The organism is Marinomonas sp. 63XJN7_9_ISO-PGPR-S23-217 (assembly GCF_056173515.1).
Genome location: NZ_CM149678.1, coordinates 4,311,919 through 4,427,261, shown reverse-complemented (window position 1 = coordinate 4,427,261; position 115,343 = coordinate 4,311,919). Strand labels below are relative to the sequence as shown.

96 protein-coding genes, 3 tRNA genes and 1 pseudogene (2 of these 100 only partly in view) are annotated in these 115,343 nt (G+C 44.2%); 56 read left to right on the top strand and 44 right to left on the bottom strand.

Going from position 1 to position 115,343, the window contains the following annotated elements; all coding sequences use genetic code 11:
- Positions 1 to 744: the final stretch of a hypothetical protein gene (locus AC0VYI_RS20695; RefSeq protein ID WP_475445265.1), read on the top strand. 1,515 nt of this gene lie to the left of the window's left edge; only the last 744 of its 2,259 coding nucleotides appear in the window; its start codon lies off the left edge, out of view; the stop codon is at positions 742 to 744.
- Between the two features lie 27 nt (positions 745 to 771).
- On the opposite strand, the pseudogene AC0VYI_RS20690 reads toward AC0VYI_RS20695, so the two are convergent.
- A pseudogene (locus tag AC0VYI_RS20690) lies at positions 772 to 1,176 on the bottom strand (tyrosine-type recombinase/integrase); the annotation flags it as partial.
- A 284-nt stretch (positions 1,177 to 1,460) separates the two neighbouring features.
- Complete coding sequence (locus AC0VYI_RS20685; RefSeq protein WP_475449838.1) at positions 1,461 to 1,886, bottom strand: Arm DNA-binding domain-containing protein; 426 nt, start codon at positions 1,884 to 1,886, stop codon at positions 1,461 to 1,463.
- Between the two features lie 429 nt (positions 1,887 to 2,315).
- Here AC0VYI_RS20685 and AC0VYI_RS20680 point away from each other — a divergent pair, with 429 nt between their 5' ends.
- The 3 genes from AC0VYI_RS20680 (at position 2,316) to AC0VYI_RS20670 (ending at position 6,353) form a co-directional block, all read left to right on the top strand.
- Positions 2,316 to 3,284 (top strand): helix-turn-helix domain-containing protein, encoded by a 969-nt coding sequence (locus AC0VYI_RS20680; RefSeq protein WP_199478731.1) that lies wholly within the window; start codon positions 2,316 to 2,318, stop codon positions 3,282 to 3,284.
- Positions 3,285 to 3,546: 262 nt separating this feature from the next.
- Positions 3,547 to 4,788, top strand: coding sequence for an MFS transporter (locus AC0VYI_RS20675; protein WP_475445263.1), 1,242 nt, complete (start codon positions 3,547 to 3,549; stop codon positions 4,786 to 4,788).
- A gap of 128 nt (positions 4,789 to 4,916) precedes the next feature.
- Positions 4,917 to 6,353, top strand: coding sequence for an amidase (locus tag AC0VYI_RS20670; RefSeq protein WP_475445261.1), 1,437 nt, complete (start codon positions 4,917 to 4,919; stop codon positions 6,351 to 6,353).
- 38 nt (positions 6,354 to 6,391) lie between these two features.
- On the opposite strand, the gene AC0VYI_RS20665 is transcribed toward AC0VYI_RS20670, so the two are convergent.
- Positions 6,392 to 9,586 carry an HD domain-containing phosphohydrolase gene (locus AC0VYI_RS20665; protein WP_475445259.1) on the bottom strand — a complete coding sequence of 1,065 codons (3,195 nt, stop codon included), beginning with the start codon at positions 9,584 to 9,586 and terminating at the stop codon, positions 6,392 to 6,394.
- Between the two features lie 622 nt (positions 9,587 to 10,208).
- On the opposite strand from AC0VYI_RS20665, the gene AC0VYI_RS20660 reads away from it, so the two are divergent.
- Positions 10,209 to 11,837: a methyl-accepting chemotaxis protein gene (locus AC0VYI_RS20660; RefSeq protein ID WP_475445257.1), complete on the top strand. Its 1,629-nt coding sequence runs from the start codon at positions 10,209 to 10,211 to the stop codon at positions 11,835 to 11,837.
- Positions 11,838 to 11,920: 83 nt separating this feature from the next.
- On the opposite strand, the gene AC0VYI_RS20655 is transcribed toward AC0VYI_RS20660, so the two are convergent.
- The 12 genes from AC0VYI_RS20655 to AC0VYI_RS20600 form a co-directional block, all read right to left on the bottom strand.
- Positions 11,921 to 12,520, bottom strand: a complete 600-nt coding sequence (locus AC0VYI_RS20655) for a pentapeptide repeat-containing protein (protein ID WP_475445255.1) — start codon at positions 12,518 to 12,520, stop codon at positions 11,921 to 11,923.
- Between the two features lie 37 nt (positions 12,521 to 12,557).
- The gene (locus AC0VYI_RS20650) at positions 12,558 to 12,863 is read right to left on the bottom strand and encodes an NIPSNAP family protein (protein WP_199473680.1); all 306 of its coding nucleotides are present in this window, start codon (positions 12,861 to 12,863) and stop codon (positions 12,558 to 12,560) included.
- Between the two features lie 47 nt (positions 12,864 to 12,910).
- Positions 12,911 to 13,570, bottom strand: a complete 660-nt coding sequence (hxpB, locus tag AC0VYI_RS20645; protein ID WP_475445253.1) for a hexitol phosphatase HxpB — start codon at positions 13,568 to 13,570, stop codon at positions 12,911 to 12,913.
- 142 nt (positions 13,571 to 13,712) lie between these two features.
- On the bottom strand, positions 13,713 to 14,219 hold the full coding sequence (locus tag AC0VYI_RS20640) for an N-acetyltransferase family protein (RefSeq protein ID WP_475445251.1): 507 nt from the start codon (positions 14,217 to 14,219) through the stop codon (positions 13,713 to 13,715).
- A gap of 57 nt (positions 14,220 to 14,276) precedes the next feature.
- Positions 14,277 to 15,182 carry a response regulator gene (locus AC0VYI_RS20635; RefSeq protein WP_475445249.1) on the bottom strand — a complete coding sequence of 302 codons (906 nt, stop codon included), beginning with the start codon at positions 15,180 to 15,182 and terminating at the stop codon, positions 14,277 to 14,279.
- Positions 15,169 to 18,765 carry a hybrid sensor histidine kinase/response regulator gene (locus AC0VYI_RS20630; RefSeq protein ID WP_475445248.1) on the bottom strand — a complete coding sequence of 1,199 codons (3,597 nt, stop codon included), beginning with the start codon at positions 18,763 to 18,765 and terminating at the stop codon, positions 15,169 to 15,171. Before AC0VYI_RS20630 ends, AC0VYI_RS20635 begins: the two co-directional genes overlap by 14 nt.
- A gap of 296 nt (positions 18,766 to 19,061) precedes the next feature.
- On the bottom strand, positions 19,062 to 20,471 hold the full coding sequence (locus tag AC0VYI_RS20625; protein WP_475445246.1) for a DEAD/DEAH box helicase: 1,410 nt from the start codon (positions 20,469 to 20,471) through the stop codon (positions 19,062 to 19,064).
- Positions 20,472 to 20,654: 183 nt separating this feature from the next.
- A complete protein-coding gene (locus AC0VYI_RS20620; RefSeq protein ID WP_199473707.1) occupies positions 20,655 to 21,539 on the bottom strand; it encodes a transglutaminase family protein in 885 nt (294 codons plus the stop codon).
- The gene (locus AC0VYI_RS20615) at positions 21,536 to 24,127 is read right to left on the bottom strand and encodes a circularly permuted type 2 ATP-grasp protein (RefSeq protein ID WP_475445244.1); all 2,592 of its coding nucleotides are present in this window, start codon (positions 24,125 to 24,127) and stop codon (positions 21,536 to 21,538) included. Before AC0VYI_RS20615 ends, AC0VYI_RS20620 begins: the two co-directional genes overlap by 4 nt.
- A gap of 28 nt (positions 24,128 to 24,155) precedes the next feature.
- A complete protein-coding gene (locus AC0VYI_RS20610) occupies positions 24,156 to 27,530 on the bottom strand; it encodes a transglutaminase family protein (RefSeq protein WP_475445242.1) in 3,375 nt (1,124 codons plus the stop codon).
- Positions 27,527 to 28,471, bottom strand: coding sequence for an alpha-E domain-containing protein (locus AC0VYI_RS20605; protein WP_199473712.1), 945 nt, complete (start codon positions 28,469 to 28,471; stop codon positions 27,527 to 27,529). Before AC0VYI_RS20605 ends, AC0VYI_RS20610 begins: the two co-directional genes overlap by 4 nt.
- Positions 28,472 to 28,473: 2 nt before the next feature.
- On the bottom strand, positions 28,474 to 29,931 hold the full coding sequence (locus tag AC0VYI_RS20600; RefSeq protein ID WP_475445240.1) for a circularly permuted type 2 ATP-grasp protein: 1,458 nt from the start codon (positions 29,929 to 29,931) through the stop codon (positions 28,474 to 28,476).
- Between the two features lie 321 nt (positions 29,932 to 30,252).
- Between AC0VYI_RS20600 and AC0VYI_RS20595 the strand changes: the two genes are divergently transcribed.
- From AC0VYI_RS20595 to AC0VYI_RS20585, 3 genes are all read left to right on the top strand, one after another.
- Complete coding sequence (locus tag AC0VYI_RS20595) at positions 30,253 to 31,464, top strand: FAD-dependent monooxygenase (RefSeq protein WP_475445238.1); 1,212 nt, start codon at positions 30,253 to 30,255, stop codon at positions 31,462 to 31,464.
- Between the two features lie 392 nt (positions 31,465 to 31,856).
- Entirely contained in the window at positions 31,857 to 33,200 is a 1,344-nt protein-coding gene (locus AC0VYI_RS20590) for a Na+/H+ antiporter NhaC family protein (RefSeq protein WP_199473718.1), read from the top strand.
- 99 nt (positions 33,201 to 33,299) lie between these two features.
- Positions 33,300 to 34,184 carry a DMT family transporter gene (locus tag AC0VYI_RS20585; RefSeq protein ID WP_475445236.1) on the top strand — a complete coding sequence of 295 codons (885 nt, stop codon included), beginning with the start codon at positions 33,300 to 33,302 and terminating at the stop codon, positions 34,182 to 34,184.
- Between the two features lie 60 nt (positions 34,185 to 34,244).
- On the opposite strand, the gene AC0VYI_RS20580 is transcribed toward AC0VYI_RS20585, so the two are convergent.
- Positions 34,245 to 34,817: a TetR/AcrR family transcriptional regulator gene (locus tag AC0VYI_RS20580; protein WP_475445234.1), complete on the bottom strand. Its 573-nt coding sequence runs from the start codon at positions 34,815 to 34,817 to the stop codon at positions 34,245 to 34,247.
- A gap of 94 nt (positions 34,818 to 34,911) precedes the next feature.
- On the opposite strand from AC0VYI_RS20580, the gene AC0VYI_RS20575 reads away from it, so the two are divergent.
- The 4 genes from AC0VYI_RS20575 (at position 34,912) to erpA (ending at position 41,506) form a co-directional block, all read left to right on the top strand.
- Positions 34,912 to 36,111 carry an efflux RND transporter periplasmic adaptor subunit gene (locus AC0VYI_RS20575; protein WP_475445233.1) on the top strand — a complete coding sequence of 400 codons (1,200 nt, stop codon included), beginning with the start codon at positions 34,912 to 34,914 and terminating at the stop codon, positions 36,109 to 36,111.
- Between the two features lie 12 nt (positions 36,112 to 36,123).
- Positions 36,124 to 39,273: an efflux RND transporter permease subunit gene (locus AC0VYI_RS20570; RefSeq protein WP_475445231.1), complete on the top strand. Its 3,150-nt coding sequence runs from the start codon at positions 36,124 to 36,126 to the stop codon at positions 39,271 to 39,273.
- Between the two features lie 226 nt (positions 39,274 to 39,499).
- The gene (locus AC0VYI_RS20565; protein ID WP_199473724.1) at positions 39,500 to 41,086 is read left to right on the top strand and encodes a peptide chain release factor 3; all 1,587 of its coding nucleotides are present in this window, start codon (positions 39,500 to 39,502) and stop codon (positions 41,084 to 41,086) included.
- A gap of 72 nt (positions 41,087 to 41,158) precedes the next feature.
- A complete protein-coding gene (erpA, locus tag AC0VYI_RS20560; RefSeq protein ID WP_199473725.1) occupies positions 41,159 to 41,506 on the top strand; it encodes an iron-sulfur cluster insertion protein ErpA in 348 nt (115 codons plus the stop codon).
- A gap of 63 nt (positions 41,507 to 41,569) precedes the next feature.
- Here erpA and AC0VYI_RS20555 read toward each other — a convergent pair whose 3' ends face one another.
- Positions 41,570 to 42,628 carry an ATP-binding protein gene (locus AC0VYI_RS20555; protein WP_475445229.1) on the bottom strand — a complete coding sequence of 353 codons (1,059 nt, stop codon included), beginning with the start codon at positions 42,626 to 42,628 and terminating at the stop codon, positions 41,570 to 41,572.
- Positions 42,625 to 43,350: a response regulator gene (locus AC0VYI_RS20550; protein ID WP_475445227.1), complete on the bottom strand. Its 726-nt coding sequence runs from the start codon at positions 43,348 to 43,350 to the stop codon at positions 42,625 to 42,627. The genes AC0VYI_RS20555 and AC0VYI_RS20550 overlap by 4 nt, the downstream gene beginning before the upstream one ends.
- A 125-nt stretch (positions 43,351 to 43,475) precedes the next feature.
- On the opposite strand from AC0VYI_RS20550, the gene AC0VYI_RS20545 reads away from it, so the two are divergent.
- Both AC0VYI_RS20545 and AC0VYI_RS20540 read left to right on the top strand, forming a co-directional pair.
- A complete protein-coding gene (locus AC0VYI_RS20545; protein ID WP_475445225.1) occupies positions 43,476 to 44,627 on the top strand; it encodes an efflux RND transporter periplasmic adaptor subunit in 1,152 nt (383 codons plus the stop codon).
- Between the two features lie 20 nt (positions 44,628 to 44,647).
- Complete coding sequence (locus tag AC0VYI_RS20540) at positions 44,648 to 47,755, top strand: multidrug efflux RND transporter permease subunit (RefSeq protein ID WP_475445223.1); 3,108 nt, start codon at positions 44,648 to 44,650, stop codon at positions 47,753 to 47,755.
- Between the two features lie 122 nt (positions 47,756 to 47,877).
- Here AC0VYI_RS20540 and AC0VYI_RS20535 read toward each other — a convergent pair whose 3' ends face one another.
- The gene (locus AC0VYI_RS20535; protein WP_199473735.1) at positions 47,878 to 48,729 is read right to left on the bottom strand and encodes a hypothetical protein; all 852 of its coding nucleotides are present in this window, start codon (positions 48,727 to 48,729) and stop codon (positions 47,878 to 47,880) included.
- Between the two features lie 113 nt (positions 48,730 to 48,842).
- Positions 48,843 to 49,145, bottom strand: coding sequence for a ribosome assembly RNA-binding protein YhbY (gene yhbY / locus AC0VYI_RS20530; protein ID WP_199473742.1), 303 nt, complete (start codon positions 49,143 to 49,145; stop codon positions 48,843 to 48,845).
- A gap of 99 nt (positions 49,146 to 49,244) precedes the next feature.
- Here yhbY and rlmE point away from each other — a divergent pair, with 99 nt between their 5' ends.
- The 16 genes from rlmE to AC0VYI_RS20450 all read left to right on the top strand — a co-directional run bounded on the left by rlmE (position 49,245) and on the right by AC0VYI_RS20450 (position 65,148).
- Positions 49,245 to 49,865, top strand: coding sequence for a 23S rRNA (uridine(2552)-2'-O)-methyltransferase RlmE (gene rlmE, locus AC0VYI_RS20525; RefSeq protein ID WP_083200830.1), 621 nt, complete (start codon positions 49,245 to 49,247; stop codon positions 49,863 to 49,865).
- 58 nt (positions 49,866 to 49,923) lie between these two features.
- Positions 49,924 to 51,927: an ATP-dependent zinc metalloprotease FtsH gene (gene ftsH, locus AC0VYI_RS20520; protein WP_199473751.1), complete on the top strand. Its 2,004-nt coding sequence runs from the start codon at positions 49,924 to 49,926 to the stop codon at positions 51,925 to 51,927.
- A gap of 27 nt (positions 51,928 to 51,954) precedes the next feature.
- A complete protein-coding gene (gene folP, locus AC0VYI_RS20515; protein WP_475445219.1) occupies positions 51,955 to 52,788 on the top strand; it encodes a dihydropteroate synthase in 834 nt (277 codons plus the stop codon).
- Positions 52,788 to 54,122 carry a phosphoglucosamine mutase gene (gene glmM, locus AC0VYI_RS20510; protein ID WP_475445217.1) on the top strand — a complete coding sequence of 445 codons (1,335 nt, stop codon included), beginning with the start codon at positions 52,788 to 52,790 and terminating at the stop codon, positions 54,120 to 54,122. Before folP ends, glmM begins: the two co-directional genes overlap by 1 nt.
- A 98-nt stretch (positions 54,123 to 54,220) precedes the next feature.
- Entirely contained in the window at positions 54,221 to 54,970 is a 750-nt protein-coding gene (gene tpiA, locus AC0VYI_RS20505; protein WP_475445216.1) for a triose-phosphate isomerase, read from the top strand.
- A gap of 3 nt (positions 54,971 to 54,973) precedes the next feature.
- Positions 54,974 to 55,339 (top strand): preprotein translocase subunit SecG, encoded by a 366-nt coding sequence (secG, locus tag AC0VYI_RS20500; RefSeq protein WP_475445214.1) that lies wholly within the window; start codon positions 54,974 to 54,976, stop codon positions 55,337 to 55,339.
- A 22-nt stretch (positions 55,340 to 55,361) separates the two neighbouring features.
- Positions 55,362 to 55,447: transfer RNA gene (locus AC0VYI_RS20495), tRNA-Leu, on the top strand.
- 45 nt (positions 55,448 to 55,492) lie between these two features.
- Positions 55,493 to 55,569, top strand: a tRNA-Met gene (locus AC0VYI_RS20490).
- A 202-nt stretch (positions 55,570 to 55,771) separates the two neighbouring features.
- Positions 55,772 to 56,233, top strand: coding sequence for a ribosome maturation factor RimP (rimP, locus tag AC0VYI_RS20485; RefSeq protein ID WP_199473761.1), 462 nt, complete (start codon positions 55,772 to 55,774; stop codon positions 56,231 to 56,233).
- Positions 56,234 to 56,260: 27 nt separating this feature from the next.
- Positions 56,261 to 57,751 (top strand): transcription termination factor NusA, encoded by a 1,491-nt coding sequence (nusA, locus tag AC0VYI_RS20480; protein WP_199473763.1) that lies wholly within the window; start codon positions 56,261 to 56,263, stop codon positions 57,749 to 57,751.
- A 27-nt stretch (positions 57,752 to 57,778) separates the two neighbouring features.
- A complete protein-coding gene (gene infB / locus AC0VYI_RS20475; protein WP_199473765.1) occupies positions 57,779 to 60,364 on the top strand; it encodes a translation initiation factor IF-2 in 2,586 nt (861 codons plus the stop codon).
- A gap of 12 nt (positions 60,365 to 60,376) precedes the next feature.
- Positions 60,377 to 60,766, top strand: a complete 390-nt coding sequence (rbfA, locus tag AC0VYI_RS20470; RefSeq protein WP_199473767.1) for a 30S ribosome-binding factor RbfA — start codon at positions 60,377 to 60,379, stop codon at positions 60,764 to 60,766.
- 9 nt (positions 60,767 to 60,775) lie between these two features.
- Positions 60,776 to 61,702 (top strand): tRNA pseudouridine(55) synthase TruB, encoded by a 927-nt coding sequence (gene truB / locus AC0VYI_RS20465; RefSeq protein ID WP_475445211.1) that lies wholly within the window; start codon positions 60,776 to 60,778, stop codon positions 61,700 to 61,702.
- Between the two features lie 112 nt (positions 61,703 to 61,814).
- Positions 61,815 to 62,084, top strand: coding sequence for a 30S ribosomal protein S15 (rpsO, locus tag AC0VYI_RS20460; RefSeq protein ID WP_199473783.1), 270 nt, complete (start codon positions 61,815 to 61,817; stop codon positions 62,082 to 62,084).
- A gap of 227 nt (positions 62,085 to 62,311) precedes the next feature.
- Positions 62,312 to 64,420 (top strand): polyribonucleotide nucleotidyltransferase, encoded by a 2,109-nt coding sequence (gene pnp, locus AC0VYI_RS20455; protein WP_475445208.1) that lies wholly within the window; start codon positions 62,312 to 62,314, stop codon positions 64,418 to 64,420.
- A 128-nt stretch (positions 64,421 to 64,548) separates the two neighbouring features.
- Positions 64,549 to 65,148, top strand: a complete 600-nt coding sequence (locus tag AC0VYI_RS20450) for an LPP20 family lipoprotein (protein WP_199473787.1) — start codon at positions 64,549 to 64,551, stop codon at positions 65,146 to 65,148.
- Between the two features lie 112 nt (positions 65,149 to 65,260).
- Here the strand turns inward: AC0VYI_RS20450 and AC0VYI_RS20445 are convergent, their stop codons facing one another.
- Complete coding sequence (locus tag AC0VYI_RS20445) at positions 65,261 to 65,671, bottom strand: acyl-CoA thioesterase (protein ID WP_475445206.1); 411 nt, start codon at positions 65,669 to 65,671, stop codon at positions 65,261 to 65,263.
- Positions 65,672 to 65,699: 28 nt separating this feature from the next.
- On the opposite strand from AC0VYI_RS20445, the gene AC0VYI_RS20440 reads away from it, so the two are divergent.
- A complete protein-coding gene (locus AC0VYI_RS20440) occupies positions 65,700 to 66,701 on the top strand; it encodes a DUF3080 family protein (RefSeq protein ID WP_475445204.1) in 1,002 nt (333 codons plus the stop codon).
- Positions 66,702 to 66,706: 5 nt separating this feature from the next.
- Here the strand turns inward: AC0VYI_RS20440 and AC0VYI_RS20435 are convergent, their stop codons facing one another.
- Positions 66,707 to 67,030, bottom strand: a complete 324-nt coding sequence (locus AC0VYI_RS20435; protein ID WP_199473791.1) for a hypothetical protein — start codon at positions 67,028 to 67,030, stop codon at positions 66,707 to 66,709.
- A gap of 288 nt (positions 67,031 to 67,318) precedes the next feature.
- Here AC0VYI_RS20435 and AC0VYI_RS20430 point away from each other — a divergent pair, with 288 nt between their 5' ends.
- The 4 genes from AC0VYI_RS20430 (at position 67,319) to AC0VYI_RS20415 (ending at position 71,616) form a co-directional block, all read left to right on the top strand.
- Complete coding sequence (locus AC0VYI_RS20430) at positions 67,319 to 68,383, top strand: diguanylate cyclase (protein WP_199473801.1); 1,065 nt, start codon at positions 67,319 to 67,321, stop codon at positions 68,381 to 68,383.
- A 102-nt stretch (positions 68,384 to 68,485) separates the two neighbouring features.
- On the top strand, positions 68,486 to 69,460 hold the full coding sequence (gene glk / locus AC0VYI_RS20425) for a glucokinase (RefSeq protein ID WP_475445201.1): 975 nt from the start codon (positions 68,486 to 68,488) through the stop codon (positions 69,458 to 69,460).
- Between the two features lie 20 nt (positions 69,461 to 69,480).
- Positions 69,481 to 70,956 (top strand): glucose-6-phosphate dehydrogenase, encoded by a 1,476-nt coding sequence (zwf, locus tag AC0VYI_RS20420; RefSeq protein WP_199473805.1) that lies wholly within the window; start codon positions 69,481 to 69,483, stop codon positions 70,954 to 70,956.
- A gap of 30 nt (positions 70,957 to 70,986) precedes the next feature.
- Positions 70,987 to 71,616, top strand: coding sequence for a bifunctional 4-hydroxy-2-oxoglutarate aldolase/2-dehydro-3-deoxy-phosphogluconate aldolase (locus AC0VYI_RS20415; protein ID WP_475445199.1), 630 nt, complete (start codon positions 70,987 to 70,989; stop codon positions 71,614 to 71,616).
- Positions 71,617 to 71,715: 99 nt separating this feature from the next.
- Here AC0VYI_RS20415 and AC0VYI_RS20410 read toward each other — a convergent pair whose 3' ends face one another.
- The 5 genes from AC0VYI_RS20410 to rpsU all read right to left on the bottom strand — a co-directional run bounded on the left by AC0VYI_RS20410 (position 71,716) and on the right by rpsU (position 78,336).
- Positions 71,716 to 73,131 (bottom strand): PhoH family protein, encoded by a 1,416-nt coding sequence (locus tag AC0VYI_RS20410; protein WP_475445197.1) that lies wholly within the window; start codon positions 73,129 to 73,131, stop codon positions 71,716 to 71,718.
- Between the two features lie 403 nt (positions 73,132 to 73,534).
- Positions 73,535 to 75,379: an RNA polymerase sigma factor RpoD gene (gene rpoD / locus AC0VYI_RS20405; RefSeq protein WP_199473811.1), complete on the bottom strand. Its 1,845-nt coding sequence runs from the start codon at positions 75,377 to 75,379 to the stop codon at positions 73,535 to 73,537.
- 113 nt (positions 75,380 to 75,492) lie between these two features.
- Positions 75,493 to 77,502, bottom strand: coding sequence for a DNA primase (gene dnaG / locus AC0VYI_RS20400; RefSeq protein ID WP_475445195.1), 2,010 nt, complete (start codon positions 77,500 to 77,502; stop codon positions 75,493 to 75,495).
- A gap of 4 nt (positions 77,503 to 77,506) precedes the next feature.
- Positions 77,507 to 77,953, bottom strand: coding sequence for a GatB/YqeY domain-containing protein (locus AC0VYI_RS20395; RefSeq protein ID WP_199473815.1), 447 nt, complete (start codon positions 77,951 to 77,953; stop codon positions 77,507 to 77,509).
- A 167-nt stretch (positions 77,954 to 78,120) separates the two neighbouring features.
- Complete coding sequence (rpsU, locus tag AC0VYI_RS20390; protein WP_009835737.1) at positions 78,121 to 78,336, bottom strand: 30S ribosomal protein S21; 216 nt, start codon at positions 78,334 to 78,336, stop codon at positions 78,121 to 78,123.
- Positions 78,337 to 78,778: 442 nt separating this feature from the next.
- On the opposite strand from rpsU, the gene tsaD reads away from it, so the two are divergent.
- Positions 78,779 to 79,819, top strand: a complete 1,041-nt coding sequence (tsaD, locus tag AC0VYI_RS20385; protein WP_199473823.1) for a tRNA (adenosine(37)-N6)-threonylcarbamoyltransferase complex transferase subunit TsaD — start codon at positions 78,779 to 78,781, stop codon at positions 79,817 to 79,819.
- Positions 79,816 to 80,169, top strand: coding sequence for a dihydroneopterin aldolase (gene folB / locus AC0VYI_RS20380; protein ID WP_475445193.1), 354 nt, complete (start codon positions 79,816 to 79,818; stop codon positions 80,167 to 80,169). The genes tsaD and folB overlap by 4 nt, the downstream gene beginning before the upstream one ends.
- A gap of 107 nt (positions 80,170 to 80,276) precedes the next feature.
- Here the strand turns inward: folB and AC0VYI_RS20375 are convergent, their stop codons facing one another.
- The 8 genes from AC0VYI_RS20375 to AC0VYI_RS20340 are packed head-to-tail and all read right to left on the bottom strand — an operon-like array spanning position 80,277 to position 88,335.
- Positions 80,277 to 81,371 (bottom strand): tRNA nucleotidyltransferase/poly(A) polymerase-related protein, encoded by a 1,095-nt coding sequence (locus AC0VYI_RS20375; protein ID WP_475445191.1) that lies wholly within the window; start codon positions 81,369 to 81,371, stop codon positions 80,277 to 80,279.
- 47 nt (positions 81,372 to 81,418) lie between these two features.
- Complete coding sequence (glpE, locus tag AC0VYI_RS20370) at positions 81,419 to 81,739, bottom strand: thiosulfate sulfurtransferase GlpE (RefSeq protein WP_199473835.1); 321 nt, start codon at positions 81,737 to 81,739, stop codon at positions 81,419 to 81,421.
- Positions 81,736 to 82,563 carry a symmetrical bis(5'-nucleosyl)-tetraphosphatase gene (locus AC0VYI_RS20365; RefSeq protein ID WP_199473837.1) on the bottom strand — a complete coding sequence of 276 codons (828 nt, stop codon included), beginning with the start codon at positions 82,561 to 82,563 and terminating at the stop codon, positions 81,736 to 81,738. The genes glpE and AC0VYI_RS20365 overlap by 4 nt, the downstream gene beginning before the upstream one ends.
- Before the next feature lie 8 nt (positions 82,564 to 82,571).
- A complete protein-coding gene (gene apaG, locus AC0VYI_RS20360) occupies positions 82,572 to 82,946 on the bottom strand; it encodes a Co2+/Mg2+ efflux protein ApaG (RefSeq protein ID WP_233407464.1) in 375 nt (124 codons plus the stop codon).
- A 5-nt stretch (positions 82,947 to 82,951) separates the two neighbouring features.
- Positions 82,952 to 83,749, bottom strand: coding sequence for a 16S rRNA (adenine(1518)-N(6)/adenine(1519)-N(6))-dimethyltransferase RsmA (rsmA, locus tag AC0VYI_RS20355; RefSeq protein WP_475445188.1), 798 nt, complete (start codon positions 83,747 to 83,749; stop codon positions 82,952 to 82,954).
- Positions 83,727 to 84,764: a 4-hydroxythreonine-4-phosphate dehydrogenase PdxA gene (gene pdxA / locus AC0VYI_RS20350; RefSeq protein WP_475445186.1), complete on the bottom strand. Its 1,038-nt coding sequence runs from the start codon at positions 84,762 to 84,764 to the stop codon at positions 83,727 to 83,729. Before pdxA ends, rsmA begins: the two co-directional genes overlap by 23 nt.
- Before the next feature lie 4 nt (positions 84,765 to 84,768).
- A complete protein-coding gene (locus tag AC0VYI_RS20345) occupies positions 84,769 to 86,046 on the bottom strand; it encodes a peptidylprolyl isomerase (protein WP_475445185.1) in 1,278 nt (425 codons plus the stop codon).
- Entirely contained in the window at positions 86,047 to 88,335 is a 2,289-nt protein-coding gene (locus tag AC0VYI_RS20340) for an LPS-assembly protein LptD (protein WP_475445183.1), read from the bottom strand.
- A 128-nt stretch (positions 88,336 to 88,463) separates the two neighbouring features.
- Between AC0VYI_RS20340 and djlA the strand changes: the two genes are divergently transcribed.
- Positions 88,464 to 89,255, top strand: a complete 792-nt coding sequence (djlA, locus tag AC0VYI_RS20335; protein WP_475445181.1) for a co-chaperone DjlA — start codon at positions 88,464 to 88,466, stop codon at positions 89,253 to 89,255.
- Positions 89,256 to 89,261: 6 nt separating this feature from the next.
- On the opposite strand, the gene AC0VYI_RS20330 is transcribed toward djlA, so the two are convergent.
- The gene (locus tag AC0VYI_RS20330; protein WP_475445179.1) at positions 89,262 to 90,362 is read right to left on the bottom strand and encodes a DUF3530 family protein; all 1,101 of its coding nucleotides are present in this window, start codon (positions 90,360 to 90,362) and stop codon (positions 89,262 to 89,264) included.
- 136 nt (positions 90,363 to 90,498) lie between these two features.
- On the opposite strand from AC0VYI_RS20330, the gene rpe reads away from it, so the two are divergent.
- Positions 90,499 to 91,170, top strand: a complete 672-nt coding sequence (rpe, locus tag AC0VYI_RS20325; RefSeq protein ID WP_475445177.1) for a ribulose-phosphate 3-epimerase — start codon at positions 90,499 to 90,501, stop codon at positions 91,168 to 91,170.
- Positions 91,170 to 91,850: a phosphoglycolate phosphatase gene (locus tag AC0VYI_RS20320; protein ID WP_475445175.1), complete on the top strand. Its 681-nt coding sequence runs from the start codon at positions 91,170 to 91,172 to the stop codon at positions 91,848 to 91,850. Before rpe ends, AC0VYI_RS20320 begins: the two co-directional genes overlap by 1 nt.
- Before the next feature lie 138 nt (positions 91,851 to 91,988).
- Here the strand turns inward: AC0VYI_RS20320 and AC0VYI_RS20315 are convergent, their stop codons facing one another.
- Complete coding sequence (locus AC0VYI_RS20315) at positions 91,989 to 93,161, bottom strand: mechanosensitive ion channel family protein (protein WP_475445173.1); 1,173 nt, start codon at positions 93,159 to 93,161, stop codon at positions 91,989 to 91,991.
- A gap of 72 nt (positions 93,162 to 93,233) precedes the next feature.
- Positions 93,234 to 94,565, bottom strand: coding sequence for a magnesium transporter (locus tag AC0VYI_RS20310; RefSeq protein WP_199473859.1), 1,332 nt, complete (start codon positions 94,563 to 94,565; stop codon positions 93,234 to 93,236).
- 303 nt (positions 94,566 to 94,868) lie between these two features.
- On the opposite strand from AC0VYI_RS20310, the gene AC0VYI_RS20305 reads away from it, so the two are divergent.
- The 4 genes from AC0VYI_RS20305 to AC0VYI_RS20290 are packed head-to-tail and all read left to right on the top strand — an operon-like array spanning position 94,869 to position 97,778.
- Complete coding sequence (locus AC0VYI_RS20305; protein ID WP_475445171.1) at positions 94,869 to 95,447, top strand: aminodeoxychorismate/anthranilate synthase component II; 579 nt, start codon at positions 94,869 to 94,871, stop codon at positions 95,445 to 95,447.
- A 9-nt stretch (positions 95,448 to 95,456) separates the two neighbouring features.
- Positions 95,457 to 96,485, top strand: a complete 1,029-nt coding sequence (trpD, locus tag AC0VYI_RS20300) for an anthranilate phosphoribosyltransferase (RefSeq protein ID WP_475445169.1) — start codon at positions 95,457 to 95,459, stop codon at positions 96,483 to 96,485.
- Between the two features lie 35 nt (positions 96,486 to 96,520).
- Positions 96,521 to 97,333: an indole-3-glycerol phosphate synthase TrpC gene (trpC, locus tag AC0VYI_RS20295; protein WP_199473865.1), complete on the top strand. Its 813-nt coding sequence runs from the start codon at positions 96,521 to 96,523 to the stop codon at positions 97,331 to 97,333.
- A 37-nt stretch (positions 97,334 to 97,370) separates the two neighbouring features.
- Entirely contained in the window at positions 97,371 to 97,778 is a 408-nt protein-coding gene (locus AC0VYI_RS20290; protein WP_199473867.1) for an OsmC family protein, read from the top strand.
- A gap of 115 nt (positions 97,779 to 97,893) precedes the next feature.
- Here the strand turns inward: AC0VYI_RS20290 and AC0VYI_RS20285 are convergent.
- From AC0VYI_RS20285 to flgA, 6 genes are all read right to left on the bottom strand, one after another.
- Positions 97,894 to 97,969: transfer RNA gene (locus AC0VYI_RS20285), tRNA-Arg, on the bottom strand.
- Positions 97,970 to 98,148: 179 nt separating this feature from the next.
- The gene (locus tag AC0VYI_RS20280) at positions 98,149 to 99,570 is read right to left on the bottom strand and encodes an APC family permease (RefSeq protein WP_475445166.1); all 1,422 of its coding nucleotides are present in this window, start codon (positions 99,568 to 99,570) and stop codon (positions 98,149 to 98,151) included.
- A gap of 231 nt (positions 99,571 to 99,801) precedes the next feature.
- Positions 99,802 to 100,818: a helix-turn-helix domain-containing protein gene (locus AC0VYI_RS20275; RefSeq protein ID WP_199473871.1), complete on the bottom strand. Its 1,017-nt coding sequence runs from the start codon at positions 100,816 to 100,818 to the stop codon at positions 99,802 to 99,804.
- A gap of 448 nt (positions 100,819 to 101,266) precedes the next feature.
- A complete protein-coding gene (locus AC0VYI_RS20270) occupies positions 101,267 to 101,746 on the bottom strand; it encodes a flagella synthesis protein FlgN (protein WP_199473873.1) in 480 nt (159 codons plus the stop codon).
- 38 nt (positions 101,747 to 101,784) lie between these two features.
- Positions 101,785 to 102,099 carry a flagellar biosynthesis anti-sigma factor FlgM gene (gene flgM / locus AC0VYI_RS20265; protein WP_199473882.1) on the bottom strand — a complete coding sequence of 105 codons (315 nt, stop codon included), beginning with the start codon at positions 102,097 to 102,099 and terminating at the stop codon, positions 101,785 to 101,787.
- A gap of 117 nt (positions 102,100 to 102,216) precedes the next feature.
- Positions 102,217 to 102,909 (bottom strand): flagellar basal body P-ring formation chaperone FlgA, encoded by a 693-nt coding sequence (gene flgA / locus AC0VYI_RS20260; RefSeq protein ID WP_199473884.1) that lies wholly within the window; start codon positions 102,907 to 102,909, stop codon positions 102,217 to 102,219.
- 170 nt (positions 102,910 to 103,079) lie between these two features.
- Here flgA and AC0VYI_RS20255 point away from each other — a divergent pair, with 170 nt between their 5' ends.
- The 12 genes from AC0VYI_RS20255 to flgK form a co-directional block, all read left to right on the top strand.
- The gene (locus tag AC0VYI_RS20255) at positions 103,080 to 104,012 is read left to right on the top strand and encodes a chemotaxis protein CheV (RefSeq protein ID WP_199473886.1); all 933 of its coding nucleotides are present in this window, start codon (positions 103,080 to 103,082) and stop codon (positions 104,010 to 104,012) included.
- A gap of 74 nt (positions 104,013 to 104,086) precedes the next feature.
- The gene (locus tag AC0VYI_RS20250) at positions 104,087 to 104,917 is read left to right on the top strand and encodes a CheR family methyltransferase (protein ID WP_475445163.1); all 831 of its coding nucleotides are present in this window, start codon (positions 104,087 to 104,089) and stop codon (positions 104,915 to 104,917) included.
- A gap of 303 nt (positions 104,918 to 105,220) precedes the next feature.
- Positions 105,221 to 105,616: a flagellar basal body rod protein FlgB gene (gene flgB, locus AC0VYI_RS20245; RefSeq protein WP_475445161.1), complete on the top strand. Its 396-nt coding sequence runs from the start codon at positions 105,221 to 105,223 to the stop codon at positions 105,614 to 105,616.
- Positions 105,617 to 105,621: 5 nt separating this feature from the next.
- Complete coding sequence (flgC, locus tag AC0VYI_RS20240) at positions 105,622 to 106,074, top strand: flagellar basal body rod protein FlgC (protein ID WP_199473892.1); 453 nt, start codon at positions 105,622 to 105,624, stop codon at positions 106,072 to 106,074.
- Between the two features lie 9 nt (positions 106,075 to 106,083).
- Positions 106,084 to 106,839, top strand: a complete 756-nt coding sequence (locus AC0VYI_RS20235) for a flagellar hook assembly protein FlgD (protein WP_475445159.1) — start codon at positions 106,084 to 106,086, stop codon at positions 106,837 to 106,839.
- 12 nt (positions 106,840 to 106,851) lie between these two features.
- Positions 106,852 to 108,552 carry a flagellar hook-basal body complex protein gene (locus AC0VYI_RS20230; RefSeq protein WP_475445157.1) on the top strand — a complete coding sequence of 567 codons (1,701 nt, stop codon included), beginning with the start codon at positions 106,852 to 106,854 and terminating at the stop codon, positions 108,550 to 108,552.
- 187 nt (positions 108,553 to 108,739) lie between these two features.
- A complete protein-coding gene (gene flgF / locus AC0VYI_RS20225; RefSeq protein WP_199473898.1) occupies positions 108,740 to 109,480 on the top strand; it encodes a flagellar basal-body rod protein FlgF in 741 nt (246 codons plus the stop codon).
- Positions 109,481 to 109,549: 69 nt separating this feature from the next.
- Entirely contained in the window at positions 109,550 to 110,335 is a 786-nt protein-coding gene (gene flgG / locus AC0VYI_RS20220; RefSeq protein WP_199473900.1) for a flagellar basal-body rod protein FlgG, read from the top strand.
- A 14-nt stretch (positions 110,336 to 110,349) separates the two neighbouring features.
- Positions 110,350 to 111,213, top strand: coding sequence for a flagellar basal body L-ring protein FlgH (locus tag AC0VYI_RS20215; protein ID WP_199473902.1), 864 nt, complete (start codon positions 110,350 to 110,352; stop codon positions 111,211 to 111,213).
- A gap of 55 nt (positions 111,214 to 111,268) precedes the next feature.
- Positions 111,269 to 112,360, top strand: a complete 1,092-nt coding sequence (locus AC0VYI_RS20210) for a flagellar basal body P-ring protein FlgI (protein WP_199473904.1) — start codon at positions 111,269 to 111,271, stop codon at positions 112,358 to 112,360.
- A gap of 21 nt (positions 112,361 to 112,381) precedes the next feature.
- Positions 112,382 to 113,419, top strand: a complete 1,038-nt coding sequence (gene flgJ / locus AC0VYI_RS20205; protein WP_475445154.1) for a flagellar assembly peptidoglycan hydrolase FlgJ — start codon at positions 112,382 to 112,384, stop codon at positions 113,417 to 113,419.
- A gap of 106 nt (positions 113,420 to 113,525) precedes the next feature.
- Positions 113,526 to 115,343, top strand: the 5' portion of a protein-coding gene (gene flgK / locus AC0VYI_RS20200) for a flagellar hook-associated protein FlgK (protein WP_475445153.1). Its footprint extends 159 nt past the window's final position; 1,818 of the gene's 1,977 nt are visible here — the first part of the coding sequence; it begins with the start codon at positions 113,526 to 113,528; its stop codon lies beyond the right edge, outside the window.

Genomic DNA, 115,343 nt, shown 5'->3' with positions numbered 1-115,343 from the left:
TTTCATCACTTTTTCTCTGTTGAAAAGATCCTTCTACCTATAAACGAGTTTAGAGAGCATAGCTGGAGTAAAGAGGTTGAGTTTTTAAAAGAATTGAAAGCTATGTATAATGATAAAGAGCATCTTTCAAGGACTATAGATAAACGTATGGACTTTTTGGTTTCCTCATCTTCATCTGAATCAAGAGGCATGGGAGATCAGATTTTTATAGACTCACCAACTGGAGAACCTCTTGTTTTAGGGCCTACTTTTGCTTTTTGGAATAGTACAGATAACAGATCCAAATTTACTCATCAAGCAACTGTTTACTTCACAATAGCATCGGTGCTTCAGAGACTTAGAACAGTTTCAAAAAATGGTGCCACTCCACTTGGAAATGGCTACATAATTAAGCAATTGGATCCGCTTTTATTTGATAGATTTAATGAGGGTATTATACAAGCATCAATAATTAGGGCTGCAAAGCCGAGAGAGTTAGATTATAGTGCTGACGATTCAAGTAGTAGAATTTTAGGATCTTTAATAGAGAGGATGATAAAGAACCCTGCGCTGAATGATTCAAAAGGGCTTCCTGAAATATTATTGGCTCTATGCCTCAAAAAAATGCAAATTAAAAAGAATTATCTTTCAGATTTTAATGATCTAACTATTGATGATAGTAAGTATCCGATGATTTGGATGTTGAAGGATTATATTAATAGAAAAATAATTTTAATGGAAAGTGATGAACCTGTCTTATTTTAGTTTATACTTTTCTAGGCTTCCTAATGCTTAATTAAGAAGCCTATTTTCTATTTCATAACATGCTTTTCTAAGCTCTTCTGCAGTTAATATAGTATAACCAGCCGTAACATCATTTCTAGCTGTCTTGTGATTCAGCAGTCGCTTGAGGGTGTAAGTCCCCACTCTTAACTGCTCTGCGACACTGCTAAAGGTTCTTCTTAGATCATGCAACGTGAAGACAATGCCTGATCGTTCGGAAATTTTTTGAATGACCTTTTTGGGCTCTCGGATGTAGCCGTGGTCGTTTTCCGCTTGGAATACATAATTGTTATCTGTACACTGTTTCCTTCGCAAGAAAATGCTTAGCAGATGATTGCTCATAGGGAGTTCAAGCATATCTCCATTTTTTGTTTCTGTTAACGCAAATTTTTGCTCGCTAAAGTCCACATCTTCCCATTTTAAGAAGAGTAGCTATGATTTTCTTAACCCAGTAAATAGAGCAATTTCAACAAAATCGCATACAGCAAAGGTAAATGGATCGGTTTCTTGTCTCATGAGTTCTAATGTCTCAAGAAGCTTTTTTATCTCCATATGGGTTAACCGTGTTTGTTTACGTGGTACGTGGTTCCATTGCCTTTTGTGGCTTAGAATTTTGACAGGGTTGTACAGATAGATTGGTCTGTCTTGGCTGTCTTTATATTCGAATTGAGCAAAGTTGAACAAGGCTCTGAGTACTCTCATACAATAGTCGGCTTGTGCTCGACTAGTGTATGAGAGACTCTCGAATCTTTAATCATTGTCTCTGTAAGGTTGGCTATAGGCGTAGTGTGCCAGTCGTTTAAGTAGGTGTTAAAAATATGGTTGTAGCCATGTAAACTGGATTGAGAAAGTTCTTTCCGATATAGGTAGTCATGAAACACTTCGTGGAGTGTTATTTGGGCTTGGGCTTCTATTTCTGCTTGTTTATTAGGATTGATGCCGTGAGCAATCTTTTCCAAGGTCGATAGAGCCAACTTACGCGCGTTTTCAATCGGGGGTGATGGGTATTGTCCAAGGGTGACATTGACGGGGGGTTGGCCTTTTACCCGTTTATAAACCCTGAATGATTTTCTTCCAGAGGGTAAAACCTCTAAAACCAGTCCTTCTACTTTTTCATCTTTAATGCGTTGTCATTGGTTGCTCTTTTTTAAGATATTGATTTTTATATATAAACATATTTTTATCAATCTGGGTGTACTTAGGTAAATCAAACGAGATTAAAACTCATAATCGGCAGGTCCACAGTTCAAGTCTGGGCAGGCCCACCATATAAAATAAGCCCTAGCAGGTTAGTATTTGCTAGGGCTTTTTTATTTTTAAAATGACGTCCCATTGTCCTAATAATCTATATTTCTTTGATATCACTTCCCATAAAGCAAAGTCTGAAACAGGTGTTTTTCAGCATTTTTCTATCTGTTTTGGCATGCTAACTGTCTTTGGGGGGGCATTAAGGACTATCCGTTTTTGGCAAAGTTTCTTTTGTGGTGCGTTCTGGGTATAGCCTTTGCATTGGTTGTTAAGTGTTCAATAATAACCATAAATAAAGGTGTTCTATGCTTAAAACTGTTACTAATAGTACCTTTGCTGATTCTTTTTTGTGCACTTTGCAATCCAATGATGTTGAAGAGCATGTTAATAATTTTAACGGTTGGGAAGCGGATTACGATCAGATCTCGTCTGGTGCTTTTGAAGGCAGTTTGACGGAAATATCCTTGGAAGGAATGCTACTTCAGCGTGAGAAGGTCAATCAGGAAGTGGTAAAAAATGGGGTGATGGATGCGAGCTTCGTCTCATTTAGTGTGCCAATGATGGAGCAACATGAGGCGTTTTACTGTGATGGACATGCCTTTGATTTTACTCACTTATTAGTATCCCACGGCTGTTTACCTGAACTAAAGACGCCTAAAAATACGGATGTCGTTGTCATTAATGTCCCAACGAGCCTGTTTCAACAGGTATTGCAGGAGCAGAAAATCTCTTTTGATTTTACCGATCAGGCCTATTGTCATCGGTTAATGCCTTGTCACAATACGCGAGAGTTAGTGGGTTTGTTAGATACGGTGATGACACCGAATGGTAGTTTGGATTTTTTGAGCCATGAACCAGTGCGCTTAGGTGTTCGTGATGCTATTTTTCAGCATTTGTTGGAAATAGTGGATAAGGAAGAGCCTCAGATGATCGATCCAACTGCGCGTAAGCGAGTTGTAGACAGGGCGCGGGATTACGTGTTGTCTAGAATGGATGAGCCACCGACGATTTTTGAGCTCTGTAACCTGATAGGGGCCAGCCGACGTAAGTTGCAATACTGTTTTCAAGAAACCTTGGGTATCAACCCTGTTACCTATTTACGCATTCTTCGGCTTAATGCGGTGCATCGTGACTTATTATTGTCACCTGATGTCGCTTCTGTACAGGATGCGGCAGCGAAAAATGGCTTTTTACATTTGAGCCGTTTTGCGGGGGATTATCGTCAATTGTTTGGTGAGTTACCTTCGGATACTTTAAAAAAACGTTATGTTTAATTTGGATTGTGCGCCTGACTGCGGATTTTATTTTTCTTCTTTACATCACTTTTGCTAATAACGGATAACCCTAATCGTCTCCTTTTTGTAATGTAAATTGACATTACAAAAACACAATAGGAGCAAACGATGATGTATTCACTTCATACGAGTGCAATGAATGAAAGTAAAGAGAGATCCGCTTTTGGGCCTCTCTCTTCTTTTTCTCTTCGATCTTTTTTGAATTCCCTTTCTCTGAATGTTAAGTTGAAGGAGAAGGCCCATGTCTAATATGACTTCTTCTCAACACGCGCCCGCAGGTCGGCGGGAAGGTTTGGTTATTGCATTAGGCAGTAGCTTGACCATTGTTGGCTCTGTGATGATCGCACCGATTATCCCTAAGCTGGGAGCCCATTTTGGGCCCGTAGAGGCTCATGCCGATGTATTGATCCCCTTAGCGATTTCGATTCCCGCTTTAGCTATTGCCGTGTTTGCCCCGTTAGCCGGTTGGCTAGCCGATAAAGTGGGCCGTAAAAATCTATTGATCATCGCCACCGTTCTTTATGCTTTTTTGGGGATGGCACCAGCGCTTCTTAATAGCCTTCCTAATATTGTGTTGTCTCGCTTGTTATTTGGCTTGGCGGAAGCCACCATTATGACCTGTTGTACGACTTTGATTGCCGATTATTGGCGGGATGATGAGCGACTGAGGTTTGTCAATTATCAGGTTATCGCCATTGGCGTGGTGGGAGCGGTGTTCTTTCCAATAGGTGGCGCCATGGGCGAGCACTCTTGGCGTACGCCATTCTTCTTGTACTTGCTACCTCTTGTATTAGTGCCTCTTATGATAAAGGTACTGTGGGAGCCAGCGAAGAAAGCAAGAGAGGCTGAAAAGGTAGCGGTTTCTTCCGATGACGAGGAAGGAATGAATGTCGTTTCTCTGGTTATTAGTTATTTGATGATCTTCTTTGGTATGGTTTTAGTCTTTGTAGAAACCATTCAAGCGCCGATTTTACAGGTACATATTGGTATTACCTCGACAACACAAATTGGTTCAACAGCAGGGATCGCTCTATTAGCCACCTTAGTTGGGTCTTTAATTTGGACTCTATGTCGTAAGATGCTTGGTATTAATGGCTGTAATGTTCTTTTGTTTGGCACACTTGGCCTTGGGCTTTGGATACTTTCTGTCTCTAAAACCTATGAAATGATGCTACTTGGTGTGGTCATACATGGCGTGGGTGCCGGTTTGTTAGTGCCTAATGTGATGGCCTCTGTAATGAAAAGCTTATCAAAACATGCCCGTGGCCGTGGTATCGGTGGCTTTACGTCAAGTTTGTATTTAGGACAGTTTGTCAGTCCTTTGGTTGTCAGTTTTATCTTGGCTGTAACAGGTGTGAGTATCAATATTGGCGTAGCGTATATGGGCTACTTTGGTTTTGCTTTGGCTGCTTTCTGGGTGGTTGTTTGGATTTTTTCTCGAGAAAAACCTGCCATACTGAGCGATGGTAAAACAGCCGCTTAATCGATATTTGGCGTTAATAAGCACGCAGCGTTAGTGAACTAGCGTGTGAGTTCATCAGTAAAATACATACAGCAATAGGATGGCGCTGTGAGATCAGCGCCATCAACATTAGATGGTAAGGGTATAAAATGAGTGATTTTCATGAACTATTAGACAACTATGATGGCACAGCGTTAGCAAACCTGGTCAGACAAAAAGAAGTTCAGCCAAAAGAATTGTTGGAAACTTGTATTGAGCGAATTGAAAAAGTGAACCCGAGCCTAAATGGCATCGCGGAAAAACTCTATGATTCTGCCAGAGAAGCGACATACGCTGATGGGCCTTTTATGGGAATTCCGACGTTGGTGAAGGATCTATTTGCACCCATCAAAGAGGCCAAAACCACCAATGGTTCTTTTGCTGTTGGTGGTGTGCGTTTGGGAATAGACGACAATCATACCAGCCGTTTACGCGGAGCGGGCTGTGTGTTTGTGGGGACAACAACGTCACCTGAGTTCGGTACCTCTTATACCACTGAGTCGAGCCTATTTGGACCGACCCGCAATCCGTGGAATACCGAGCACAGCAGTGGGGGGTCAAGCGGTGGCTCAGCGGCGTTGGTGGCTGCTCGTGCGGTGCCGTTTGCTCATGGTAACGATGGAGGTGGTTCTATTCGTGTACCGTCTTCTTGCTGTGGTATTTTCGGCTTAAAACCCACTCGTGGCTTGGTACCATCTGGCCCTATGGTAGGTGAAGGCTGGGCGGGTATGAGTATTGCTCATGCGTTGACCTTGTCGGTTCGTGATAGTGCTGGGTTACTGGATGTCGCCGCTGGAAGCGACTTAGGAGCGCCTTATGCGGCACCCCACCAAGAAGAATCGTTTGTCTCGTCTTTGAGTAAACCGCTTCGTCCACTTCGTATTGCAATGATCGATAGTTTGTCCCCTTGGCCTAATTCTAAAGAGGCAAACTTAGCACAGCAGCATGCGGCTAAGTTGTGTGAGGCGTTAGGTCACCATGTTACAACCGCTAAACTTCCTGTTGATCTACTGACTTTCTTTGATCGAGCGTTTGACATTATTGGACCGAGTGTCAAAAGCTACGTAGAAATGATTGGTAATATGAGCGGATCTCCTGTGTCGGATGAGGCTCTTCAGCCTAGTACGCGCATTATTATTCGCGACAAAGGCAGTGTTTCCGCCGTGCAGTATGTGGATGCGGTGACTTATATGCATGGATTAGGCCGTATAATGGCCAACTTTATGCAGGATTATGATGTGCTTCTTACGCCGACCTTGACCCGTTCCCCCGTAAAAATTGGTGAGCTGAATCTGCAAGACGATAGCAAATCAATCGAAGAGTTTATCCAACTAAGCCATTCTTACTCACCATATACGGCGATTTTCAATGGTACAGGCCAGCCTGCTATGTCGGTACCTTTGTACTGGACACCAGATAATTTGCCGCTTGGTGCGCATTTTGTTGGACGCTTTGGCGAAGATGCTACTTTGTTGGCCTTGGCGGCACAATTAGAGCAACTTCAACCCTGGTGGAATAACAGACCTCCTGTAAACGCTTGTCGTTAATCCTATCATCCAAGATCTTAAGTGTTGAATATGAAGGCCTACTCAAAGGAGTAGGCCTTCATGTCTACCGTGTCCCGTTGGCTTTCTGGTAAGAAGCGCTCTGCGTATTGAAGGTAGGTGCCACTTTCTAAGAAGAAGCGGAACATTGTCATATCTAGGTGGCCTTTTTGGCACATTTTGTACATCAGGTCGATCGCTGAACTTAGCGAGTTGGCTTTTTTGTAGGGTCTATCCGCTGCCGTGAGGGCTTCAAAAACGTCGGCAATCATCAGAATGCGATCCGGTATTGTCAGCTGCTCAGCGTTCAGTTTTCGAGGGTAGCCTTGTCCGTCCATACGCTCATGATGGGTAGAGGCGTAATGAGGCACTCGGCTCAACTCTGGGGGAAATGGCAGGCTTTCTAGCATGCTAATAGTGCTGATCATATGCTCTTTGATTTTAAAACGATCTTCTTCGGTTAAGGTGCCACGTCGTATGGTGAGATTGTATAGCTCGCCAAGGTTGTATTGGTATTTTGGTATGTCCATGTTGATGCCCAATGAGGGATCAAGTTCAATGTTTTTAAGTCGTGGGATGATGTGTTCCGGTTTATCGGACAATAAGGTTTCTTGAACGCCAGTAGGTTCATCAGCCTGTTGGTTCTGTTCGTTGGGCTGACCTTGCTCTGCAATCAGGAGTTCTTCTGTTGGTGATAATCCTATCCGGTTGTCAAAGTGGCGTGTCCATTCCTGACGACCAATGGCGGTTATTTTTTCTATATCCTTTTTGCTCATGGATTCTGAGCCGATATTGGCTCTGGCAATGAAATGAAATTGTTCTTGCAGCTGTGCTTGGCGTGCTTGCCAGTGCTTTAAGGCGACATCTGACGGTTGCTGTTCAATATAAATGGCTTGTAAATAGTCTATTTGGGCATCACGCCACAACACTTCAAAACGGGTGCGAATTTCATGGATGCGGTTATAGTTACACTCTAGTTTGGCCCCTTTGTCCATGATGTGTTCAGGCATGGTGATTTTTCCGCAGTCATGTAACCAGGCCGCAATACGAAACTCGCGACGCTCATTGTCGTTGGCAAAGTGAAAGTCCTTGTAAGGACCTTCTTGGGCTTGTTCGAGGGCGTTTGATAGCATAAGCCCGAGTTCTGGAACGCGATGACAGTGGTTACCAGTATGAGCGGATTTATTGTCTATGGCGTTCGCAATAAGACGAATCAGAGCTTCCATAAAGTCTTTTTGAGTGATTTCATGTTGTTTGATTTCTTGGGCCATTTCTTGGAATGAACAAGATAGCTTCCAGATCTCAGTGATGTTTGAATCGGTGAGAGTGATATCTTGAAACTGTCTCTTCTTGATTTTTTCTGTTTCCAATTGCAGTTGTTTTATCGGGCGAACAATCGGCAAACTTAATAACCAAATAATAGGCAGTAACAGCACCATCAAGCCCGCACTGAACAAAGCGGAATGGTAGGCTTCTGTCGTGGCTTGCTCATAGAGTTTTTTCTCTGGAACGATGACGGCAAGGTAGGATTGGTTAGTAGAGCCCTTTTCGACAGGTTTGGTAAAGACATAGTATTTTGTCCCATTGTCCGCCTGAGACAAAACAAATGATTTTTTTGCTGAATGGTCCACGGTACCCAATAATTGTGTGATTGGAATACTGAGATAATCTTGTAGATCTTGGGAAGTTGGCTTTAGCCAAGAGGTGCTTAAGGCGTCTCGTTGTGCGGAGGTAATGTGCGCCAAAGCAGCGTTAATGAGATCTATGGCAAATTTATGTTGTTCATGGCCAACTAGATAAATGTGGTTCGGGATCGTGGTGTCGAGGCCTGTGATCTTTTTATACACCTTTATGTTTGTTAAGCCCAAACTTTTAATGCTGTTTGTCAGCGCCTGGGATGCGCCGATTATGGCATCGATCTGTCCATTTTCGAGCTCAGAGAACAGTTGTTGTAGGCTGCTTGCCTTTTTCCAATGGGTCTGAGGAAAGTGCTTTTCCAAGGTAGAACCCATATTCCAGCGGTCAAGGTAACCGACCGTTTGATTATCCAAGTCCTTGAGGGTTGTTAAGGAGAGGGCGCTTTTTTTCTTGGCGATGCCATAGGGAATGTCCAGTAGTGGCGAGCTATATAAGCCTTTTATATCATCGTTTCCAAACTTTTGTACGGATAATAAAATGTCAATTTCACCATGTTGGTACTTTTTCAACAGTTCGTTGCGGCTAAAGCCATTGATGTAGTCAAACTTTAGCCCTGTCATGGCACTGACGATCTGCATTAAATCGATAAAGTACCCACTGGGTAAGCCTGAATCGCTAAAGTCAAATGGGCGCCAATCGTTTTGATTCGATACCTTCAGGTTACCTAATTGTGCCACCTTCTCTTTTTGTTCTTTGCTAAGTTGCAATGGTGCTATCTTTGGTAAGGAGACGGCATGGGGCTTTTGCAGATTAGAGGCGATAATCTCACCATGCTGTCGAAACAGAAAGCTTTGAGTGCCATCTTCAAATAAGAGTTTAGACCAAGTGGCCAGTTGATTGGCGGTGGAAGATAATAGAATGTCCAGACCGATGACCTGATCGGTGTCGCCGATCCGTTGAGAGTAGGTCTGTCCGGTGATCTGTAAGTGTTGAAAAAGGTAAGGTTTGGTTTTATAGACCCCATTTCTAGGGGCTGTACTAAACCATGGACGTTCGCTTGGGTAAAAGTTACTGCTTTGTGTGTATTGGTGATTTAAATGGAATGTACTTGAGTAGTAGTAGGTATGTCGTTGTCGTCCATTTGGACCGTCTTTAACGACGATGGCGGCCCATTTGTCATCGGGTAATGCCCGCATTTTTTGACGTATTTCCTTAGACGTTTTTAAGTCAATGAGCTGAAAGAAATGCTCTTGTTTGTCGCCAATATAGAGGCTATAAAAATCTGAACGATTTTTGAGTAGCTGAGCCAGTAAGCGGCTTTTGCGTTCGACGCTTTCCTGGGAGAAGCTTGGTTGAATCAGGTTCGAGAGCAGGCCGACTGTGCGCCTAGCGTCTAGGTCGATTTTTTTTAGATTGTCACTCATCTGATTCGACATCAAATTTAGGCTTGTTAGCATATGAGCGACGGCTATCTTTTTATTAGCATGATATTGTAAAACAATGGCCACGGTCGCCGTGATGACAATCGCAATAAGAAACATATTGGCGACAAAAATCCTGATCGAATAGCGCTTGTTTATAGGTTTGTTTGATATCACAGCCGCTTCCTTCTTTAAGCTTCCTTTAATGGGGATACTTCATCTCAGGTTAACTTGCAACCATATTCATTCACAGAAGTCGATTTTTGTTTTTTTTAATGCTAAGAAAACAACAAGTTGCTATTTTTTGAGTCTTTTACGTTTGCTCGTTTGTTCCCTTCTTCTTAAAGGCTTCCCAATTGAGTCTACTTATGGAAAAAAACATATCAAATGATTTTTTATCTAGGTTTTTTTGTTTGAGGAAAAGGTAGGTAACTAGCTAATGTTTAAGAAGTTTTTTATTTTTTCGAATCCTCGTTCTTTATTGTGTAATATTCGTTGCAAAAGCCTCCTTTTTCGATAGGGCTTTGGCGTCACTTTATAAAAAGTGGGATTGTCTATAAATTAAGTTTATAAAAAGTCATATTTTTTATGTGTTAGTGTTTTTAAAATTTATTATTTTTCTGTTTTTAGTTATCTTTACTAAAAGTATACACAAAATAACATTAATCAATTATTCTTTTTCTGTTATTTATGAGATTTTGTTGCTATAGGGAAGTGAATAAATAGTTTTATTATGGAGGGAAATGTCATCGTCTATCGCACTTTATATTTACTTAAAATATAAAGTATGGGAGGGAATATGAAAAACATTAAAATAAGCTATTTTTTACTGTCAAGTTTTTTTCTCATTATTGCTGCCTTCATTGTATCTGTCTTGTTTTCATTTAATGAAATGAATCTCATTAATAACCAATCGACTATTATTTCTAATAAGTGGTTACCCTCTGTTAGTTTGATTGAAAAAATAAACACACAAACAGCAGATTTAAGAAATTATGAGTCACTGCATATCATCTCAACAAAAGCGGATGAAATGGCGGTTGCGTTAAAAGAGATAGAAAATAAGAAAAAAGAAATTGACTCAACGATTGCATCATATGAAAACTTATTAGATAAAACTTCAGAAGAGGAATCTAGATCTCTTCTAAGTGTTTTTAAAAAAGATTACAATGAATATTTGGCTATAGAAAAAGAACTAATTTCGCTTTCTAGTAAAAATGAAAACGATGCTGCAAAAAATTTGTATATTAATGAATCAAGAAAATCTTATGATGAGTTTTCTAAATCGTTGGATGATTTGGCAAGTTTTGATACAAAAAAAGCAAATGAAGCCAGTCAATTTGGGGATACTTTATTTGATAAATCCATTTTTGTGCTTAGTATCATATCCTTTGTTATTATTGCTTTTACCCTTAGCATTGGTTTGTATATTACCCGCTCTTTGACACGGCAGATTAATTTAATCCAACAGGCGATGATGTCACTCGCTGGCGGAGACCTGAGTGTTAAATTACCTAATCCAAGTAAGAATGAGTTAGGAATTCTTTCTCGTCACTTTAACACGGCGGTTCAACAGTTTGCTCAAACGGTTAGTCATATACAAAACTCGTCGACTCAGCTTGCAACGACGGCTGAACAATTGTCTCTTGTTACGAATGAGACGAGCAAAGACATTCATTTACAGAACGAGCAGTTGGAGATGGCCGCTACCGCTGTGACTGAAATGACCGTTGCTGTAGAGGATGTGGCAGAAAATGCTATTAATACCTCGAAAGAGTCGGATTTAGCTAGAGAGAGAGCGAATGAGGGCAGTGAACAGGTCAAGCTGTCGAGTGAATCTGTTTCATTATTACTTAAAGAATTACAAGACACGAGTAATGGTGTTGATAAGTTAGTAGGGCAAGTCAAAAATATTACCAGCGTGTTGGATGTTATTCGAGAGATAGCGGAACAAACGAATCTTCTGGCACTCAATGCGGCAATTGAGGCGGCTCGGGCTGGAGAGGCAGGCCGAGGATTTGCTGTCGTGGCAGATGAAGTGAGAGCCCTTGCACATAGAACACAGGAATCGACCAAAGAAATTGAATCTATGATCAGTGCCGTTGAATCAGGCACGAATGATACCGTCGTAGCGATTCAAAGTAGTCATGAAAGAGCAAAAGTCACCATGGAAGCTGCCAGTCAAACAGGGATTGTGATTCAAAAAATTGTTGAGGCGGTTTTGTTTATTAATGAAAGGAATACTTCTATTGCCAGTTCAACAGAACAGCAAGCCAATGTGGCAAGAGAGGTGGATAGAAACTTGACGACGATTCGTGATATTTCCAATGAAACATCATCAAGGTCAGTCGAAACCAGCGCTTCTAGCCAAGAGTTAGCAAAATTAGCCGAAGAACTAAATCAATTAACCAGTCAATTTAAAATTTAGCTCATTACTGTTACTTAAATGTTTTTATCTACCTTCATCATCCTTTGGGCGATGAAGGTATTTAATATTGGGCTAATTGGATATCAGTCAACCAGTTCAATGTTTAAGCTGTCGAGTAAGCTTAGCGCTTCGAATCGTGAAAATTTAGCATTTTCAATGTTGTTTTCTAATACATTAATTGAGAAGTTGTAGGACTCCGTTAAGTCAGCCCTAGAAAGATTCGTTTTCATAAATAAGCTATGGCTGAGGTCACAATGGATCATGGATGAATAAGCTAAATTGGCATTTCTAAAGTCTACATCATGCAGTTTGCAGTCTACCAAGCTCAGACCATTGAGGGTTAAATCAAAAAAAGAAGAGTCGTTTAGGATACATTGAGAGAATTTAAGATCAGGGTCAGTTATATAAGGTGGCCAATGGGCTTTTGTCCAAATAACACCCACCAATTTGCTTTCGATAAACTGGCTTTCTAAAAAACGTGAAAAAGGCACTTCAATCAGGCTCAAATTGCAGCGCCTAAAGGTACAGTTTAAAAATTTGCACTTAGCAAATGTAGAGGAGGAAAAGTCGCAATCATTAAACTCACACTCTTCAAATTCGGACTCTAAAATCGATTCGTCGTTTTGTGTTAGCTTGTTAAAGGCCGTGTCATAATATTGCTGATGGCTAGCGATTGGCTTCATAAAGGGCCTACTTGGGCTTTATTCAATAAGAGCATTGTTACTCAAAAACGGGACGAAAGAAACTGCGTTCATAATGGATGATGCATTGGGTGTCTTCAGCGAACTGAAAAGCCGCAATGCAGTCCGCATCCTTCAAGGAATCCTGACGATATTGTTCATAGGTTGCAAGGCTTGGAAAAGTAAATAAGGCTAAGGCGATGTTGTTAGCACCTTCTGATGGCAAGAAGTAACCATTATGTGTACCTCCAAATTTATTGACTAAGGGGATCCACATTTGTGCATATTGCTCGAATTCCGCTAGTTTATTTGGATCAATAACATATCGTATATAGCAAGTAATCATATTTGTTTTCCTATACTTTAATTGTCTAATACAACGGTATTAGGTGATTAGGGCTTAAGGAGTTTTTCTAAATGACACTCATTAAAGTCTGCTAATGAACGAATTTTTAGATGAGAGTTATCGTACTTTGGGTGATCAAAATCCATTTCGGCTGGCACAGCAACGACTTTTAATCCGGCAGCTTTGGCGGCCATAATGCCTGAAGCAGAATCTTCAAAGGCTATGCAGTTAGCGGGATCAACATTCAGTTTCTTGATGGTAGATAGGTACACCGCTGGGTGTGGTTTACCTTCAATTTCACGCTCTGATGAAGAGGTCGCATGGAAGTAATCGGCAATACCTAAGGTATGTAGGACGACTGGAATGAGACGTGCGGGGGCATTGGTTGATAAACCAATTTTGAACCCTTTATCCTGAAAAAAACGCAAGGTCTCCGTTACACCTGCCATTTCTATACCCTGTGTTGAAATACGCTTTTCCACCAGGTCAACCACTTCTTGTTCTACCTGTTGCAGGCTTTTTCCTGTCCAGGGGAAATGTTGATACCAAAATTGCGTCACTTCTTGTGTCGTCATCGAGGCCGTTTGCGCAGAGAGTGATTCATTGACTTTCACTCCAACGGCAGAGAAGACTGTTTGTTCAGCCTCTTTCCACATTGGCTCAGAGTCAATAAGAAGACCGTCCATATCGAAGATAACCGCTTGCATTGTAGTGTCTTTTCCTGAGTGATTTACAGAAGAACGTCTTTATTCAGTGCCTTACCCCAAAGCATAACCTCATATTGTCGCAGATCAGAATCATAGTAAGGATCGTTTTTTACTAGTTTTGTTTAGTTTTCTTGAATTGTTTTTAAGTCGGGTTGGTAGAGCCTAGATTGATACGTGACATGAGGAGCAAGTTAATATACTTGCCCGCTTTGAAGGTGGCGAGGCGTTTTGTTCCTTCTGGTTCAAAGCCGACTTTCTTATAGAGTTCAATAGCCCCCGAGTTGTCTTCATGGACGTCTAACTCGATGCGAACAAGATTGAGCCAATGATCCGCTTGAGATAAAGCTTCTTCCATTAAGCGCCGGCCAATACCTTGTCCGTGAGCTTCGGGGTGCACCGCAATGGCAAGGGAGGCTGTGTGTTTTTCCCGTAACTTAGTCGACAAAAAAAGCGTCACATGGCCGAGGAGTTGGTTATCCACTTCAGCAACTAACGTATATTGGTTTGCGCCAGAGAAAAGGGCGTTGATTGTGCCTGTGTCAAGATAAGGTAACTGAGAAGTGTTTTCAGCGACCGATGGACAGCGATAAATGTCAGCCAATGCTTGATGGTCTGTTGGCTCTAGTCGACGAATAGTAGTAATACCCAATGCCTGTTCTCCTGCGCTCATTCCATTTAATGATGTACATTGTAATGCATATATTCTTTAACTTCTCGCTAATATCTTTAACGCAATCCCCGCAGCGGCAGTGCGGTTTTCAACCCCCAGTTTGGGAAAGATTTGCTCAAGGTGCTTGTTGACGGTTCGAGGACTCATCTCCAATATTTGCGCGATGTCTCGATTGGTTTTGCCATTGGCAAGCCAGTGGAGCACTTCCGATTCGCGTTCGGTTAAGTCTAACTCTTGTTTGAGCAGATTCGGACCGGTTGGACGGCGACCATCTTCCAGTTTGAGAAGGCGCTCTTGACCGGTTTTGGCACTGATTACTCGGACACTCAATGGGTAATCTAAGCCTGTTAGAGGTAAGTGACTGTCTTCATTTGGCTGGTGAGCAAGCCACTGGCTGAGTTGTTCTGCAAAGTCGGTTTGTTGCCATTCGTCGTTGGCTCGGGCTTTAGCGAGCAGGGCGTATGTTTGTGGGGTTGCCCACAGGATATGGCCGCTGTCGGAAACCGTCATGAGATGTTGCCCCGTGCTGTCTAGGGCGATCTGTGCACTGTTCGTTAGACGAGCGTTGTTGAGATGTACTTTCATCCGCGCAAGCAGCTCACTGGGTTTTATCGGCTTGGTGAGATAATCCACGCCGCCCACTTCTAGCCCTCGGACGATGTCATCCGTGTCGCTTAAACCCGTCATAAAAATCACTGGAATGCTGGCTAGATTGGCATCAGCTTTGAGGGCTTTGCAGGTTTCGAAGCCATCCATATTGGGCATGATGGCGTCGAGTAGGATGATATCGGGTCGAATCCGTTTGGCGATAGTAAGTGCTTGCTTACCTTCTAATGCAACGAGTACGTCCATGTTGGCCGCTTCTAGCGTATCGTTTATTAGGCTTAAAGCGTCGGCAGAATCATCCACGACCAAAACGATATCGTTTTTAGTTGGCGTCATGAGGTTTTATCTCCAAAGTCTGCTCATTGCTTGTTACTGAGTCGCTGTTGTTTGCGTCATCATCCAAATCCTGTTTACCTGAAACCATCCCTGTGGCATGAGCTTTTAAGTCGTTTACTAGTAGATCAAATTGAAAGGCATTAGAGAAGTTTTCCAAACGCTGAAACATTTCTGCTGGGACGAGTTGACCGTTTTCTATCTGTTTAAGGGTTTGCTTCACGCCTTTTCGATAACCCATTTCGGCAAAGGCAATGAGTTCGCGTATCAAGTCATGATCGGGCAAAGTGGATACAGGTGTGGTGTGTTTTTTAAGTTGCTTTTCAGCTGATTGCTCGATTGTAGAAGGCAATGCATTGCTTTTAAGATCATTGGTTTTAAAGGTGCTGGACTTGAGGGCTTCGGTTGTTGGTGTTTGATAGAGCCAGGTTAAATGTAAATGCTGGCCGAGTTTTTCAAGTAGTGTGTGGTTATTAACGGGCTTGATAAGATAATCATCAAAGGCGGCTTTTTCATCTGCTTGACGATGTTGTTCTTGCGCGTCAGCTGACAGCATGACGATGGGGTTTTTAATGCCACGTTGACGCAATGCTTTGGCGAGTTCTAATCCATTCATGCCTGGCATGGAGACATCTAGTAGAAAGATATCCGGTGTGATGGACTCCAATTGCGACAAACAATGCTCGGCATCGTGTGCTTCGTAGGCAATAAAATCTAAAGGCACGAGAATATCCGACAGCAAGCCTCGGACGACGGGATCATCGTCCACCACAAAGATTTTCTTTTGAAAGCCTTGGTAGCCAATAATATGTTGTCGCTTCTCACTGTGGGCTTGTTCTTTGTTAATCCACGGCAACATAAGGCTGACTTTAAATTGGCTACCAGAACCCACCAGGCTCGTGGCTTGTAGATCTCCTCCCATGATGTCCGTGAGGAGTTTGACGATAGTCAGCCCCAGCCCAGTACCTGGTAGGTTTGCCGTATCCGCATTACGTACTCGCTCGAAGGGATCAAAAATACGATCAAGCTGGTCGGCTGGAATGCCTGCCCCCGTGTCTTTAATTATAAATTCGGCGACTTGGTTGCGGTATCGAATAGCAAAGTCCACCTGACCTTGCTTGGTGTATTTTACGGCGTTAGACAAAAGATTGATCAATATTTGTCTTAGGCGCTTTTCATCTACCATGACAGTGGGGGGAAGGGGATCGCGGATATCCGTTTGGAACAGAACGCCTTTGCTGGTGGCTTGCATGGAAAACATATTATCCAATTGATCGATCAGAGCGGGCAAATCCACCACGTTGCGATATAAATCCAATCGACCGGCTTCGATTTTAGAAATATCTAATAACCCTTCGATCAGATCGGCCAGATATTCGCCACTACGCTGGATGATGCCAAGGCCGTGCTGGTGCTGAGGTAAGGAGGCGGATTGATCCGAGAGCAGTTGTGCGTAGCCAATAATAGATTGTAACGGTGTGCGGAGTTCGTGGCTGATTCCGGTTAGATAGCGACTTTTGGCCGCATTAGACCGTTCTGCTAATTCTTTGGCTGATTGCAGCGCTTGGTCGGTGATTTTATGCGCTTCGATTTCTTTGGTGAGTTTTCGGGTTTGTCGGTTGGATTCTTTTTGTGCCACCACACGGCTTTCATGCGCTAAGAGAAACAGCCAAGACAACACGCCAGAGACGATTAGCAGCGTAAAGAAAATCATCCACATGGTTTGTTGTAATAGCGCTGCCTCAGATAAGGTCTGCGGTGCCATTTGTCGATAAACAAGCGCCATTAAGACGCCATTGAGAATATTGATGACAACCAATAAGGTGACGAATCGGCCGAGTCGGGAATTTATTAAACGGACGATTTTCTTCGGTAGAAACAGTCGTAAGAAATAAATGCTTTGTTCCGCGATTCGCGCTCTGGGTTTGCAACTGTCTAGGCAACGCACGTCGAGAGAGCAGCAAAGGGAGCAAATGGGCTGCATATATGCGGAGCAAAAGCTCATATCGGCCACTTCAAATGGATTCTCGCAAATGCCACAGGTTAGGGTATGCGCTTTGCTTGTTTCTGGGGTGGCATTTTCTCGATTAGCGTTTTCGAGATTAATCAATGGAACAAGCTCGGGGGATTGCCTTGCAATGTAATATTTTCCCTTGGTAAGCCAAGCGATTAACGGTACAAAGACAAAACAACTGGCGAGGCTGACAAATTGGCAAAGGGCTTTAGCCGTGTCGCCAAAGACGCCCAAGTAGCTGGCGAAGCCAAGAGTGGTCGCGATCAGCATGGAGCCCGTGCCAACCGGATTAATATCGTATAAGTGAGCGCGTTTGAATTCTACATAGTTGGGACTTAAGCCGAGTGGTTTATTGATCAGCAAATCCGCTGCAAGGCTACCAATCCAACTAATGGCGGTAATCGCAAAGACCCCCAGCACTGCCGCTAGCGCTTGGTAAATACCCAGTTCCATCAGCAGTAGGGCAATGGTGACGTTAAACACCAACCAGACAACACGACCGGGGTGACTATGGGTCAGCCTTGAAAAGAAGTTTGACCAAGCAATGGAACCCGCGTAAGCGTTGGTGAGGTTTATTTTCATCTGACAAATAAGTACCATGACGGCCGCTAGAATCAGAGCAAGGGCGGGAGAGTTGGTTAAAAACTGAAAAATGCGTTGATACATGTGCGTCGGATCGGCTGCCTCGAAAAAAGGCACGCCATTGGAAAACGCCAAGTAAGCTAGAAAAGAACCGAGCAGCATTTTTAACCCGCCCATAAACACCCAACCAGGGCCAGCCATGATCAGCCAAAACCACCAGCGTTTTTTATTGGCTTGGGTCTTTTCTGGCATAAACCGCAGATAGTCCACTTGCTCGCCAATTTGTCCCATCAGTGCGAAGATCACTGAGGCGGCAGCGCCAAATAGCACGATATTGAAATGCCCGCTTTCTGGAAGTTCTGGCACTTGATAGTGAGTCCAGTCTGAGAAACGATCATATTCATTGGCGATAACGACAAATAACGCAGTGAATTGCAGTATCAGCCATATCCATTGAGTCATTCCTTGAAAGCGGCTGATTGCGCGGATACCGTGCGCCACAATGGGGATGACAAACACGGCAGACAGGGCATAGCCGATGAAGATGGGAATACCAAACAGGACTTGTAGCGCCGAAGCGAGAATTGCCGCTTCGATGGCAAAGAAAATAAAGGTAAAGGTGGCGTAGATGAGAGAAGTAACGGTGGAGCCTAGGTAGCCAAAGCCTGCTCCACGGGTTAACAAATCAATGTCTAAGCCATGTTTGGCGGAGTAATAGGCAATCGGAAAGCCCGTAATGAAGAACACCAACAAGACGACAAAAATCGCGCTAATAGCATTGGTAAAACCGTAATTGAGAGTAATGGCCGCCGCAATGCCTTCTAAGGCTAAAAACGCCGTCGCGCCAAAGGCCGTATTGGCGACGCGCTCAATACTCATGCTGTGGCCTTGCTTGGCAGTATAACGCAAGGCGTAATCTTCTAATGTTTGGTCGGCAACCCACTTATTGTAATGACGTCTTACTTTGAATATTTTTTGGGAAGCGGGCATGGTGATGTTTCTCGTTGTTCTTATGACCGAGTGCAATAAGGTGAGCGCGCTGCGCAAAAAGTGTGCGCTATTGATGTTTGCGCACCAATTAAAGGCATAAGGTCATAGCCTAGCGCCTATACTAAAGGTCTAAGTTGTATCAATACTGGTGCGTGGATATGGGCTATGGGCACAACTTATTTAGCAAGCAGGCATCGTGCCATTTTTGACGTGTGTTTCACATAAAAAAGCGCCTCTTAACAAGAAAGGCGCTTTTTAGCGTTCAATACACACTCTATAACAGAGGCGAAGAGAGGTTAGTCTTGTTTTGGCGCGGCTGGTCTGCGGTTACGGCGCGCTGGCGCTAATGGCTTGCTACGCATGCCTTGGCCTGGTGTGACGTCAGCCTTTGGTGAGCTATTGCGGTCATTACGACGCCCGCCATTTTTTCCATTGGCATTGCCTTTTCCACCAGCGTTTGCGGGTTTATTGGCAAAGTTTTGCTTACCACCATTTTGATCGCGGGGCGCTTTTGGTTTTTTCGGTTTGTTGGGCTTGATGGGACGAGTATCAAGTGTGGTGTCCGGCAACATGTGAGTTGGCATAAAGTCATCCACATAACGGCGTTCGATCAATTTTTGTGTTAAACGCTCAATCGCACGCAGTTGATCCAATTCATCTGCCGCCACAAGGGATATCGCTTGTCCCGTTGCGCCTGCGCGGCCAGTACGGCCAATGCGGTGAACGTAATCTTCTGCAACGTCGGGGAGGTCGAAGTTGATCACGTGGGGCAGTTGTTCGATGTCCAAACCACGAGCGGCAATATCCGTCGCGACTAAGGCGCGAACGCGGCCTTCTTTAAAATCCGATAGGGCGCGGGTACGAGCGCCTTGGCTTTTGTTGCCATGGATGGCACTGGCACGAATACCTGCATCTTCTAGTTGTTTGGTGATTTTATTGGCACCATGCTTGGTTCGAGAGAATACCAGCACTTGTTTCCACTGGCCTTCGGCAATTAGCTCTATCAAGAGTTCCGTTTTCCGTTTTTTATCAACGGGATGAAGCCACTGCTCAACCGAAACTGCGGCAGCATTGCGAGGCGTTACAGAAATCTCAACGGGGTTATTTACCAAGCCTTTGGCAAGCTGACGAATCTCTGGTGAGAAGGTGGCAGAGAACAATAGGTTTTGGCGTTTCTTCGGCAATACCGCAATAATTTTTTTGATATCGTGAATAAAGCCCATGTCCAACATGCGGTCTGCTTCGTCTAATACCAGCACTTCCAGCTTGTCGAATTTCACGGCATTTTGATTGTACAAATCCATCAATCGACCAGGCGTGGCGATGAGAATATCCGCACCACGGCGCAGTGCCATCATTTGTGGATTGATTTTGACACCACCAAATACCACAGTGGAGCGAAGAGACAAATGTTTGCCGTAATCTTGAACGCTGGCTGCAACTTGAGCGGCTAGCTCACGTGTTGGTGTTAGTACCAAGGCGCGAATTTGGTTGCTATTGGCGTTTTGGCCAAGGCTTAAACGCTCTAATAGCGGTAAGGTAAAACCGGCGGTTTTACCTGTACCTGTTTGGGCTGCTGCCATCACATCTTGCCCTTCCAAAATGGCTGGAATGGCTTGAGCTTGAATCGCAGATGGCTTGGTATAGCCCTGATCTTCAATGGCTTTAAGGATGGGGGCAGAAAGCCCAAGTGTATCGAAACTCATAGATGTACTCATGTTATATCATAGGCGGGAGTCGGGCTTGACTCTCAAGCTCGACAAATTTGAGCGAAGCTTACCCTATATCCGCCTTACATGCTATGAGAGTCCTGTAACAATGAGTTTGCTTGACATACTTGATGAAACATCACGTTGCGGAAAAGTCTCGACAAGTATGTCTTTTGTTTCTTATAAAAGACGTTTCACATCCACGGAGACCGCTAGCTGTTGTGAGCCTCCGCCCTCGAAGATGACGCCTTGAAGTGGGGTGACGTCTGCATAGTCTCGTCCCCATGCGGTCACGATATGTTTGTCGTTTGGCATGACGTCGTTAGTGGGATCAAATTCAACCCATCCAAGCTCGGGAACGAAGATGGAAAACCATGCATGGGAGGCATCGGCTCCCACCAGTTTCTCTTGTCCTGGTGGCGGTAAGGTTTCTAAGTAGCCGCTCATATAGCGTGCTGGTATGCCCACTGAGCGTAGGCAGCCAATGGCTAAGTGGGCAAAATCCTGACAGACACCACTGCGCTGTTTTAATACCTGTTCAAGTGGTGTTGCCACGGTTGTAGTGGAGGGATCAAACTTAAATTCTGTGAAGATCTTATGAGTGAATTCCAAAGCGGCTTTTATCAATGGTTTATCATCGCTAAAAGTGCTTTGTGCATAGGCTTTTAGCTCTTCTGAGCGACGAATTTGTGAGGAGTCCATTAAGAATTCTTTTGCCATGCGCATTTGAGGAGTCATGGGCATTTTTAAGTTCGCGCGCAGTTGCCCGCAAGTGGTGGTGTTATTCTGTTGCCATAAGGTGAGATCAATTGGAAAGATCTCAAAGTCACTTAATACATCGATAACCAGCTTTTTATGGGCCTCTTGGATTGAGAAGTAAAAGGTCTGGTTGCCAAAATAATCCTTACCTTCGTTGCGATACACTGGTGGTGGGTTGATTTGTACTCTTTGGTTTAAGCAACGTTGGTTGTGCGTGTCTCGTGGCAACAAATGGGCCATGTTATAGCACAAGCTAACGGGCGCTCCATAGGTGTAGGTGGTGATGTGTCTGACTCGATATCTCATAAGCTGGTTTCCCAATTTGCCATGGAAAGAGGTTGCGGTCCTTCTGTATGGTCAAAATACTTATCGCTGATTAGCACGGTAAATTGCTCAAGTTGTTCTAAAAGTTGCGTCATCAGGCTTTCAAGTTCTGTCCGTGTGTTGGTGGCTCTATCGACCGCTGCTAGGACTTCCAAGTCTGCTAATTGAATATCGGTTAACGATTTTATGACTAAGCGGTTTTCCGGACTGAGACCCGCAGCTGGGACATCGTTACGGGGGAGTTCTTGAATGTACTTACGCAGCTGATCCACTTGATAAATCAAGGATCTTGGATTGGTGCCATCGATCATTAATAAATCGAGCCCATACGCAACCCGTGAACGATTACGATAACGCCGACGGAAAGAAATTAAGGCTTCTACACTTAACAGCACGGATTCGAGTATTTGTTGTTGTTCAGGCTCTGCTAGTGACTTGGTTAAGGCGGCGCGTAATAGTGTAGCAGTTTGGATGGCTCGTTCTGTGCGGCGGCCAATTTCTTGGAAAGTCCAGTCCAATCCGCGCAGCATACTTTCGTGGTTTAACCCAGACAGAGCTAACAAGGAGGTGACTAGGCTGTCCAAAGATTCTTCCGGCGCTGAGGGTAAACCATTGGTATACGCACGATCTAACTCGTGAATATGATCGCGCAGTTCGTTGATGATAATTCGCGTGTCCGCTGAGAGCATCTCTTTAACCTGTTCGCCACAATTAAGCATGGCGTGTAGGTTCGCTTTGACCGATCCTGGGCGTTTGCCATCAATGATGATGGAAATCAGTTCTTTGTCTGGATTGGTAATCATCTCATCATCGGCCTTGGTAAAACCTGGCAGACAACCTGTTTGTCGGGAAGCCATTTCCAGTAAGAGGCGACGACTCTCGATGGGGAGTGGATCGATGCCATTCATTTGTTTAAAAAGTGTCCTTAACAGGCGCATGCTGATTTCCGCACGTTCAGCGTAGCGTCCCATCCAGAATAAGTTCTCAACCACACGGCTGGGTAAGTTGGTTTGTACCGCTTCATCGTGCAGAATGGCTTGGTCGTTACTGGCGATCTTATTTGATAGGGGTTGTGTGGACAGCACCCAGGTGTCTTTTGATTTGGACTTGGACAAATTAGAGACGATCATGTCGTCGTGACTCTGACTGACACGGGACAATCCGCCAGGCATGACACTATAACCGTCTTGATCAGACATGGTAAAACCGCGAAGCATGGTGGGCGCTGCTTGCAATTGGCCATTATCAAAAATGGGGGAAATAGCGCCAGGAATATAGCTTTGTGCCACATATAAATGGGGGGCTTTTTTGATCTTTTTGATGGCTTCTTGGCATTGTTTTTCGTCTAAGGTATGGCCATAGATGCTTTTGTTATCTGCCCGTCTGCTAATCGGTTTGATAATAAGCTGGTTAATATGGCTGGTAATATACTCCAGATCTATGGGATCACCTGCCCACCAGGTCTGTACGGAAGGTAGCGTTAATTGTTGGCCCATCAAGAATTGACTGATGGCTGGCAAGTATTTTAAGAAAACCGGTGATTCTAATAAGCCACTGCCCAGTGGGTTCGCCAGAACCACGTTACCCGCTCGAGCGACCTCTAATAAACCTGGCACCCCTAATATGGAGTCGGCACGCAGTTCTGCTTGGTCACAGTAAGCATCTTCAACACGGCGAAGAATGACATCAACCCTGGCTAAGCCGTTGAGGGATTTCATCCAGACAGCCCCATTACGAACTGTCAAGTCACTACCCTGAACCAAGGGAAAACCCATATAGTTGGCCAAATAGGCTTGTTCAAAATAGCTACTGCTGTAAGCGCCGGGTGTTAGCACAACAATGCGTGGAGTATCTGTCCAATCGCTGGCAAGTTTCGATAGCATGCCTTTGAATGTCTGGAAAAAATGAGAGATCCGCTGTACCTGATTATCGCGAAACAGAACGGGCAAAATACGTGAAATAACCGCACGATTTTCCAACGCATACCCTGCACCATTAGGGACTTGAGTGCGATCTCCGATAACATGGAAAAGTCCATTTTTATCCCGAACCAAGTCAACAGCATGCAGTAATAGATCGTGTTGCCCAGGAGTGGTGATGTTATGGCATGGGCGAAGAAAATCAGGGTGTCCAAAAATAATCTCGGCAGGAATTGTGCCGCTTTTGAGCAGTTCCTGTGGGCCATAAAGGTCTTTATAAATTAAGTCAAACAAGGCGGAGCGTTGCTTAAGCCCTGTTTCTATTAGGCTCCAGTCAGCACTTTCGATGATGTTTGGAATCAGATCCAGCTCCCACACGCTAGGCGTGAGGGGGTCGCTAGATAAATTATATGTTGCACCATCTTCGCGAAGTATGCGTTGTACACGTCGCTCGCTTTCTATGCGTCCTTCTGGGCCCAATTTTTTAACGTTAGCCAATACGTCCTGCCAATGAGGACGTGGTTGACGATCTTCTTTAAAAGCCTCGTCATAAGCATTGATCGGTTGATCGTAGCTGGAAAAAGTTGGCGCCTTAGTGGTGCTAGAAGCATCCACTGTTGGCGCGGTAAGAAGACCTGTCTGAGATTGCATAATACGTTGAGCCTAAGGTAAAAAAATATCAGAGCGTATTATACTGCTTACGCAAGTCTAATGTATGCGGATATTCATTTATTGGTTCTTCCGCAGGTGGGGCCATTGGGCGCGGCTCGTCTCCATTTGGGTAAAAGGAACGTAACGCACTAAAGGCTGGTGGAGGCGACAAGGTGCCTTGAGTGAAGCCATGATCCCAAAAACGGTTGACTCGTCGGGCTTCCGCTTCGTTGTTGTTGACTGGCAAGGTCTCATAAGTCCGGCCGCCAGGATGAGAGACATGGTAGGTGCAGCCGCCAACAGATAGACCGTTCCAGGTATCGATCAAATCAAAGACTAAGGGCGTATCGATGCCTAAGGTTGGGTGTAACGCAGAAGGCGGTGCCCATGCTTTATAACGAACAGCCCCGACAAATTCCCCTTTGCGACCTGTAGAGCGAATTGGTACACGACGGCCATTACAGCTGAGCACGTAACGACCTTCAGTCAAACCGGAGAGTTTGACTTGCAAGCGCTCAACAGAGGAGTCAACGTAACGAGCAGTACCTGACCCAGTGATTTCTTCACCAAGAACATGCCAAGGCTCGATGGCCCAGCGCAATTCTATTTCCACATCATCGATGCGTTTTCGTCCGTAATGTGGGAAACGGAACTCTTCAAAAGGCGCCAACCATTCCAATTTAAAAGGGAAACCATGTTGCTGTAGATCTTCCACGACTTCTTTGACATCTTGCCAAACAAAGTGCGGCAGCATGAATTTATCGTGTAGGCTGGTGCCCCAGCGTACTAACGGTTTTTTGTAGGGTTCCTTCCAAAAGCGTGCTACCAAGCAACGTAACAACAGCATTTGTACTAATGACATGTGCGGATGGGGTGGCATTTCAAAACCACGAAACTCCAGTAAGCCTTGGCGACCACTGGCAGTGCCTGCCGCATAAAGTTTGTCGATACAGAATTCAGAACGGTGAGTGTTGCCTGTGATATCTACCAGCAGGTTGCGCATTAAGCGGTCCACCAACCAAGGTTCTTCTACAAACCCTTCTGGCATATTCTGGAAAGCTATTTCCATTTCATACAGGGCTTCGTCACGGCCTTCATCTGGGCGTGGTGCTTGGCTGGTTGGGCCAATGAACATTCCAGAGAAAAGGTAAGACAAACCAGGGTGATGTTGCCAGAAGGTCACTAAACTCTGCAGTAATTCCGGACGACGTAGTAGGGGGCTATCGGCAGGAGTGCGACCACCAAGGGTAACGTGGTTCCCTCCGCCTGTGCCAGTGTGCCGCCCATCCAGCATGAACTTCTCTGCGCCAAGTCGAGAAAGGTAGGCTTGGTGGTAGAGTGTTTCCGTATTGTGAACCAATTCTTCCCAGCTGGCGGCAGGATGGATGTTCACTTCAATGACGCCTGGGTCAGGGGTGATCAAGAATTTTTGTAAACGCGGATCTTTAGGTGGTTCATAGCCTTCGATAACAACCGGTAAATCCAGTGTTTTGGCGACCGCTTCAATGTGCTCAAGTACCTCGACAAAATATTCTAGATGAGTCATAGGAGGCATAAATACATGCAAGCGACCATTGCGCGGTTCAAGACACAGTGTGGTACGAATCACATTTTTCAGTGTTTTTTCCACGGCAGACGGTTTTGCCATAGACACTGTTTGCACTGGCTTTTTAGCGAAATGTTGTTTGGCAACACTGTCTAATACGGGGTTCTCTTTTTTGTTTGCCAACGGTTGGCGAGGGTCAAATGGATCCCGTTCTGGAATGCGATCTTCTTCTGCCTGAGCCGGTAAAGCATTCAGGGGTAGTCGGTAGCCCATTGGGCTATCACCCGGAATGAGGGTGATCACATCACTGCGCATTGGCCAGCGTGAGCTGTTCCAGCGGTTATTATAGGCATCGAATTCGAGTGGCAGAATATAACCTGTTACGGTACTTAACCCTCGGCTTAGCAGTTTTGCCAGACGGCGGCGTTCTAAATCGTCTTTTAAGTCCGCTTTGGTAGGGTCGGCATCCGCAGGAAGGGATTGTTCCATCCACAAATAGTAGAGTGTGTCTTCATAGGTGCTTTGTAGGTACTGTTTGTCCAACGCGAGCTTGTCGCACAGTAATTCGCCGAATGCCTGCGCATCGGCGATAGTGTGCTGGTAATCTTTATCGACTCTGGCAAGGTATTTTGGGTCGCCCCATAGTGGCTCACCGTCAGTGCGCCAAAAACACCCAAGGGCCCACCGTGGCACCTCTTCTCCTGGATACCACTTGCCTTGTCCATAATGTAGCAAGCCATTTGCCCCGAACTCTTGCTTCATTCTAAGCAAGAGGTCTTTTGCTAACTTAAGTTTTTCGGCACCTAGCGCACCAGTGTTCCATTGTTCTGAGTCCATATCATCAATGGAGACGAAGGTTGGCTCGCCTCCCATGGTGAGACGAACATCGCCATTTTCCAATTCCTTATCGACCGCATAGCCAAGGGCTTTTATGGTCTCCCATTCCCCTTCTGCATAGGGTTTAGTGACCCGTGGGTCTTCGTGAATGCGTGTGACAATATTGCTGTAGCTGAATTCGCACTCACATTCATCGATAAACCCAGTAATGGGGGCCGCAGAAGCGGGTTCAGGGGTACAAGCTAAGGGAATATGCCCTTCGCCAGCGAATAAGCCCGATGTAGGGTCCAGTCCTACCCAGCCAGCACCGGGTAAATAGACTTCACACCAAGCATGTAAGTCGGTGAAATCTTCTTCAGGCCCGGATGGGCCATCGAGTGCTTTGATATCGGCGGTGAGCTGTACCAGGTAGCCCGAGGCGAAACGAGCGGCGAGTCCAAGACTGCGTAGAATTTGCACAAGCAACCAAGATGTGTCGCGGCATGAGCCTTTTTTTAAGGTGAGTGTTTCTTCACAGGTTTGTACACCCGGTTCGAGACGAATGCCGTAGCCGATCTCTCCCGCTAGGCGACTGTTTATGGACACCAGAAAGTCGTTAATCGGGGTATTTTTTCGGTCTACCGTAGAGAGCCATTTGTCCAATAGGGGGCAAGACTCGGTGACTTGTAAATAGGGCTCTAGTTCGCGTTTTAATGCCTTATCGTAGGCAAAAGGGTACTCTTCTGCATAACTTTCCACAAAAAAATCGAACGGGTTGATAACCGTCATATCGGCTATTACTTCAACCATAAATTCCAGTTTGTTGGTCTTTTCTGGGAAGACAAGTCGCGTTTGAAAGTTGCCAAAAGGGTCTTGCTGTATGTTTATAAAATGCTTTTCAGGGAGTACTTTTAACGAATAATCATGAATTTTTGTTCGTGAATGCGCCGCAGGGCGCAAGCGTAATACATGAGGTGACACATTGATAAATCGGTCAAATTCGTAGGTCGTTTTGTGTTGTATCGCGACTCGAATAGTCATGCAGCGTCTCCTTGCCGAAAATGAAACCAGTTCTCGGTAATCTGGTGGTTTATTTCGATAAGATCTAACTGAAAGTCATTAAGATAGTCATGAAACTTTTCATTCAAATCTTCTGAGCGTTCTATTGGATATTCGTAGCCGTAAAGTTTATCTACCTTAGCAGTAATGATGCCGGAGCGAGGTAATTTAGAGGCCGCCTCACGAATCTGCTCCAGGCAGTATGACAGTGTTCGTGGGAAAAACGGGTCTCGCAGTAAAAAGGTCACGGCTTTGGCTCCATTGATAGAGGTTCGCACTGTGCGGCGATAATCCAAATACGCACTTTGCGATTTTAGCACTTTGGCCCATACCACTTGGCCCAGTCGCACGCTTTCTTCGGCTTCGGATTGCAACATTAAAGACACCGCAGCATCAATGATACGCGTATTCATGTCGGCACGCTCTAAATAACGTCCCATGATAAGAAATTGCCAGCCGGAATCTCGAGTCATCGTCCCCGCAAGTAGGCCGATGATTTTTTGACAGCCTTCAATAATGGTGTTGAGAAAGTCGTGACGGCCAGAACGGTTGATGCCCTGCTTGATATTTTGGCGCGCATACATATCCAGCTCGTTGATCAGTTCCCACATTTCCTCTGGTACCACATCACGGGTGGTACGAATATTTTCTCGAACCATTTTCAGCGATGAGAGCATAGAGCTTGCATTGGTATCGTCTGCTAATAAGAATTTTACGACATTACGTTCGTCTTTTACCTTGTAGCGTTGTTCAAATTGTTCGGTGCCACTGTTGATTTCGATGAGGTTATACCATGAAATTTTGATGTCTCTTGGTAAGTCAAAAAGGAGTTCATCGTATACTCTAACTAAGCGGGCGGTGTTTTCGGCACGTTCTAAGTAACGACCAGCCCAAAATAAACGTTCTGCGACTCTGGATAACATAATTAGCGCCCCTTTGTTTCGACGATCCAAGTATCTTTACTACCACCACCTTGTGACGAATTGACGACCAAAGAGCCTTTTTTCATAGCGACTCGTGTCAGTCCACCTGTGGTCACATAGGTGTCTTTGCTCTGCAAAATAAAGGGACGTAAATCCAGATGGCGTGGCTCTAAGCTGCCTTTGGCAACTAATGTTGGCGAGGTGGACAGTTTCAGTGTTGGTTGAGCAATGTAGTTGCGAGGATTCGCTTCTATCAGTTCTGCAAATAGAGCTTGGTCTTTCTTCGTAGAATGTGGCCCCACTAGCATCCCATAGCCACCAGACTCGTTGGCAGGTTTGACAACTAAACTGTCCAAGTTTGCTAACACATAGGCCCGTTGCTCAGGGTCTTCGCACAAGAATGTCTCGACATTTTTAAGAATAGGCTCCTCTTTTAGGTAGTAGCGGATGATGTCTGGTACATAGGCATAGACAACTTTGTCATCTGCTACCCCTGCTCCTGGTGCATTTGCTAAAGCGACATTGCCTTTTCTCCAAGCTCGCATCAAACCTGGAACACCTAATACGGAGTCTGGGTGGAAGGCTTCAGGGTCTAGGAATAAATCATCAATACGACGGTAAATAACATCGACTAACGCTGGTCCATTAATGGTTTTCATATAGACACAGTCATCTTGATTATCAACGTATAAATCGCTACCTTCTACTAATTCTACTCCCATCTGTTGAGCCAAAAAGGCATGTTCGAAATAGGCTGAATTGTAAATACCTGGCGTCATGACGACAATTTCTGGATCTTCTATGTCTCTAGGCGATAAGGCTGCTAAGGTATCGAACAATTGGGAAGTGTAAGAATCAATTGGCAGGATGCTGTCGTTTTCAAACAGTTCAGGAAGCACACGTTTGGTAATCGCGCGGTTTTCGATCATGTAGGAGACGCCAGAAGGGACGCGTAAATTGTCTTCGAGAACGTAGAACTCGCCATCTTCATCACGCACCAAATCGGTGCCACAAATGTGAGCCCATACCCCATAAGCAGGGGATACACCGATACATTCGGGGCGAAAATTTTTGGATTCTTTGATGATGTGCTCTGGGATAATGCCGTCTTTAATAACCTGTTGATCATGATAAAGGTCATCAATGAACAAGTTAAGGGCTTTGAGTCGTTGCTTTAGGCCTGCTTCTGCAACGCGCCAGTCTTTGGCGTCTATGGTTCTTGGTACGATATCGAAGGGCCAAGCTCGGTCAATGTTGCCTTCTTCGGTGTAAACGGTAAAGCTGATGCCCATTTCTTGTATGGTGGCTTCGGCCATGAGCTTTCTTTTTTCAAGCTCTTCTGCTGATAAACTATCTAGATAGCCAAGTAATTGCTTGGCGGGGGGTCTGGGCTTGCCTTTACTATCAATTAATTCGTCAAAAAAGCCATTTGACTGATACTGGCTACTCAAATTATCCATCTAAACCTCGTTCTTTTGTTAATCTGGGGAAAAACTGATTCAAGCGAATGCGATCCTATGCACTTTGTGGTGTCACCCCCATGCGTAATTGTTATTGTTATTAGGCAAACAGAGTAGAATTATTGCCCTTATTAGTGACATTAGTCGTTAATCGATACAAAAGAAATACAGCAAAGATCACGCCATGAACAATCTTATTTAACAATAAATAAGTAATTTATTGTTATCGCTTCATGAATTATGACGAAGCGCAACTAATTAACCTGTAAATTGTTTATCATTCCTATAAGCGATTTTATTAATGACTGTAAGGATTGGTTTGTGAACAAAATCAAAGACGTGGTGGTTGCTGGTGCGGGTATTGGCGGTTTGAGTGTTGCCTTGGGGCTTGCTCAGCAAGGGGTGGACGTAACGGTATTTGAACAGGCTAATGTATTGGGCGAAGTGGGAGCAGGCTTGCAAATGAGTCCAAATGCGATGAAGGTGCTGCGCCAATTGGGTTTAGAAGACGCCCTTCGTCCTTACGCCTTTGAGCCGAAACAAGCCACTATGCGTCATTTCAAATCGGGGGAATATTATTTAAAAGCCCCTTTAGGTCAGGCTGCCATTGATCGCTATGGCGCCCCTTACTGGCATTTACATCGTGCCGATTTACACCGTGTTTTGGTGGAAGCCTGTCAGAAAGCTGGGGTGACAATACGGTTAGGCGCTACGGTTGCCGGATACCAAAAGTCAGATCAGAATAGCTCGGTTGTGTTGTGTCTTCTAGATGGCAGTGAATATGAGACAGATTTAATCATTGGAGCTGATGGTATTCGTTCGGTGATTCGCGAACAAATGCTGGGTAAGAAAGCGCCTGACTTTATGGGGCAAGTGGCTTGGCGTGGGGTAGTGCCTGTCGCGAGTCTTAAGGCGGTTAACATTCAACCAGATGCTTGTGTCTGGGTGGGGCCTGGACGCCATTTAGTGACTTATTATGTACGCGGTGGAGAATGGGTGAATTTCGTCGCGGTAGAGGAGCGTGGTGGTTGGCAATCAGAATCGTGGCGGGAAGAGGGGGATATTAACGAACTACGTTCTGCTTTTGCGGGGTGGCACCCTGAAGTGACTGAACTTTTGGCAACCGCTGATAGCACATTTTTGTGGGCACTTAATGGACGTAGTAGCTTACGGACTTGGTATCAGGGGCGGGTGGTGTTACTTGGCGATGCGTGTCATCCAATGTTGCCGTTTATGGCGCAAGGCGCGGCCATGGCCATTGAAGATGCGTATGTGTTGGTTGCCTCGCTGATGAGTAAGCCGTTACCCGATGCCCTTGCTTCCTATGAAATCCTTCGTAAACCAAGAACTGTTCGTATTCAAAATATGTCTAAAGACAATACGGGCTTGTATCATATGCACGGTGGTCTATTTGGACAAATGAAGCTAAATGCCGTTAAAGTGGCGTCGCAATTTGCTCCGAGTGTGATTCAAGCTAAGTTAGATCCAGTATACGGTTATGATGTGGTAAAGGCAGTTGCTGCTTGGAGCTGATTTAAGCATAAGATTCGCCTAATTGTTGAACCTAGCACTGTGATTCTCTATTTTTATTTTACTCTATCTTTTTTATTTGAACTCTAATTAATTTTAATCTGTTTTCACCTTTGATGATTATCTGCTAGCTTATTTAGGTAAAAAATCAGCCCTGCTCTCTAAAGCTTGTATAGGTTAAAAAGCTCAGTAATCTGCTGGGGTTTTTTTGTGAGTTTTTAATTCCTTTTTTGTATAAGTGGTGATTTTATTTGTTTGTTTTGTTATAAATAGAGAATTCATCTCGTTAATTATTCATCTTAGCCATATCATGGCGTGTTAGGTGTTGTTAACGATTTTCCTTCCCTAGATTATCCATCGCAGGGACTCATTTCTATTTGGACATGATCGATCACATGACTTCTAAATCTCCATTAGCACTTTTACCTTTAGTGCTGTTTCTTGTTTTGTTTGTTGGTAGTGGGCTTTGGTATCAAACTCAAGGTGTGGACTTTGCTTTCTACCAAATATCCGCCCCGGTTGCGATTTTGCCTGCCATTGTCTTGGCAATTATCTTAGCCAAGGGGTCACTGAATAAGCGTATTGACACTTTTATTCGTGGGGTAGGTGACAACACCATCATTACCATGGTGTTGATCTATCTGTTGGCGGGGGCTTTTGCCAGTGTTGCCAAAGCGGTTGGCGGCGTTGATGCGACGGTTAACTTTGGTTTAAGCGTCGTTCCGCCTGCATTTGTATTGCCAGGCTTATTCATCATTACCGCGTTTGTGGCAACTTCTATGGGAACTTCGATGGGAACCATTGCGGCTATTGGCCCGATTGCCATTGGTGTGGCGAATGCGACGGATTTATCCTTACTGCTAACCGTTGGTACGGTAATTGGCGGTGCCATGTTTGGTGATAATTTATCGATTATTTCCGATACCACTATTGCCGCCACTCGGACACAAGGGTGTGATATGCGCGATAAGTTCCGAATGAACTTTAAAATCGCTTTGCCAGCAGCCTTAGTCACTTTGGTGTTGTTGTATTTTCAAAGTGGAGTGGCGCATATTGGTCAAGTAAAGGATTATGAGTTGATCAAGGTGTTGCCTTATGTGGTTGTTTTAACCTTGGCGGTGCTGGGGGTCAATGTCATGTTGGTGCTGTTTAGTGGCATTGTATTAGCTGGGGTAATTGGCTTAACAATGTTACCGGATTTCACGGTCGCGACTTGGTCCAAAGAGATTTACAGTGGCTATACTGGGATGCAGGAGATCCTTATTCTCTCTTTGTTGATCGGTGGCATGGGTGCACTTATGAAAGCGCAAGGTGGTTTGGATTGGCTGGTGAGCATAATTGAGAAGATTGCTCGTGTGTTTGGCGCTAAGCCTGGATCAACTCGAGCAGGAGAATTTAGTATTAGTGCGTCGGTTGCGTTGACGAATTTATGCACGGCGAATAATACCGTCTCAATTTTGATTAACGGTTCTGTCGCCAAAGATATTGCAACTCGATACAACGTGGATGCCCGCCGCAGTGCGAGTCTTTTGGATATTTTTTCTTGCGTGGCTCAGGGATTATTGCCATATGGTGCTCAGATTTTACTGGCATCGTCTCTTGCTAAAGTATCGCCAATATCTCTCATTAGTTATGTGCAATATAACTGGCTTTTGGCGGCGGCTGCGATAGTATCAATTGTCATTGCATGGCCGAAGATTAAAAAAAATAATGGCTTGCCTCTATCGTATGTGAAATAAATAGCGAGTAGACTGGCACCTTAGTATTTGAGCGAAAAACCACCATTAATGGTGGTTTTTCACGTTGTTTAGGGTGTTATATCTTTTAAAAAAGGCGATATGGTGAAGCAATGGATGCATTTCAAGGCTGAACTGGTTTTGATTCTAGTGACTATTTTAGCCGGTTTTGGTTGGATTTTTTCTAAAGAAGCGTTGACGGGGCTACCACCTTTATTTTTTATGGGAATGCGCTTTTTAGTGGCATGCTTTGTTTTGGTGCTTGCTGGGCGTAAGTACTTTGTTGGGTTGCGATGGCGAGACATGAGGCCAGCCTTGTTGGTTGGTGGCGTGATGGGACTTGCTATGATGTTTTGGGTTGAAGGGCTATCCAAAACACAAAACTTAGGAGTTGGCGCGTTCATTGCTAGTCTTGGTGTGGTTTTGGTCCCTATTGTTGCCAAGCTTTTATTTAAAGAGCAACCTCCAAAAAGTATTTGGGTTGCCCTTCCTATAGCAGTGATTGGATTAGCCTTTTTAGCGTTAGATGGCGGTCTGAAATTTGAAGTGGGGCAATTGTTTTTTTTGGCCACGGCTGTGATGTCGGCATTTCAGTTTAATCTGTTATCCAGACAGTCTACTCGAATGCCTGTGCTGGTACTTACGGCCATACAGTTGGGTGTAGCTGGTGTATTTTTACTTACTATCTCTGTGCTGACTGAAACGGTGCCCCATGCTGTGCCGACGAATGTGGTAGGTTGGTTTCTTGCGAGCACTTTGATTGCAACAAGTTTACGGTTTTTGCTGCAAACCTACGGGCAAAGTCTGACACCAGTAAGTCACGCAGCCGTGATTATGAATTTAGAGCCAGTTTGGACGGCATTGTTTGCTTCTATCTGGTTTGCTCAATTGATGAGTGTTGGTCAAGTGTTTGGCTGTATCTTAATCTTTGTTGCGATGCTGATGAGTCGGTGGCGACAGATTAGGATGTTATTTAAGTCACATTAAAATTGCTTGTTGTTTCAGTAACAGAAAAAAGAAGGTTAGGACTAGAAAAAGGACTCAAGGTTAATCGGGTAAAATGCTATCAAGCAAGGTGTTGTAGAGTTTAATGGTTTCCAGAGTAAAAGGTCGGGTTGTGTAATCCCATTCGGATAACATGCCCTCTGTTAAGATGGACAACGCTTCAACACGGGCAATGGCCTCTGCTTTGCTTAAGCTTGGTGATTTTTCCATGATGATTTCAGTGGCTCTTGATCGAAGGCGTTGGTTCATTTCCTTACAGATCTTCGATATTGTCGTGTTACGCGATGCTTCTGCCTTGATTTCAAGCGTCATAATGCGAATACAATGAATTTCTTCATTGTCTTCACTGAAATGTCGAGTCAGCCAGTCTTCTTTGTTTAAAAACTCAGACATAAAGCTTAAGTGTCTTTTGGTGGTTTGTTCAACCAGTGCGCAAATAATGTCATCTTTGTCATTAAAGTAGCGATAGATTTGTCCAACACTAAGTTTTGCTGATTTTGCAATGGCTTGCATGCTGGTTTTATGAAAACCCTTATGAATAACGTTCTGTTCTGTGGCGTCAAGAATTTGTTGACGGCGTTCATTGCATAGCAGTTTTGAAGAGTTGAATGTCATTTTTTTGCACTTTTGCAGGGTATATTGAAAGGTTAGCATATATTATAGTGAGAATGAACGTTCATTCTCAACGAATTTTAAGGGAAACTTTTCGATGTCGTCTAAATTAAAATATGCTTCAGGCGCTTTAGCCATTGCGCTTCTTGTTGCTGGCTGTCAAGAAAAAGGTGGCGCTCCAGGTGGACCGGGCGGACCGGGCGGTTTTCCTAAAGTTCAGGTTGGTGTATTGACCATTGAACCTCAAAAAGCGGAAATTAATACAGAATTACCTGGGCGTACGGTATCTAGCCTAGTGGCAGAAATTCGACCTCAGGTTGGTGGCATTATCACCAAGCGTTTGTTCGAGGAAGGGCAGAACGTTACTGCAGGCCAGGTTTTGTATCAGTTGGATGATTCCTCTTATCTTTCTGCTGTCAGACAAGCGGAAGCAACGTTAGAGTCGGCTAATGCTAGCCTGAAATCGGCTGAATTGAAGGATCGTCGATATACATTATTGCGTAAACAGAATAATGTTTCTCAACAAGATCTTGATGATGCTCATGTTGCCTATTTAGAAGCAAAAGCAGATCAGAAAAAAGCGGAAGCGGAGCTTAAATCGGCGAAAATTAATTTATCCTATACCAAAATCACTTCTCCAATTTCTGGTCGTATTGGTATTTCTCAAGTGACGGTAGGGGCCTTGGTAACCGCTAATCAAACAACCGCTATGACGACGGTTCGCTCTTTAGATCCTATTTTTGTTGACTTGGCACAAACGAGCTCTGCGAAGTTAAAAGAAAATGATATGTTGTCTCAGCCGGGAGTGGAAAAGGGCTCTGATTTGGTTTCTTTGGTGCTGGAAGATGGCACTAAATATAATCATGAAGGTGTCTTGAAGGCCAGTGAGATAAATGTTGATGAATCGACAGGGAGTATTAAATTAAGAGCTGAATTTCCTAACCCTAATGGTCAGCTACTTCCTGGTATGTTTGTTCGTGGTATTTTGCATACAGCAGTCTATAAGTCCTCCCTATTAGTGCCTCAGCAAGGTGTTTTAAGAGACGTGAAGGGGAATGCGTATTCCTATGTTGTAAATGCTAACAATCATATTGAAAAGCATATGCTCAATGTTCAACAGGCTGTTGGTAATGAATGGTTGGTAACAAAGGGTATTCATGCAGGTGATAAAGTGGTGATGGAGGGCTCAGCAAAAGTCGGGCCTGGTAGCGATGTTGGTGTTGTTGAACTGACTTATGATCCCGCAACAGGTGATTTTACTCCTGTAAAAACTGCTACCAATTCTTCGTCGAATTAAGGAAGAGAATTTATGCTAGCTCGTTTTTTTGTCAATCGTCCTGTTTTTGCCTGGGTGATTTCCATCGCCATCATGCTTGCTGGTGTGATGTCGATCAATGCGCTGCCTATTGCGCAGTACCCTAATATAGCGCCGCCTTCTATCAGTATTTCTGCGTCTTATCCTGGTGCGTCGGCACAAACCTTAGAAAATAGTGTTACTCAAGTAATGGAGCAACAGTTAACGGGTCTTAGTGGCTTATTATACTTTTCTTCTTCTAGTTCTTCGGCTGGAAAGGTCACCATTACGGTTACTTTCAAACAAGGTACTGATCCTGATATCGCACAAGTGCAAGTGCAAAATAAGATTTCGCAAATTACTTCTTCTTTGCCTCAGGCGGTACAGGACAATGGCGTAACTGTTAAAAAGTCAATGTCTGACTTTTTGTTAATTGCTGCTATTTATGACAAGACAAATCAGCACTCAGCAGGCGATATTTCTGATTACATCGTGTCTAGTGTGCAAGATGCTATTGCGCGTGTCGATGGTGTAGGTAGTGTTCAAGTGTTTGGTTCTCAATATTCGATGCGAATTTGGCTAGACCCTTTAAAAATGGAGTCTTATAAGCTAATTCCATCTGACATTGAAACGGCAATCAAACAACAAAACGTTCAGATCGCAGCTGGTTCTCTAGGTGGGTTACCTGCTATAAAAGGTCAAGAAATTGATGCTACCGTGACTGCGCAGTCTAAATTTACAACACCTGAACAGTTTAGGAATATCATTCTTGCTTATGATCAAAATGGAGCTACCGTTCGCCTAAAAGATGTCGCGAAAGTCGAGTTGGGTAATGAAACGTATAATTATATCGCTCGCTTTAATGGTCATCCTGCTTCTGGGCTTGCAGTGATGTTATCCCCTGGTGCCAATGCGCTGGGTACATCAGAACGTGTAAAAGCCGCTTTTGCTCAGATTACGAAAAACATGCCGGCAGGTTACGAGTTAGCTTATCCAAAAGACAATACAGCATTTATCAAAATATCTATTGAAGAGGTGGTAAAAACGCTCTTTGAAGCAATTGCTTTGGTTATTTTGGTGATGTTTGTATTCTTGCAAAACTGGCGAGCCACTTTAATTCCTGCTATTGCGGTGCCAGTAGTATTGCTAGGAACGTTTGGCATATTAAATGTCTTGGGTTTTTCCATTAATACATTGACCATGTTTGGTATGGTGCTGGCTATTGGGCTGCTTGTAGATGATGCTATTGTGGTGGTGGAAAACGTCGAGAGGGTGATGGAAGAGGAAAAGCTTTCGCCGAAAGAAGCCACCATTAAATCGATGGGGGAGATCACCAGTGCTTTAATTGGGATTGCAGTCGTTTTATCGGCGGTTTTTCTTCCTATGGCTTTCTTTGGTGGTTCCACAGGTGTTATCTATCGCCAGTTTTCAGTCACTATTGTTTCTGCAATGGTATTGTCTGTGATTGTTGCTCTGACTTTAACGCCAGCGCTTTGTGCCACTTTGTTAAAGCCGAATCATCATAAGATTCAAAAGGGGTTAGCTGGATGGTTTAACCGTAATTTTGATCGTGCGACAACGTCTTATTCTAGTCGTGTCTCTAAATTGATTAAGCAACCGATTCGTTGGATGTTGGGTTATGGGGTTATTGTTGCGGCTCTAAGTGCGCTATTTATAACTTTACCAACAGGGTTTCTACCAACGGAGGATCAAGGCGACTTAATGGTAATGGTGAGTCTGCCAGACGGCGCGACTATTACTCGTACTGATGCAGTAATGAGAAAAATTGAACATCATTTTCTAGTTGATGAGAAAAAGGACGTTAGTGAAGTCTTTACTATTTCTGGCTTTAACTTTATGGGGACAGGGCAAAATGCAGGATTGGCATTTGTCGCTTTGAAAGATTGGTCATTACGTAAAAACCCAGCCGACAGTGCAGAAGCTGTTGCAGCAAGAACTTACCCTGCCTTTGCTGGGATTCGTGATGCGAAAATTTTTACCTTGATTCCACCGGCAATTATGGGATTGGGTCAGAGTAATGGCTTTACTTTTGAGCTGCAGGCACCTGCTGGAACAAGTCGTGAAACTTTGCTCAATATGCGAAATTTGTTATTGAAAAATGCGAATGCGAGCAAATTATTGGTTGGTGTTCGTTTAGGTTCGCTTGCAGAAGCGCCTCAGTTACATATTGATATTGATCGGACTAAAGCGGCGGCACTTGGTTTATCATTAAATGATATAAGTACAACAATTAGCGCCGCTTGGTCAGGTCAATATGTGAACGACTTTGTTGACCGTGGTCGGATTAAAAAAGTTTATGTAGAAGGTATGGCGAAATATCGTAGTACGCCATCGGATCTATCTCATTGGTATGTGCGCGGTGATGATGACAGTATGACACCATTCTCTGCCTTTGCTGATGCGAAATGGACATACGGGCCACAAACTTTGTCTCGCTACAATGGATTACCAGCTTACGAAATTCAGGGTCAAGGTGCTCCTGGTGTAAGTTCTGGTCAAGCAATGGATGAGCTTGAAAAAATTGTGGCGGCCTTACCTGGGGCTGTAACAGGTTCTTGGAGTGGCTTGTCCTATCAGGAGCGTGCGTCGAGTGGGCAAACACTGATGTTATATAGTATTTCTATTTTAGTCGTTTTCTTATGTTTGGCTGCGCTTTATGAAAGTTGGACGGTTCCGTTTTCAGTTATTCTGGTGATACCACTTGGTGTGATTGGTGCGACAGCAGCGGCACACTTAAGAGGCCTTGAAAATGATGTCTACTTTCAGGTTGCTTTGTTAACGACGATAGGTTTGTCTTCAAAGAACGCTATACTGATCGTTGAATTCGCAGAGGCTGCTTATCAACGAGGCTTAAGTGTTTGGGCGGCAGCAGCAGAAGGAGCTAAGCTTCGTTTGCGTCCTATTATCATGACTTCTATGGCCTTTATTGTTGGTACCTTGCCTCTGGCATTATCAACAGGTGCTGGGGCTGAAAGTCGTCGGTCAATTGGTTCTGGTATTGTCGGTGGTACATTAACGGCAACGGTCTTAGCCATTTTCTTTGTACCTTTGTTCTTCGTCTTAGTGAGAAGGGTGTTTCCTAAGCGCAAGCAACTTGAGAGTCATAGTGATCAATTGACTGAGCAAGAAGTGACTGAATCGTAAGTCGACAGTAAGTGAATAATTCAAAAGGGGCCTTTAGTGGCTCCTTTTTTATGGTTGGATCTACAGAGATTTACGTGAGGTTAAAGGAATCTTTAAAGGGTTTATTGTGTCTGGCGTTAAGATCGGTGAAAATAGCGCCATTGAAAATTAACCTCCCAGCTTTGTGCCTTGCCTCTTGTTGATAGTAGGCATCACCAGTCTGCGTTAAATTAGAAGATTCTTATCCATGTCAAATACAGAGTTACTTGAGCAAGTCGAACAACGCCGCACCTTTGCGATTATTTCCCACCCTGATGCCGGTAAAACGACGATTACGGAAAAGTTGTTGCTTTTAGGGCAATTAATTCAAACCGCTGGTTCCGTTAAAGGGCGCAAAGGCGATAAACATGCCACGTCCGACTGGATGGCAATGGAACAACAACGTGGTATCTCCATAACCTCGTCTGTGATGCAGTTTCCCTATAAAGATCGCATGGTGAATTTGCTGGATACCCCAGGGCACGAAGATTTCTCGGAAGATACCTACCGTACTTTAACGGCCGTTGACTCTGTCTTAATGATCATTGATGGCGCTAAAGGGGTCGAGGATCGTACGATTAAGTTAATGGATGTTTGTCGTCTTCGTGATACGCCCATTCTAACTTTTATTAACAAGATGGACCGAGATATTCGAGATCCCATTGAGTTGTTAGACGAGGTGGAAGACGTACTAAAAATAGCGGCGGCACCGATTACCTGGCCTATTGGTATGAGCGACTTTTTTAAGGGGGTCTATAACCTATACACGGATACGATTCATGTTTTTGTCCGTGGTCGTGGTCATACTTTAATGGACGATATTCGTATTGAAGGTTTGCAATCTGACGAAGCGAAAGCATTGCTCGGTGATGATTGGGAAGCTTATGTTGATGAAATCGAGTTGGTTCGTGGGGCAAGTCATGAGTTTGATCATGCCGCGTATTTGGCGGGTGAGCTAACGCCTGTGTTTTTTGGGACGGCGTTATCTAACTTTGGTGTGCGCGAAATGTTAGATGGTTTTGTTGAGTGGGCACCAGCACCGATTGACCGTGAAACTAATACTCGTAAAGTCAAAGCGACAGAAGAGAAGTTCACTGGCTTTATTTTCAAAATTCAAGCCAATATGGATCCAAAACATCGAGATCGAATTGCGTTTATGCGTGTTTGCTCAGGTTCTTACTCCCGAGGGATGAAAATGCGTCATTGCCGTTTGGGCAAAGACGTTAAAGTAACCGATGCTGTGTCCTTTACTGCTGGTGATCGTGAAGGTGTGGAGGAAGCTTTTTCTGGTGACATTATTGGTTTGCATAACCATGGTACGATCCAGATAGGTGATACTTTTACCGAAGGTGAAGATTTGAAATTCACGGGTATTCCTCACTTTGCGCCAGAATTATTCCGCCGTGTACGTTTAAAAGACCCAATGAAGATGAAAGCCTTGCAAAAAGGTCTGCAGCAGTTGTCAGAAGAGGGGTCTACTCAGTTGTTTATGCCACAGCGTAACAATGAGTTGATTGTTGGCGCTGTGGGGCAATTGCAATATGAAGTGGTTGCCTACCGTTTAAAAGACGAATACAAAGTTGAGTGTATATACGAGGCGGTGAATGTGAACTCCGCTCGTTGGGTGGATTGCGATGATCCAAAACGCTTTGAAGAGTTTAAACGTAAATGTGCAGATAACTTGGCAATTGACGGTGGAGGCCACTTAACCTATTTAGCGCCAACCCGCGTTAACTTGATGATGGCGGAAGAGAAATGGCCTGAAGTGACCTTCCGTGCGACGCGTGAACACTGATCTATACTTGACTAAATTACTAGGTTAAGAGGATAATTTGTCTAATTAATCATTCTGTAAAGTGGTATCAAGATGAGCGTTGTTGAATCGGCAAATCCCATCGAGTTTACATCGGCTGCCGCCGCTAAGTTGCAAACTCTGATTGAAGAAGAAGAAAATGATCGTCTGATGTTGCGTGTGTATGTGACAGGGGGTGGTTGTTCAGGCTTTCAATACGGCTTTGAATTTGATGAAGAGCTCCAAGAGGATGACACTAAAGTGCAGCGGGATGGCGTAACTTTAGTGGTAGATCCCTTGAGCTTTCAATATTTGGTTGGAGCGGAAGTGGACTACAAAGAAAACCTAGAAGGTTCAAGGTTTACTGTCACCAATCCTAACGCCACATCAACTTGTGGGTGTGGGGCGAGCTTTAGTATTTAGGGTTCGATAAGGACGATTATTAAGAACCTCTTGTGCTACTGAGTACAAGAGGTTTTTTATTCTCTAAATTATGCTTTTGTATGGCCAACGCATTTCAAAACGAGTGCCACTTTGTTCGGTTGCATGACAGCTGGCGTCGCCACCATGTGCTCTTGCTATTGCAGCAACTACAGCTAACCCTAAACCGCTGCCTGTTGTTTCGCTTTCCTGTGAGCGTTTAAAGGCGGTAAATACATAGGGTACCAGCGTATCTGGAATGCCGGGACCTTCATCTTCGATACTTAGGATAATGGTGTCCTGTTGGATATATGTTTGAATGCTAATGGTGCCCGGTATGGCATGTTTGATAGCGTTGGTAAGTAAAGCAATGAGCGCTTGACGAATTCTAATCGGGTCACAGAAAGCGTTAGTGACAGTCAAGTCGAGTTTTACCTGCTGCTGTGCCTTAGCTAGGGCGTCTTTCATGAACTCAACCACCGCGGTGATTTCAGTACTGAGGTTAACGTTCTGTGTTCTTAGATTGAGATGCCCGCTTTCTTCTAGACTAACGACACGTAAATCTTCAACTAGGTTTTTTAAACCATCAACTTGCATAAGTAAGCTGCGAAATTGGTGGTTATCTGGCGTAAAGACGCCATCTAAAAGTCCTTGTAAGCGGCCATATAAAATAGTGATGGGAGTCCGTAATTCATGGGCAATGGCAGCGTTCCAGAATTTTTGTTCATCGGTCATTTGCTCTAGTTTTTCAGCAAGCAAATTAAAATCACGGACTAGCTGATTGGTTTCGTTTTTCGTATTACTAAATGGCGTGGCTCTGGCGGATAAATCCCCGGCAGCAAGTTGGCGAATACCTTTGGTGACGGATTCGAGAGGAGATAATATTTGACGGGCCAAGTGAACGGCAACAGCGATAGCGATTGACAGAGTTATGATAATGGTAACAGCTACCCAGATGAGCTCAGGGCCTTCTGGCAGAAAGCTGTCTTCAAAGACGTAATTGGGCCAAAAGGTATCCATTAGATAATAAAAAAGATAGGAAGTGAAAAAGACGAGTAAGATCGCCAGCAAGGTAATGGCGATCATTGAGGCAATTATTTTGCCACTTAGTCCGACGATTCTCATTTTCGATCCCAAAAACGGTAGCCAATACCTCTTACACCAACAAGGATGTCGTGTACTCCAGCCTGTTCCAGCTTTTTTCGTAGTTTGCTGATATGACTGTCCACCGTGCGTTCGAGTGTATCGCCTTCGGGCAAACAGTTTTCCAATAGTTCGGCTCGACTGTAAGCGCGTTTTGGGGCGCGAGCCATGAGAGCTAACAGCTTAAATTCGGTCAGTGTTAATGTGATTTCTAGGGAACCTGTTCCCTGATCGACCAAGACAGCGTGGTTTTCTATGTCAATCTGAAGTGCTCCTAGCTGCAATGCATTTTGTGTTTGAGGCTCACTTGTTGCCATGGTTCGGCGTAATACCGCTTGTGTTCGTGCCACGACTTCAGCTGGGTTGAAGGGTTTAACAACATAATCGTCAGCGCCGATACGCAGTCCCATGAGTTTGTCCATGTCCTGATCCATGGCAGTGAGCATGATGACGGGGGTATCACCTCGATGGCGAATTTCAGTCAGAACGCGCCAGCCGTCCAGCTTTGGCATTTGTACATCCAGTAGCACGATATTGGGCTGATGTGTCGAGTGAAGTTCGAGAGCTTGAAGGCCATTGGCGGCATGCAAGGTATGCATGCCAGACTTTTCTAAATAGGCCGTCAGAATTTCTGTAATCTCAAGATCGTCTTCGGCAATCAATATGGTTACTTTGGGGGCGGTCAAGATTGCTGAATCTGTCATCACATTACCCATGAAAAAGTATCTATCTCCATCAAACCTACACACATTCTCGGCCATAGCTCCATTCAGTAAAAGTAAAATTTAGATTATTCCATGTTTACGCCCGAGAAGGTAAAGGATTTTCGATGAAGTTTTGCTTTAGACGTACTCGTTATGGCGTGATTGTCTTGTGTGCTCTCATTCTTTGTGCATGTGATCAATCTCAATCAGATCAACGAGTTGTATTACCAGTCCCTTTAGTATCAATAATCTCCTTGGTGCCTCAACCATTAACGGTGACCGAGACCTTGCCCGGTCGAGTAGCGCCGGTTCGTATTGCTGAAATTCGGGCTCAGATCACGGGCATTGTACAAAAGAAGCTTTTTGAACAAGGCAGCCAAGTGAAAGCGGGTCAGCCGTTATATCAAATCAATCCAGCGCCGTTTTTAGCTGAGGTCAATATGGCCGCAGCGATTCTCAAGCGAGCGGAAGTGGCTTTGGCTTATACCCAAGCGCAAGTGGTGCGGTTGAGCTCATTGCTCAAATCCAACTCCATTAGCCGTCAACAATACGACGATGAAGTGTTCAAACGAGATCAAGCATTGGCGGATGTCGAACAAGCGCGAGCAACACTGGCGCGCCGCAAGCTTGACCTCACGTTTGCCACAGTGGAAGCGCCTATTTCGGGGCGTATTGATCAGACATTGGTGTCGGAAGGGGCTTTGGTTAGCAGTACAGATGCCAGTCCAATGGCACGAATTCAACAGATTGATCATGTTTATTTAGATTTACGCAGGCCTGCGTCTTCTCTTGGGTTATTGCAGAAAGCCTTGGAGAGTCAAGGGACAGAAACTGGTCTAACAGTATCTGTTTTACAGCCTGACGCTGAGCCTTACGGAAAGGGCCATATCATGTTTTCCGGTATCAGCGTTGATTCAGGGACGGGTGATGTGTTGTTGCGGGTGCTGGTAAGCAACCCTAATAAGCGGCTTCTACCAGGCATGTTTGTACAAGCTAAAGTGGAGCTGGGTCACTACGATCAAGCTTTAATGTTGCCCCAACAGGCGATAGTTCACTTTGAAGGACAATTTCGAGTATGGGTTATCGACGAAAATCAACAAGCTCATCTAATCAAAGTCGAACTTGGGGAGTTGGTTGATCGGTATTATCGCTTGAAGTCAGGAGTGAGAGCTGGGCAGAAAATTGTCGTTGAAGGGATGGATCGGCTTACTGAAGGCATAACGGTTCGTGAACAGCAATGGGTGTTAAATCAGTCCGTCTCTGATCTCGACCACTAAATTTATAGGGAATTCACTTTATGGCTCAGTTTTTTATTCATCGACCTGTGTTTGCTTGGGTTATTGCCTTATTTATTATTTTAGGTGGTGTGTTGGCTATTCCACAATTGCCGATCGCCCGTTATCCGTCGATTGCTCCGCCATCGGTTAGTATTACTGCGAACTATCCGGGGGCAAGTCCACAAACAATGAACGATGCTGTGCTGAGTTTGATTGAGCGTGAACTGTCTGGTGTGAAAAATGTGTTGTACTTCGAGTCTTCGGCAGATGGTTCAGGTTCTGCTTCTATTACAGTGACATTTAAACCCGGCACTAACCCAAGCTTGGCCCAGGTTGATGTGCAAAACAAGATTAAAGCTGTTGAAGCGCGTTTGCCACAAGCTGTTCGTCAAAATGGTTTGAGTGTCGAGTCTGCCACATCTAGCTTCCTTATGATCGTAGGTCTTAAGTCTGATGATGGGCGTTTTACAGAGACTGAGCTAAGCGACTATATGGCACGCAATCTGTTGGAAGAGTTTCGTCGTATAGATGGTGTGGGTAATGTGCAATTGTTTGGCTCTGAGCAGGCCATGCGAATCTGGGTGGATCCAAGTAAGTTAACGTCTTTTGGTTTGACTATGACGGATCTAACGACAGCGATTGTTCAGCAGAATGTACAAATTGCGCCTGGTAGTATTGGGGCCTCCCCTACTAGCAGTGGACAGCGAGTAACTGTGCCGTTAACTGTTCAGGGGCAATTAAGTTCGCCAGAAGCGTTTGCCAATATTGTCGTGAGAGCTCGCACTGATGGATCAAAAATCTTGTTAAGTGATGTTGCTAGGGTGGAACTTGGCGCCCAATCTTATGGCTTTAGTAATCGTGAAAATGGCAAAGTGGCTACGTCTGCAGCCATTCAATTAGCGCCAGGGGCGAATGCTGTCAGCACAGCTAATAAAGTAATGGCTCGTATGCAAGAGTTGGGGCATACCATGCCAGCGGGTATGAGCTATTCCATTCCCTTTAATACGGCACCGTTTGTTAAAGTGTCTATTGAAAAAGTCATCCATACCCTGGTTGAAGCGATGGTGTTGGTATTCTTGGTGATGTTTTTGTTTTTGCAGAGCATCCGCAGTACCTTAATTCCTGCAATTGTGGCGCCGATCGCTTTGTTGGGAACCTTGGTCATTATGCTGCTGACAGGTTTTTCGATCAACGTATTGACCATGTTCGGAATGGTGTTAGCCATCGGTATTATTGTCGACGACGCTATTGTGGTGGTGGAGAACGTCGAGCGGATTATGCACGAAGAAGGTCTCAGTCCCAAGGAAGCGACCATTCAAGCGATGCGGGAGATAACCAGTGCTGTCATTAGTATTACTTTAGTGTTGGCTGCGGTGTTTATCCCAATGGCCTTTGCCAGTGGGTCGGTTGGTGTCATCTATCAGCAGTTTACTCTATCGATGGCAGTGTCTATTTTGTTCTCTGCTTTTTTGGCTTTGACGTTGACACCAGCCTTGTGTGCCTCCTTGTTGAAACCGCAGCTCCAGCAGCCACTTGAGAAAGTAGGGTTTTTCGGTTGGTTCAATCGAAAGTTCGATGGTATGACGAAAGGGTATGTTTCTAGAGTCATTAAGTTGGTAACTCGAACAGGGCGAATGATGATACTTTTTGTCATTATTACTGGCATATTGCTTGTAACGTTGCGAATGTTGCCGACGTCATTTTTACCAGAAGAAGATCAAGGTTATTTTATGACGACGATTCAATTGCCAGCAAATGCGACCACGGAGCGAACATTGGATGTGGTGAAAGTGTTTGAAAAGTATATCGCCTCGCGTCCTGATGTGGCATCTAATCTATCTATCATGGGGTTTGGTTTTTCCGGTTCAGGTGCGAACGCTGCCATGGCGTTTACTGTGTTAAAAGACTGGAAGCAACGAAGTGGGACGACTTTACAGGAAGAGGTCTCCTTAGCGCAGCAGGCCATGGCGAATATTGCAGAGGGAACTGTCATGAGCTCAATGCCACCAACAATTGATGAGTTGGACACCAGTTCGGGCTTCTCAATGCGTCTACAGGACCGTTCTAATCGAGGGTATGAGGTATTGAAAGCTGCGCAGGATAAGCTACTAGCCTTAGCGGCGAAAAGTCGCATTGTGACAGGGGTTTATCCTGATGGTTTACCCGCCGGAGCTAGTGTTCGGTTGAATATTGACCGTCTGAAAGCTGAAGCAATGGGAGTTCCTTTTAATCGCATTAGTGAAACACTTTCCTCGGCGATAGGGTCAACGTATGTGGGGGATTTTCCTAATGCCGGACGTATGCAGCAGGTGATTCTTCAAGCGGATGTGTCGGCAAGAATGCAAATCGAGGATGTGCTTAAGTTATATGTGCGTAACGTTAATGGTGGTATGGTGCCTTTATCTGAAGTAGTGACACCCGTTTGGTCAGAAACCCCTTTGCAGTTGACGCGTTATCAAGGTTTTCCTGCGGTACGTATTTCAGGAACAGCTGCAGCTGGTTTTTCTAGTGGTGCCGCAATGCAAGAGATGGAGCATTTAGTGGATCAATTGCCAGCAGGCTTTGCTGTTGCCTGGAGTGGTCAGTCACTTCAAGAACGTCAGTCCTCTTCCCAGGCACCGTTATTGATGGTTTTATCAATGCTCGTAGTATTTCTGGTATTGGCTGCTTTATATGAAAGCTGGTCGATTCCATTTTCTGTTATCTTGGTTGTGCCTCTTGGTTTATTAGGGGCTGTTGTTGCCGTTCTGCTTCGTGATATGCCAAATGATGTGTTTTTTAAGGTGGGTATGATCACCGTCATTGGTCTTTCCGCTAAAAACGCAATCTTAATCGTGGAGTTTGCTAAGCAATTGCATGAACAAGAAAAAAGTTTGATCGAATCTGCTGCCACTGCTGCCCGTATTAGATTGCGTCCTATTCTGATGACATCATTGGCTTTTGGTTTGGGGGTTGTGCCTCTTGTTGTGGCTTCAGGCGCCAGTGCTGAAACTCAGCGCGCTATTGGGACGGGAGTGCTCGGAGGCATTATCAGTGCGACCGTATTGGCTATCTTTTTTGTACCGGTGTTTTTTGTCTTTGTGGTGGGGGTTCAGGAGCGCATAACTCGGTGGTGGGCTTCTCGCTGAAAAGTGTCTAGTTCGATTTAATGGTCGATATGGCTTTTGGAAAAATAACGATCAATAAGTCTTTTGGACGATAATCGGTGAAAAGGTTGTTTTTATTATCGGACTTGCTCTGTATTGAAGGGCTAGGCTTTTATGGATAGGTTTTTCTCCTTAAGTCGTTGCTCTTCTTGATTGCCCACCTTGCCGATGATCGGCTGATAGTGCCCAACGAACAGTAGGCCGATCTTAGCATCTGCTAGCAGGGCGGGTTGAAGGATGTTTCCCTTAGCACGCCATAGTCTTAGCCCCAGCAAATTTTTAGCAACTTCTTCTGGGATGCTTTTCAAGTGATCATTGGCTGCTACGTTATATGGATAGAGGGGGGCTAATTGATCTTCTTCACCATCTTGGTCGAGGAAAACATGATAGTGCGTTATTTGTTGAGCAAGAAACTCGGGTAAATAGGGGGTCTTTAATATGGCTAGCGTGTTTTCTTTGGGTAGAGACGAAAAAAGGGTTGGTACGTCTGGCGATCCTCTATGTGCAGACAGTAATACCGTCATCTCGACAGGGTTGCCATAATGGGGTTTAACAGGTATACGGAACGTTAGCTGCTTTGTTTGCGGACGTTTTTGTATGGCAGGCTCTTGATAGCTGCTGTTGGTATTTTCTTTTATGGCGATACTGGGGGGGACCTGCAAATACAATTGCCAATCTTTATTATCAAGATTGAGCTCTTCGGGGGATAAAACGGTCAGGTGTGTGTCGAAAATGTGATTGATTATGTGTTCAATCAGGTTGGCAAAAATGCTTGAAGAAGCGCTTAGGGGAAATTTTTGGCGGCTATCGAGATGAATTTCTTTCACTTCGTTGGCGGCACTGCTTAAGTCGACAGAGTCCTTAGAAGAGCGGTTATAACGTAACTTCTCTTTGTTGATGACGTTTGTTTTGTTGGGCAGTGTTCCAGAGCGGCTTAACGCGTCAATAAATAGCATTGATAAACACCTATCTTAATAAGGTCCAGTTATAGGAGGATATCGGCTTTTTTATTGAAGAGTTTAGGGATAGTTTGTTTTTTAACCAAAACAGACTATCCCTTGACAGTATTTTAACGGTGTAAGTTAGAAAGCTTAACGTTGGTTTCTAGTGCGGCCCGGTAGAAGAGTGCTACTTTGCCGATTGTTTGAACGACTTCTGCTTTCATGATTTTCGCGATTTCAGCAATGACAGCGTTTCTCGCTTCTCGATCAACTATGCTAATGCGGACTTTGATTAGCTCGTGATCTTCCAAGGCGCGGTCAATTTCTGTTAATACCGGTTCTGTTAAACCGTTACCTGCTATCATGACAACAGGATTAAGGGAATGGCCAATTAGGCGATATTGCTTTTTTTGTGCGTTTGACAGACTCATAATAAAAATTTCTCATCTTAGTTAACCCTCTTTATTGGAGGCTTTAGAGGTTAAGCGATATTATAGCGGAATATTGACTGATTTAGGTATGATGAAACAGTGGCAAGATCAAAAAGTAGTGACCGTTGGATGAAGGAACATTTTGATGATGCGTATGTCAAAAAATCACATCAGGATGGTTATCGTTCCAGAGCCAGTTATAAACTCATTGAACTGAATGACAAAGACAAGCTTTTTCGTCCAGCAATGAGGGTGGTAGATTTAGGGGCTGCTCCAGGAGGCTGGTCTCAAGTTGCCGCCAAACTAATTGGTGACCAAGGAACCATCGTTGCATCGGATATTTTGGAAATGGCACCGTTACCTGGTGTGGACTTTGTACAAGGAGACTTTACGGAACAAGAAGTCTATGAAGCGATTCTGGAGGCGATTGGCAATAAAAAAGCAGATCTTGTAATTTCAGATATGGCCCCCAATATGAGTGGTAATAACGCTGTGGATCAGCCTCAGGCAATGTATCTTGTAGAGCTTGCTTTGGATATGGCGGCTCAGGTGTTGCGCCCTGGAGGAAATTTTCTTGTGAAGGTGTTCCAGGGTGAAGGGTTCGATGACTACCTAAAAGCAATGCGAGCGCAGTTTGCAACAGTTGTAACACGAAAACCGGATGCCTCGCGCGCTCGTAGCCGCGAAGTTTATTTATTAGGAAGACAATACAAAGGTTAATAATGGTGTTCTAGTGTTATACTTAGAATACTCACTCTAACCGTTAAGAGGTGTGCTCTTGAACGATATGCTAAAAAATATTTTGTTGTGGTTGGTGATAGCCGCTGTGCTACTAACTGTCTTTAACAACTTTGACTCCTCATCCGATACAAACAGGATTTCGTATTCTGAGTTTGTTAAGGAAGTAAATGATGGGCAAATAGCGAAAGTGGTGATTAGTGGTTATACCATTAATGGTACACGCAGCAACGGTGAATCGTTTGAAACCGTGCGACCTGCCGCTCAAGATCCAAAAATGATGGACGACCTATTAAGTAATAAAGTGGTTGTGGAAGGTAAAATGCCAGAAAGACAAAGTATTTGGACGCAACTCTTAGTTGCGAGTTTCCCGATACTGCTTATTTTGGCCATTTTTATGTTCTTCATGCGACAAATGCAAGGAGGTGGCGGTGGCAAGGGCGGCCCGATGTCTTTTGGCAAGTCTAAAGCACGCCTTCTGCCGGAAGATCAAATCAAAACAACCTTTGCCGATGTAGCAGGTTGTGATGAAGCGAAAGAAGACACAGAAGAGTTGGTTGACTTTTTGCGTGAGCCAAGCAAATTTCAGCGCTTAGGTGGTAAAATTCCGCGTGGTATTTTGATGTGTGGGCCACCAGGAACGGGTAAAACTTTGCTGGCTAAAGCCATTGCAGGTGAAGCAAAAGTACCTTTCTTCACCATTTCAGGTTCTGACTTCGTCGAAATGTTCGTCGGTGTGGGGGCTTCTCGTGTTCGTGATATGTTCGAACAGGCGAAAAAACATGCACCTTGTATTATCTTTATCGATGAGATCGATGCTGTTGGTCGTAACCGTGGCTCTGGCATGGGTGGCGGTAATGATGAACGTGAGCAAACTTTGAACCAGCTATTGGTTGAGATGGATGGTTTTGAAGGTAACGAAGGCATTATCGTGATTGCGGCGACAAACCGTCCAGATGTATTAGACCCTGCTTTGCTTCGTCCTGGTCGTTTTGACCGACAAGTGCAAGTGGGCTTACCTGATATTCGTGGCCGTGAGCAGATTCTTAAGGTGCATTTGCGTAAAGTACCTTGTGACGACGATGTAGAACCAAAAAACATCGCTCGTGGTACACCAGGTTTTTCAGGTGCGGACTTGGCAAACCTTGTTAACGAAGCGGCTTTATTTGCCGCACGCTCAAACCGTCGCTTGGTTAACATGGAGCAGTTGGAATTAGCGAAAGATAAAATTCTCATGGGCGCTGAGCGTAAAACCATGGTGATGAAAGAAGAAGATAAGCTCAATACTGCTTATCATGAGGCGGGTCATACGATCATTGGCTATTTGATGCCTGAACATGATCCAGTCTATAAAGTCTCGATTATTCCTCGTGGACGAGCGCTTGGGGTGACGATGTATTTGCCTGAAGAAGATAAATACAGTGTCAGCAAGCGAGGTCTTGAGAGCCAAGTATGTAGTTTGTACGGTGGCAGGATTGCAGAAGAAATGATCCACGGCTTTGATGGGGTTTCGACTGGTGCGTCTAACGATATTGAACGTGCGACGAGCATTGCTCGTAACATGGTAACAAAGTGGGGCTTGTCAGAGAAATTGGGGCCTTTTGCTTATGAGGAAGATGATAATAGCGGGAGCTATATCTCTGGTCCGACGGGCAGTAAGGCAAACTATTTCTCGCCTGAGACAGGTAAAATCATTGATGCAGAAGTACAGGATATCATTAATCGCTGTTACGAGAAGGCAACTCAGATTTTAACTGAAAATCGCAGTAAGCTGGATGTGATGGCGGAAGCCTTGATGCAATATGAGACCATCGATGCTAAGCAGATCAAAGAAATCATGGATGGTAAAAAACCCTCTCCGCCAGAAGGTTGGTCTGATACGCATGGTGACTCATCAAATGGCAAAGGTGAAACAAAAGAAGCCGTTGCTGATGCGGACCCTGAGGCAAAGTCTTCTTCCGAGGAAGAAGAAAAACGTGATGATTTTGGTACGACTCCAAATCAAGCAAGTGAAACGGCCCCTAAAACATCAGGCGAGTCTTAACTTGCCTGCTTTGATCTCGGATAATTAATGTCTGTTATGAACTTTGGAGGCAGGTCTCTCGACCTGTCTCTTCCTCATGTTATGGGGATTCTCAATGTCACTCCCGATTCCTTTTCGGATGGCGGATCCTATACCTCTCTAGATCGTGCCCTTAAACAAGCTGAAAAAATGGTTCTCGAAGGTGCCAGCTTTATTGATGTTGGGGGGGAATCAACTCGTCCCGGAGCGGCGGTTGTTTCTATACAAGAGGAAATGGATCGTGTTTTGCCTGTTGTTGAGGCTATACAGCAGCGTTTTGATGTCATTATATCGGTCGATACCAGTTCACCAGAGGTGATTTCCGGTGCAACGCGTCTCGGTATGGGGTTGATTAATGATGTTCGTGCGTTAGAGCGTCCGGGGGCGATGCAAGCGGCCGCAGAGTCTGGGGTGCCAGTTTGTTTAATGCACATGAAAGGCAACCCTGAAACAATGCAGCAAAGTGTGCAATACGACTCTGTGGTCGGCGAAGTTGAGGCTTATTTGCTGGCAAGAGTAGCAGCGTGTGAAAGGGCAGGTATTGGTCGTGAGAAGTTGATGCTGGACCCTGGAATTGGGTTTGGTAAATCATTAGAGCATAATTTGACTTTACTGAATCAGACAGCTGGGTTTAGGCGATTGGGCTTTCCTGTATTGATCGGTGTATCCCGTAAAACCATGATCGGTGACATATTAAATGTTCCTGTTGGTGAGCGTCTTTTTGCTACGATGGGGGCTAATGCATCGGCTTTTGCTAAAGGGGCTCGTATTTTTAGGGTGCATGATGTTAAGCCCCATGTCGATATGCTGGAATTAATGTACAGAATTGAAAAGGAAGGGTAATGCGTAAATATTTCGGTACGGATGGTATTCGTGGTCGAGTAGGAAAATCGCCGATCACGCCTGAGTTTATGTTGAAGCTTGGTTGGGCGGCAGGTCAGGTTTTTAAAGAAAAAGACAAAAAAATTCTGATTGGTAAGGATACAAGGATTTCCGGTTATATGTTTGAGTCGGCGCTGGAAGCTGGGATTGTGGCGGCGGGGGCTGATGTCCGTCTTGTGGGGCCGATGCCAACCCCTGCTATTGCTTATCTTACACGTACTTTTCGTGCCAGTGCTGGGATTGTGATTAGCGCTTCTCACAATCCTTATACCGATAATGGTATTAAATTCTTTTCGGCTGAAGGTGGGAAAGTCTCGGACGAAATTGAGGAGCGCATAGAATATTACCTAGATCGCCCCATGGAAGTGGTGGAGTCGAACCTAATAGGCCGCGCCAAGCGTATCGATGATGCGGCAGGTCGATATATAGAATACTGTAAAGGGACCTTTCCAATTGGGTTGCAGTTAACCGGGCTAAAAATCGTTGTCGATTGTGCCGATGGGGCGACTTACCATGTTGCACCACGAGTGTTTTCTGAGCTTGGCGCAGATGTGGTAGCGATTGGCATCGAGCCTGACGGTTTGAATATTAATGAGACTAGTGGTGCGACGAAGCCTGAATTGCTACAAAAAACCGTATTGGAAGAGCAGGCTGATATTGGTATTGCTCTGGATGGTGATGGTGACCGTTTGATTCTGGTGGATCGTCATGGTGTCGTTCGTGATGGCGATGATGTGCTGTATGTCATTGCTCATCACTTAATGAAAACAGGGCGATTCAGTGGTGGTGTAGTCGGTACCTTGATGAGTAACTTTGGTCTGGAGTTGGCGTTTTCTGAAAGTGGTATTGGTTTTAGCCGAGCTGCGGTAGGGGATCGTTATGTCAATGAGAGATTGGTTCAGCATGGTTGGTCTTTAGGGGGGGAACCCTCCGGTCATATAGTATGTCGTTCTATTACGACCACTGGAGATGGTATTATTGCTGCGCTTCAGGTTTTGCAAGCAATGATCGAAGAAAATAAGACGCTCGATGAGCTACTTAAAGGCTTTGTTAAATTTCCTCAAAAATTGCGAAATATCCGTGTTGAAGAGCGTTTTGTGCCAACAGAAATACCAGCCTTGCAGAAAGCCATAGCAACGGCGAATGAACGTTTAAATGGGCTTGGACGTGTTCTGCTGCGTGCGTCCGGAACGGAACCTTTAATTCGCGTTATGGTGGAAGGTCGTGATGACGAGACAGTAGACGAGTTAATTGAGTATCTTTCGGCAGAAGTTCAGGCGGCTATTCCAAAATAGAGACGAATTGTTGGTTTTTTCCTTCAATTGGTGAAATAAATACTTGAAACAATGGCGCCCATTCCATAAAATGGGCGCCTCGAATTTAGGGGTTAGATATGACTCGTCAAAAGATCGTAGCTGGTAACTGGAAAATGAATGGCTCTTTGGGGTCGATTAATGCTCTTGTTGATGGCTTGCTTAAGGCTGATCAGTCTGATTCTGAAGTAGTAATCGCACCTTCATTCCCTTATTTGTCTTTGGTTTCTCAATCAATAGCTGATAGTAATATTGTGTTGGCTGCTCAAAATGTGAGTGATCAAGAGAAAGGGGCTTTTACCGGCGAAGTTTCAGTGTCCATGCTGAAAGATTTTTCTGTTAAGTATGTGTTGGTGGGGCATTCTGAAAGACGTTCACTGTATGCCGAGTCAGATGATTTTGTCGCATCTAAGGTGAAGGTGTTATTGGATGCTGAGTTGACTCCTATGTTGTGCATTGGAGAGACGCTAGAACAGCGCGAGGCAGGTCAAACATTGTCTGTTTGTGAGCAACAATTACAAGCAGTGTTGGATCTAGTGGGTGTAGAAGCTTTTGCTAAAATAGTTATTGCTTATGAACCTGTTTGGGCTATTGGTACTGGTTTATCTGCTAGTGCTGAGCAAGCACAAGAAGTGCATCAGGCCATTAGAGCATTTTTAGCTAAGTCTTCTGAAACTGTTGCCAAGAAAGTGCAGATTCTATATGGCGGCAGTGTGAAAGCGTCCACGAGCGCGAAATTATTTGCAATGCCCGATGTAGATGGTGCATTGGTTGGTGGTGCATCACTTGATGCAGATGAATTTATAGCAATCGTTAAAGCGGCAGGTTAATTAATGGAAGCACTGATTTTAGTATTGCATATATTGGCGGCGGTTGTCATTATCACGTTGGTATTATTGCAACAAGGTAAAGGTGCGGATGCAGGTGCCTCTTTCGGTGGCGGTGCTTCTCAGACGGTGTTTGGTGGTCAAGGTAGTGGCAGTTTTTTTGGTAAAATGACGGCACTATTTGCACTGATCTTCTTTGTGACAAGTTTTAGTTTGGCATACCTCGCTAGTCAACAGGCAAAAAATATATCTGGTGCGGCAGATTTAGTACCAGCGGCATCTCATGTGAGTGATTCTGTTGATATGCCGAAACTCGGTGAAAGTAAGAAGAAAGCACCAGAAAGTAAATCTGATATCCCTTCTACAAACTAGCGCATATTTGTAGATAAGTTTAGCCGATGTGGTGAAATTGGTAGACACGCCATCTTGAGGGGGTGGTAGCCTACGGCTGTGCCGGTTCGAGTCCGGCCATCGGCACCAATATTGAGTTGATGTTATGTTTCCTGTATAATGTCGTTACTTTGTCGCGGAGTGGAGCAGTCTGGTAGCTCGTCGGGCTCATAACCCGAAGGTCGTTGGTTCGAATCCGGCCTCCGCAACCAATATTTACTCAGTATTGAGTTGTAATAATCACCATTCTTTGAATGGTTGCTCTCTTCATCACAACGGATGATCAAGTAGAGCAATAAGGACCCCTATATGGGGTTTTTTGTTATCTGCACTGTTACTGTTTGTAAATAGAAATGGGCCTTGAGCCCGTTTTTTGTTTCTGCGTTTTGCAAATTATCGTTTCGGAGAAAGCGTTTGTCAGCTAAATATACGATTTTAGAAGAACTGATTCGACCTGTCGTGGAAGGTTTAGGATTCCAATTTTGGGGAATGGAATATTTATCACAGGGTAAAGACTCTGTGTTACGTATTTTTATTGATACTGAACTGGAAAAAGGCATCGATGTCGAAGACTGTGCTCAAGTCAGCCGACAAGTTAGCTCTATTCTAGACGTTGAAGATCCTATCACTGGTGAATATAACCTTGAGGTCTCGTCACCTGGTTTGGATCGTCCCTTGTTTGAATTGACTCAATACCAAGCTTATGTCGGTGCTGTGATTGCTTTGCGTTTACGGGTGCCATTTGATGGTCGTCGTAAGTTTAAAGGGCTATTAGTGGCTATCGAAGACGATGACGTCGTTATCCGTGTTGACCAGGAAGAATACCTGCTGCCTTTCGATTTGATTGATAAGGCAAATGTTGTTCCACAATTTTAATTTAACCTTGATAGAGAGGCTAAAAGGATGAGCAAAGAAATTCTTTTGGTAGTAGAAGCCGTTTCCAACGAGAAAGATGTTCCGAAACAAGTTATTTTCGAAGCCGTTGAAATTGCTTTAGCAAGTGCTGCCAAGCGTCGTTTTGAAGACGATGCATTGATTCGTGTGTCTATTGATCAAAGAACTGGGGATTACAAAACGTATCGTCAGTGGCATATCGTAGAGGATCAAGACTATTCTGCTCCAGCATCTGAGTTAACGGTAGATGATGTGGAAGAGCAAAACTTGAATGTTGCCTTAGGTGATATCTACGAAGAAGAGGTGGAGTCCGAAGAGTTTGGTCGTATTGCTGCTCAAACGGCAAAACAAGTCATTGTGCAAAAAGTGCGCGAAGCAGAGCGTGCTAAAATGGTTGCACGCTATAGTGAAAAAGTGGGCAAGTTGGTTCATGGTCAAGTTAAAAAAGTGACACGTGATAGTTTAATTATTGATTTGGGTGAAAACGCAGAAGCGACATTACCAAAAGATCAGTTAATTGCACGTGAAACGTTTCGTATGAATGATCGTGTTCGTGCCTTATTAATGGAAATTCGTGAAGATAATCGTGGTTCACAACTTATCTTATCTCGTAACTCTCCCGATTTCATGATTGAACTTTTCCGTTTGGAAGTGCCTGAAATTGCTGAAGAAGTGATTGATATTCGAGGGGCTTCTCGAGATCCAGGTTTACGAGCAAAAATTGCCGTGAAAACCAATGACCGTCGTATTGATCCGATTGGTGCTTGTGTTGGTATGCGCGGTGCTCGTGTACAAGCGGTTTCCAATGAAATGAATGGCGAGCGTGTGGATATTGTTCTTTGGGACGATAATCCTGCTCAATTAGTTATCAATGCTATGGCGCCTGCCGAAGTGGACTCTATTGTCATTGATGAAGATGCGCATTCTATGGATGTTGCAGTGAAAAGCGACAATTTAGCGCAAGCTATTGGTCGTAATGGTCAAAATGTTCGTCTTGCGTCAGCATTAACCGGTTGGGCATTGAATGTGATGACCAGTGAAGATGCCGAAGCAAAACAACAAGAAGAATCACAGAAATTGATCGACTTGTTTGTGAATGGGCTCGACATTGATGATGATTTGGCTATCCAAATGGTCGAAGAGGGATTTACGTCGCTAGAAGAGGTGGCTTATGTCCCGATGGAAGAAATGTTAGACATCGACGGATTTGATGAAGATTTAGTAAACGAACTACGTTCTCGCGCCAAAGAGGCCTTGTTAAACCAAGCGCTTCAAGCGGAAGAGCAATTAGATGGTGCCAAGCCAGCTTCTGACTTGTTAGAAATGGAAGGTATGGATAATCATTTGGCGTTGGTGTTGGCTTCTAAAGGTGTCACGACGATGGAAGATCTTGCCGAGCAATCCGTCGATGAATTGCTTGATATAGAAGGAATGACAGAAGAGCGTGCAGGTAAACTGATTCTGACTGCTCGCGCACCTTGGTTTGCTGAATCTGAATAAAATCTGAGTACATGAAGGGGGAACTTAATGACAGTTCAAACCGTAAAGATACTATCCGAATTGGTGAATACGCCAGTCGAGAAGCTACTGGCTCAGATGAAAGACGCCGGTCTTCCTCATAAGAGTGAAAACCAAGAAGTCTCTGACGTTGAAAAGCAAACATTGTTAAACTTTCTTAAGCGTCAGCATGGCGAGGCAGGAAGTGGTTCAGAGCGTATTACCTTACAGCGTAAGAAAACCAGTACCTTGTCACGTAGTGATGGTGGTAAAGTAGTCAATGTAGCTGTAAAGAAAAAACGCACTTATGTGAAGCGTACTGATACTGACGAAGAACTTCAGAAACAACAGGAGTTTCTTCAACGTCAGGCAGAGGAACAAGCACGCCTGGCGGCAGAAGAGCAAGCTCGCATCGAGGCTGAGCGTCAACTTGAAGCAGAAAAGGCGGCAAAAGCTCAGGCTGAAGCCGAAGAAAAGGCTCGCAAGGAAGCCGCTGAAGCAGCAGCAAAAGAAGCTGCTGAGAGAGAAGCGGTTGCAAAAAGTGAGCAAAATGATACGGAGCAGAATGTCTCCGGTATAGGAGCGGCAGAACCCGTGGAAGCACCAAAACAGCCTAAGACGGCGAAAAAAACGTCTCAAGCGGCAGCAATGGACAGTAAAAAACCAAATGCTGCGCCAAAAAGTAAAAAAAGTGCCAATCGTCAAGATAGCGAAAAACCTCGCGGCCGTCACCCTGAGAACAAACGTTCTCGAGTGAACATTAACGGTGACGAAGAGTTCAGTCGTCGTGGTAAGTTAGGTCGTAAAGGTAAGAAACCGGTACAAAAGCAAGAGCATGGTTTCCAAAAGCCAACTGCACCGATCATTCATGAAGTGGCGTTGCCAGAAAGTATTACGGTTGCTGAATTGGCGGAAAAAATGTCAATCAAAGCCGCCGAAGTGATCAAGGTTTTGTTCAAAATGGGCGCCATGGCGACCATTAACCAAACGATTGATCGTGATACAGCAACACTTGTTGTTGAAGAAATGGGTCACACCGTTAAGTATATCGACGAAAACGCTGTTGAAAATGACATGATTGACGCGATCGATTACGACGGTGAAGCCATTAAACGTGCTCCTGTTGTTACCGTCATGGGTCACGTTGACCACGGTAAAACGTCTTTGCTTGATTATATCCGTACGACCCGAGTCGCAGCTGGTGAATCCGGTGGTATTACACAGCACATTGGGGCATACCATGTTGAAACACCGCATGGCATGGTCAGCTTCTTAGACACACCCGGACACGCAGCGTTTACTTCTATGCGTGCTCGTGGAGCACAAGCAACGGATATTGTGATTCTAGTGTGTGCTGCGGACGATGGCGTTATGCCACAAACTATTGAAGCCATTCAACATGCTCGTGCTGCTGAAGTGCCTATCGTAGTTGCTATCACGAAAGTGGACAAAGAAAATGCGGACATTGATCGTGTTAAGAACGAGTTAGTTGCTCAAGAAGTGGTGCCTGAAGAGTGGGGCGGCGATGTTCAATTTGTTGGCGTTTCGGCAAAATCAGGCGAAGGTATTGAAGAACTTCTTGAAGCGGTTCTCTTGCAAGCAGAAGTGCTTGAGTTAACAGCGGTACCAAGCGCGCCAGCGAAAGGTGTGGTGGTTGAAGCCCGTTTGGATCGTGGTCGTGGTTCAGTGGCAACCTTGCTTGTGCAAAATGGTACCTTGCGTAAAGGGGATATCGTTCTTGCAGGTCTGCAAATGGGGCGTGTTCGCGCATTGCTTGATGAGCGTGGTACGGCAATTGAGTCTGCGGGTCCGTCCATTCCTGTTGAGATTTTAGGGCTAGATGGCACGCCAGAAGCGGGTGAAGAATTCATTGTCGTGGCGGATGAACGCAAAGCGCGTGAAGTAGCAAACTTCCGTCAAGGCAAATACCGTGAAATTCGTTTCGCTCGTCAGCATTCGGCTAAATTAGAGAACTTGTTCTCTGAGATGGGCAAAGACGAAGTGCGTACTTTGAACGTGGTGCTTAAAGCGGATGTTCGTGGTTCTCTTGAGGCTTTGATTAAATCGTTGACAGACTTAAACACTGACGAAGTGAAAGTGAACGTGGTTTCCAGTGGGGTCGGTGGTATCACTGAAACGGATGCAACCTTAGCGCTTGCTTCTGATGCGGTTATTTTTGGTTTCAACGTGCGTGCTGATAGTTCCGCTAAGCAGTTTATTGAACGTGAAAGTATCGATTTACGTTACTACAGTGTGATCTACAATATCATCGACGATGTGAAATCTGCCTTGTCTGGTATGTTGTCTCCTGATCTTCGTGAAGACATCAAAGGTACTGCTGAAGTACGTGATATCTTCCGTTCGCCTAAGTTTGGTTTGATTGCCGGTTGTATGGTGATCGAAGGTACGGTTTACCGTAGTAAACAAATCCGCGTATTGCGTGATGATGTTGTGATTTATGAAGGTGAACTTGAGTCTCTACGTCGCTTTAAAGATGCGGTTAACGAAGTTAGCAAAGGCATGGAATGTGGTATCGGTGTGAAAAACTACACGGATGTCAAAGTAGGCGATAAAATCGAGGTTTTCGAAACCGTCGAAGTTGCTCGTACACTTTAATAGGACAAGATCATGGCAGGCGAATTTAGTCGTACTAGTCGGATTGGTGACCAGCTCCAGAAGGAGCTGGCGTCCTTGATCCAGTTTGAAGTAAAAGATCCACGTTTGGGGTTGGTGACGATTAACGAAGTGCGTGTAGCAAAAGATTTAGGCTATGCGGACATTTATTACACCGTCTTAGGGAAAGATGATCAACCTGATGTATTGGCTGAAAACCAAGCAGCATTGGACAGTGCAAAAGGTTTTCTACGTCGTCGTTTGGCACAAGAAGTCAAACTTCGCGTCATGCCACATTTGCGTTTTCATTATGACCAGAGTGTGGTCAATGGGTCGCGCATGTCCGCTCTGATTGACGAAGCTATTCGTGGTGATGAAATAAAAAACGGTAGTGAAGGCGAGTAATTTGTTGGTATGGCAAAAGAGAAATGGCGTTCAGTCGACGGTATTGTTCTGCTGAATAAGCCGATAGGTTTGAGCTCGAATCAAGCGTTACAGCGTGTTCGCCGACTTTATAAAGCAGCGAAAGCGGGCCACACTGGGGCGCTTGATCCTTTAGCAACGGGTATGTTGCCGTTGTGTTTAGGGGAAGCGACAAAATTTTCCCAGTATCTATTGGATGCGGATAAGCGTTATTTGACTTGTATCCAATTAGGGCAAAGAACCACGACAGGGGATCGTGAAGGTGACGTGCTGACCGAAGAGTTGGTTCCTTCATTGAGCGATGAGTCTATTGAAGAAATATTAGACGGCTTTCGTGGCGAAATAGAGCAAATTCCCCCTATGTATTCTGCTTTGAAACACGAAGGCAAACCTTTGTATGAGTATGCTCGTCGAGGAATTGTCATTGAAAGAAAGCGTCGTCGCGTTACTATTTCGAATTTAACGCTTGTTTCAAGAACTGAAGATTCATTAACTCTTGATATTCAGTGTTCTAAAGGTACTTATATCCGAACCATTGGTGAAGATATTGGTGAAGTGTTAGGTTGTGGCGCTCATCTGCATTCTTTGCATCGTATTTCGACGGCGGGTTACTCGCCTGAGGATATGCTGACGCTCGAAGAGTTTGAAGCGCTAGCTGAGCTGGGCTGTGAGGCCTTGGATTCTCATCTTATTACGATGGACACGGCAGTAGAATATTTCACACAGGTGGATTTGTCTGGGCCGGATACATTGAGTATGATGCATGGCCGCACTGTTCCCGCGTCTGTTTCATTGGAAAATGAGACGGTGGTTAGGCTGTATGATAAATCATCTCAGCGTTTCTTAGGACTTGGGCAGATAAAAGGGGCGTATATTCGTCCCTATCGATTGGTAAATACTAGCGAGTTCTCTTTATAAATAGCAGTGAGTTCTGTTGAAAAGGGTGTTAAACTTGCTGGTCTAGGATGACTGAAAATATGCTCGGCTATCCTTTATTTTTTTATTGCATATTAATTTGGAGATAAAGATTATGGCATTGTCTGCAGAATCAAAAGCAGCGTTGGTTAAAGAGTTTCAAGTAGCGGAAGGTGACACTGGTTCTCCTGAAGTTCAAGTGGCATTGTTGACTAATAACATTGCAGGTCTACAAGATCACTTTAAAACTCATATTCATGACCACCATTCTCGTCGCGGTCTAATCCGCATGGTAAACCAGCGTCGTAAGTTGCTGGATTACCTTAAGCGTAAAGATGCAGCTCGTTACACTAGTTTGATCAAAAAACTAGGTCTGCGTCGCTAAGACTGAAGAAGGGCCATAAGATATTATGGCCCTTTTTTTATAAGTAGATTCCCAAAGGACAGCCTGTACTTCATATGTGTTTTTCCTTTAACTTGTTGTTTCTGATGTCGCTAAGAGAAGTAATAGTGGCTAAGATTAACGAGTGATAGAGTACCCAGAACATATATGAGTACTGGCTTAAAAAGAGGTCTTTGGGATAAGCAATTTTTTAACCAAAAGGAATACGTGTGAGTATTACGACAAAAACTTTTCAATTCGGTAATGATACCGTAACTCTAGAAACAGGCCGCATTGCTCGTCAAGCAACTGGTGCGGTTCTTTGTACTATCGGCGATGCTCAAGTACTTGCAACCGTCGTAGGTGCTAAATCAGCCAAAGAGGATCAAGACTTTTTTCCTCTTTCTGTTCACTATCAAGAGCGCGCCTACGCAGTAGGTAAAATCCCAGGTGGTTTTTTAAAGCGTGAAGGTCGTCCTTCTGAAAAAGAGACGTTGACCTCGCGTTTGATTGACCGTCCAATTCGTCCATTGTTCCCTAAAGGCTTCATGAACGAAGTCCAAGTGGTTTGTACAGTAATGTCTACCAACACCGACTTGGATGCTGATATTGCTGCAATGCTGGCGACGTCTGCTGCCCTGACTATTTCGGGTATTCCGTTTAATGGTCCTATCGGTGCGGCTCGCGTGGGCTTCAACGATGAATCTGGTTACCTGCTTAACCCAAGTTACTCTGAGTTAGACGGTTCTTTGCTTGACATGGTTGTGGCGGGTACAAAAGACGCTGTATTGATGGTTGAGTCTGAAGCACAAGAGTTGACTGAAGATGAAATGTTAGGCGCTGTACTTTTTGCCCATAAAGAAATGCAAACCGCTATTACGGCGATTACTGAGTTTGCGGCTGAGTGCGGTAAACCTCGCTGGGAATGGCAAGCGCCAACGGCTAAGGTGTCTCTGACCGAAGCGGTTGAGTCTGGCTATGCAGCACAAATCGAAGAAGCCTATAGTATCAGTGAAAAAATGGCGCGTTATGCTCAACTGGGTGTGGTGCGTGATGCAGCCGTTGCGGCTCTTGTTACAGAAGGCGGTGAGTTTTCTGAATCAGATGTCGTTGGTGCTTTCTCTAAACTGGAAAAACGCATTGTTCGTCGCCGTGTCATTGATGGTAAGCCTCGTATCGACGGTCGTGATAACAAAACCGTTCGTCCGATCAATGTCGAAGTGGGATTGTTAAGCAAGACCCACGGTTCTGCTTTGTTTACACGTGGTGAAACTCAGGCTATTGCAACTTGTACGTTAGGTACTAGCCGCGATTCACAAATGACTGACGGCTTGACTGGCGAAAGCAAAGACAGCTTCATGCTTCATTATAACTTCCCTCCTTATTCTGTTGGTGAGTGTGGTCGTATGGGGGGCGTTGGTCGTCGTGAAATTGGCCACGGTCGTCTAGCGCGTCGTGGTGTTCAAGCGGTACTACCTTCAGAAGACGAATTTCCATACACCATTCGTGTCGTTTCTGAGATTACTGAATCGAATGGCTCAAGCTCTATGGCGTCTGTATGTGGTGCCTCTTTGTCTATGATGGACGCGGGTGTGCCTTTAAAAGCGCCTGTTGCTGGTATTGCCATGGGTCTTATCAAAGAAGATGATGGCTTTGCTGTCTTGACGGATATCTTGGGCGATGAAGATCACCTTGGTGATATGGACTTTAAAGTGGCGGGTACCGAAGAAGGTATCACAGCACTGCAAATGGACATTAAAATCGAAGGTATTAACGAAGAGATTATGGATATCGCCTTGAATCAAGCGCTTGAGGCTCGTACACATATCCTTCGTGAAATGGCAAAAGTCATTGGTTACGCTCGTCCTGAAGTATCGCCTAATGCGCCTTCTATGGCGACCATCAAAATTGATCCAGAGAAAATTCGTGATGTAATCGGTAAAGGTGGTGCAACTATCCGTTCTATCACGGAGCAAACTGGTGCATCAATTGATTTGGACGATGATGGTACAGTACGCATCTATGCCGCGGATAAAGCGTCTTCCGATGCCGCTTTGCTTAAGATTTATGAGATTACGGCAGAAGCAGAAATCGATAAACTTTACCAAGGCAAGGTGGTACGTTTGGCTGAATTTGGGGCGTTTGTGAACATTCTACCAGGTAAAGATGGTTTGGTTCACATTTCTCAAATTGCAGAAGAACGCATTCGTGCTGTGTCTGACTTTTTGTCTGAAGGTCAGGATGTCATTGTTAAGGTGCTGGATGTTGATGCCCGTGGTCGTATCAAGCTATCCATGAAAGATGTAACCGAAGAAGAAAAAGCACAATTCACTGCGTAAGCATAATTACTTGGATGTTGTGTTCAAAAAAGGTGTCTTGATGACACCTTTTTTTGTTTTTATCTGAAAAATTGGATTAGTATAAAAGCAGAAATATCGCTTTATTGTCGGATGAATGAGGGATCAAAATGAAGATCAAGCTTCTTAGTGTGGTGGCAATGGCCTGGTTGCTATCAGCCTGTAGTTCTAACGAGACGGTTAAAAATGCCGATGTGTCAGAACCGGTGCAGGATTGTGTGTTTGCGGACGGCTCTAATCAGCCTGCACCACAATGGGTCTGTGGCGCGCCTGTGAAAAACGTCGCTTTATCCGCTGTGGGCTATGCAGAGAAATCTGCCGCTGGACCAAACTTTATGCGTCAAATGGCGGCGACGGCTGCTCGCGTTGAGTTAGCTCAGGTGTTGAGTTTGCAGATGCAAAATATGGTGAAGCAATATGCCGAAACAACGGGCACAGGAGATGCTCAAACGGTTGATCGTGTTAATAGTGTTGTGACCAAACAGATTACTGACCAAAAACTGATTGGCTCTAAAGTGATTCGTCAAATGCCAACGCCTACCGGTGGCATGGTTGTGTTAGTTGGCTTAGATCCGAAACAAACTGAGTCGATTTCTGAAGATATTTTACGCACTTCCATGAAGAATAATGCGGCTATCTTTCAGAAGTTAGAGGCAAAGAAAAGCTTTGATGAATTAGCTGCGGACATTGCTAAGCAAAAAATGCCTTAGTCTTATCTCACGGGCCGTTATTTTGCGTGATTGAGCAGTATGTTGTGGGGATATCGCTTTAGGTGTTTTTACTAAAACACCGAGTGGGCGATTCCCCATTTTCAATATGAGATTAATGGGTGTCGTCTTCGGAGAAGATGGGCGTTGGTTTTTTATTTTCATCAATGGCGACAAAATTAAAGTGGCCTGTAATGGCCTTGGTACGTTTATCGCTGTCTAACTCTTCAAGAAAAATATTGACTTCTACTTTCAAGGATGTACGACCTACACTGACAACGCGAGCAACCAGTTCAACCAAAATACCGGAAGGGATAGGTTGCGTAAAATTAACCTGTTCAGTGGAAATGGTGACAACGTGCTTACGTGAAAAGCGAGTCGCTGCAATATAGGCCACTTCGTCCATCCACTGTAATGCAATACCACCAAACAGAGTATCGTAATGGTTTGTTGTGCTGGGAAAGACCATTTTGGCCACTCGAGTTTCTGAAATTTCTTCACGTTTTTGAATGAGTAGTTGGTTCATGGAGGTTTAAATTTTTCCTAAAAGTATAGTGATAATCGTCACTTTTTTGATGCTTGTCGGTTGTGATGCTCGATACAAACCGGAGCAGGTTCTATCGGAGTATGCTACTAGCTTATCACGCTCAGCCTATCTAGATGTATCGGTTCCTGATCCTGTTATGCCTAAGTTATATCCTTCCGTTCAAGTACGTACTATGGTATTGACTCAGTTTGACGTAAGTTTACTTGATTTTTTGTCTTTGCAGCACTGTGACTTAGGGTTATTAGTGGGGGAGCGTAACAGCGTTTTAGGACGTGTTATGGTAAACAGTCAGCGCTTTTTGTATGAAGTCAAGATTACACGAGCGTTAGAAACCTGTCCGATTGAAAACCAATCACTGGCCGATAAACTGGCTCCCATTGCTAAACAAAAACACAAAGAACTCCCTCGGGCTTTTATTAATGCTGTATTTAATGGGGATGAGGCCAAATCCTTTTTTAGCTTTTCCAATGGCTTTGTTCCGATGGGGTACACGGCGGCAAATTATCAGTCTTTACAGTCTGCTTTAGGGGATTTATTGGTGATCGGTCAGAATGTCTTAACGCTGCCTCACATTGACTCAAATGCATTCGAACAGGATCTAAAAATCATGGCAGACAGCGAGTATGCAGGGAAACTGCTGTATAGCTTATTGCAAATAACTCGTTATTTAAATGCGGTATCCGAGTCGATAGAATTGCTTCCCCCCAATGTGTGTGGGCCTCCTGTCACGTTCTTAAAGCAGCAATTTGAGCATCACTATGTGAAATTGATTCAGCCTTATATGGCGAGGTTGAATGGCACCGCTTATCCTGTGCTATCACAGTTACATCAATTAGCAATGATAGACGATCCTTTACCAGCGGCATTGGCGAATTATTTAGCACAGTTTTCTTTGCAGGATGAACAAAGCGTTTGGAGGCGTTATCAAGCGGCTTCAAGACGTCATGCTATGGCATGGAGTCATTTGTTCCAACGTTGTGGACTCTCTCTAAATCAGAAAAATAATTAACGATTCTAGATGTGTACACTTAACTGGTTTTCTAATGCTTCTACGGCATTGTATTGGTAAGCAGGACCTTGCGCGAGTGGTTCTTCACTTAAGGATTTTAGCATGGCGATGTTTGCTTCGGGGTTGTCCGTGATGCTATGGGAAAATTGAATCGGGCGAATGACGGCGTGTGGCTCATGTCGGTTCAGCGTATCGCTTGTGTCTATAATAGAAGGGCCTGGTTGACTAAACAAACTCATAAATAGCGCAAAGTTAGCACTCCCCGATACGGGAGAACCAGCATAGCTATTTTGAGTGAGTTGTGTTTCAACAATACTTCTGATGTTCATGTGCAAGTCCAATGACATTAGGCTTTTCAGGCTATCGGCAAGCACTCGATATTCTTGATAGCAAAAAATGACCACGCTGGAAAAAATTGAAAATCTTTAATTGTTGCCTGAATAGCTTTATTAGTCTTTCCTATGGCGAATAACGCTCCGTATATTTTGTTGTTATATATGGCGGGAAAAGATGAGTGGGGGTACTATAATAAATTGTAAATCCGTTGATTTTTTAGTCAATATATGGAAAGTTTTTCATTAACGCCGCTCGTTAGAGGTGGTTAAGGCCGATGATGCATGCACGATATCAATGAGCTGATAGAAAACGTTAGGCGTAACGAACAAATAGCCCTCAAATTTTTTGAGATTGAACGTTGTATTTTGTCTATTGGACGTTGTGATCAGTTTGTTTCTACTTTAACAAGAGAAGTGCAGAAACAGTTTAATGTCCCATATGTCTGGGTGAATTTAATCAATGAAGCGCCTTTATCGCATTTAATGGAAGCGTTAGAAAAATCGCCGGATTTACGTGACCGCGTATTGTTTACGCGCCGACGTGCCATGATAGACATCATTAAAGCCAGTAGCCGAACGGTGTTAGTGAATGATGACTTATCTCAATGCGATGAAATTATTCCTTCTGTTTATCGGGATATCATTTCTTCTGTCGCTATTTCGCCGTTGACCATTGATGGTGAATTGGTGGGTTTGTTTTGTCAGGCAGATTCAGATAGCTCTCGCTATGATGCTGCCACGAAAGATACGTTCTTGCTGGATCAGCTAGCGATCAAAATTTCCATTTGTTTAAGTAATGTAACGGCACGGGAGAAGTTAGAATATTTAGCTACTCGGGACCCGTTAACAGGCTTGTTGAATCGTCGGCAACTTGAGCTTATGCTGGACAGGGAATTTGCCCGTTCTCAACAGATGCGGCGTGATTTGACCGTGGTCTTTATTGATTGTGATGGCTTTAAGTCGATTAATGATACTTTGGGACATAATTGTGGAGACGAGGTATTGGAGTATATCGCTAAGCGTCTGCTAAAATATGTTCACAAACAGGGATTGGCCTTTCGTTTTGCTGGCGATGAATTTGTCTTTGTGACGCCCGGTAAGAGTTATGATGATGCGTTGCTCATCGCTGAATCTATTCATGATTATCTTCAATCTAATCCATTGAGGTATAAATCTAATCATGTTCCTATCACGATCAGTTACGGCGGAGCGAGTGTCATGGAAGATAAGCCTACAAACTATAAACATCTGCTTAAAATTGCCGATGAGCGTCTTTACAACTATAAAAATAACCGCAAGCGATCTGTACCGACAAAAGTATTCAAGTTCTTGAACCGAATGCGATGAAATGTAATTTTCTTACATTACATCCTCGAAAATTTTTAAGATGAGTATTTTTTGAGGGTGTTTTGTTGTAAACTTTCAGAAAAAATTAAATAGAGTCCCATTATGTCTCATGCTTTGATTGCTGATTTAGGCGGAACGAATGCTCGGTTTGCATTAGTTCGTATACATGAATTCGATCCTCAAGAAGTCAGTGTGCTGTCTTGTAAGGACTATGAGAACTTTTTTGATGCGGTTGCCGCTTATGTTGATAGTTGTAGCGTCGGCATAGAAAATATAAGTGCGGTGGTATTGGCTATTGCTGGACCGGTTAACCAACCTGTTATTCGTTTTTCCAACAATCCTTGGCAGTTTACTCGTCAAGAAGTTGAATCGTATTTTGGCGAAAACAAAGCGGTTGCTTTGTTAAATGACTTTGATGCTGTCGGTCAATGTTTAGAAATTTTAACCCCTAAAGACATGGTGGTCATTGGTGATAATGCTAAGGTTGATCCCAAAGGGGCTGCATGGGTTGTTGGTGCCGGGACTGGGCTTGGGGTAGCTTGTGTTGTGCCTCAGGATCATGGCCCCAATATTGTGCTGCCTGGTGAGGGAGGGCATGTCGATTTAGCAACCTGCAACGAATTGGAAGACGATATTTTACGCTTTTTACGAAAAAGGCATAATCGAGTATCCGCAGAGCGGGTTCTTTCAGGTATGGGGCTTGAAAATATCTATGAAGCGATGGCTTTTCGAGAAGGAATTGAGCGTCGTTTGACTGCGCCTGAGATTGGTGACGCTTTGAAGTCGGGAACGGACCCCATTGCGAAAGCTGCTCTTGAACAGTTCTTTGTTTTTCTGGGACGAGTGATCGGCGATTTAGTTTTATCGGTTGAATCTCGGGGTGGGGTATATATTGCTGGCGGCATTGTTCCTCGTTATCTAAATGAAATTCAAAAAAGTGGCTTTCGAAAAGCGATGCAAGAGAAAGGTCGTATGAAAGATTTTGTTGCCCCCATTGCCACTTTCGTTGTGATGTCTGAATACCCAGGGCTGATGGGGTGTGCTTGTTATGCCTCTCATCTTTTATCGAAAGCCTAAAACAGTTGGAGAAAGAATCTATGAAGGCCAGTTTAAAAGCCTGTGATGTCGTTATTTTTGGTGGTGGTGGTGATCTTGCTATGCGTAAGCTGTTGCCAGCCCTTTACCATTTAGAAATGGATGGTTTACTCGCTTCGACCACTCGAATTATCGGCGCTTCTCGACGTGATATGAGTGCTCAAGATTATCAAGAAAAAGTACGTGGTGCGCTGGATGAGTTTGTCCCTTCAAGCGTTGGTGATGAGAAAACATGGCCACGTTTTAAAGATCGTCTGAGTTATGTGTCCGTTGACGCTCAGCAAGAATCTGACTTCTCCCGCTTTACCGATCACGAAATTGGTGGTGATAACCGAGATGTGGTTTTCTATCTTGCCACTTCACCAGATTTGTTTGGTTCTATCTGCTCTTCCCTAGCCACTCATGGTTTAAATAAAGAACGTATGCGTGTCGTGTTGGAAAAACCGCTAGGTCGTGATTTGGCGTCATCCCGTGCGATCAACGATGAAGTGATGCAAAATTTTGCTGAGTCGCAAGTTTTCCGAATTGACCATTACCTTGGTAAAGAAACCGTTCAGAACTTATTGGCGATTCGCTTTGGTAACACCTTGTTTGAACCTCTATGGGACAGTGCTCACATTGATAATGTGCAAATTACCGTATCAGAAACCGTTGGTGTGGAAGGACGTTGGGGTTACTACGATAAAGCAGGCGCCATGCGAGATATGGTACAAAACCACATTGTCCAGTTGCTGTGTTTGGTAGCTATGGAACCCCCTGGACGTATGGATGCGGATTCAGTACGTGATGAAAAAATCAAAGTATTGAAAGCCCTGCGTCCGATTGTTGGTGCCAATGCCTACACTAAAACGGTGCGTGGTCAATATGCTAAAGGCATGATCAAGGGGAAAGAGGTACCTGGTTATTTCGATGAAGAGGGAAGTAATCCTGAGTCGCGTACGGAAACCTTTGTAGCATTGCGTGCAGACATTGATAACTGGCGTTGGGCGGGTGTACCGTTTTATCTAAGAACGGGCAAGCGTCTAGGGCAGCGTTATTCTGAAATTGTTATTCAGTATAAGTCTGTGCCTCACAGTATTTTCAGTGACGAAAGTAATCGTCAGCTACAGCGTAATCAGCTTGTTATTCGCTTGCAGCCGGAAGAAAAAATTTCGCTAACGGTCATGAACAAAGTACCTGGCGCAAGCGAGGGGATGAATCTCCAACCTGTTGATCTTAACCTCAGTTTGACAGAAGCTTTTCATAATAAGCGTAGTCCTGAAGCCTATGAGCGTTTGTTGCTGGATGTAATGCGTAATGATGCGACCTTGTTTATGCGCTATGACGAAGTAGAAGCGGCATGGAAATGGGTTGACGGCATTATGGCGGCATGGAACCAAACCAGTGAACGTCCTAAAGAATATGCTTCTGGTTCATGGGGCCCTGCGGCGTCTATGGCGTTGCCAATCAAAGATGGCCGTAACTGGCATGACTACTAGCCCTTAAGGTCTTAATAAAAGGAAAATAACATGACGGTTTCTTATACTGCAGAGCAAGTGATGACGGCGACCCCGGTGGTGCCTGTTATTGTCGTGGACGATGTGGCGCAAGCGGTTGCTTTAGGTAAAGCGTTGGTCGCCGGTGGCGTACCTGTATTGGAAGTGACCATGCGAACATCTGCTGCATTGGCAGCAATAACAGCCCTTCGCAAAGAAGTGCCTGAAGCGATTGTTGGCGCGGGTACGGTCTGTTCTCGTGAGCAATATGTTCAGGCGGTAGAGGCTGGCTCTCAATTTATTATCAGTCCTGGTTTGACGCCTGACCTATTAAAGGTCGGTAAAGAATATGATATTCCTTATTTGCCTGCTGTCGCGACTATTTCAGATATTCTGCTAGGCATTGAATATGGCTACGACCGCTTTAAATTTTTCCCAGCCGAAGTGAACGGTGGGGTAAAGGCATTGAAAGCATTTGGTGGTCCTCTGCCGCATATCAAGTTTTGCCCAACGGGCGGAATCAGCGCCGGTAATTTCCGAGAATATTTAGCTCTGCCGAATGTGCTTTGTGTTGGTGGTTCTTGGATCGTACCTACTGACTTAGTCAAAGCAGGTAAATGGGATGAGATTACAGCATTAGCACAATCTGTCGTCAGCCAGTAAGTATTGTTGATGTTATAAGTTTTGTTTCTTACGTCAACGTGTTTGAGGACAGGACAACAGAGAATGAAAAGGGAGGACTGATGCGTCCTCCCTTTTTTATTACAGGTTTTCTTCCGCGAATTCCGCTAAGCGGCTTCGTTCTATACCATTGACGTGCATAATACTGGCGTATTTGAATGACTTGGTTTTCTCGACTAAGTAGGTTAGACCTGAGGTGAGAGGTGTGATGTATTTGTTGTCGATTTGGGCCAAGTTGCCTAGCACAATGATTTTAGAGTTGCTACCGACCCGTGTGACAATGGATTTAAGTTGAAACTGAGTCAGCCCCTGTGCCTCATCAATAATGATTAGAGCGTTATTGAACGAGCGACCCCGCATAAAGTTTAATGATTTAAATTGGATGTTGGCCTTTTGTTTGACATAGTCAATGCTGCTAAAGGCATGCTCATCCGCTCCATGAAGGATCTCTAGGTTATCGTCGAAAGCGGCAAGCCAAGGTGCCATTTTCTCTTCTTCTGTCCCTGGTAGAAAGCCAATATCTTCTGCCATGGGGGGGGTGGAACGAGCCACAATGATCTTATTAAAACGTTTTTCTTCCATGGTGACTTGTAAGCCATAGGCCAGGGCTAGTAGGGTTTTTCCTGATCCTGCGGGGCCTGTCATGACCATTAAATCAGAGTTATCATGACGTAATAGATAAAACGCCATGGCTTGCTCTAAGTTTCTTGGGCTAATGCCCCAGAAGCTTTGATTCATTAGGTTTTGTTTATTGATATCGAGAAGGTAGATATATTCTTTGTCTATATTGACGACAAAACCGACAAAATCCTCTTGATCAATAATAAACATATTGAAATATAGGGTTGGTAAATCGGATTTTTTGATGACGTGTACAGTGTGACGACCGTGCGCTTCGGTTTTGACACTGCCTATTTTCGACCAAATGCTGTTCTCCACTTCAATGTAGCCTTTACTCATCAGGTCGACATCGTCTAGGACCTTGTCTTTACGATAGTCCTCTACACGCTCTAAGCCTGAGCCTTTGGCTTTGATTCGCATATTGATGTCTTTGGTTACCAAGCACACGTCAGCCCGTGGGTTGGTGGCTTGAAGGCTTAGAGCAACATTAATAATTCGATTGTCGTTTGCATGATCGTGGTTGCCGTTTAAAAATGGAACATTGTCTAGACTGGTAATTTGTTGGTCAGGATAAATGGCCAGAGAGCCTTCTACATAGGATTTTTGGGTGTTGTCTGGTTCATGGTCGTTGTGAATACTAGTGCGAATTTGCACGCCGCTTTGTAACTTTTTGGGCGTGGCGTCACCGACAATTTTATCAATGGTGTTAATGGCTAAACGCGCCTCGCGACTAACGTCTTTGTCGCGGCGATCTTTTATTACATCCAGCTCTTCTAATACGGTCATGGGGATGACTACTTTGTGTTCAGCAAAAGCGTAGATGGCTAAAGGGTCGTGTAGTAAGACATTGGTGTCTAGAACATAAATTTTTTCCATACAGCATTACTCCTTTGGGACGCAAAAAGCGTCTTGTTTGAGGTGTGGATTGATTTGAAAAAAAGATTGCTGACCGAGTTGATTAAAGGGGGTTTTTGGGTAAAACAAGTAGGAGATGTTAGAAAAGTAAACATCCGTTAAAAACGATGAACGTATTTCATTGCGAAAAGCGTTCAGATAATGGTCGTGTTTTTGCTCACGAAGTTTTTTTGGCAAACTGAATCTCACTGTCTTTTGTCCGATTGTAGTTTGAGTGTATGACAGTTTTGTTGATTATGCTGCGTTTTTTTTTCAGAAATCCGAGGGCTTAATAAGATTAATGCACTATGAGAACAAGAGAAGAGATATAAAAAAAGCCGTTGCATAACAACGGCTTTTAAAAACACATCACTAAAAGACTGTATCAGTCGTCTAAGAAGCTTCTCAGGTGTTCTGAGCGGCTTGGGTGACGCAGTTTACGTAATGCTTTAGCTTCGATTTGACGAATACGTTCACGGGTAACATCAAACTGTTTGCCCACTTCTTCAAGAGTGTGATCAGTATTCATATCAATGCCGAAACGCATGCGAAGAACTTTGGCTTCACGGGCAGTTAAACCAGCCAGCACCATGGTGGTGGATTCACGCAGACCTTCAATCGTGGCAGTGTCGATAGGTGACTCAGCACCATCGTCTTCAATAAAGTCACCTAGATGTGAATCTTCATCGTCACCGATCGGTGTTTCCATTGAAATCGGCTCTTTAGCGATTTTCAAGACTTTGCGAATCTTGTCCTCAGGCATATCCATGCGAGCAGCCAATTCTTCTGGTGTTGCTTCGCGTCCCATCTCCTGAAGCATCTGACGAGAGATGCGATTCAGTTTGTTAATGGTTTCGATCATGTGCACAGGGATACGAATCGTACGAGCCTGATCCGCAATGGAGCGAGTGATAGCCTGACGGATCCACCATGTTGCGTAAGTCGAGAATTTATAACCTCGGCGGTATTCGAATTTATCGACGGCTTTCATCAAACCAATGTTACCTTCTTGGATAAGATCCAAAAATTGTAGGCCACGGTTTGTGTATTTCTTCGCAATGGAAATAACCAATCGCAAGTTGGCTTCAACCATTTCTTTTTTCGCGCGACGAGCGCGCGTTTCACCAATGGAAATACGACGGTTGATTTCTTTTAACTCGGCGATGCTAAGCCCTGTTTCTTTCGCTACGGCTCTTAGTTTACGCTGGCTGCGCATAAACTCAGCTTCATTTTCTTCAAGACCAGGTGCATAGTTGGCGCCTGAAGAAATCTGCTCTTTTAACCAATCAGGATTGGTTTCATTGCTAGGGAAGCGTTTCAAAAACTCTGTGCGTGGCATGCCTGCTTTGCGGACACACACTTGCATAATCAAACGTTCTTGCTCACGTACTTTGTCCATACGTGAACGAACACGGTCAATAAGATCATCAAAGATCTTAGGTACCAGTTTGATAGGGGCAAAACTAATGCTGAGCTCTTCTTGTTTGCTTTGAACATCAGGATCTTGGCGATCGCGTGTTTTCAGTAACTCTTTAAGCTCATTATAGATGCGGGTAATGTCATTGAAACGAAGTGCTGTTTCTTCTGGATCAGGACCGCTATCCGTTTCTTCTTCTGAAGAGGCATCGGTATCGTCGTCATCTTCATCGGATTCTGTATCGATGGTATCGTCCTCGGCAGGAATCTCATCCGGAACGTCATCAAAGACAGGTTCTTCACCATCACCATCGATGAACCCACTAAATATATCGCTTAGACGACCTTCTTCTTCTTTCACCTTGGTGTAGGCATCAAGAAGAACATCGACCGCGCCTGGGAAGTAGGAAATAGCCGCCATGACTTCTCTCGTACCTTCTTCGATACGCTTAGCTATGGCGATTTCGCCTGCTCGAGTCAAAAGTTCAACGGTACCCATTTCCCGCATGTACATACGAACCGGATCAGTGGTTCGAGTGATGTCGCCCTCTACTGCGGCAAGAGCAGCGGCGGCCTCTTCGGCAGCGGCTTCATCGGTTGAATCGCCTTCTTCCATAAGAAGACTGTCTTTATCAGGGGCAAATTCAGAAACCATGATGCCCATGTCATTGATCATGGCAATGATTTCTTCTACCTGATCTGGATCAGAAAGGTCATCAGGGAGATGGTCGTTGACTTCGGCAAAAGTGAGGTAACCTTGTTCTCTACCTTTAGCGATCAGCTCTTTGAGACGTGACTGTTGAGTGTCTGGCATTCGACAACCTATCGTTAGAAATTCGTTTGGAGTTTTGCAAGCAGCGGATTATAACAAAAGAGTTCAATTTTATCCAGATATTCTCTCTTTTTTGAGTGAAAATCAGGCAGTTGTTACGACTTTTTCCGTCGCATTTGTTCCATTAAGTTACGTAATTCTTGCTTGCTGTCATCATCCTTTATGGATTCGTTTCCTTGGTTTTTCAAGCGGGTAATACTGCTATTTAAACCAAGATTTTTTTCCATGTTGGATACCATATCTATCACTTCTTGCTGAGCATTGGAAATTTTTAGCTTAGTTGTGGCATCTTGGTGGTTTAAAAGTGCATAAATACCTTGAATTGTGGTGTTTTCTATCGTTGACCCCAGCAAGTGGCCAACATTGTTTTTAGGGTATTTTGTGAAATATCTCCATATTTTACAAAACAGTTGTAGCTCTTCATCGGCTTTATTCTGTAAGGGATCGGGAATTTCAATGGTGCTGGCAATCTTAGGTTGCAGCAAAAGGCAAAGGGTCGCTTGTTTGACTCGGCTTAGTGTCGGAGCTGGCGGCGGGAGTGTCGCGGTATCATCCTGATTGAATTTGCCTTTTTTAAATGGCGCTTTTCCATACGACTTTTTGCTTGTTGACGTTCTTGTTGGGGTATAAGTGATCTCTGAGTCATAAAGATGGGTGCTGGGTGAGTAATCATCGTAGTCACCATGACTCAAAGTGCTGTCATAATAATTTAAATCAGGCGCATCATCATGGTTGTTGTAGGGTGCAGTTGTTGTGGCGGAGGTGTCTGGAGTCTCAGACTCAGGGGAGAAGTGACGGCGTGTTTTGAAGACTGTATTATTTAATGTGTTGCTATCAATGCCAGATTGGTCGCTTAACTGACGAATCAATACAGAGCGAAAGGTGAGCTCTTTGGGAATTTGTTGAATCATCTCCATAGCGTTGCGAGCAAATTGTGCTTCACCTTCTTCGTCTCCAAGGGTAACTTGCTTTCTGGCATGGTCAAAAAGGACATGGGATAGCGAGTGAGCGTCTTCTAAGCGATGGGTAAATGACTCTTTGCCTTCTTTTCTCACCAACGAATCAGGATCCTCTCCCTCTGGTAAGAATAAAAAGCGTACTTGTTTTTCATCCTGCATGACAGGAAGCGCAGCTTCTAAGCCACGAATGGCAGCAGCTCGGCCCGCTTTATCACCGTCAAAACAGAGTGTTACTTTGCTGACAAGTTTAAATAACTTGCGGATATGTTGGCTATTGACAGAGGTGCCTAAGGTGGCGACAGCGTTCGTTATGCCATGTTGGGCTAAGACGATCACGTCCATATAGCCTTCGACGACAATAATCTGCTCAAGGATAGGGGTGTTTTGTTTGGCTTCGAACAAGCCGTATAACTCTTGGCTTTTTTGAAAAACAGGGGTTTCGGGTGAGTTCAGGTATTTGGGTTTTTCATCGCCAAAAGCACGACCGCCAAAGGCGATGACTCGACCACGGGTGTCGCGAATTGGAAACATGATGCGATCGCGAAAACGGTCATAGTAATGGCCCGGTTGATCTTTTTTCTCAATCAGCATACCGCCGAGTAAGAGTTGCTCTTGTTGCTCGGCACGTGTGCCTATTTTTCTGAGCAGATTGTCCCAGCCCTGAGGAGCAAACCCCAAGCCAAATACCTTGGCTATTTGTCCAGATAAGCCTCGTTCGGTAGAGAGATAGTCAGTGGCTCGTTTTTTGTCGGGGTGTTTGATCAGTTGTTCTTGGAAGAAATGGGTACTTTCAGACAATCGTTTTAGCAGTTCTGCGTTCTGTTCATAGCGATCTGGTGCACCTTTTTCTCTGGGTACTTCTAGACCCGCATCTTTAGCGAGCACTTCGATGGCATCAATAAAGTCTAGGTGGTCATGTTCCATTACGAAGGAAATGGCATTCCCGCCTGCGCCGCAACCAAAGCAATAATAAAATTGTTTGTTTGGGTTTAAGCTGAAAGAGGGGGTTTTTTCATTATGAAATGGGCATAAGGCACTGTAGTTTTGCCCGGTTTTTTTCAAGCTAATGCGGGACGCAACCACATCGGTTATGTCGGTTCGAGCTAAGAGCTCGTCAATAAACTGATCTGGAATACGTCCTGCCATATCATTAACCCAGTTGCGCCTTAACTTGCTTGCTGACTTGTGCCATGTCGGCACGACCTTGCACTTGAGGTTTCACAATTGCCATTACGGCGCCCATTTGTTGCATGGAGTTAGCACCTGTTTCGGCAATAGCGGCTTTGACGATCTCGGCAACTTCATCATCGGTGAGCGCTGTAGGAAGAAACTCACTGATAATAGCCATTTCTTCCTGTTCTACTTGTGCTAAGTCTTCACGGCCTCCGTCGAGAAATTGTTGGCTGGAGTCTTTGCGCTGTTTGTTCATTTTGTCCAGCACTGCCAATACTCGAGCGTCGTCTAATTCGATACGTTCGTCTACTTCGATTTTTTTGAATTCAGATAAAATCGTGCGAATAACGGCAACGCGCTGCTTTTCTTTTGCTCGCATGGCCGTTTTTAGGGAGTCGGAGATGTGCTTTTTTAAGTCTGACATGGGGTCCTCTTTTAATTGATAGAAATCTTTGCAATGATCGGCAAGGATTCCTTTGTAAGCAAAAAAAACGGCTAGTTTGTTAACTAGCCGTTTTTTTATAAGCCTAAAAGCACGGTGCGTCTAGGCAAACATTTGTTTTTTAGCAAATTGCCAAACGGCAGATTGGCTTAGTACAAACGTTGGAATTTTTTCTGCTCACGAGACACTTTTTTCGCGTGACGTTTAACTGCCGCTGCGGCAGCACGTTTGCGAAGTGTTGTTGGTTTTTCGTAGCATTCACGACGACGAACTTCAGCCAACACACCTGCTTTTTCACAAGAGCGTTTGAAGCGACGTAGAGCGATGTCAAATGGTTCGTTATCTTTTACTTTTACAGCTGGCATATTTTTACCTTTTAAATGTGTTTTAAGTTTAAATTGTGCAAAAACGGCGTGAATCATACCTGTATTGACAGGGCTTTCAAAGCACACTTTTGCTGAACAGAGTGAGATCATCTATTTCATGGCATATTTGCCCTATAGAGATCGATTTCTCTAACCCTGAAACAGACTGTATTGCGTCTGTCTTTATTCATTTTCTTTCATAAGGGTGTTTGTATCTCACTCTGATGGTGGCTTGATAAGTGATGAGCATTATCACATCAAACAATACCGCTACGAGAATGGATCAAACGAGAAAAAATCACCTGCCTTTTTATCTAAACGTTTAAAACGCGCGTATTCTAAAACGTTTGGCGTGCTTTGTCCAATCAGATTTGTGTAGGCTCTGCCTTAACGTATGTAGATGGGGTACAATGCGAGCAAATTTTGTGATGAGACCATAGTAATGAAAGTATTGGGATTAGAGACGTCATGTGATGAGACGGGAATCGCCATTTACGATACCGAAAACGGCCTTTTAGCCCATAAAATATATTCGCAGATTGCTAAGCATGCCGAATATGGTGGTGTGGTGCCTGAGTTGGCGTCACGTGATCATGTGCGTAAAACCTTGCCCCTGATCGATGAGGTATTGCGAGAAGCGAGACTGACTAAGCATGAGTTGGACGCTGTTGCCTATACCAGTGGCCCAGGTTTAGTTGGGGCGCTGATGGCGGGGGCCACGATTGGCCGCTCGCTGGCTTATTCATTAAATATCCCCGCGTTAGGCGTGCATCATATGGAAGGGCACTTGTTAGCTCCGATGCTGGAAGCAACAAAACCTGACATGCCTTTTATCGCTTTGTTGGTTTCTGGTGGTCATACTCAGCTTGTTCGGGTGGATGCGATAGGTGAATATCGTTTGCTTGGTCAGTCTTTGGATGATGCTGCCGGTGAAGCCTTTGATAAAGCGGCCAAAATGATTGGTTTACCTTATCCTGGTGGGCCTCAAATCGCTGCTTTGGCCAAAACGGGACAGGTACGTCCTGATCTGAAGTTCCCGCGCCCTATGACGGATCGCCCAGGATTGGATTTTAGTTTCAGTGGCTTGAAAACCGCGTTTTTAACCGCGATCCACAGTGCATTGGATGAGGAACGTTGTGATGAGCAGTTCAAAGCCGATGTCGCTTTGGCCTTTGAAATGGCGGTGGTGGATACCTTGGTGATCAAATGTCGTCGGGCTCTAGAAAGTGAAGGGTTAAAGCGGCTGATTATCGCCGGTGGCGTTAGTGCTAATACCCGTTTGCGTGAACAGCTTGAGTCTCAGTTGAAAAAAATACAGGCCAGTGTGTTTTATGCGCGGCCGGAGCTGTGTACTGATAACGGTGCGATGATTGCCTATGCGGGGGCTCAGCGCTTGATTTGTGGGCAATCCTCAGGCTTGAATTTATCTATTCGTGCGCGTTGGCCACTATCCGAATTACCGTCTGTTAAAGGTGTCGCATGAAAGACATTGTGTTTATTGAAGAGTTAAAAGTACAGGCTGTCATTGGGGTTTATGACTGGGAAAAAATCATTAAACAGGAACTGTTGTTGGACCTTGAAATGGAACATGACAATCGTGTTCCAGCACAAACAGACGATTTATCTAAAACTCTCGATTATGAAGCGATTTCAAATTTTATTACGGCGTTTTGTCTGGAACGGCAATTTGAATTAATCGAGACGTTAGCAGAACGCTTAAGTGACGAGATTATTAAGATATTTTCCGTAAGTGCCTTAACGTTGACGGTACGCAAGCCTGGGGCTGTTCCTGCCGCAAGGTCTGTTGGGGTTAAGTTATATCGAACGGCTTAAACATTTGAGGGACATGATAAGATCCCTCCTGATGTACAATTGTCATGGCTTTGAGCAAGGTTGGTCATCTTGTTCTAAGGAGGCTTAGGTAATACAAGAGTAGATGTCTAGGTAATGAATGGGTGAAGCATTTTTTCCAAGGTTGTGATACGGGTGGCCTTCAATGCTTGACCAAGCTCCGCTCCCGAAAAACCTTGTTTCATTAAGCTGGCAGCGTTGATGTTTGCAATACTATCACGCAGGCTAAGCCAGTCTTCTTGTTTGGTATTCGTTAATAAACTCAATACTTCTACTAGAAGTTTATAAGGTTGGTGTTTTTTTATGGCACCGACGGAAAGTAGCCATGTTTCCCAGTGTGCTGCTGACATGGGAATGTGATGAGTTTGCAGAAAATGACAAGATTGTTCCGCTATTTGTTTGTACTTATTTGGGCATTTAAGGTTCTGATGTAAGACAATTAGCGCGTCAAGCGGGGTGTGTTGACAAATCATTGCCCAACGTTGAGTGGGGGCCAGTGCTGAAGATTGTAATTGTTCTTTGGTTGACGCCAAACTCCTCCACTCAAGTTGTGGAAACAAGTAGACTAAGGCGTCGACTTGCTGCAGTACATCAAAAAAGACAAAGCTATTAGGCGTCATTAAGGCTTTTTCTAGCTCTTTCCAGACGCGTTCAGGGCTGAGGGTGCGTAGTTCCCCTGAATGACTGATTTGACGCATTAAGTTGAGGGTATCAGGGGCGATATGAAAGCCAAAATGATGAAACCGAGAAGCAAAGCGAGCGACACGGAGCACTCTAAGTGGGTCTTCAACAAACGCATCGGAGACATGTCGTAAGAGACGGTGCTCAAGATCTTCCTTACCATGAAACGGATCGATTAGCTGACCGTCAGGTGTCTGTGCTATGGCGTTGATGGTGAGATCTCGGCGAGCTAAATCTTCTTCTAAGCGAATATCGGGAGAAAAATCACAAATAAATCCGGTGTAACCCTGGCCTTGCTTTTTTTCTTTTCGAGCGAGCGCGTATTCTTCCTTGGTGTCCGGATGCAAAAAAACCGGAAATTGCTTGCCTACTTGTTGATAACCTTGTGCGGCTAACTGATCCGGAGTGGCACCAGTCACCACCCAGTCGTGATCTTTTACAGTGAGCCCTAGTAATTGGTCTCTAACGGCTCCACCGACTAAATACACCTGATATGTTGTCATGCTTTTATCGCTCTACTAGCAGGCCATTTATTGTTGATAGAGTGTCTCTAAGATCCAAGCTCGCATTGTTCTGGGAACATGGCGCTCCATTGACTGAAGCCACCATTTAGTGAGTAGACTTCTTGAAAGCCTTGGGCCGCTAGATACTCTGCGGCGCCTTTACTACTGTTGCCGTGGTAGCAACAGACAACAACTGGCTTGTTTTTGTCTGCTTGTTCGATAAACTCTTGGACATTATCGTTATTTAGCAAGATAGCATTATTGATATGGCTTTGTTGGTAACTTGCTTGGTCACGAATATCCACAATCGTCGCATCGTTTTCGATAATAGGAAGGGCATCAGACACATCGATACAAGTATAAGTCATAGTTCTTTCCGTTTAATGGTACATGGCGTGCTAAAAAGCTGTTGATCATCAAGTCGTAAGGCCGTTAGGCTACCTCCCCAAACACAACCTGTATCCAGTGCATGGATAGTATTGGAGTGGGTAATGCCCTCAAGTGCTGCCCAATGACCAAAAACAACGTGGCAATCTTCAGGCAATTGGGTTGGATAAGAGAACCAAGGGGCATAGCCCTCTGGTGCCGTATCTAGGCCTTCTTTCGTTTTTAGGTCTAAAGTACTATCTACCGCACAAAAACGCATACGGGTTAGGTAGTTGGTGATGGCACGGAGTCTATCCATTCCTATTAGATTGTTATCCCACCTTTGTGGTGTATTACCATACATAACCGCGAGAAAATCATCAACTGTATCGCTTCTCAGTTGATTTTCTACTTCTTGGGCGAGGGTCAGGGTTTGTTCCAATGTCCAGCAGGGTGGTATGCCCGCATGAGTCATAATGGTATTGAGGCTTTCATCGTAGTGGCAAAGTGGCTGCTGGCGAAGCCATTCCATGAGTTCGTCTCGATCGCTTGCCGTTAATATATCGAGCAGAGTGTCATTGCGCTTTAGTGCGCTATGACCGCGTGAGACAGCCAGCAAGTGTAGATCGTGATTGCCCAAAACAGCGGTGGCATTGTTCCCTAGAGACTTGATAAAACGAAGGGTTTCCAAGGATTCTGGGCCACGATTGATAAGATCACCCGCAAACCATAGATGATCTTTTTGGGGATCATAATGAAAGGTCTCGAGTAGCGCCATAAGTGGTGTAAAACAGCCCTGTAGGTCACCAATTGCATAGGTCGCCATATGTTACCTCAGTGAACTTGATTTGGAACAGAAAGACGAAAAGCTCGAATAGGGGCTTCGAACTCGGTGCCATCATCGGCAATAAATTGATAGCTGCCATGCATGCTGCCAACCACGGTATCCATTACCGTTCCACTAGAGTATTGGAAGGATTCACCTGATTCAAGGTGAGGGTATTCCCCTACAACTCCGCCACCTTTTACTTCTTGTATCTTTTCATCGCCGTTAGTAATGATCCAGTGTCTTGATAGGAGTTTTGCCGCTTGTGTACCGCAGTTGGTAATCGTAATGTGGTAGGCGAATACATAGCGTGATTCGCTAGGTGTAGATTGGTGGGGGAGGTATTCGGTTTGAACATTGACTGCGATATCGTATTTTAGCATTTCAATTATGCCTCCTTGTTTTGGATGAAGTTAGCAATGCGCACATAATCCTCAACGTCTAGTCGCTCTGGGCGAAGACCTGGGTCTATGTTTAGCGCATTGAAGTCATCATTACTCAGCACCCCTTTGTAATTATTTCGCAACGTTTTACGACGTTGGTGAAAGCCGATACGAACCATGTCTTCTAAGGTCTTAATATCGTTAACTGGGTAAGGCAGTGTTTTGTATGGCGTCATGCGGACTATTGCAGAGTCTACTTTCGGAGCTGGATCAAATGATTCCGGCCCCACGATAAACAGGGATTCCACTTGGCAATAATATTGTGCCATTACACTTAAACGACCATATAAACTATCACCTGGACGCGCAGCAAGCCGGTCGACGACTTCTTTTTGCAGCATAAAGTGCATGTCTTCAATGCAGTTAGCTTGACTTAATAAATGAAAAATCAATGGTGTCGAAATGTTGTATGGCAAGTTACCAACGACACGAATGGCTTGCTCTTGCGCCAGAGATGAAAAGTCAAATGTCATGGCGTCCGCTTCGTGAACCGTCAATTCAGGGTAACGAAACAGATTCACTTTGAGAATAGGAATAAGGTCGCGGTCTAATTCCACGACGTCCATACGCTCGGTGACGCTGATGATGCCTTCTGTTAAGGCGCCTTTACCTGGGCCAATTTCAACAAGACGTTGGCCTTTTTTAGGACCAATGCAAGCGACGATACGCCGAATGACACCATGGTCGTGAAGAAAATTTTGGCCGAAGCGTTTGCGGGCTTTATGGGGTTGTGTTTTGCTCATTAGGAAATTGTTTCGCATTATTGGCCATATTGATGGCGTGTTGAATGGCTACTTTAAGGCTGCCATTATTGGCTTTGCCTGTACCAGCTAAATCGATGGCAGTGCCATGGTCTACGGACGTTCTTATGATGGGTAGGCCTAATGTGATATTCACTGCGTTACCAAATCCCGAATATTTTAGCACAGGTAATCCCTGATCGTGATACATGGCTAGCACACAGTCAGCCTGCTCCAGATATTTTGGTGTAAATAATGTATCTGCTGGCAAGGGGCCCACTAAATCCAAGCCTTGTGCACGAAGTTCATTCAATGTCGGTATGATGGTGTCTATCTCTTCCATACCAAGATGCCCATCTTCGCCTGCATGGGGGTTCAGTCCGCACACTAAAATTTTTGGTCTACTGATCGCGAATTTGCGTTTTAAGTCTGCATTTAGCGCATGAATCACACGAGATAGAGTGTCTTTGGTAATAGCGGAGGACACTTCTTGTAGTGGTAGATGAGTGGTGGCCAAAGCAACTTTCATGGCCTCTGTTGCTAGCATCATGACGACTTGGGGCGATTGACAAAGGGCTTGGAAAAACTCGGTGTGCCCTGAAAAATGCACCCCTGTATCGCATAAAATACCCTTATGAACAGGAGGCGTGACAACGGCATCAAAGGTTCGATTTAAACAGCCTTCCCCTGCTTTTTGTAAGGTTTCTAAGACATATGGAGCATTGGCAACATTGAGCTCTCCAGCTTTTGTCGGGACAGCAAGAGGTACTGGAAACAGATAAATATGGCCAGCCTGGTGTAATGGCACTTTATCGATCTGGGTCACCGTATGTAATTTGGGGGCTAGCCCCAATTGGTTGGCCCTTGTTTGTAACAGTTCAAAATCCCCTAGAACGACAAGGCGTGCGTTAAACGTCTGTTCGCTTAACGCACTGAGTATGATATCAGGCCCAATACCAGACGGCTCACCAGAGGTAATGGCTATAAGAGGGGGCTGATGGGTCATGCCTTGAACCATGGAACTAGTTTCCCTCTTTGATATCAATAAAGGCATCTGCTTTGAGTTCACCAAGCCAGTTGCTCAGAACGGCATCTTGTTTTTGGGCGATGAGCGCTTCGCGGGCTTTAGCTTGCAGAACCTTTTGACTAATATCTTCTTTACGACGGGCTTCGACTTTCAAAATATGCCAGCCAAACTGGGTTTTAAAGGGGCGACTGATTTGACCGACTGGCGTTTCATCCATTTCCTGCTGGAACTTGGGAATCATGGTGCCCGGAGAGACCCACCCTAGACTACCGCCTTGTAAGGTAGAGCCTTCATCTTCACTGTATTTTTTCGCCAGTGTGGCAAAGTCAGCACCATCTTTAAGCTGTTTATAGAGACGTTCTGCTAAGGCTTTTGTTTGTGCTTCATCGCGAATAGCGTTGGAGCGGAGCAATATATGGCTGACTTCTGTTTGTTGTTGAATCGTTTGTGATTCTGAACGTTTGCCGTCAACCCATAGCAAATGGAAGCCTGCGGGGCTTTGAAGTGGGCCAACGAGCGTACCATCTTTTTTGCCAGCAATGGCTTTAACGAATAGGGGGGGTAATTGATTAAGAGGGCGCCACCCTAGATCCCCGCCTTCAATGGCAAATTGACCATCAGAATTAGCAACGGCCTGATTCATGAAATCCTTTTTGGAGTGAATTTTTTTCGCAATGGCTTCAATTTTCGCTTTAGCCTCATCCGGGTTAGCGGCACGAATCAAAATTTGGTAGAGGTGAACTTCATCTTTGTCTTTGGTCTGATCGGCATTAGCCGCCAAGTAATCATTAATTTCTTGATCTGTGATCGAGATACGTTTGCGAATGATTTCTCGCTTAATGTCGTTGATCAAAATTTCTTTTTTGATTTGGGCTCGATAGCGGCTGTAGTCAATCCCTTGTTGCTTTAACGCATTCTTGAGGCCAGCAAGATCCAAGTTCATACGCTTTGCAACGCCTTGAATGGCTTGATCGACTTCAGAACTGGAAACTTGCATGCCCACATCCGTGGCATAATTCGCCATTAGTGTTTCGTCGATCAATTGATTAAGAATTTGGCGGCGAATGTTGGGCGTCATTATACCGCCAGGCACACGGTTTTTAACCACATCAAAACGTTCTTGAATATCACTGTCTAGAATGGCACTTGAATCAACAATGGCGGCAATACCATCTATTTTGGTTAGGCCATCGTTGTTAGTCGCCGCGTAGAGCGATTGAAAAGGCGCGATAAAGAGAAATGCGCTTAATATTAGGGAAAACAACTTCATCATTTAATATCCAACTTGTCCATTATTCCAATAGTCTTGGGCGACACTAGGCTCTCCACTGTTCTGCCCAACGGTACTCAAACTGCGTAAATTAAAGAGTAGGAACACGCCGCGTTCCATATCACTGTTGTCATTCAACCATTCTTGGTAACTCAATGATACTTTCACGCAGCAGTTTTCATAACCAACCCCGGCAACATCTTTGGTTTTCTGGTGTTTAAAAAAGTCATAGGTACGTTGTAGATACATCGACCAATCCTGACTAACAGGGAAAATGGTGCTCACATTCGCCTGTTTTGCATCATTGGTTGGGTCTTCATTGCCAACAGTATAGAGATAGCTCATGTCTAATCGCACATAATCGGCTGGTCTCGTCTTAATGATAACTTGAGCGAGGTTGGATTTGTGCGTGTTGACATCATAATTTACATTTCCTGTCAGACTAAAACGGTTACTGCCAGTGTAAGTGACGGAACCGAGTAAGGGGCTCTGATTTTCAGTATCAACAGGTGTGTTTTGGCTGGTTGCTCCTGTTATGTTGACGTAACGATCCTTCAGGTATTGAACTTGTCCTAGTTTAAATGCCCACCGCTGGCGATTTTGACCGTCATAAAGTCGGCTTTCAATACCCAATGTTACTTGCTCTGTGTCCCCCACTCGGTCATTACCATTGAACCGTTGATGGCTAAAGGCTTGAGAATAATTAAGGGTTGGCACACTGGCATCAAAGTTTGGAATCAAGCTTTGATCTTTATAAGGCGAGTTTAGATAGCTTAAACGAGGCTCTAAGGTTTGTCGCCATATGGAGCCGTCGATTAATAACGGGCGTTCAAACACGACACTAGAATCAAAATAAACCGATGCATGGTTTAAACTGGTATCGTAATCTGGGGATTTGTAATTATGTATTCGATAGTCACGGTAATTTAATAACACCCCTGGTGAGAAGGTTCCCCAAGTATTGCTTAAATTTAACGAGATATCTTGGTTTAATACGCTTCGTTTGCCATCGAAGTTGTTTTCATCTGGATCGTAAAAATCCGTATACTGACCATCCACACTGTAGTTTAAATAAGTGGTAGCGTAGCGGTATGAGGAGTCTATGCGTGGTTTCCAATCAAATGGTTTGTCTAGGGTCGGATCCGGTGTTTGGTAAGTACGGATGATGGCCTTACTGCTAAAATTGCCACTGTTAAAACCTAGGTAAGCACTTCGCTCGTAATTGTCCTTTTGCTTGATGGACGTTGAGTTGACATCTGGGTACTTGTTTTCTGTCGGGTTGTCTTCGTACAACAATCCAGAGGAGATATTGTTGGTAAACTGTTGGTCGGTTTTGAACTTCAGTAGCGTTTGCGCGCCATCCGCCGGTCTTGAAGAGTCGAAAGATTTATGTTCGTCAAAGGTGGATTGCTCATAGGTGGTTAAACCGTATTTGCTTAAATGGCGAATTTCAAGGTCAAGTCCATTCCCTTCATTGGTGACAATATTGGGGGTGATGGTTGCGTCATAGTTGGGGGCCAAATTCCAATAAAATGGTGTCGACAGGGATAGGCCTTTGCTTCCAGAGAAGCCGAAAGTCGGGAATAAAAAACCTGTCTGGCGAGCGCTTGTTAAGGGGAAGCGTAGCCAAGGGAAATAGAATACCGGTATATCATGAACTCGTAATTGTACGTCTTCTGCGGTACCAAATCCGGCTTTTGGGTTAAGTTCTATTGAATTGCCATAAAGCTTCCAGCTATCTTCCGTTGGTTCACAGGTGGTGTAGTAGCCTTGGTAAATAAAGATAATGCCATTTTTACTACGCAATAAAGATTTTGCTGCACCTCGTTGACCTGTTGCAATACTGACGAATTTTGCGTCCACAAACTCCGTTGGCGAGTCATTGTCGTTGGATATGTAGCCACTGGTTCCACGAATAACTTGGCCTTTTTGGCGTAAGATGATGTTGCCATTGGTTTTATAGTACTTGCCTGGCACCCCTTCGATCTGATTTGCCTGCAATGTGGATGTCGGTTTGATGACCTCAGCATCACCGATTAAATGGACAACCCCCGACTTATCACGATAAATCGTCTTAGCATTGAGGTTGGTATCAAGGCTGTTTGTGGGTTTCCAATGATCTACATAAGTGCCTTGACAATATCGGCTTATTTGTTCTTGTTGGGCTTTGGGGAGTGATTCTCTCGGCACCCAATCCCATTGATTTTCTTTTGTCACTTGGCTAGCGTGCGCCAGTGGAATGACGAAAAGAGTTTGAAAAAATAAAGCGTAAATACGTAAATACTTAACCATGCAGGGTATACTTGTTGGTAAATAGTGATTGTCCCAAATTGGACTCTTCCCTTATACGGGTCCATGTTGTTGGCAAATGATAATCTAAGCAGGCCTCTAGGGGCTACCGATTCTGGAGAAATATCTTTATGTGGAAATTGGTCGGTGCAATTCTCGGCACTCTCTTAATGGGTTTTTTAGGCGGCCTAATTGGCTTAATTGTAGGCGCCATGCTAGATAGAGGGCAACGAGGCGGTGCTTTTATGGGAGCCAGCACTCGTTCTAATATCCGCCAACAGCAAGAAGTTTTTTTTCGTACACTCTTCTTATTAATGGGAAGATTGGCAAAATCTGACGGTCGAGTGACAGAAGAAGAGATCCAATTGGCGCAAGCGGTGATGCAAAGGTTACGTCTTTCCCCTGCTGCCCAAGAGCAAGCTCGTCAATTTTTTAATGAAGGAAAGTCTGCGAGTTTTGATTTGACCGCTGTGCTTACTCACTTTCGAGAAGTGGTTGGGCCTGGGGATTTGACCCGTACTTTGATTGAGATTCTCTTAATCTCGGCCTACTCTGATGGGCATTTTAGTGTTGAGGAAAAATCCCTCGTTTCTCAAGTATGCGCTTATCTAGGGGTGTCGGTTGCTGAATTCGAAGCCTTACATATCCAAGTGAAACAGCAAACGCATTTTCGTCAGGGCTACCAATCCTCTGCCAATGCGCAGGATTCTAAAGATTTACTAAAAGCCGCTTATGATGTGTTAGGTGTGAAAGCGGACATGAGTGACGCGGAAATCAAAAAAGCCTATCGCAAGTTAATGAGCCAAAACCATCCGGACAAACTCAGTGCCAAAGGGTTGCCGGATGAAATGATTGAACACGCTAAAGAGCGAACACAAGAAATACAAGCCGCTTACGAGCTGATTAGAAAATCACGTAAGTAGGAGTGGTTATTCTGTTCCATCATCGGCAGGGCTTTTATAAAAAAGCCCTTTATCATAATCTGGTAGGGACTGTAGTTGCTCCTTTTGCTGAGTGTTTTGTTTTAAAAAGCCACGAACATATTGAATGAGTATCAGTCTTCCATCCATGGTTCTTTTGGTTTCGGCGAATGCATCCATTTGTACATAGTTGAGATTACTGTCTGATCTTTTATTGGCTGCCTGTTTTCGCCAGAGCGCGAAACGTTTGAGTGCTATGGATTGGCCATAGTAGTAGTCTAATATAGGTACATTGATTTGCCGTATTTGTTGGGCTAATTGGTAATCTGTAATCGGCTTTGCTGTGTCTACGTTAATAATCGCTAGGGCGTTTGCGGCTTTGGGGTTTGTCGCGAGATAAGTCATGGCATAAGCGGCCCCCGTTCCATAACCGACGAGTACAATTTGTTTGGCCCCTTTTTGTTTAGCCTCCGTTATGACCGCTTGTAAGCGGTCAAACACCACTTTCTGATTGGGTAACTCGCTCTTGTCTTTCGCATTACTATTGGTATTGCTTTTGGTCGCTGTCGTGTCAGTGTTCGATGTGTTAGAGCCTGTGGTCGGAAACGATGGCTGTGGAAAGTCCGTAATGGCATTGGCACGTGGCGTAATATCTGGGATTTCCATTGAAATGGTGCACCAGCTGTACTGCGGGAGCGCATTTCTAAGGGGGGCGATCACGGTTGGCCAATCTGGGTGTTCGTTATCGGAAGGCAGTAAAATCACACAACCTTCTGTGTCGCGAGTTTGTGATTCTTGATAGAGGGTTAAAAACGGTGTTGTGTTATTGGCATTAAGAATATTGATCTGATGAGCCTGTTGATTTTGCTCTAAACGGGTTTCCAAGGCTTGGATGCGGCTTCTCTGTGGTGTTGGCATGACCCTTTTATCGTTGGCCGTCGTGCTATTGGTGTTATTTTTTGTGGGAGATGTCGCTTGTTTGGATGTGGTTGGCGTCGTGGCTGGATTTGCTGGATTGGTTTGGGAGTCTGTCGCAGCGAATAGATTCGATGACAATAAGATGATTATGGTTGGTAAAAGAATTCGCGATGGGGGAATATTTTTCTTCATTGTTTCAATACTTATGTCATTTGCCTTGTTAGAATAAACGATCTTTTACTGTGTGTCCTTACGCTCGATGGATGACTAGTTTGTTGCATCGTGCTTAAGTCCTACTGTTTCTATTCTGTCATTGCTGGAGCCAGATATGAATGATTTTATCATTGCCCCATCTATTCTTTCTGCTGACTTTGCTTGTTTAGGCGAAGAAGTGGATAAAGTATTAGAGGCTGGGGCTGACATGATTCACTTTGACGTGATGGATAATCATTACGTTCCTAATTTAACGATAGGGCCGATGGTCTGTAAAGCGCTACGTCATCACGGCGTGACGGCTGATATTGATGTTCATCTGATGGTCAAACCCGTTGATCGTATGATTGAAGAGTTTATTAAGGCTGGGGCTTCTAGTATTACTTTCCATCCTCAAGCAAGTGAGCACATTGATCGTTCTTTACAGATGATAAAAGATGGCGGCTGCAAAGCAGGATTAGTGTTTAATCCTGCCACACCATTGAATGATTTGAAGCATGTGATGGATAAGATCGACATGATTCTTTTAATGTCGGTCAACCCAGGATTTGGTGGTCAATCTTTCATCCCTTCAACATTGGATAAAATCCGTGAGGCGCGAGCCTTGATCGACGCCAGTGGTTATAACATCCGTTTAGAAGTGGATGGTGGGATTAGTGAGAAAAACATTGCGGAAGTGGCGCAGGCTGGAGCGGATACATTCGTGGCAGGGTCGGCTATTTTTGGCAAAGACGACTATCAAGCTGTGATTAGTAACATGCGCGCTGAATTGGCGAGAGTACGCTAATGAAAACACCGAAGCATTTTAAAGCCTGGTTTGATGGTTGGCCGGAGTTAGTCTGCCTTGACCTTGATGGTACTTTGGTTGACAGCGTTCCCGATATTGCTGAGGCTGTTGATGTTGCTTTAAACGCATTAGGGGCAAATAGAGCAGGCGAAGAACGAGTTCGTGGTTGGGTGGGTTTTGGCTCCAAAAAATTGATTGAGCAAGCGTTAGATTGGGCACAACTTGACCGTGATCATTACGAAGAAGCTTATAAAGCGTTTTTGCAACATTATCATGTTCATGTGGCTGATAACACGCAACTTTATCCTAATGTAAAAGCGTTACTTAAAGCCTTTAAACATCAAAATGTACCTATCGCTCTGATTACCAATAAACCGAGTGGTTTTATTAAGCCAATTTTAGATCGTTTTGAGATAACGGAACATTTTGCTTGGTTTCTGGGGGGCGATACCTTAGAAGAACATAAACCATCCGCTATGCCTTTGCTGTATTGTAGTGATGCCATTGAGGCGAAACCTGAAAACTGCTTAATGATTGGCGATTCTATTACTGATTATCGAGCTGCAAGTAGCGCAGGCTTTCGTTGTGCCCTGGTCACATATGGTTATCATCAAGGTGTTGATCTTGTTTCGCTCGGAGCAGATGCCGTAATAGATGACTTAACAGAATTGCTCATTTGATCTGCTGATATTTTTATGTCAATAAGGTCATTACCTCGTCGACAGTAGGCGAATCAAAAATAGACATATCAAAAAACAATGCCAAGCGACTTGCTCGGCATTGTTTTATGGCAAAAGTGGTGGATGGAGTCCTCATCATCATTGACGTTGTGAATCTTTTTCGCTTCCTTCTGATTTGTGTTCGATTTGAGAGGCACTCTTGTCTTCTTTGGATGGCTTAACTAACGTCATCTGGCTATCAGGTGCTATATGCAAGGTCGTGGTTGGGAAGGAGACTTCAGCACCATACTCTCCGATAATCTCCATCGCTTTGAATAGTACGTCCTGTTTCACATCGTGATAGGTTTTCCAGTCGACGGTTTTGGTAAACGCATAGATAAAAAAATTCAATGAAGATCCTCCAAACTCGTTAAAGTTGACCATGAAGGTTTCATTGGTATCTAAATCCTGATGTTGGCTTACCATTTCTTTAATGCTGGCAATGATCTGAGGGAGTTGGCTGAAATCATCATAGCGAACCCCAATCGTCTCATTAATACGGCGGTGAGACATTCTCGATGGGTTCTCCACCGAGATGGTCGAAAAAGTGGAATTGGGGACGTAAAGTGGGCGTTTGTCAAAGGTACGAATGCGGGTTTGGAGCCAGCCGATGTTCTCGACTGTTCCTTCTATGTTTTTATCAGGTGAACGGATCCAATCACCGACGGCAAAAGGTCGGACGAGGTAGACCACTAAACCACCAAAGAAATTAGTTAATAAATCTTTGGCGGCAAAGCCAACGGCAATCCCCCCGAGGCCACCGAAGGCGAGCACCCCAGAAATGCTATAACCAAGAGACTGTAAAATCACTAATAAGGCGGTAATGAGGACTGAGGCTCGCAGTAGTTTACTGATGGCGCTGGCGGTGGTGTAATCGACTTTGCTTTTTACCTTTGAAGACGTGGTAAGCGTGTTTTCGGCTTCTTTGATAAGGCGTAAAACAAACCAGGTGATAATAGCGATTACACCTACGGCGCGTATGGAAGATATCAAAGAGGAAAGCTTCTGATCGATTTCAGTCCCCGAAATTTCGGCAGCAATCGATAAGCCGGCTAACCAAATAAACATACCAATGGGTTTTTGTGCTGCATTGATTAGCACGTTGTCCCAAGGTGTTTTGGTTTTTTCCATTTTGTGTTCGATATGTATAAGAATCTTGGTCACTATAAAGTTTAAAAACAAAGTGATCAGCACGGCGATAAAAACGCGCACTACCCAATGCATGTTTGAATCACCTAAGCCAAGATAGGTCTGTAAAGTATGCCAAGTCATGGTGTTTTTCCTTTTAAAAATCGTGTTCGCATAATGGCAAGGGCATAAGCCATACGCTTAAAGTTGTAACGGTTAAAGCAGTAACATGGTGCCAAGTCCTAAGAAAGCAACGAATCCCGCAATGTCGGTCACAGTGGTTAAAATGACGGATCCCGAGAGGGCTGGATCGATTTTAAACGTATCTAATAGCACAGGAATGACAACGCCAGAAAATGCCGCCATGATGATATTAATGATAATGGCTAATCCAATCACTATGCCAAGCATTGGATTGTCAAACCACCAAAGTGTGACAAGCCCAATGACGATGGCCCAAAGGACGCCATTTAATCCGCCGACTTTAAGTTCTTTTAATAGCAAGGATTTGAAGTTGCTTCGGGTTATCTGTCCTAAAGCCAAACCCCTCACAATGAGCGTGAGTGTTTGACTGCCAGCAATGCCGCCCATCGAGGCGACAATAGGCATTAACACGGCTAATGCTACGACTTGTTGCAAGGTGGCCTCAAATAACCCGATGAAAGACGAGGCAAGAAAAGCCGTTAATAAATTAATGCCTAGCCAAATACCTCGAGTGCTAGCACTGCGTTTGACCGGAGCAAATAGGTCCGACTCTTCATTTAAACCTGCCGTCGACATTTGTTGAGCTTCGTTTTCAAGGCGCAGAGACTCCAGCGCTAACCCTGCGTGAAGGCGACCCAGTAGTACTTGATGTTCGTTGACAACAGGCAATGCGGATAAGCCTGAGCGTTCTAGCTGCTCAGCCGCTTTTATTAGGTTCGTTGTATCTAAAATAAAAGGGCAATCTTCATCCATTAGGCTGGAGATGGGTTCATGAGGTTGCGCCTTGAGCAGTTTGTCAAAGGGAACGCAGCCGACCCAGCGGCCAGTACGGTTCACTAAATAGATCATTTCCGTATAATTTGGTGTGGCTTTTTTTAATAGGCGCATGGCTTCAGAGACTCGCGCACTTTGAGAAATAATCAGTAACTCGTGATCCATCCAGCGTCCGACCAACTCATCATCGTAAACGATACCTTGTTGGTAGTACTCACGTTGTTTGGAATCCATTTGACTGAGTGCGAGATCGACTAAGTGATCAGGCAGAGAGTCGGCGATCTCGAGTAAATCTTCTGCTTCGGCATCCGCAAATAAGTGCTCTATATCGGCGTCATCTAACTCTCTTAGCAACAGTTGTCGAGACTCGCCGCGCATTTCAACCAAAATGTCTAAGCGGTTTGCTTGTTTAATGCTCTGCCAAGCTTGGGTTCGTTGGGCGAGTGGAATCGACTCAAGGGCCAAAGCAACATCATCTGGCGTGAGTTCAAGCATGGCCTTGCCAACGGATTCGGAAGAGTGTCCTTCCTGAATGAAAAGTTCAATTAAATCTGAAACTTGGCTGTGCACAAAGAGTCCTTAACGAATCAACATAGCAACTAAGTAATTGAGTGTGCAGTATAACTAGGATGGATTCAAACGGGGCGAGTTTTCTTGTGTACTTTTTGCAAAGAGATGGCAATAGCACGATGGTAACATTCAGCTAATGGAAATCTTAACGTAAAAGTGAGCCAAGATAAGCAGGGTTTGGTAGAATCCGCTTATCTTCGCGCTTGTTTCTCTATTCGTTTGCGAGCGATACTGAAAACGAACAGAGGTTGTTTAAACAATGATATTGATTCAATGTCATCAAATTAAGTATTGAATGTCTATATGTTGTTGATGATTGATAATTATGACTCCTTCACATACAACCTTGTGCAATATTTTCGTGAACTAGGGGCGGATGTGCAGGTGTATCGTAATGATGAAATCACGGTGGAAGAAATCGCTGCATTAGCGCCAAGCCATTTGGTGATTTCCCCAGGACCTTGTACTCCTAATGAAGCGGGCATTTCGATGGCGGCTATTCGGGCATTTTCAGGCAAAATTCCTATTTTAGGTATTTGCTTAGGCCATCAAAGTATTGGTCAGGTCTTTGGTGGGGATGTGATTCGTGCTAAAAATGTCATGCACGGTAAGACATCTTTGATTTATCACAATCATACCTCTGTGTTTTCTGGTGTTCCAAATCCACAGATTGCGACACGTTATCATTCTCTAGTGATTGATGAATTGTCATTGCCCGATTGTCTTGAAGTGACGGCGTGGACGCAAAATGAGGCAGGTGAATGTGAAGAAATTATGGGAATACGCCATAAGAGCTTGCCCATTGAAGGGGTGCAATTTCATCCTGAATCCATACTAACCGAGGCTGGGCATGCCTTGTTAGCAAATTTTTTGACACGATAGGAGAGTTGGGTGGATATCCAAAAAGCAATTGCAGCTGTTGTAAATCGCCAAGATCTAACAGGTGATGAAATGCGTATTGTTATGCACGACATCATGACAGGGATGACGACGCCTGCGCAAATTGGCGGTTTTTTGATTGGTCTTCGAATGAAAGGTGAGGCCGTCGCTGAAATTACTGCAGCAGCACAAGTGATGCGTGAGCTGTCTATTAAAGTGGATATTTCTCTAGATAATGTGGTTGATACTTGTGGCACAGGCGGCGATGGTGGGAATGTATTTAATGTTTCTACGGCGTCGGCATTCGTTGTGGCTGCCGCAGGCGGCAATGTGGCTAAACATGGTGGCCGCTCTGTTTCCTCCAAATCGGGTAGTGCAGATGTGTTGGAGCAGGCGGGTATTTATTTAGACTTGGATGCGGAGCAAGTTGCCCGTTGTATTCGTGAGATCGGCCTGGGTTTTATGTTTGCCCCTCATCATCATACAGCAATGAAGCATGCTGTGGGCCCGCGCAAGGAAATGGCTACACGAACGATTTTTAATTTATTAGGGCCTCTAACAAACCCAGCAAATGCCAAGCGTCAGGTAATAGGGGTCTTCTCTAAAGAGCTGGTTCGACCGATTGCGGAAGTGCTTAAAGCCTTGGGAAGTGAGCACGTTATGGTTGTTCATTCGGAAGATGGTTTGGATGAAATCAGTATCGCTGCGCCCACTCATGTAGCTGAACTGAAGGCGGGTGAGATCAGCGAATACACTATTACGCCTGAAACCTTTGGCATTCCTTTGCAATCATTAGATTCAGTTCAAGCAAAAGACGCGGAAGAAAGCTTAGCGCTTTTAAAAACGGCATTAGACGGCAAGGGTAAGATAAATCCAGCCCGTGATATTGTGGCGCTTAATGCAGGGGCTGCGATTTACGTTTGTGGCGTTGCTGATAGCCTAAAGGAAGGTGTGTCGATGGCGGAAGATATGATTGGTGGTGGGTTAGCAAAAATTAAGATGTCTGAATTGGCGAGCTTTACTCGCTACTTTATGAAGTAATGAGGCAAGCGTGATAGCGAGAGGATTAGTTTATTATGAAAGCTGAAACACCGACTATTTTAAGAAAGATTGTATCTCGTAAATACGAGGAAATAGAAGAACGAAAGAGCCATACGTCTTATGCGGACTTGGAAGTGGCTGCGTCTGTCGCCAATGTACATAATCCTGCCCGGGGGTTTGTTAAGGCGTTGCGTCAGAAAATTGCAACAGGTAACGCAGGTGTGATTGCTGAAGTGAAAAAAGCGTCACCTAGCAAAGGGGTCATACGTGAGAACTTTCAACCTGCGCAAATAGCACGTTCTTATGAGCAAGGTGGTGCTGCCTGTTTGTCTGTCTTGACTGATCATGACTTCTTTATGGGACACGAAGAGTATTTGGTTGAGGCGCGTGGCGCCTGCCGCTTACCTGTGATTCGTAAGGATTTTTTGATGGATGAATATCAAATCCTTGAAGCACGCTCTATTGGGGCTGATTGTGTCTTGTTAATCGCTGCGTGCCTAGAAGGGGAAAAGTTACGGTCTATGGATGCCTTGGCAAGAGAGCTTGGCATGGATGTGCTGGTGGAAGTGCATAATCAAGCAGAGCTGGATTTGGCGCTTAACTACACTGAAACAGAGTTGTTAGGGATTAATAACCGAGATTTGCATACCTTCGAATTGAGCTTAAATCATACCTTGGACTTAATAAAAGGTGTGCCGAGTGATCGTTTGATCGTGACGGAAAGTGGGATCCATACCCGTGAGGATGTAGCGTTAATGCGCGAACATGATGTTCATGCCTTCTTGGTTGGTGAAGCCTTTATGCGAGCTGATGAACCTGGTGATAAATTGGCAGAGTTATTTAAATAATTACTCTGACCTGTATAAAATGAATTGAGAGAAAAGCATGAAAACAAGTGTAGTTTGGAAAGAAGATGTGCATTTTACCGCCAATACGGGCTCTGGTCATACGCTAGAGATTGACGGCAATCAAACGGCTGGCGCTCGCCCAATGGAGTTATTGCTCGCGGGCTTGGGTGGATGTACCTCCTATGATGTGGTGAATATTCTTAAAAAGTCTCGTCAGGATGTTGTTTCTTGTGTGGCGCATATCGATGCCGATCGTGCGGATGCCGTACCAGCTGTCTTTACTGAGATCCGTGTACACTTTGTGGTCACAGGCCATGGCATAAAAGAAAGTGTTGTTGAGCGAGCGGTAAAACTGTCGGCAGAAGAGTATTGCTCTGCGTCTTTGATGTTGGAAAAAGGCGGCGTGAAGATTGTGCACAGTTTTGAAGTAATTGAAGCACAATAATATGTATTTATAGAGTGCGATTATCGATTGACAGTGTTGAAAACAAAAAGAGCGGCCATTGGTCGCTCTTTTTGTTTTCAATTTTTACCCTAACGGGGTAGAAAATGAGATAGTTTGGTGTCCCCTGCGAGATTCGAACTCACGTTTAAGACTTAGGAGGTCCTCGTTCTATCCTACTGAACTAAGGGGACATTTTGTATGGGAGTTTATACCTGATTTTTGTCTTGAACTCAAATTTATGAAAGAAAAAACATTGATTTATAAATGTTTTTACCTTTTATAAATCTTTCTATATAGGTAAAAAAAATGGACGCGGCATTTATTAGTAATGACGCGTCCATAAGGGAGGGAACAGCGGTGAGTGAAAACGTTACAGAGTTTCTACCACTTTGGCCATGTTAGCAAATCGTTCTGGGTTTGCTTTATGTAGCCATTTGGCGGTGAAAAAGCCCCCAACAGCAAAGGCGACTACTAAGTACGGTAATACAGAGACCACGGGTGAGTTAGACCCACTTAATACATCAAGGTTGTTGACAACCATATAGAGTGAAATGACCATTCCTATTGCTGCCATCACCGGTGCAATTAAGCGACTCCAAAGAGAAGCTTCTAAAGAACGGTTTCTCATGAAAAATGCAATCACGGCAAGTGAAACGGCACATTGTAGGACTAAGATTGCCATGGCACCAAGAGCAGATGACCATGCAAAAATATTTGCCATTGGGTCAAGGCCGATAGCGACGAACAAAAGTAGACCTCCTATTATTACGACGCCTTGGACGAGGCTGGCAATATAAGGTGTATGGTATTTTTTGTGTAAAATTGAAAACTTAGACCAACATAAGCCGTCACGGCTTAACGAAAATAAGTAACGAGCAAGCGTATTATGAAAGGCCTGAGTCGCGGCAAATAAACTTGTGATCAGCAAAACAGACATTACTTGGCTTGACCAGTTGCCGAGCAATTTATCGGCCATATTATAAATAAACATACCAGGGTCTTTCGCTGCGACGGCACCCACGTTGGCCGCACCTAAATACTGAACAATTGCCCATGCTGTGAAGGCATAAAATATAGTAATAACAGTTACAGCAACGAGAGTGGCGCGAGGAATGGTTTTTTCCGGTGTTTTGCATTCCTCTGAATAAATGGCGGAGGCTTCAAACCCGATAAAAGAACAGATGGCAAAGATGAGTCCGACACCTGCATTGCCTGAAAATATAACAGATGGTGAAAAAGACGAGAATTCCATGGTAATGGGTTGTTTGACGATGGTGAAGTCAACTAATAGTATGATAGCCACTTCAAGAAGCATCAAAATACCTAGGATTCTTCCTCCAATTTCCACTTTGGCAATACCAAGTAAGACCACGATAACCTGATTCGCGACGGCTAATACCCACCAAGGAACGTCAATGCCGAAATTGCTAGATAAGAAAATGCTAGCAAAAAAGCCAAATAGAGAGCTTACAGCAAAAACCATGGATAAGTAGGCTAGCATCGCGATAGAAAATCCCCCTAAGCCAACTGAGGGGCCTAAACCTTTACTTATATATGAGTAGAACGCTCCTGAGTTAACGACGTGACGGCTCATGGCGATAAAACCAAAGCTAAATAGGGTCAATAAGATCCCCGCAACGACGTAAATGCCTGGAATACCGGGACCATTTCCCGCCATAAAAGCGATAGGTAGCGCACCAACAGCCCCCGTCAAAGGTGAAGCTGCAGCAATAACGAAAAAAACGACTGACCAGAGCCCTAGGCTCTCTTTTTTCAATTTAGGATGTTCCATTGCGTGTTCCTATTTTAATTATGATGGATATATTCAGTCTATTTAGTGGCGAGAAAGTGTGTTATCAAAAATCGGCACTTTTTTTTAAGTTTTAATTAAATTATCATAAAATGAGAATTTAATTGGTTGTTTGTGGTGTTTTTTCGCTTTTTTAGCGGTGTAAAATAAGACTCTTATGTGGTATCAAAGTCCATTTTGATGAGTAAGAAATTGCTCAGGGCGAGTTACAAATTAAATGAGAGTATTACCGACGCTGCTTGTTAGACGGCTTCTTTTGGTATGTGATGATTGGCGCGTTTTGTGAGTGAGGCGAAGCGCACTCAATGTTTGTGATGGCAGCTCTCCAAATAGTCGCTTGTAGTCGCAAGTAAATTGAGAAAGATGCCAAAAACCCCATTGCGATGCAATGTTACAAATATTGTCATGGGGGTCATTTAGCATGCTTCGTCTAACGGCATTGAGTCGTATGTTTTTTAAAAAAGTAGCAGGACTTTGACCTGTTACTCTTAAAAAACAGTTCTGTAGTGCCCGACGAGAAGTGTATGTGATCTTGCAAAGTTCATCGACGTTTAGGGGCGTCTCCGGGTGTTCCAAAACAATTTTTCTAGCCTGACACACTATTTGCTGTGCTTTTTGTCGCGAGATGTTTCTTTTTTCAGGACTTTTTTCTTGTGCCTGAAAAAGTAGCATTACCAGCTCTCGTATGTCACTTTTAAATTGCTTAATGGCGGCAGGTTGATTAAACAATAACGAATGTTGGTTCATATTAGAGAGTATCGAATTAAACTCATGCTTGAAACCTTGAACAAGAGTTTTGTTGGTGAGTGCTCCAACTTTAGGGTAGGGGTTGTCTGTTAAGTCAGAGAGAAGTTCCTCGGGCACACTAACGACCAGTAAGCTACAGTTCTCTGGCGTTTGTAGCATCAGCTCTTCTTGAAAACCACACCAAGATACATCATCTTTTTGTATGGGCTTTCCCAGCCAACGGGCCTCACTGTCGAGTTGATTAAATACTGAAAAGCTTAGTGAGTTTTTTCTGGATTCACCATACTGAAAAACGGATCTCGATAGACTTTCTTCGTAAATTTGTATGCCTTCCAGCCAAAGTTCTTTAAGAGAGCCTTCAAACCGGCCTGTCGAAAGTTGTTCATAATTGAGATGGCACTCTCTTAGGATCTGGCTGTGTGCTGTTATTTCATGAATACCTGATTCACTACGAAAGCCGTTAGTAAGATGTTCCGCCACCATAGACATTACCTCTTTTTCATCACTATATTGTGTTGCTGTGTAAACGAAGCAAAATACAGGCCAATGGCTTCTATAAGGGAAGATGATGAGCATGTAAGGAAGTATGTTTTTTGGTCTGACAGACAAGGCTAAACGATGAAGATGAAAGGGAGGTGGATAAACCACTATATTCTAGATAGTTGTTTAATCATTGGTTTTACTGGGGTTTTGAAGTTAAAAAAATAAGATTTTTGTGGTTTTTGAAAAGTGGTTTAGTATTTAAAAGTTACCACGTTCTCATATTTTGAGAAATTTATGTTTGCTTTGATCTGGGTCAATGTTGTTTGTTTTTTGTGCAGGTTTTCCAGCATATGCTTTATAAAAGGGCACTTTCGTTTCTTTTTTACCCATTTTTAGGTGCACTTTATCACATTGTTAAATAGGTGATTTTGTAGGTAGGCTGCAATGTTTAGGCGCGGCCTAAAGTGTGCTTACTGCTGACAGGTTGGGTTGAGCCTCGTGCTGTGTACACTTTATTTTTACTGTTGTGTCCTTGCAATAGCTCGAAAAGGTGTTTGTTACGTTTTTGGAGAGTGTGAAGGATACGGGCGTTAGTTTGGTTTTTTGTTTTACAAGTCGTTAGCAGAGTCTCGCATTCAGAGATCAATAAACGTGTATCATCCATAGAGCTGTCTTGGTTTTTAAGCCAAGTCTTAAAGTCGTCTTCGAGAGGATTGTCTCTGTCCAAAATGTCAAATTTAATCAGAATATTGAGTCGACGTTCGTTCAACATGCTCATTTCATCGAGCAGTGTTCTTTTCTGTTCTGCTATTTGAACGATTTTTTGGTTGTCTAATTGACCAAATGCTGAGCGCTCATTATCCAAAAGCGTTACAAGCTCCGTAAGGATTTCTTTGCTTCTGGTAAAAACCGGTTCGATAGGGATCATAAAACTGACCGAGTTAGACTATAAGAGAGCCTTATAGTCTAGAACAATGAATCCATAGAAGCCATGTTATGAGCAAGCTTCTGGGTATCTATTTTATAATTGCCAGAGGCTAGATCGTTTTTGATACGGTCTACCTTCTCCTGATCAATTTCTGGCATACTATTGATGCGAGACTCCTGATGTTTCAGTGTTTTTGCTGTGCCACTGAGCTTAACCGTATCCGCAGCCATTAAGCTACTAGAGCCAGGGTTCGATGAGGTATCAACAGAGTGTTTGCTCGCATCGTCCTTGGTCGCACGCTCGCTTTTCGTGACGTTGCTTTGATTGGATAACCCTGTAAAGTGTATTGCCATGGGGGTTTACCGCCTTAAATAATTTATCTGTCTCTGTTAACGACCGTTGCCCGTAAAACTTTAGTTAAACTTCGCGTAAATGTCGATATAAAAAAACCAAATCAGACTAAAGAATGCTCAGTAGTTTACAAGAACCTCACTGTCCGTTACAACTTTTGCATATATTATTCTACCTGAACTGGTATTTTTAACTCGTATTTGTTGGCCTTCAACACCATCTTGTAGAGCGATGCCGTTCATTTTAACCACAATGTTGCCGCTCTGGGCTGTGATGAGGATTTGATTGCCTTTTTTTATGAGGGTGGGCTTTTGGGTAACATCATCGGAAATAAAGGTGTTAATGCGTAAGTTTCGGGAGGCAACAAGGCCATAAGGCGGATCTTGGGGGGTATATACTTGGCCTCTTAAATTCGTTAAATCTACATTGCCTATGCCAATGTTTTGCTTGGTAAAAGCTTGCCCTCTATTAATGGGTTCGAGTGTTTTAAAAGCCGGTATTAAAATGCTCTGGGTGACAGGGAGGTAAGACTTCCACATCGGATTGTTACAACTAATAGAGTAGGTGGTGCGTTTTGAAGCGCTGGGGCGCTGATTTTTTATTTGGATGTGTTTGTCTTTGCAAGTTGGCAGGTAACTAAGCGAGATTTTATTGTTAAGGGTAATGGACACCGACGCATCAGGGTAAATACCTGATAAGCGAGGAATCTCAACATTATTGATGTAGTTTTGGACTTGGTCTTCTATTGACGAAGCAAACGTGGTGCTGGCCTGAAGGCAAAAGAAGGCTAGCAGTAGCCTTGTTAGTCGCATGGTTTACTCTCTTAGTTACTAGTGGGGACATTCCCAGCTAGCGCATTTAGTACATTGAGTTACTATAAGGTATTAGTAAAATAGCAAAAATCACTCTATCATTGACAATATATTTTAATATTAATTAGTTTCAGTGAATACTGAATTTACGAATACACATAGGAGGCTTTATGGCCAGTGTTCTCGATAGCGTTAATCAGCGTACCCAACTTGTTGGGGAGAACCGCCTGGAATTGCTGCTCTTTCGCTTAAATGGCAAGCAAATATATGGCATTAACGTGTTTAAAGTGAAAGAAGTATTGCAGTGTCCTAAGCTAACTTCCATGCCTCACAGTAGTCCTGTTGTGCGAGGTGTGGCTCATATTCGTGGCGGAACCATTCCCATTTTAGATTTGGGGCTTGCGACAGGCGCCAGTCCGATTGAAAACATTGCCCAATGTTTTGTCATCATTACTGAATATAACCGTCGTATTCAAGGGTTCTTGGTGCGTGGCGTTGAACGTATTGTCAATATGAACTGGAGCGATATTCAGCCACCGCCAAAAGGCTTGTCCAACGACAACTACCTAACGGCAGTTTGCCAAGTCGACAAAGAAATGGTTGAAATTATTGATGTAGAGCAGATTTTGTCTGAAGTGGCGCCAACTCGTCAGGATATTTCGGATGGTATCATCAATGTGGGCATCCAAAATAGTGCTAAGCAGCATCATATTTTGATTGTGGATGACTCCTCTGTTGCCCGTAAGCAGATTAAGCGCTGTATGGAGCAAGTGGGTTTTGCGACAACGGTTTTGAATGATGGTCGTGAAGCCCTTAATTATCTGCAAGGTTTAGTAGCGGATGGGGCGGATGTTACCAAAGAGTTTGCAATGGTTATCTCTGATATTGAGATGCCTGAGATGGATGGTTATACCTTAACCACGGCCATTCGTAATGACAGTCGGTTACAAGATTTATTTATTCTACTTCATACATCGTTAAGTGGTGTGTTTAATGAGGCCATGGTAAAAAAAGTTGGAGCAGATGGCTTTTTGGCTAAGTTTCAACCAGATGAGCTAGCACGCTTAGCAATCGAAACAGTAAAGATACAATCCGATGATTGAGTGTAAGCGTGATGTGGTTTTGATGATATTTAGCGCTGTGTCTGATCCTTTTAGCTGCTGTTTTAGGAGTTCTAATGCTCAGTAGTACGAATGCAATAACACCAAACGGCTATTTAAGGTTTCGAGATTTTCTTCAAAAAGTATGTGGCATTTCATTAAGTGATAATAAACAGTACTTAGTGGCAAGTCGGTTAGGGAAGATCTTAGAAAGAGAAAATTTTAATAAAATAGAGCAGTTAGTTGATGTTCTTGAACGTGCCGGAAATGCAAAATTAAAAGAAGAAGTGATTAATGCGATGACGACCAATGAAACCTTATGGTTTCGTGACTCCCATCCTTTTAAGATCCTGAGAGAGAAAATTTTACCTGAAATGACCAAGTCGCCTCTGAAAATTTGGTCGGCTGCTTCTTCTACAGGGCAAGAGCCTTACTCTATTAGTATGGTGATAGAAGAGTTCAAAGCTTCACGCCCTGGTGTGTTAAGGCCTGGCGAAAAAATTATTGCGACCGACATTTGTACCAATATTTTGCAGCATGCTAAACAAGGTGAGTATGATAGCCTAGCCATTGCTCGTGGGTTAGGCGATGACATGCAGCGTAAGTATTTCGATAAAATTAATAATACCACATGGAAGGTGAAGCCTTCTTTGAGCGTGCGTATCGATTTTCGCTACCTGAATCTGATTGATTCATTTTCAGGACTTGGTAAGTTTGATGTCATCTTTTGTCGTAATGTACTGATCTATTTTACCGCAGATTTGAAGTTGGATATCTTGAAGCGAATGCATGCCGCTTTGAATCCTGGTGGTTACTTGTTTCTTGGAGGGTCTGAAGCCTTAAGTGGTTTATCCGACTTGTTTGAGATTGTTCAATGTCATCCAGGGATTGTCTATAAGGCAAAATAACAAACAATTAACAAGGCTTCTTTGTCGCTATTTTGCCGATAAGAGGCGGTGTGTCGCGTATATCCCCTTTATTGAAAACGATCTTTTCGAAGGCCCTTCTTGCTATTATGCCAAGAAGGGCCTTTTGTATTCGTGCCCTTTTTCCTCTTTGCTTTGACTCGCCGTTATGGGGGATGTCATGTTGCCGCTTTTTGCCGATAATAAATAAAAAGCTCATAAGAATTTGATTTTAAAGTGTTTTTTATTTTGGCACTATTATTGCTTTTTGATTTGTACGTTTGATCATTGTATGAAGAGAGAAGTATGGCTATATCATTTGAACAAGCATTTGCAGGGCATGACAAAATGCTGGAGTTTCGCAGTGCTCGCGCCGCTGTATTGGCAAACAACATCGCCAATGCGGATACGCCAAACTACAAAGCCAGAGACATTACCTTCGACTCCATGTTTAACAATGAGAAAAACAAACTGTATTTAGCGGTAGATAATAAGCGACATATAAATGGTGTGAGTGAATTTGGTGATGGCGATGATGGCCTTTTGTATCGTAACCCAAGTCAGCCCTCTTTAGATGGTAATACGGTTGATATGCAAAGAGAAAAAGCAGAATACGCTAAGAATTCTCTGCAGTTTGATACCAGTTTTATGTTTTTGGATAGAAAAATCAGTGGTATGAAAAAAGCACTTAGCGGGAACTAATCAGTATGTCTTTAGGTAATATTTTTAATATCGCAGGGTCTGCGATGAGTGCCCAGACCATTCGCTTAAATACAGTGGCGAGTAATATGGCAAACGTTGACAGTGCGGCAAGCTCTGCAGATCAAACATACCGAGCTCGTAAGCCTGTTTTCTCTGAGATGATGGTTAATTCCATGAAGGATAATGGCTGGGGGGATACCACTGACGATGATAGTGGTGCGGGAGTTGGTGTCAAAGTTGATGGTATTGTGGAGTCTTCTGCGCCGCTTAAACCGAGGTATGAACCGGATAACCCAATGGCAAACGATAAAGGGTATGTCTATTACCCAAATGTTAATCCGATCGAAGAAATGGCCGATATGATGTCTGCATCGCGTTCTTTTCAAACGAATGTCGATATTATGAATTCAGCCAAAAGCATGATGCAAAAAATGCTCACGCTTGGACAGTCATCATAGGGGTGATGTATGGCAAATATATCTGATAATAATGGTTTAAAAAATCTGATTGCTCAGTACGGCACAGATGGTGCGAAAGCGAGCTTGAAGAAAAGTGCAAATAAGGATGGGGTCAAGGATCCAGCTGCTGCGGGTGCGCATGATGTAAAAGACCCAAAAAAAGATCCGACAAAAGGGCTGGCTGATAAAAACGTATTTTTAAAGCTATATATTCAACAGCTTAAAAATCAAGATCCAACGGCACCGCAAGACACCAATGATATGGTGGCTCAGATGTCACAGTTTAGTTCTTTGGAAAAGTTATCGGGCATTTCAGATCAACTTAAGAATATGACGACGGCTCTTACATCCAACCAAGCGCTGGGTGCGTCTAGTTTGGTGGGTAAATCGTTATTGATGCCTGGAAATAAGCTTTCAGTTAGTGATTCTCAGCACTCTATTGAGCTTAAAACAGATATTCCTAAAGACTCTAGTTCCGCAGAGCTAAAGATTTTCGATGCCAATAATAAGTTGGTTCGTACGCAAAAATTGACAGAAAACGATGTTAAGTGGGATAGAAAAGATGATCAAGGTAAAGAATTGCCACCTGGTGAATATCATTTTGCCGCTTCATCTGTCAACGAAAAAGGTCAGGTAGCTGCTATGCCCATTCAATTACCCGCTCGTATTCAGGGCGTAACAATTAATGGCAAAGACGGTACTATGTTAAATGTCGAGAATCATGGAAAGATTAAACTGACTAACAAATTGGAAATATTAGGTTAACCGGAGCAGATTATGGGATTTAATACAGCGTTATCAGGCATCAAGGCATCCTCTGATTACTTGAATGTAACAGGTAACAACATCGCTAACGCGGATACAACAGGTTTTAAAAAGTCTCGTGTCGAGTTCGATGATCTATATAGTACTAATGTGTTAGGAGCAGGCAGTAACAACTCCATTGGTTCGGGGGTGGGGGTATCTAAAGTTGCGCAAGAATTTTCTTCTGGTAATTTGAAATACACAGATAACAATTTAGACTTGGCAGTGGATGGCACGGGGTTCTTTGTTATCAAGCAGCCAGACGGCACCCAAGCTTATACTCGGGCGGGTGATTTTAAATTGGATGCTGATGGTAATTTGGTGACGAATACTGGTCAAAAAGTGCAAGGTTACAACGCAAAAAATGGTATTTTAGGCGGTAATTTAGAGGATTTGGTGGTGCCTACGGAGCGAATACCTCCTAAAGCGACGTCAGATGTAAAGCTTAAATTAAATTTAAACTCGGAAGGTGAAGATGTTCCGCCTTATATTCGTGCGGATTTTGATCCTAAAAACCCAGATACTTATAACTATACTCAAACCCAAACGGTAACCGATGCAAATGGTAACAACCATATTATCAGTTACTATTATGCAAAAGGTAAGGATCCTGATACCTATCGTGTTTATGCGACGGTAGACGGTAAAACCAAAGACGATACTGGTGCTGCATTTATGCCACCTACCTACGCGACCTTCAATAATGCTGAAGGTAATACCGATTACAACAAAAATGGGGTTAAAGAAAAACCTTTTCAACTTTTATATCTGGGGAATACTGAGCCAACAACGGCGACGATCTCCAGCATGTCGCAAACGCCGATTGCTGTCAGTGGTACATTGGGTGGGGTGGCGATTACTGGTGGTTTGGCGCCAGCGGACTTGCGTGAGCCTAAACAAGTGGCACGACCTGCGTTTGATCCGAATAATCCGAAATCATACAGTTATGGCAATACCAAGAACATTTATGATTCGTTAGGACAGACTCATACCTTGGGCTATTACTTTATTCAACAGGGTGAAGATAATACATATGAAGTGAGAGCGACGGTTGATGGAAAGGAAAGCTATACCGATCCGATTACGGGCGAAGAAAAACCGTTTTTGCCGAAAAACAGTATGGTGAAGTTTGATGCTACGGGTAAATACCAAGGTACATTCCAAGGGATTCCTCCTTTTGGAACTCCACAACCTGTTAATCTAGAAATTACAGGTTTTGATCCAACGAATCGTGACGCTATTATGCCCATTGACCTTGCTGGATCGACTCAGTTTGCTTTGGCGAGTACCGATAACTTTGAGCAAAATGGTTATACTGCCGGGGAGTTACAAGGGGTTTCGTTTGATCGAGATGGGAACTTGAAAGCCACCTATACAAACCAACAAACGTCTGTTCTTGGTCAGGTTGCCTTGGCGTCGTTCGATAACGTAGATGGTTTGACGCCAGCGGGTGATACCGCCTGGGTGGCAAGCTCTAATTCTGGCCAAGCAAATGTAGGCCGGCCTAATAGTGGTACCTTGGGGGGAATCCAAGGAGGCGCATTAGAGCAGTCCAATGTGGATCTTACCTCTGAATTGGTTGCTCTAATTGAAGCGCAACGTAACTACCAAGCAAATAGTAAAACGTTAGAGACAGAAAATACGGTCACGCAAACTATCATTAATTTGCGTTAATGATATAAAAGAGATGTTTCTAGCCGGAGTGGTTGCCCACTTCGGCTTTTTTTTGCCTTATTTTCGCCTATCTTTGGAGGCTTTTTCATTAAAACTATATATATCAATGGATTAGAATGATTTCAAACTTGGTATGATTCTTGATAGTAAGTGATTAGATGGTAAAAATGCGTAACGAGAGGGTGTAATGGATAGAGCGTTGTATCTAGCAATGAGTGGTGGTGTCGAAACAATGAATGCCCAAACTATTCATGCGAATAACTTAGCAAACGTCAACACGACAGGGTTTCGCGCTGACTTTGAGCAGGCACGAGCGATGCAGGTTTACGGAGAATACTATCCAAGCCGTGTCTATGCCATGACGGAGAATCCAGGTACGCGCTTTACCCCAGGAAGCATGATTCAAACAGGGCGTAACCTAGATGTAGCGATCAAAGGCAAAGGCTTTTTAACTGTTTACGACTCAAAAGGGCAAGAAGCCTATACTCGAGATGGCAACCTGCAAATTAATGCCGCAGGGCAATTGGTAACGGGCACAGGATTACCTGTGGCTGGAGTTAATGGCCCCATTTTTTTGCCGCCTTTGCAGAGTCTGACGATTACCTCTGATGGCTCTATTTCAATTATTCCACAAGGGGGAGCGGCAAATCAGGTCGCCGTTATTGGTCAGCTTAAGCTGGTGAATCCTGACCCTGATGATTTACGTAAAGGCGAAGATGGCTTGATTCACAGTAAAGATGGGAAGGTTTTTAATCAAGACTTAAATACGCAGGTTGCCTCCGGTTTTGTGGAGGGGAGTAATGTGAATGCGGTGGAAGAAATGACGCATATTATGGATCTGTCTCGTCGCTTTGAAATGAATATTAAAATGATGAATACCATTCGAGAAGACAGTGCTGCGTCTTCGAGAATTTTACAAAGGGCATAATCGCTTTTCGCGCTAACTATCTCCGTTGATCGATTACAGTCGCGCTATTTAATTTGCAAAGAGGCTTATATGAATTCAGCACTTTGGGTAAGTAAAACTGGCTTAACGGCCATGGACAAACAACTAAATGTAATATCAAACAACCTAGCGAACGTCTCAACTACGGCGTTTAAAAAAGACCGTGCCGTGTTTGAAGATCTGATGTACAAAACGGAGCGAGCACCAGGTGGATTAAGTGCTCAAAATGCCGAACTGCCATCTGGATTGCAGTTAGGGACAGGGGTGAAAGTGGATGCCACTCAAAAAGACTTTTCTAATGGTGATTTTAACGTGACAGGCCGAAAACTGGATGTCGCAATTCAAGGCAACGGCTTTTTTCAGGTTTTACAGCCTGATGGCACGATGGCTTACACGCGAGATGGCAGTTTTCAACTGAGTAGCACTGGACAGCTTGTCACAGCAAATGGGCTGGTGGTGCAGCCGCCTATTCAGATCGACCCGGATGTGACCAGCATCAATATAGCTAAGGACGGAGTGGTCTCGGTGCAGAAAAAAGGCGTGACGGATATGCAGCAAGTTGGCGTGATTAATTTAGCGGGTTTTGTGAATCCAACTGGTTTAGATGCCATTGGGGGGAATCTCTACACTGAAACCAATGCTAGTGGGCCGCCAATTGTGGGGGCACCAGGTACTGACGCATTGGGTTCTCTTGGGCAGGGTATGTTAGAAGCATCTAATGTCAATTCGATTGAAGAATTAGTGAATATGATTACGACACAACGCGCTTATGAAATGAACTCTAAAGTCATTTCTTCTGCCGATGGTATGATGAGCTTTGCAATTCAGCAGCTCTAGGATAAGTGGATAATATGAAAATTAAACTGGCGCTTTTAGTTTTGCTTTCGACTTGTTTGAGTGGTTGTTTAACGTGGAATGTTGACAAGCAGGCGGTGGCGAACGCCGCAGGAGCAGCTGCAGGTGCGGCAGTGGGTAATGCGGTAGCCAATGCGGCAGCGAATGCCGCCGCACCTAATAAAACACCTGCGAAAGATGAAACGCCGAAAGAGCCAAAAAGAAAAGGTTATGTCCCAGATCCAAATGATCCTATGAAAGGACCACCAAGGGCTCAAGCGAATATTCAGGAAGATGATCCATATTATGCGCCAGTGGAGCCGGATGGGTTGAAGCCTGCACAGGCCCCCAATGGCAGTATTTACAGAACGGGCATGGGCGATGTCATGTATGGAGATCAAAGAGCTAGCAAAGTGGGTGATATCCTGACCGTCAACTTGAACGAAAGTACTTCTTCGACAAAGGATAATGCCGCGACCATATCAAAAACCTCGTCTGCAACGGGGGGGGACCCAACGGTTCTGGGGCAAAAAATTCGGGCTGATTCCACTTTGCCCCAACAAAAAACAAATTTTTCCGGTAGCGCCTCAGCGAATCAGGATAACAGCTTAACCGGGACGATTACGGTAACGGTTTATCAAACGTACCCGAATGGATTGCTGGCCATTCGTGGTGAAAAGTGGCTTAGACTAAATCAAGGTGATGAATATATTCGTTTTACTGGTTTAGTGCGTAAAGCCGATGTATCGCCACAAAATACGGTGGACTCTTCGCGGGTGGCAGATGCTCGCATCACCTATTCAGGTAATGGTGATGTGGCAGCGGGCAGTCAACAAGGTTGGGTGACCCGTCTTTTAAATAGTCCTGATGCGCCAAGGTAATGGGTGTCCAGATGGCAATTATTCGATCAATCGTTTTGCATAGGTGGTTACGAACATGAAACAGTTAGTGCTCGTCTTTTTGTTGATTGCGTCTTTCGGGGTGCAAGCTGTACGCTTAAAAGACATTGCCAGTGTTCAAGGGGTTAGAGATAACCAATTGTTCGGTTATGGACTGGTGATTGGTTTGGATGGAACGGGCGATAGTACGCCTTTTACCAATCAGAGCTTTGCTAACATGCTGTCACGATTTGGAGTGACTTTGCCTGCTGGCGTGAGTGCAACCTCTAAAAACGTTGCAGCAGTGTCATTGACAGCCACCTTACCAGCCTTTTCTAAACCAGGGCAAAAAATTGATGTGACGGTTTCTTCAATTGGTAATGCAAAAAGCCTACGCGGTGGTACGCTTTTACTGTCAACTTTAAAAGGTGCGGATGGACAGGTTTATTCCATTGCGCAAGGTAACGTGATTATTGGCGGTTTTGGGAATAATGGTTCTGATGGTTCACGAAACTCGTTAAGTGTGCCGACGGTTGGTCGAATTCCAGATGGTGCCAGTGTTGAACGAGTGGTTCCGACGAGTTTTGATTCAGGGGACTCGCTTACCTTTAATTTAAATCGTCCTGATTTTACCACGGCAAAAGATGTGGCAGATAAAATCAATGGTCTTTTAGGAAAAGGGGTTGCGGAAGCATTGGATGCGACTTCGATTCGCGTCAGAGCCCCACGTGATCCTGGTCAGCGGGTGACCTTTATTTCGATTCTAGAAAATCTCGATGTGAAGCAAGGTGAAGAGCGAGCTCGAGTTGTGATTAATTCTCGCACTGGCACCATTATTATTGGTCAACATGTGCAAGTGTCTCCAGCGGCGATTACCCATGGTAGTTTGACAGTGACCATTCGCAATACGCCACAAGTGGTGGGGCAAAATGGCAAGGTGACCGGAGGGGGAACCATTATTTCACCTAGAAATGGTGATCCTCAAGTGGATAGAAACAGTGGGCATATGTTCTCATTTGCGCCAGGAGCGTCATTGGATGACATTGTTCGGGCAGTGAATCAAGTTGGCGCGGCTCCAGGGGATTTAATTGCTATTTTAGAAGGTTTAAAACAAGCTGGAGCCATTAACGCTGACTTTGTCATTATCTAAGTAGAAGAATTTGAGACGCTTATGAACGCTTTACCGCCCACTAATCCTGATGACTTCTTTGCCGATTTTTCAGCTTTGGAATCGTTAAAAACTAAAGCGAAAAAGGACCCAGAAGCGGCTCTTAAGGAAGTTTCACAAAAATTTGAAGCTATTTTTATTGGCATGCTATTAAAAAATATGCGGGCTGGTAATGAAGCCTTGGGAGACGGTTTGTTTTCTAGTCAACAAACGAAGCAGTATCAAGGCATGATGGACGACCAAATGGCGCAAGTATTGGCCAAAACGGGTGGTTTTGGGGTATCTGAGGCGCTGATTCGTCAGTATCAGGCGCAACACCCGAAGGCTCATAAAGCAGGTGCTTCTGATGACAATGATTTTATCAAGCGGGTTTCTAGTCAGGATTTGATTCGAGTGAAAGCGTTGGCTCACCAAGCTTCTACAGATTTTTTAAAAGCAGCACAAAAAGAAATGTCTGGCGCAACGGTTGAGGCATCCAGTTCGAGTACTTCGCCCAAAGAGCCTGTATCCAGTCACTCTGCCTTAGTCCAGAGCAAAGAGGAAGCGGCTAAACCGACAGTGCAGTCTGTTGCGTTTGATTCCCCAGAGGCTTTTGTAAAAGCCATGTGGCCCCATGCGAAAGCGGTAGCGGAAAAGCTGGGTGTAAGTGCGAAGGCTATATTGGCACAGGCCGTGTTGGAAACTGGTTGGGGGAAACATCCCATTGCAAAAGACGATGGAACCGCTAGTTATAATTTATTCGGCATTAAGGCGGATCATCGTTGGGATGGAGATCGAGCGGTGGTTAATACGCTGGAGTTTCGTCATGGTATTGCCAAGCGTGAAAAAGCAGCATTTCGAGCTTACGACTCTTTTTCGCAAAGTTTTAATGATTATGCCAATTTTTTAACCGCTGATGATCGTTATAAAGATGCCTTGAAGTCTGGCAATGATCCGTCTTTGTTTGCTGTCTCATTGCAAAAAGGCGGCTATGCAACGGATCCTGAGTACGCACAAAAAATTGATCGGATTCTATCGAGTAAGTGGTTTGAGGCTTTATAGATCGGCATTTTGTTTTCTTTTTCATCCGGTAAAGTTCTTGCGTTAGCAGTCGATAAGTCGTTATAGCGTTGGTGTCATTTTAGAAATTATCCTTAGAGGTGTGGGCATGGGCTCAAATTTATATGCGATTGGTTTATCTGGCCTGCAGAGCAGTCGGGCCCGTATTGATACGACCGGTCAAAACACATCGAATGTGGATACAGCGGGTTATAGTCGTCAGAAAACCTCTACGATTGCGGAAGCCAATGGTACCGTTAGGATTAAAGACACCGCGCGAATTGTTGATAAATTTGTCAATGAACAGGTGCGTAATGATGTCTCTGCGCATTCTTACTATGATACTTATCATTCTATTATGTCGACGTCAGACCAATTGTTGGGGGAAAAAAGTGTTTCTTTGAATGCGTATTTAAGTAAGACATTTAAAGCCATACAAGACGTGAATAATGACCCAACCTCTTCTTCTTTACGTGACATTGCCTTTTCCAACATTAAAGATTTGGTTCAGCATTATCACACCCTGTCTAATTTGGTAGGTGAACAAAAGAGCATTGCTGATAAGCGCTTATCAACTTCAGTTGCGGAGTTGAATAACATTACTGGGCAAATTGCACAGTTGAATGGCGATATTCTCAAGGAAGAAACCCGATCTACTTCGCCAGCCAATGAGCTGCGTGACAGACAAGAAGAACTGGCTAAAAAGCTATCTGGCTACCTGCATATCAAAGTGGATTACTCTAAAACGGGCGTCATGACAGTGGCTCTTGCCAACGGACAGCCTTTGGTGATGGATAAAACACCCACTAAGCTTAAAGTCGAAGAAGACCCTAAGAACCCACAAAACAAGAAACTCTACATTGATTTTGGTAAATACGAAGTGGGCGTCAATAACGAAAATTTAGGTGGTTCTATCGGTGCTTTGGTCGATTATAGTGCCGACTTCGCTGTGAAATCGGATCGCTTATTGGGTCAAAGTGCGATTTCTATTGCCGACCGAATGAACCAGCAGAATAAGCTCGGTTTGGATGGTGATGGTAATTTTGGGCAGGATCTATTTCGTATTGGCCGCATTAGTTTTCATGCTGGGCAACATAATATCGGTAATGCATCGGATCTGGCGGTGCGAGTGACCCCTGGAAAATCCACTGAAATAACCACCGACACCTATGAGTTATCGAAAACCGATAACAATCGTTTTTTGATTAAGGCCTATGATGAGCATGGTCATCTTAGAAAACATGTCACGGAAATCAATACCAGTACGATGAAACCGGACGATAAAGGCTATTATCAGGTGCCTGGTCTCGGTTTCGATATTCGTTTGGGGGATATCAGTAAATATTCGATTAATGATGTATACAACTTTTCACCAACAGAAGGTGCTGCGACAGGCTTGTCTTTACAGGCTAATAGTGGAGAGGATTTGGCGCTTCGAGCTCCCATTGGTGTACAAACGAATCCAAATAATATGTCAGATGCGAAACTCACGTTAACGTCTGTCACAAACACCCATCCTGATCGTTCTGCCTTCAAGAGTAGTGATGAACTTTATCAAAATGCCCCACACAGTATCGTGTTTACGGGAGATCATTCATTTGAAGTCCGTGATGGTCGTGGAAATGCTTTAGCAAAAGTAAATAACATGACGAATTTTAAAGACCTTCTCACTCAGGCTGGATTAGCAAAAGAGGCTGGTTTTGATTTGTCTCTGCAGGGAAGCCCTAAGGCAGGGGATGAATTTGATTTAGGCCCTCAATTTACGGGGGCTGCAGACGATTATAACGGTTTAAAATTAGTGTCTTTGCAGGACAAGCCTCTCATCGGAGGAAAAACGTCTTTATCTGAATCTTTTGCTGATCTTGTTGCCTCTGTCGGGAGTAAAACCGCATCGCTGGAAACCAACAAAGAGTCGAGCGATGTCGTC

Bases quoted from the DNA above. Each gene is read 5' to 3' on its own strand.
- AC0VYI_RS20210 (WP_199473904.1), top strand. From the start codon at position 111,269: ATGAAACAGTTAGTGCTCGTCTTTTTGTTGATTGCGTCTTTCGGGGTG.
- flgJ (WP_475445154.1), top strand. From the start codon at position 112,382: ATGAACGCTTTACCGCCCACTAATCCTGATGACTTCTTTGCCGATTTT.
- hxpB (WP_475445253.1), bottom strand. From the start codon at position 13,570: ATGCAAGCGGTTATCTTCGATATGGACGGTCTTCTTATTGACTCTGAG.
- AC0VYI_RS20375 (WP_475445191.1), bottom strand. From the start codon at position 81,371: ATGACAACATATCAGGTGTATTTAGTCGGTGGAGCCGTTAGAGACCAA.
- AC0VYI_RS20435 (WP_199473791.1), bottom strand. From the start codon at position 67,030: ATGAACATCAGAAGTATTGTTGAAACACAACTCACTCAAAATAGCTAT.
- AC0VYI_RS20450 (WP_199473787.1), top strand. From the start codon at position 64,549: ATGAAGATCAAGCTTCTTAGTGTGGTGGCAATGGCCTGGTTGCTATCA.
- AC0VYI_RS20635 (WP_475445249.1), bottom strand. From the start codon at position 15,182: ATGACGCCAACTAAAAACGATATCGTTTTGGTCGTGGATGATTCTGCC.
- folB (WP_475445193.1), top strand. From the start codon at position 79,816: ATGAAAGACATTGTGTTTATTGAAGAGTTAAAAGTACAGGCTGTCATT.
- AC0VYI_RS20680 (WP_199478731.1), top strand. From the start codon at position 2,316: ATGCTTAAAACTGTTACTAATAGTACCTTTGCTGATTCTTTTTTGTGC.
- AC0VYI_RS20305 (WP_475445171.1), top strand. From the start codon at position 94,869: ATGTTGTTGATGATTGATAATTATGACTCCTTCACATACAACCTTGTG.
- AC0VYI_RS20580 (WP_475445234.1), bottom strand. From the start codon at position 34,817: ATGACATTCAACTCTTCAAAACTGCTATGCAATGAACGCCGTCAACAA.
- AC0VYI_RS20365 (WP_199473837.1), bottom strand. From the start codon at position 82,563: ATGGCGACCTATGCAATTGGTGACCTACAGGGCTGTTTTACACCACTT.
- AC0VYI_RS20235 (WP_475445159.1), top strand. From the start codon at position 106,084: ATGGCAAATATATCTGATAATAATGGTTTAAAAAATCTGATTGCTCAG.
- AC0VYI_RS20625 (WP_475445246.1), bottom strand. From the start codon at position 20,471: ATGAGTTTCGATACACTTGGGCTTTCTGCCCCCATCCTTAAAGCCATT.
- AC0VYI_RS20535 (WP_199473735.1), bottom strand. From the start codon at position 48,729: ATGCTATTTATTGACGCGTTAAGCCGCTCTGGAACACTGCCCAACAAA.
- rpsO (WP_199473783.1), top strand. From the start codon at position 61,815: ATGGCATTGTCTGCAGAATCAAAAGCAGCGTTGGTTAAAGAGTTTCAA.
- glmM (WP_475445217.1), top strand. From the start codon at position 52,788: ATGCGTAAATATTTCGGTACGGATGGTATTCGTGGTCGAGTAGGAAAA.
- secG (WP_475445214.1), top strand. From the start codon at position 54,974: ATGGAAGCACTGATTTTAGTATTGCATATATTGGCGGCGGTTGTCATT.
- pdxA (WP_475445186.1), bottom strand. From the start codon at position 84,764: ATGGTTCAAGGCATGACCCATCAGCCCCCTCTTATAGCCATTACCTCT.
- AC0VYI_RS20615 (WP_475445244.1), bottom strand. From the start codon at position 24,127: ATGCAATCTCAGACAGGTCTTCTTACCGCGCCAACAGTGGATGCTTCT.
- AC0VYI_RS20340 (WP_475445183.1), bottom strand. From the start codon at position 88,335: ATGGTTAAGTATTTACGTATTTACGCTTTATTTTTTCAAACTCTTTTC.
- erpA (WP_199473725.1), top strand. From the start codon at position 41,159: ATGAGCGTTGTTGAATCGGCAAATCCCATCGAGTTTACATCGGCTGCC.
- AC0VYI_RS20610 (WP_475445242.1), bottom strand. From the start codon at position 27,530: ATGACTATTCGAGTCGCGATACAACACAAAACGACCTACGAATTTGAC.
- AC0VYI_RS20545 (WP_475445225.1), top strand. From the start codon at position 43,476: ATGAAGTTTTGCTTTAGACGTACTCGTTATGGCGTGATTGTCTTGTGT.
- AC0VYI_RS20345 (WP_475445185.1), bottom strand. From the start codon at position 86,046: ATGATGAAGTTGTTTTCCCTAATATTAAGCGCATTTCTCTTTATCGCG.
- AC0VYI_RS20250 (WP_475445163.1), top strand. From the start codon at position 104,087: ATGCTCAGTAGTACGAATGCAATAACACCAAACGGCTATTTAAGGTTT.
- djlA (WP_475445181.1), top strand. From the start codon at position 88,464: ATGTGGAAATTGGTCGGTGCAATTCTCGGCACTCTCTTAATGGGTTTT.
- yhbY (WP_199473742.1), bottom strand. From the start codon at position 49,145: ATGAGTCTGTCAAACGCACAAAAAAAGCAATATCGCCTAATTGGCCAT.
- AC0VYI_RS20650 (WP_199473680.1), bottom strand. From the start codon at position 12,863: ATGATTACTTGCTATATACGATATGTTATTGATCCAAATAAACTAGCG.
- zwf (WP_199473805.1), top strand. From the start codon at position 69,481: ATGAAGGCCAGTTTAAAAGCCTGTGATGTCGTTATTTTTGGTGGTGGT.
- AC0VYI_RS20290 (WP_199473867.1), top strand. From the start codon at position 97,371: ATGAAAACAAGTGTAGTTTGGAAAGAAGATGTGCATTTTACCGCCAAT.
- AC0VYI_RS20430 (WP_199473801.1), top strand. From the start codon at position 67,319: ATGCACGATATCAATGAGCTGATAGAAAACGTTAGGCGTAACGAACAA.
- rsmA (WP_475445188.1), bottom strand. From the start codon at position 83,749: ATGAGCAAAACACAACCCCATAAAGCCCGCAAACGCTTCGGCCAAAAT.
- dnaG (WP_475445195.1), bottom strand. From the start codon at position 77,502: ATGGCAGGACGTATTCCAGATCAGTTTATTGACGAGCTCTTAGCTCGA.
- AC0VYI_RS20630 (WP_475445248.1), bottom strand. From the start codon at position 18,765: ATGCCCGCTTCCCAAAAAATATTCAAAGTAAGACGTCATTACAATAAG.
- AC0VYI_RS20655 (WP_475445255.1), bottom strand. From the start codon at position 12,520: ATGAAGCCAATCGCTAGCCATCAGCAATATTATGACACGGCCTTTAAC.
- AC0VYI_RS20565 (WP_199473724.1), top strand. From the start codon at position 39,500: ATGTCAAATACAGAGTTACTTGAGCAAGTCGAACAACGCCGCACCTTT.
- AC0VYI_RS20585 (WP_475445236.1), top strand. From the start codon at position 33,300: ATGGTGAAGCAATGGATGCATTTCAAGGCTGAACTGGTTTTGATTCTA.
- AC0VYI_RS20675 (WP_475445263.1), top strand. From the start codon at position 3,547: ATGTCTAATATGACTTCTTCTCAACACGCGCCCGCAGGTCGGCGGGAA.
- AC0VYI_RS20590 (WP_199473718.1), top strand. From the start codon at position 31,857: ATGACTTCTAAATCTCCATTAGCACTTTTACCTTTAGTGCTGTTTCTT.
- rpoD (WP_199473811.1), bottom strand. From the start codon at position 75,379: ATGCCAGACACTCAACAGTCACGTCTCAAAGAGCTGATCGCTAAAGGT.
- AC0VYI_RS20410 (WP_475445197.1), bottom strand. From the start codon at position 73,131: ATGGAAAAAATTTATGTTCTAGACACCAATGTCTTACTACACGACCCT.
- rpsU (WP_009835737.1), bottom strand. From the start codon at position 78,336: ATGCCAGCTGTAAAAGTAAAAGATAACGAACCATTTGACATCGCTCTA.
- AC0VYI_RS20670 (WP_475445261.1), top strand. From the start codon at position 4,917: ATGAGTGATTTTCATGAACTATTAGACAACTATGATGGCACAGCGTTA.
- flgM (WP_199473882.1), bottom strand. From the start codon at position 102,099: ATGGCAATACACTTTACAGGGTTATCCAATCAAAGCAACGTCACGAAA.
- AC0VYI_RS20320 (WP_475445175.1), top strand. From the start codon at position 91,170: ATGAAAACACCGAAGCATTTTAAAGCCTGGTTTGATGGTTGGCCGGAG.
- AC0VYI_RS20570 (WP_475445231.1), top strand. From the start codon at position 36,124: ATGCTAGCTCGTTTTTTTGTCAATCGTCCTGTTTTTGCCTGGGTGATT.
- flgA (WP_199473884.1), bottom strand. From the start codon at position 102,909: ATGCGACTAACAAGGCTACTGCTAGCCTTCTTTTGCCTTCAGGCCAGC.
- rbfA (WP_199473767.1), top strand. From the start codon at position 60,377: ATGGCAGGCGAATTTAGTCGTACTAGTCGGATTGGTGACCAGCTCCAG.
- AC0VYI_RS20315 (WP_475445173.1), bottom strand. From the start codon at position 93,161: ATGACTTGGCATACTTTACAGACCTATCTTGGCTTAGGTGATTCAAAC.
- nusA (WP_199473763.1), top strand. From the start codon at position 56,261: ATGAGCAAAGAAATTCTTTTGGTAGTAGAAGCCGTTTCCAACGAGAAA.
- AC0VYI_RS20280 (WP_475445166.1), bottom strand. From the start codon at position 99,570: ATGGAACATCCTAAATTGAAAAAAGAGAGCCTAGGGCTCTGGTCAGTC.
- AC0VYI_RS20575 (WP_475445233.1), top strand. From the start codon at position 34,912: ATGTCGTCTAAATTAAAATATGCTTCAGGCGCTTTAGCCATTGCGCTT.
- trpC (WP_199473865.1), top strand. From the start codon at position 96,521: ATGAAAGCTGAAACACCGACTATTTTAAGAAAGATTGTATCTCGTAAA.
- infB (WP_199473765.1), top strand. From the start codon at position 57,779: ATGACAGTTCAAACCGTAAAGATACTATCCGAATTGGTGAATACGCCA.
- AC0VYI_RS20555 (WP_475445229.1), bottom strand. From the start codon at position 42,628: ATGAGAATCGTCGGACTAAGTGGCAAAATAATTGCCTCAATGATCGCC.
- AC0VYI_RS20540 (WP_475445223.1), top strand. From the start codon at position 44,648: ATGGCTCAGTTTTTTATTCATCGACCTGTGTTTGCTTGGGTTATTGCC.
- AC0VYI_RS20255 (WP_199473886.1), top strand. From the start codon at position 103,080: ATGGCCAGTGTTCTCGATAGCGTTAATCAGCGTACCCAACTTGTTGGG.
- AC0VYI_RS20275 (WP_199473871.1), bottom strand. From the start codon at position 100,818: ATGGTGGCGGAACATCTTACTAACGGCTTTCGTAGTGAATCAGGTATT.
- truB (WP_475445211.1), top strand. From the start codon at position 60,776: ATGGCAAAAGAGAAATGGCGTTCAGTCGACGGTATTGTTCTGCTGAAT.
- AC0VYI_RS20605 (WP_199473712.1), bottom strand. From the start codon at position 28,471: ATGTTATCCAGAGTCGCAGAACGTTTATTTTGGGCTGGTCGTTACTTA.
- AC0VYI_RS20395 (WP_199473815.1), bottom strand. From the start codon at position 77,953: ATGTCAGACTTAAAAAAGCACATCTCCGACTCCCTAAAAACGGCCATG.
- flgF (WP_199473898.1), top strand. From the start codon at position 108,740: ATGGATAGAGCGTTGTATCTAGCAATGAGTGGTGGTGTCGAAACAATG.
- AC0VYI_RS20215 (WP_199473902.1), top strand. From the start codon at position 110,350: ATGAAAATTAAACTGGCGCTTTTAGTTTTGCTTTCGACTTGTTTGAGT.
- AC0VYI_RS20330 (WP_475445179.1), bottom strand. From the start codon at position 90,362: ATGAAGAAAAATATTCCCCCATCGCGAATTCTTTTACCAACCATAATC.
- AC0VYI_RS20620 (WP_199473707.1), bottom strand. From the start codon at position 21,539: ATGAGATATCGAGTCAGACACATCACCACCTACACCTATGGAGCGCCC.
- tpiA (WP_475445216.1), top strand. From the start codon at position 54,221: ATGACTCGTCAAAAGATCGTAGCTGGTAACTGGAAAATGAATGGCTCT.
- flgC (WP_199473892.1), top strand. From the start codon at position 105,622: ATGTCTTTAGGTAATATTTTTAATATCGCAGGGTCTGCGATGAGTGCC.
- AC0VYI_RS20445 (WP_475445206.1), bottom strand. From the start codon at position 65,671: ATGAACCAACTACTCATTCAAAAACGTGAAGAAATTTCAGAAACTCGA.
- AC0VYI_RS20415 (WP_475445199.1), top strand. From the start codon at position 70,987: ATGACGGTTTCTTATACTGCAGAGCAAGTGATGACGGCGACCCCGGTG.
- AC0VYI_RS20660 (WP_475445257.1), top strand. From the start codon at position 10,209: ATGAAAAACATTAAAATAAGCTATTTTTTACTGTCAAGTTTTTTTCTC.
- glpE (WP_199473835.1), bottom strand. From the start codon at position 81,739: ATGACTTATACTTGTATCGATGTGTCTGATGCCCTTCCTATTATCGAA.
- AC0VYI_RS20600 (WP_475445240.1), bottom strand. From the start codon at position 29,931: ATGGATAATTTGAGTAGCCAGTATCAGTCAAATGGCTTTTTTGACGAA.
- AC0VYI_RS20270 (WP_199473873.1), bottom strand. From the start codon at position 101,746: ATGATCCCTATCGAACCGGTTTTTACCAGAAGCAAAGAAATCCTTACG.
- folP (WP_475445219.1), top strand. From the start codon at position 51,955: ATGTCTGTTATGAACTTTGGAGGCAGGTCTCTCGACCTGTCTCTTCCT.
- flgG (WP_199473900.1), top strand. From the start codon at position 109,550: ATGAATTCAGCACTTTGGGTAAGTAAAACTGGCTTAACGGCCATGGAC.
- rpe (WP_475445177.1), top strand. From the start codon at position 90,499: ATGAATGATTTTATCATTGCCCCATCTATTCTTTCTGCTGACTTTGCT.
- tsaD (WP_199473823.1), top strand. From the start codon at position 78,779: ATGAAAGTATTGGGATTAGAGACGTCATGTGATGAGACGGGAATCGCC.
- AC0VYI_RS20550 (WP_475445227.1), bottom strand. From the start codon at position 43,350: ATGACAGATTCAGCAATCTTGACCGCCCCCAAAGTAACCATATTGATT.
- flgB (WP_475445161.1), top strand. From the start codon at position 105,221: ATGGCTATATCATTTGAACAAGCATTTGCAGGGCATGACAAAATGCTG.
- glk (WP_475445201.1), top strand. From the start codon at position 68,486: ATGTCTCATGCTTTGATTGCTGATTTAGGCGGAACGAATGCTCGGTTT.
- apaG (WP_233407464.1), bottom strand. From the start codon at position 82,946: ATGCTAAAATACGATATCGCAGTCAATGTTCAAACCGAATACCTCCCC.
- AC0VYI_RS20230 (WP_475445157.1), top strand. From the start codon at position 106,852: ATGGGATTTAATACAGCGTTATCAGGCATCAAGGCATCCTCTGATTAC.